This window comes from Pseudoalteromonas sp. AWM4_233, from assembly GCF_056158285.1.
Map to the genome: position 1 here is coordinate 1,036,339 of NZ_JBSWSZ010000001.1, position 115,343 is coordinate 1,151,681.

The window sequence follows — 115,343 nt, forward strand, 5'->3', positions numbered from 1 at the left end:
AGCTATTTTGTTGCCAAAATAGCAAATAACGCTCTTCTAATTCAGGCTCTGAATCATCTTTCTCTAGTAGCTCCATAGCAAACAAGCCTGAGTGGCGTGGCGTTAGATACCTGAATTCAGTGTTAATTTGAACGCCCTTTTTAGACATATATCTCGGAGTGATAGTTGCGTCATAGTTAGGCGCGATATTCCAATAAAAAGGCGTTGAGAGCTCTAAACCATAGCGTTCAGAGCTTGATATGGTGGGTGCCAGAAGTCCGGTTTTTCGTCTATCGTCAATCGGAAAAGTAAAGTAAGGGATATAAATAACGGGCGTGTCTAAAATTCTGAGCACCGCATTATATGTTTCACCCCAGCCTTCGGTTTTCGACAAGCTAATTGTGCTTGCTTCGATGGACCAAAAAGGTTTATCTGACGGGCAAGTGGTAAAGCTTGCATTCAGCAGTTCGATGCTATTGTCGCGCGCAGATAATTGAGCTGCACCACCATGACCGAGTTGTTGAGTTAGTTGGTAGTCAGCACCCATTAAGTCGATATGGTAATTATTTAGATCTGCAAACAATCCGTTGCTTTTCACAAGGGTGTAAGGGTCTTGGTAGACTAGAGGCCCTTCGGCATTAAGTTGTAAGCTTTGTTTGTTAAACAGAGCTGAACTCGCAGAGAGTTGCATTTGCTCTGTGTTTATTACAACATTACCAGCGAATTGCGCACTCGACGTATTGTTAATATTTACTCGATCTGCACGAATGTCGATAGCGTTTTTTGGTAAACCTGTGAGTGGTTGCCACTGCTGAGGTAAATTATTATTTTGGCAAAGCAAAGGCCTTTCAATTTCTGTAGCTGCATATACAGCAGGACAGAGAGGAAATAGTGCCACGGTTAGCCAAACTTTGTTCATTAATTAACCTGTTTACCAGTTGTTACTTCAAGGACAGCACATCATAAAGTAAAACAGAGTTAAATTCAGTAATTAAGAATGTAAAATTGTGATAAAGAACGATAACAGAAAAACACAATTAGAAGCCTTTCTAATAAAATACTTAGGCCGCCAACCTTTTTCTTTTCATGCAATTACTTCAGACGCGAGTTTTAGGCAGTATTACCGAGTTGTAACCGATTCTGAGAATTTGATTTTAATGGATTCCCCTACAGATTTAATTGATAACCGACCATTCGTCGGGTTACAACATGATTTTGCTAAGGTGGGACTCATTGTGCCGCAAGTACTCGCTTCAGATTTCGAGTCTGGTTTTATTTTATTAAACGATTTGGGATCAGAGCACCTAGCAGATCGTTTAAGTTCGGATAGTCGAATGACAGACTACAAGGCCGTTTTATCTTTGTTACCACAAATTGCCTCTATATCACCCAGCCAGTGGATGAAACCGTACGACGACGATTTTATATGTTTAGAAATCAATATTTTCAAAGAGTGGTTGCTCGAGAAATGGCTAGGTTTAAGTGTATCGGCGGAGCATCAAAGACTTTGGCATGAACTGGTAACGAGTTTAATTGAGGTTATGCTACAGCAACCCCAAGTGACGATGCATCGGGATTTTCATTCTAGAAATATCATGAAAACGTCAGGTGGGTGGGCGTTAATTGACTTTCAAGACGCTGTTCAAGGTCCAATCAGTTATGATGCGGTCTCTTTGCTCAAAGACTGTTATTTCACTTTACCTGAGCATGAGTTTGAACAATTGCTTAAATACAACTACGAGCTGTTTTATAAACAAGATTTGATGGCTGATTTATCATTTGGACAATATTGCGACTACTTCCACCTGACTGGTTTACAACGGCATCTAAAAGCCGCAGGGATATTTTGCCGCTTGCTTCTGAGGGATGGTAAATCAGGGTATCTACAAAATATTTTACCAACATTAGATTATATTCTTGAAACAAGTAAACAGTATGAACAATTTCAATGGCTTGCAACTTGGCTCGACAATGAGATAATTCCTGCAGTTAAGCGTAAGTTAGAGCCGCAGACATGAAAGCAATGATCCTTGCAGCAGGTAGAGGCAAACGTATGATGCCTTTGACTGCTGAATTACCTAAACCCATGCTCGAAGTAAATGGGAAACCGTTAATTGAATACCATATCGAACGCTTAAAAGCGGCGGGGATCACAGAGATAGTCATTAATCTTGCCTGGCAAGGGGACAAAATAGAGCAATATTTTGGTGATGGCTTGCAATTAGGCGTCAAGATTGAGTACAGCTATGAGCCTGAAGGGGGTTTAGAAACGGCCGGTGGTATCATCAATGCGTTATCAATTTTATGTAAAGCATGTGATAAGTTTATCGTCATCAACGGGGATATTTTTACTGACTACGGTGTACACGCTCTAACGCAGCTGGTGTTGCAAGAAGGCGAAGCACACATTGTTTTAGTCGAAAACCCAGTGCATCATCCAGATGGTGACTTTACTTTGGGATTAGCGAACCAAACACAGAAGTATACCTTTTCAGGTATAGGCCTTTACCATCAATCTTTTTTCGATACTTACGACAATCAATTTCTAGCTTTAGGACCTCTGCTGAGACAAGGTATCGAAGAAGGGCGAGTATCACGTGAGTTATATTTGCATGTATGGTCGGATATTGGCACACCAGAGAGACTAGAGGAAATCAACAAGCAATTAGGAACTGCATATGTGGGGTAAGCTACTAGGTACGTGTTTTGGCTTTATGTTTGGTCGTTGGCTTGGCGCGGCGCTTGGTTTTTGGCTTGGCCACTTATTTGATAAAAGCTTAAAGCAGGACTTTGACAAAGCCGGTGGCTTTCAGGGCTTTTTTGATAAAGACGAGTTAGATCAGCGTCAAGCATTATTCTTCTCTAGCTGCTTTGCGGTCATGGGTCACATTGCAAAGTCTAACGGACGTGTCAGTGAAATTCATATTAAAGCTGCCACTGCATTTATGGATGAAATGGGTTTACACGGTGAAGAGAGGAAAGAGGCACAGAATGCATTTCGTTCAGGAAAATCGAGCGAGTTTTCATTAAAAGAGTCAATTCGAGATGTAAAAGAAGTATTTGGCCGTCGTTATGACTTACTTCAGCTGTTTTTAGAAATTCAAATTCAAATGGCTTTTTCGGACGGTCACTTAGCAGAGCAAGAAAAGCAACTTTTACAGCAAGTAAGCCGCTTGCTTGGTTTATCAAGCCGACACTTTCAATTCTTACTAAACCGATATCAAGCAGAATTTCAATTTAGAAAACAAAGAAGTCAGCAACATAGCCATCAATCAAGCTATCAGTCTGAACAGCAATCTGATTATAGACACAAAGCGGCACCACCATCTTTAAATCGGGACAACGCGCTTGCTGTGCTGGGTCTAACTAAAAATGCCAGTGAAAAAGATATCAAACGTGCTTATCGAAAACTCATGTCACAACATCATCCAGATAAGCTGGTTTCACAAGGCTTACCGCCTCATATGATGGAAATTGCAAAACAAAAAAGCCAGGATATTCAGTCTGCGTATGAATTTCTTAAGGCTAAGTAACATTTATAGATGACTGAGAAAACCGTTCACTTCTTTTCTCAGTCTTTGGTGTTGCCTCAGCTCGTGACTTAGCCCAAACAGCTCCCTTTGTCTGTAATCGTACTTACTGTTTCTCTTTGCCCAGCGCTTTCTATTCGAAATACTCTGCGTGACCGCAGGCCCATCATTGCTATAAAAAATATCTAGCAAAGGAGGGCTAACAAGGGAAAATGTTGCGGCTAAATCTTTATTGCGTTTTGGATGGGGGAGATGCGCGCTGATAGTGACTAATGCATCAACGGGAAGCTGCGGTTGCTCTGATATCAGCTCTGCAAATACGCCCGCACTGGTACCGAGCGCTATAACCACAATATGTTCATCAGGCATTTTGCTCAGCTCCTGTGTCAATGCTTGAAAACGTGCAGCCAGCTCATTCTTGTATTCGTTAAGCATGCTTTCAGATTGAAAAAACACCGCTTTAGCAAATGGATTAGGTTGTTGCTCTTGTGTAAAGTCAGGTATTTCTAAAGATTCAAATAGCACTGCTGGTGAAGGCAAAACATACGTATCGTAGCCATCATCAGCGAGGGCCTGTTGTAAAAATTGGCTTCCATTTGAAGACAGCAGTGAGTGGCCAATATCAGGTAAGATAATCGCTATGCCACGTTTGGTTGCATTCATATAGGTTTGAAATAACACATCTAAGGGTTGCTCGTTAACCGTGATATTGATGATATTACTGGCATCTATATAATTTTTCAGATCTTGTTGGTGCCACACTTTGGGTTCCGTAGGTATTACATGCTCACTCGGTGCTGCGTTGAGCGCAGGCGTGGCAAATAGCAACATCATAAATGCAATAAAATAGGGCATAGTGATTTTAATTGGTTTACATAATTACATTATCGGGCAATGTAAGCATTACTTTAGAAACATAATTTGCATTATCGAAGCTGAGAGTGGTTCTTGTCTAAACCAATTTAGGATAATATGACTCGCTGTTTTGATTAGGAGAAAAGGACACTATGTCGCAGTTGCAAAGTAAGCGTGACTTTTTATTTTTATTTTTGAAAGGTGCTGGCATGGGGGCCGCTGATGTTGTGCCAGGCGTATCGGGTGGTACGATAGCATTTATTACTGGCATCTATACCAGATTATTAAATGCCATAAAAAGTGTTAATTTAGATGCACTTTTATTACTTAAAAAAGAAGGCATTAAAGCCACTTGGCGCTATATAGACGGGACCTTCTTAGTGACGCTTTTCGCTGGACTATTAACAAGCGCCGCTTCTTTAGCAAAACTGATCACCTACTTACTGGAACATCATAAACTACTTGTGTGGGCATTTTTCTTCGGCTTGATCATTGCCTCTTTTATCTATGTTGCAAAGCAAGTTAAAGCTTGGAATCTAAAGACAGTGACAAGTTGTCTTTTAGGCGCGTTAATCGCATACGCTATTACGTCAATGTCACCTGCTGAAGCGAATCCGAGTTGGTGGTTTTATTTTGTTGCCGGCTCGATTGCCATTTGTGCGATGATCTTACCTGGTATATCGGGCAGTTTTATATTATTGCTATTGGGAATGTACGGCCATGTTCTGACAGCCGTGACAGAAAAACAATTTGCGTTAATTGCCTTATTCTTGATGGGCTGTGTTGTTGGCCTGATGGTCTTTTCTCGTTTTCTGGCTTGGTTATTGAGTCGCTTTGAGCAGTTAACTTTTGCATTATTGGCAGGCTTTTTAGTTGGCTCTTTGAATCTACTTTGGCCGTGGAAACAAGTGCTGACGACTTACACTAATTCAAAGGGCATTGAAAAGCCGCTCATGCAGCAAAATATTTCGCCTTCAGAATTTGCAACATTAAATGGGCAAGACCCAATGACATTGTTATGTATTGCGCTTGCCATTACTGGGTTGGTATTAATTTTAGCTATTGAAAAATTAACCGCGGAAAAATAGTAAATATAGACTTCTGTACAATTGGTAATCACTGCCGTTGTGCTATTTTATTGCCTACTTAAATACTCTCTTTTGACTATCATAGTAGGCAATAACATGTCCTTTCGGCGCTATACACTTCTACTTCTATTAGCTTTGATAGCTAGCTTTACTCCTTCAGTTTGGGCAGCAGGTGCTCACTTAGACTTAACAAATTCTGCGGTAGGTTTTGCTGCAATCGCAATTTTTATTCTGGCTTATACCCTAGTTATGTTGGAAGAAAAGTTACATTTGAGAAAGTCTAAGCCTGTGCTGGTGGGTGCAGGTTTAATCTGGATCCTCATTGGCAGCTTTTACGTCAGTGAAAATATCCCTCATGTTACCGAAGAGGCATTTAGACATAATTTACTCGAATTCGCAGAGCTGATGCTGTTCTTGTTGGTAGCAATGACCTATATCAATGCTCTTGAAGAACGCCGAGTTTTTGATGCTTTAAGAGCTTGGATGATCCGCAAAGGCTTTAACTATAAAAATCTATTTTGGATCACGGGCTTTTTATCATTCTTTATTTCACCCATTGCGGATAACTTAACTACCGCGCTATTGATGTGTGCCGTGGTGATGAAAGTGGCTGAAGGTGATAAACCCTTTATCAATATATCTTGTATCAATATTGTCATTGCAGCTAATGCTGGTGGGGCATTCAGCCCGTTTGGAGATATTACGACCTTGATGGTTTGGCAAGCAGGTATGGTGACATTTGGTGAGTTCTTAGTCTTATTTATACCTTCTTTAGCAAACTTCTTAGTTCCTGCGGCTATTATGAGTTTTTATGTAGAGAACAAACAACCAACAGCGGCTTATGAAGAAGTTGAATTAAAACGCGGTGCCTTACGTATTTTGTCATTATTTTTATTTACCGTGGCAACAGCAGTTGCGTGCCATAGTTTCTTACACCTTCCACCGGTATTAGGCATGATGATGGGGCTAGGTTATCTTCAGTTTTTTGGTTATTTCCTAAGAGTAACATTACCGGGGTCTTTGGCTCGCAAAAAAGCACTGGCAGAACAACAGGGTGATAAGGAACGTTTAGCGAGATTAGGCAGTGTCGTGCCGTTTGATGTATTTAGCAAAGTGTCGCGTGCGGAGTGGGATACATTATTGTTTTTCTACGGTATTGTGATGTGTGTTGGTGGGCTAGGGTTCTTGGGCTATTTGAGCTTGATGTCTGAAGTACTGTACGGAGGTTGGTCAACAACCGCTGCGAATGTGTTTCTTGGTGTCATCTCGGCTGTGATTGATAATATTCCGGTGATGTTTGCAGTACTCACAATGCAGCCAGAAATGTCACATGGTCAATGGTTGTTAATTACTTTGACTGCAGGCGTTGGTGGTAGCTTGTTATCAATTGGTTCAGCGGCGGGTGTGGCACTGATGGGGCAAGCTCGAGGTTATTATACTTTCTTTGGTCATCTTAAATGGACCCCAGTTATTGCACTGGGGTATGCAGTAAGCATTGTTTTACACTTATGGCTAAATGCTGACCTATTTTAAATAGTGGGTGAGTGGACCTGTGTGGGCGTTGACTAGTTCATCGCTCACTGGTTTATTTATTGAAACAGCTTTATTTAGGTCAGTTTTGGTCAGTTGCGCTGCACTTAAGCCAAGCATAACCTTATCTTCACCCTTGATTAAGGCATCAACAGCTTGTAGTCCAAGTTGAGTGGCAAGCACTCTATCTTCAGGGACGGGGTCTCCCCCTCTTTGCGTATGACCCAAAATACAAATTGCACTTTCAATGTTCCCCTGAGACTTTAATTGCTCTTGAAGGGCATTAGCACCACCAGGCCATAAGTTCTCTGCTAGTACAATTAAATAACTTGCATGGCGATTTAGCTGTTGTTTCTGTATTTTCTCAATTAGGTCTTCGAGTATGATGTCGTGTTTTTCATTGCTGTAATTCTCGAATGAAAAAATGCTCTCAGCACCACAAGATAAGCCAACTTGAAAGGCGATATGGCCACTGTGTCTACCCATAACCTCTACAATAAACACTCTATCAAATGCGTTAGCGGTATCTCTGATTTTATCTATTGCTTGCGTTGCGGTATTAACCGCAGTCGCAAAACCTATGGTTTTATCACAGCCATAAAGGTCATTATCTATGGTGCCAGGTAAGCCAATAACTTGACCATGCCAATGGGCCTTAATTGCTAATAAGCCATGAAATGAGCCATCTCCCCCAATTACGATTAGGGCGTCAATTTCGTGCTTTAATAGCGTGTTACATGCTTGCTTTACACCTGAGTTAGTCATCATGGCAGGACAACGCGCACTTTTTAATAGGGTGCCACCATTCTTTATTTCGGCATTGACTAATTGGCTAGATAAAGGAAGCAGGTGGTCTTCTATTAGGCCGTTATAACCATGATAAAAACCAAAACAAGATAAATTGTTATATTCACAATTAAGCACAATTGCACGAATAGCAGCGTTCATGCCTGGGGCATCACCACCGCTGGTGAGTAAAGCGACTTTTTTCATATTGATAGTCTTCATACGAAGGGGAGGTGGAATGGCCCTCGTCAGATAACGAGGGAGGCCATTACACGTATACTCAGGTTATTAAAGATTCGCTAGTGCTTCTTTCTGAGCTGTAGGTAGGTTATCAACAACAATCTGATAAGAGTCATCGATAAACTTTTTGATTTCGTCTTCAGGTACCGTGCCATCAAGGACAATCGTATTCCAAAGGCGTTTATTCATGTGATAACCCGGCAAAATTGATTCGTACTTATCTCTAAGTATTAATGCCTCGTCAGGATCACACTTCACATTTAACCAAAAAACAGGCTCATTGTTTTCGTCTAGCTGACCTTCTTTACCTTCGTAAAGGGTGGCAAACATCTTATGTTGCACTTTGTAAACATCGCTATCCTGCGAAAAAGGCTGCGTTATAAACGCGCCTGGTTTACTTTGCAAATAATCATGTACGCTTTGTTTATTCATAGCTCTTATCCTTGAAGTAACTATTAATTAAAACCACATGGTTTGAGTTTAGCACTTAATTCGTAAAGACAATAATCTTAAGAAAAAACATTTTAGTCTGTTTACTGAGCTTGCTTACACAATTGGGTAAACTGGGAACTCAGTTTGCTCGAAAGTGATGAGCAATAGTCAATAAACGCCTTTCTTTACACTCACAAAACCTGTGCGTAAAAACTGTGCTAAAACCTCGCCATGACGACCAGTTTAAATTTCACTTAACCTCACTATAAATCAGTTAGTTATGAAAAAATGAATAAAATACCATTTTAAGAGTGAAATTATGGCTTGGTATTAAATGAAATAATGCAATATTTTGCAACAATTAAACGTTTTTTTGTGCTTCTTTTATGCTGGTTGCTGTATAATTCGCCAGTTTGAAGGGGAGTGCTAATGTTAGTGATGTTTTGTTTGCTTTTAAGTGCAATGGCCATTTATTGCGAAACTATTCGCCTAGGCATGCCGACAAAGCGTTGGGTTGCATTTAGTTTGGCTGTTGGTCCTATTTGTTGGGTGTTTTTGAGAGTGCATTACAGAATGGCTATTTTAAGAAATATGCAAATGGGAAAACTAAAGTGCTTTAAGGTAACCTGAACAGCTAGCTAACTACTTTTAAATCTGGTTTAACTTGTTTATTTTTGACAACTCTTTGTTGTTTCAAAAACTCAGTAAACTCCTCAGCTGAAAGGGGCTTAGAGTAATAGTACCCTTGTACAGTTTGGCAATTTAACTCTTCTAATATTGCCAGTTGCTCTGCCTTTTCAACACCTTCTGCGACAACGTGTAACTCTAGGTTTTGAGCTATTGTTACAATCGAGTCTACCATATTCCGACCACGCTCATTGTGCATGTCGTCGACAAAAGCTTTATCGACTTTTAACGTATTCAGAGGAAACTGCTTTAGATAAGCCAGTGATGAATAACCTGTACCAAAGTCATCAATCGCCAGGTGAATACCTCTGGCACTGAGCGAGCGCATAATATTAATGGCTTCTTGTGGGTCGTCCATGACTGTACCTTCAGTGATTTCAAGCTCAAGAAAGTAAGAGGGCAAATGGTTTTTCTGTAAGATGATATCGATGCGCGTGGTAAGGTCGGGCAAGCTAAATTGCTTTGCAGATAAATTAACGGCAACGCGGCCGTCAAATAAATCTTGATCTATCCATCGTTTTACATCTTTACAAGCTTTGTCGAGCACGACCTCACCAATATCAATGATTTGTCCTGTTTCTTCTGCGATAGGAATAAACACACCTGGGCTTATAATGCCTTTTTTAGGGGTAATAAAACGGACTAGCGCTTCCATGCCGACAAGCAGACCTGATTTGATGTCCATTTTAGGCTGGTAATAAACGACAAAATGATCTTCTTTTAAACCAAAACGCATCAGGTTTTCGATTTGTAACCGTTTAACGGCTTGTTCGTTCATAGAGTCGTTAAAGAATAAGTAGTGGTTACCTTTTTGTTTTGCATGATACATGGCTGTATCTGCATTCTTAAGTAAGATTTCTGGCGTTGCTCCATCTTCAGGAAATAGCACAATGCCAACGGAAGAGGTGATCACGAGTTCATGGTTGGCCATTTTAAATGGCGTTGCAATGGCTGCCAAAAACTGCTTTGCAGTTTTGGTAATGGTGTGAATATCATTCGTGCCGGTCATCACCAAGGCGAATTCATCGCCGCCTAGACGGTAAAAGGTGTCTTGTTGTCGAGCTAGTTTGTTGAGGCGCATTGCCAGCTTTGCAAGCAAGCTATCTCCGAGTTGATGACCCAGTGAGTCATTAATCTTTTTAAAGTTGTCTAAATCAAAGACCAGTAGAGCATGATGAACATCTTGTTGCGCTAATTTTTTTAAGTTAGTGAAAAATAAGTTCCTATTCGGCAGACCTGTTGTTCTATCTCTGTTGGAGAGATTATGTAGCTGCGACTCTGCTTTTTTACGCTCGGTTAAATCTGAGAAAATAACAACATAGTTTGTTACCTGGCCATGACTATTCTTTATTTCGTCGATGCTGACTTCGATTGGCAATAGGGTATTCTTAAAGTTCCTGAGCTTTAATTCTTCCTGCCAGTGCTCAGACTCTTTTAGGTTTGCTTTTACCTCACGGATATATCTTTCATCATATCCAGGAAGGTTAAATTGCTTTCCGAGGTAGTGAGTTCTTAACCCCCCAAAGAGTTTTAAATAGCTAGGGTTGACGTCTACAAGCTGGTAATTTTTGTCATAAATGGCAATGGCGTCAGTCAGGGATTCGACACATTTAGCAAATAAGTTGAGTCGCTCTTCGGTACTTTTTAGGTGGCTAATATCACGTACCGTGCCTGTCATTCTTACAGGGTTTAAATTGGCGTCTTTTTCAATGATTTTTCCGCGATCTAACACCCAGTGGTATTGATCTAAGGTATCTTTTAGGCGATAACTGGCTTCAAAAAAAGCCGTTTGTTCAGCAAAGTGTTGCTTAAGTAATTTGTCTACTAAGGGAAGATCTTGAGGGTGTATACGGTGCGTGTTGGGTAAAAAATGTGCATTTTTTTCTGGCTGGTCTTGGCATACCATGTATTTATCGTTTATACGTATGATTTCCCCTGAGCTGATGTTCCAGTCCCATAGCGTATCACCACTGCCTTCAACAGTCCGTTTTAAGCGTAATTCAGACATAGCTAAGTCTTGCTGTGAACGCTTTAGCCTACGGTTTATAAATAGCAAATAGGTGGTGAATAATGTCATTAAGCCCACAGGAGCAAGCCAATAAATATTAGCTCCCAGGCTCTGTTGATTAAACTCCAATGCCATCAATGGCATGCTAAATAATGAGCTTAATAACGCTATGAACATCATTATTGTTATATTTTTAATCATAGATGTTTATTTCTCAGAACAACGCCTAATCTAATCTATGCTGAACTGAGAGTAAAGTAGATAACAGAGCCTTATCAGTTGAAAGTTAGCGTTGCGTGAGAGTCTTTATTACTTATCAAAGAGATAGCATTATTGATAAATACATCTTTTGTCAGTGTTTGAAGGGCTTTGAGTAATCTAGGTTGCATTGAAAAGTGGTGATCTTCATTGGTGATCGCGACCCAAAGCCGCTGAGCTCTCAGTCTCAGGTTTTTGTCGTTTTCTGCAATTTGTAGCTCTAAAGCTTTCTTAGCCTCTAAAAATGCCTCAGAACTTAATTTCGACAAGTTATTCAAGAATATATTGATAAACTCTTCATGACTTTGCAGTAGTAGCTGGCTAGAATTATTTGGAGATTGCACATAAAACGCAAGCCCTGCACGGGTGTTAAAAGGCGCGTAACCTGCACCGACTAAATAACCTAATTGCTGCTTGGTTCTGAGTTCATCAAAATACAGATGCTGAACAAGTTGATTAATAAGCATGAGTTGTACTTTTTCATCAACATCTGAAGTTTTTGCTTGAATATAATATAGTAATCCATGTTCAGCCTGTTCTTTGAAAGATGAATGCGTCATGTGTTGTTTGAGTTTAATAAGGGGGCGTTTTAAATCTTCTAAGATTTCGCTCTTTTTGAAGGTTTCTTTGATGCTACTAAGCATATTTTCAGCATCACTTTCACGCCAATTACCATACATAAACGCTTTAATATGTATGGCTTTAAAAAATGCACCTCTAAATTCATTGAACTCATTAAATGTAACACCTTTTAGGCTTTGCGCTAAGTCTTCAGGAGCTGGGTTCCAAGGCATCAGATGTGCACCTAATATGCTAAATAGCGCAGAGACAGGTTTATTATGGTTATGTTGAAGCCAATGTCTCGATAGTTGTTTTTTATATTCAGCAAATCGAATAGGGCTAATATCTTGAGATAAAATATAGTTAAGTAACTCTACTGCAAATTCAGGCTGGTTTGCCGAGAGACCAGCTGTATTGAGCGTCAAACCACCTTGATGAGAGGTGATATGGTAGTTAAGGCCCGCAAGTTCAGCTGAGTAGAAAGGCTCAGCGAGACTATCCATTAATAAATCGGCTAATAACCGTGTAAGTGCCATGTTCTTAACACAATTAACCGCGACTTTTGAATCTATCTCGATATAAAGGTGTCCCTTTGTGACTTTGAATTCTGTGTCTTGTTTAAACCAGAAATTTAAACCGTCCTTAAAAGCAAGTTTTTTTGGCACAGAGAAAGACGGCGCGCTTGTGTGTAAAATTTGTTTTGCTTTTAAATAAGGATTGACGCTAGGCAGCTTCATTTCTGGAAGAGGATGTTTTATTTTATCAAGTGTTTCAAGCCAGTGCGTAGGTAAATCTTCTACCAGATAAGCTGTGTTATACCACTGGGCTCTTTTATTAGTTTCAACACCTTGATGAATTAAAACGACTCGCATATTCTTCGCCGACAAGTATTGGCAAAGTTTTTTGTGTAAATGAGGCTCGAACCCAGTCATGACATAGTCACCGCACAAATAATCCGCTTCATCGAAGTGGTGCATATTCACGCTTAACGCATTAACCCACTCTACTAATTTGCTTGGTTCTTGGTTGTCAAAGGCGATTTCTAATAAAGCTTGTTTGTCAGCATAGAGTGCAGGTAAGTCGGCAAACTTATGCTCGATAAGTGCAATATATTCGAATAACATTTCAATAATGTCTTCGTAAAACTCAATCCCGTGTTCCGTGAGGGCAAAGCTGACATTAAAGTCTTTATAATTACTGCCACTCACGCCGCCACCGGCTGAAAGCGCGTTGATCCAACCTTGGGCTTTTAATATTGAATACAGCGAGCCTTCGCCTTCAAAGCCAATCAAGTGAGCTAAAAAGCTTAAACTCTTAGATTTATACAGGTTATGAACATTAGGCATAGCAAAGCTAACGATCAGTTTCTGCATTTGCTTTTTAGGCGTAATGTGAATGAGTTTACCCAGATCATTGCTACGGTAGAGAGGTACATTGATAGCGGGTTTATTATTTTGGCTTGAAGCCACCCTAGAAAAGTATTGTCTAGCCATATCGGCTAACTCATTCAACGATTGAGGGCCTGCAATGGCTAATGTCATCCATTGGGCAAGGTAATGGGTGTTGAAAAATTGACGTAACTCGTCTGAGATACAGGCGTCTCTGTCTTCTAAAGTTTGATGGTTGCCAACGGCAAACTTTGCAAATGGATGAGCAGGGTTTGCCGTTTCTTTATGCACTTGATAAATGCGTCGACCATCATCTTTAGTTTTCATTTTGTATTCGGCATCTATCGCATTTCGCTCACTCTTTGCTTGAAGTTTGTCGAATAAGGGAGCAATAAAAAACTGGCTGAAAATGTCTAATGCGGCATGTAATTGTTGATGATCACAATCGAAAAAATAGCTACTGTGTTCTGTGCCAGTCCATGCATTACAATGTCCGCCAGCTTGACTAATGAATTGAGAGAAATAGCCAGGGTCAGGGTAGGCTTCAGTGCCGAGGAATAGCATGTGCTCAATAAAATGCGCCATTCCCTGGCGATCCTTAGGATCATCAAAGTGTCCAGCATTGACGGTCAGTGATGCTGCAGATTTTTTTGAATCTAGGTCTTGTACAAGGAGTACCTTCAGACCATTGTCGAGTGTAAGAGTTTGATAGCTGCGTTTATCATTATTGCTAATTTTCAAGAGTCTGCCGCCGATATAAATTAAGAGATGAGGCCAATTTGAACTAACTTACCGCTGCTAAGGTTCTTTGGATTGTCATGTGTTTTGTTTTAATATAGCGAACAAAGTAGTTAAGTTGCTACCGCTTTACTGAAAATTATTACTCTAAGTGTTTGAGGTTTTATGAAAACAATCTTAATTATGCGCCATGGTGAAGCCGAGCCTATGCAAGCTGATGATGCCGCAAGAGCGCTGACCCCGCGTGGAGTAAGCCAAGCGAGTGAAATGGCGCTATGGATTAAAGCGCATTATCAGCCCAAAGCGATACTCGTAAGTCCTTTTATTAGAGCGCAGCAAACAGCCGAGCAAGTTATTAAACACAACCCCGTAGATTATTTTGAAGTATGTAAAGATATTGTCCCCAGTGGCGATGCGCGATTTGCGATTGATTACCTCGAAACTTTAATGAGCTTGAATCCAGAGATTGATACCTGGCTTTTAGTAGCGCACATGCCAATAGTGAGTTATTTGGTAGACCAACTAAGCCCTGGTGATATGCCAATTTTCACTACAGCTGGCATTGCTGTTATTCGCTATGATGAAAAAAACAGAAAAGCGGATTTTTTTAAAGTAGTTTCTCCTTCACTTTAGTCAGTTCATTTACTGTACAAATCTTAAATCTCTCCCTTACCCAAATAAAGCGTTAATTTTAACGTTTTTCACTATTGGCACAGGACAAATGTCCTTGCTTTTGGTTTTTGGTGGTAAAATAAAAGTTGTTTAAATCGGTAATCTTGTAGATAAAATTTATTATTTTTGGCTTTTTTGGGGTTATTTGAAGCAAAGTTGAAATTTGCTGTTATAATTATGCCGTTAGATTCAGCCTTAGAATTCGTTTTGCACTCTCGTCTCTAAGGTCCGCATTGTACATTCAGTATAGGCGAAAAATTGAACTAATCACGCCAATGTGATACGGCGCCCATATTTTACCGTTGAACAATAGAGTGCTTATAAAAGGTTTACCCCAAACATGAAAGCAATCAAAAGATCTACGTTAGCAGTTTTAGTCAATGCAGCGTTGTTCTCTACTGTAGCAAGTACTTCGTTCATCTCGCATGCTGAAGAGCAAGAAGCTAAAAGCAATCAGCTAGAAGTTATTCAAGTAACAGCACGTAAACGTGTTGAAAATGCGCAAGAAGTACCTGTGTCTGTGTCAGCCCTACAAGGCGATGGATTAGACGCATATAGCTCAGCGGGTATGGATATTCGCTTCATGAACGCAAAAATCCCAAGTTTATCAGTTGAATCATCATTCGGCCGTACTTTCCCGCGCTTTTATGTTCGTGGCTTGGGTAATACCGATTTTGACTTGAACGCGTCACAACCTGTTTCATTAGTTGTAGACGAAATTGTTCAAGAAAACCCTATTCTTAAAGGTTTCCCTGTATTTGATATCGAGCGTATCGAAGTACTAAGAGGCCCACAAGGCACACTGTTTGGCCGTAATACACCAGCAGGTCTTGTAAAGTTTGATTCAGTTAAGCCAAGCCAAGAGTTCGATGCGTACAGTGCGGTGTCATACGGTAGCAAAGGCTCAGTAGACTTTGAAGGTGCAGTAGGTACTGGTCTTACTGACAAGCTTTCAACGCGTGTTTCTCTACTTATTCAAGATCGTCCAGATTACATCGACGTAAAAGCACCGGGCTTCGAAAAAGAAGATTCGCTTGGTGGTTACAATGAAAAAGCAGCACGTGTTCAGTTTTTATATGAAGGTGATGACTTCACCGGTCTTTTAAACTACCACAAGCGCGACCTTGACGGTCGTCCAATTGCATTCCGTGCAAACCTGATTGAAAAGGGCACAAATAACATCAATCCAATCTATGACAATGATGTTGTTTATCACGATGCAGCTTCTCGTTCGACTCAGCAGGTTAATACACAAGGCCTAAGCCTTAAACTTGAGTGGGATCTAAAAGAGCACACAGTAACGTCGATCACTGGTTGGGAAAGTGCTGAAATCTATTCTCGCGCAGACGTCGATGGTGGTTATGGTGCATCATTCTTACCAGCAATGGGCCCAGGGGTTATCCCGTTTGCATCTGAAACTGCTGATGCAATCCCTGAGCATGACCAATATACTCAAGAGCTTCGTCTTTCAAGTAACTTCTCTGGCGATATGAACTATCAAGTAGGTGTGTTCTTATACGAAGAAGATTTAGTAATCGAAAGCTTCAGTTTTGATACGTTTGCTTGGGATGCAGCTGCAAACAATTATGGCCTTCAAAACGGTTATGCAATCCAAGACCAAAGCACGTCGGCGTGGGCACTTTTCGGCTCATTTGATTACACAGTATCTGATGAATTAAAAGTAACCGCTGGTATTCGTTACTCTAACGATGAAAAAGAGTTTTACGCGAAGCGCACGAAAACACCGGTGCCATTCACAGGCGCAACAGACTTTAAAGAAGGCTCTGCAAACCCAGATGACAGCCATGTATCTTGGGATTTAAGCGCAACCTATAAGTACACTGATGACATTAACCTATTCGCGCGTATCGCAAACGGCTTCCGTGCACCGAGTGTTCAAGGTCGTATTTTATTCGGTGATGAAGTAACGGTTGCTAAGTCTGAAACGACTAACTCAATTGAAGCAGGTATCAAGTCTGACGTATTAGACGGCCAAGGTCGTGTGAATGCGACAGTTTTCTATTATCAGATGAATGACCAACAGTTAACAGCTGTAGGTGGTGACGCTAACTTTAACCGTCTGATCAATGCTGATAAGACAACAGGTTACGGTATCGAGCTTGACTCAGAGTGGGTTTTAACTGATGAGTTAAACGCAACATTTAACCTGAGCTACAACAAAACTGAATTGAACGATAAAGACCTAGCTGTTCAAGTTTGTGCTCAGTGTACGGTAACAAACAAAGTAGAGAATGGTTTAGCAGTTTTAGATGGTAACAGCTTACCACATGCACCAGAGTGGATTGCAAACGCGACTCTTCGTTATACCAAAGAACTTGAGGGTGGCGACTTCTTCATCTACTCAGATGTGTCTTACCGTAGCGAAATTGACTTCTTCTTATATGAAGCGGTTGAGTTCAAAGGTGAAGCGTTATTTGAAGCAGGTGTACGTGCAGGTTACCAATGGTTAGCTGGCGACAACGAATATGAAGCATCTGTATTTGTACGTAACTTATTTGACGAGCAAGTGGTTATTGGTGGCGTAGACTTCAATAACAACACAGGTATGTTAAATGAAGAGCGTTACATTGGTGCTGAATTTAAAGTACGCTTCTTCTAATCTTATTTCGAAATAGAAATTAGTTTTAGTAAAAACCCGCATTTTCGCGGGTTTTTTTATATTTCGAAAACATAGTATTTAGCCTTTTGCCGATTACTCTCAAATAAGTCACATTGAGGATTGGTATTAATAAAATGAGCTGGTAAAGTTGCCCTAAATTGAAAGTAAGAGAAAAATTATGTCTGGATTTTGGAATTACCGTGTTATTTTTTGTGAAGCAACTAAAGATGAGGCGGCGCTTTATCAAATTCACGAAGTTGAATATAACTTAAATGGTAAAGTAACAAATTGGTCTGAAACAGGTGCTGCACCTTTTGGCCGCACAGTTGACGAGCTTCAAGCAGATACGGACCGTTTAAAGTCTGCGTTTGAAAAGCCAATCTTAAAAGTAGTACGCCAACCTCGAGGCTATACGCTTGTAGAGGTTGAATCAGGTGAAGAAGCAACAGCAGAAGTACCTGAGAGCTTAAAGCAATAAGCTAAAAACGATTAATTCAAGGAGAGAAACATGGAAAAGCGAGCATTACTGATAGATTTTGACGGTACTTTGGTTGATTCTGAGGTCGTTCATTATGACAGCTGGCAACATGTTTTATCTCCTTTTGACATTCATTATACAGAGCAAGCTTTTTGCTTAGAGTTTGCGGGTGTCCCTACCTTACAAGCCGCAACAGTAATAAAGAAACGGCATAATTTAGATATTTCAGCTCAGTGGCTATGTGAGCAAAAAAATCAGCAGTTTGTTCTAACGTCTGAACAGGTAAAACCAAAGTTATTAGCAGGCGTGAAAGCTTTCCTTAATGCAGCTAAACAGCAGTTTACCTTGGTCTTAGTAACAGGCAGCACACGCAATGAAGCTATTCCTGTATTAACGCACTACGAATTATTTGATTTGTTCAGTGCGACGATATGCAAAGACGATGTAATCAACCCAAAACCCGCTCCTGAGCCATATTTAAAGGCACTTGAATTCTTATCTATAAAGCCCCTGGAAGCATTTGCTTTAGAAGACAGTGCTACGGGTCTTCAAAGTGCGACAGCAGCGGGCGTACAGACAATTGTTATCCCTCATGAATACTCGAAATCTCAAGATCACAGCAAGGCTAGTTTTATTGCCAATGATCTTAGTGAAGCTTGGGAGTATATTCAAAAAAATACCTATATTTAGACTATATAAAGGTCACAATACTTCAGATAATGAGGGCAGCTAGGAAGTATAAACTCATTATTAATTTTACTTCAGCGCATAAGGAGCCATGCGTATGTATTATTTCTATTTATTAGCTTTTTTATTGTTAAGCTCAGCTTCTTGGGCGAATACCTCACCCGCACAATTAGCTTCTGTATTCAACGATACCCACCAAGTCGAACATTATTTAGTGAGTGAAAAATATGATGGTGTACGTGCCATTTGGGATGGCACACAACTTAAAACTCGACGCGGTAACCTAATTTATGCACCAGCTTGGTTCACAGAGAAATTACCAAACACTTACCTAGACGGAGAACTTTGGGTCGACTACGGGCAATTTGAGTTTGTCAGTGGTCTTGCCAGACAGCTTAACGGCAATGATAAAGACTGGCGCAAAGTGAAGTATATGGTCTTTGATATGCCAAAAGCGTCTGGCAGTTTTGCTGAACGCTATAAAAAGTATCTGCAATTGGTCACTGCACTCAAGCAGTCTCATATTCAAGCTGTTACGCAACAAAGCTTTGCCAGTAGAGAGCAATTAGATGATTACTTTGATGAAGTGGTAGCAAGAGGTGGAGAAGGGGTAATGTTACATTTAGCCACCGCTTCACATTTTGCAGGCCGTTCACCACAACTATTAAAATATAAGCCCTACTCAGACGCCGAAGCGGTTGTAATTGGCTACAGTGAAGGTAAAGGTAAATACCAAGGCAAAACAGGTGCATTGCGCGTGCGCAATTTAGACGACGGCGTTGAGTTTAAAATAGGCTCTGGGCTTACCGACGCACTCAGAGCAAACCCGCCTCAAATAGGTACTGTGATCACCTATCGTTATCAAGATAAAACAAAATATAACAAGCCGCGTTTTGCAAGGTTTCTAAGGGTGAGAGAAATATTTTAAACTCAGTTTTATCTGTGGTACTCTGCGCGACCTTTTTTGTGTCGGAGGTTAGAGATGATAGTTGGATTTGATTACGGTAGTTCTAATTGTGCGATGGGTGTGATGCGTGACTCACAAGTGGCACTCGTTAAATTAGAAAACAACAAACATTATTTACCTTCGACGCTATATGCACAGCATAATGCATTAATCTCAGATTATGTTGCACATAATTTAAAGCAGGGTGATGTAGAGAGTTTTAGACAATCTAGGGCGCACCTTTTGAATACTGTACCGGCTATTAAACGTGACCTAGACTTGGAGTCTTCTGATACTGGTATTTCTATTGGTCAGGCTGCCATAGAAGAGTATATCGACTTTCCAGAAGATGGTTATTTCGTTAAATCGCCAAAATCGTTCTTTGGTGCAGTAGGCTTAAAACCACAACAAATCGCCTTTTTTGAAGACATTGCCAGCACCATGATCATGCAAATCAAACAGCGTGCAGAGCAACAGCTGGGATATGAACTGACACACACTGTCATTGGCCGTCCGGTAAACTTTCAGGCCATTGGTGGTGAAGAAAGCAACCAACAAGCTGTGAATATCTTAACCACAGCGGCAAAACGCGCAGGTTTTAAAGAGGTTGAGTTTTTATTTGAACCTTTGGCTGCGGGGGTCGATTTTGAATCCGGCTTAACGGCTGACAAAAAAGTGCTTGTGGTCGATATTGGTGGGGGTACTTCTGACTGCTCGTTTGTGCAAATGGGACCAAGTTTTAGAGACAATGCCTGCCGAAATGCCGACTTTTTATCGCATACTGGTAAGCGTATTGGCGGTAACGATTTAGACATAGCATTGGCGTTTCATGAACTAACTGATTTACTAGGTCGTGACGATAAGTTTAAGTCAGGTCTTCCTATGCCTAACCAATTGTTTTGGCAAGCATGTAAAATTAATGACCTGCAAATGCAAAGTGACTTCTACTCAGATAAAAACCATCGCGACTTAATTGCGATGCTTCGTGAGATAGAGCAGCCAGAACGGCTACAGCGTTTGATTAAAGTACAAGAAAACAAGCTATCGCACCGTTTAGTTAGGCAAGCTGAATTAATGAAAATTGCATTAAGTGCTAACTCGCAGAGTCACTGTGATATGAGTTTCATCAGTAAAGACTTGGCTAAGTTGATCACTGATGCACAGCTTGCTGAAGCCCTTGAAAACAGTTTAGAGCAGATTTGCACTTTGGCTGAGCAAGCTATTCAAGATGCAGGAACACAACCTGATGTGATTTATTTAACGGGCGGCAGTGCGCAATCGCCACTATTAAAGGCGGCGCTAAAACAACGACTGGGTGATATCGAGATGTTAAGCGGCGATAACTTTGGTAGTGTCACCGCCGGTTTAACTAAATGGGCAGAAAAGCTATTTAGATAAAAGCTTCTAAATATTAAGTGTTTAGTCGCGTTGCCAAATACTTGTCGTAATCAGGTAAAGCGCGGCTAAATTCAGTACTCATCAAAGATGAATGGAGCAACATATCGGCGGTTGCTTCATTACAGGCCACAGGAATATTCCAAACAGCAGCTAAGCGCAAAAGTGCTTTAACATCTGGGTCGTGTGGCTGTGAAGCCAAAGGGTCCCAGAAAAATACCAGCATATGGATTTGATGCTCGGCTATTTTCGCACCAAGCTGTTGATCTCCACCCATAGGGCCACTGAGTAATTTATTAACGCTAAGGCCTGTAGCCTGCTCAATGACATTACCTGTTGTGCCTGTAGCAGAAAGCGTGTGACGCTCAAGGGTATTCTTGTGGGCTAAACACCAGGCTTTTAACGCGTCTTTTTTACCATCGTGAGCAACCAGTGCTATGTGCTTATTTGATGGGATTTTCTCAACCTTGGTTTCCATACTCATTTCTCATTTCTAATTGTTAGAGTAACAAGTTAATCGCAAGGGCGATAAAAATAAAGCCCGAAAAGCGGTCTATCCAGATTGGTGCGCTTGGGTGCTGCCTAAAGTAGCCTGCAATTTTGTCACCGCTGTAAATGTAGGCACAATCTATCGGGAAAGCCAAAATAGGGTAAAGCAAACCAAAAATAGCCAATTGTAAAGTGGTTGAAGAGAGTGTTGGGTCGACAAATTGCGGAATAAAAGCAATAAAGAATAGCGCCACTTTAGGGTTAAGTACTTCAGTCATCATGGCTTGAACAAATACATTCCCCTGTTTTTTAGTGCTTACATGGGGTTTATCTTCAGAATCAACTTGCTTTTTAAATGTGTCTTTAAGAGTTACAAAACCCAAATAACATAAATAGGCTGCGCCTAGATATTGCACCGTCGCATAGGCTGTTTCAGAGGCTTTTAAAATTGCCGACAGTCCTACTACAGCAAAAATAGTATGAATAACACCACCGGCGGCAAATCCTAACGCACTTTGCATACCTGCTTTTCGGCCATGGGTAAATGTTTGTGCCATTAAGAATGCATTTGAAGGGCCTGGTGCCACGGCAATAACTGCACTAGCAATTAAAAAAGAAATGACAGATTCGGGATTGAGCATCGCACTTAAATTATTGTTGTTATTGAGTGGGGCAGAGTATAAGCGGGTTTGAATAAAATATACAGGGGTAAACAAAAGCGGGCATGAAGCCCGCTTAAAAATGGTTGGTTAGAATACTACAGTCTGAGTGCTTGAACAGGCTGAAGTACTACCTTGTTCACAAACTTGGTAGCTGTAGCTACCGCCGCCTTTACCACCGATGCTGTCAGTGTAGCTATTATCGTTGCTGGTTGTGACAATTTTGCTACCGTTACGGTAAATATCAACATTTGATGTCGTTGCGCCTTGCCAGTTTAGGTCAGCATATTTTGAACCTTTAGATTTATAGCCAGAAGCAGTTAGGCTGAATGAACCACCAGTATCGCCGCCACCGTTGTCACCACCGCCATTATTACCGCCAGCACAACCATTTTGCGTTAGGTAATCGTCAGCGGCTTTCGCTTTAACAATACCATAGCCGAAGTAGACGTCATTACCTGCCGCACCTTGGTCTTCAGCCGTTGCTTTAAGCGCTGAACGAATTTCTTCACCAGTACATTCTGGGTGATTTGACCAAATAAGTGCAGCAAGGCCAGCAACTGCAGGTGTTGCCATAGAAGTACCGCTCATTAGACCATAATCACTTGTGCCAATGCTAATAGATGCAGAAGTTGCCGCCATTAATGCTGAACGATCTTCAAAAGCAGCACCGACCGCTGGAATTGACGTTGTATTCGCGTCACCTAATGTAGCGTAAAGCATACCTGCTTCATTGTTTATAATGATAGCGCCTACACCACCAGATGCTTCACAGTTTGCTACTTTGTCATGGAATGAAATATTACCACGGTCGATTAAGCATACTTTACCAGCTGCTTGTGCATCAGTTGCTTCAGCTGTGCCCATGAAGTAAACATTTGCGGTTACTGAGCCTGAGTTTTCCATTGAAGAAGTTTCAAATGGTGTGCCATCCATAGATAGGCTTGCTGATGTTGCCATACCAGCAGGGTAAGTAGATAGCGTATCAACACCGCCTGCAGTGACTTCTACACAAATTGTTTCGTCAGTTGTAACTCGACGGCCCTTGCCTGATGTACAGCTTGGGTATTGAGAGAAATCTGCGATTTGGTTGTTTGCATCATTTGCACCAATCATCATGACTGATGGGTAACCTGCTGGGTAAGAACGAACTGAGTTGCCATCATTACCCGCTGCTGCAACCACTAGGCCACCAGCTTGAGAGAAGCTTGCAAATGCATTTGATTCAGTGCTGTTTGAACCACCGCCACCTAGGCTCATGTTGATGATGTTTGCACCAGCTTGCGAACAAAGGTTTGCAGCATGGGCTAGATCAGAAGAGTAACCCCAACCTTCAGCGTTAAATACTTTGATAATGTGCATGTCTACACCTGGTGCCATACCAACAACACCGACATTGTTGTCAGCCGCACCAATAGTGCCAGCTACGTGTGTACCGTGTGGGCCACCATGCTCATACCAGTTACCTGTGCCTGAGTCGTTATTACCTGTGATATTACCCCAAATAAAGTCTGGGTTTGACATATCAAGCCCTGAGTCGATAACACAGACTTTCATGCCAGCATTAGGATCAAAAGTTAACTGATCTGCTTGAGATTGATACACAGCGTAAGGTGTGATCTGCTGCTGCATTGCATTACCTAGATCATCGTTATAGATGCCCAGAGCTTTACGCTTTTGGTCTTCTTCAATGAGTTTAATATGTGGGTTGTTTAGTAAGCCTTTTACGGTTGATAGATCTTTACCTGAGAAACTTGCTGCAAAGAAACCATTACCATCAACATGTAATTCAGCGCCTAATTTTTTAGCTAATGCTTTAACTACGCCTTTTTTATCGTTATCAACCTGGATGATGTAGCGGTCATCCGCTGCGTTAACAGAAGCGGCTGAACAAACGCCTGCAAGAAGTAGTGCTGAGGTGAATTTATTAAACTTCATACTTGTTATCTCTTTTGTAATTATTATCTGATGTTTTTTAAACATTTTTTTAACAATCTCGAGATTACGTGAAATTTTTTGGTTGTAAAGGGTACGAAATTACATTTTATCGAGATTTTTAGAATAAAAAAATCTAGTCGTAGAAGTAAAAAATATTAACGGAAGTCCAGATATTTACATGGTTTACCATAGTGGGAACGTAGGTGAGAGTAAGACCTATTAGTAAAAACAGGTCTTACCTTTTAGTCATGAGTTTGAATAAATTATGTTGCTCTTTGTTGATTTAAGTGCAACTAAAAATAGCAGGCAGGTTGTTAAATGAATACCAACTTGAACCGGTGCACTCAAACCAAATTGCTGTGTTAATACAGCAAATACTGCAGCGCCTGACATTTGCATTACACCAATGAGCGCAGATGCAGTGCCCGCTTGTTGTGCAAAGCCGCCAAGCGCTTTTCCAGCTGCAGAGCCTAATGTAAATGCAAAGCCGATAGAGGCAATATACATAGGTAGCATAAATACAGCTGGTTCAGCGACGCTACTAAGCGCCATCATGAGTAGGCCACCCAATGTGAGCAGCGCTAAGCCAAAAATTAGGCTCTGTTTAGGTGCGCTTTGAATATATTTAGGGGCGATAAAGCTGGCTGCAATGCTGATTATGGCATTCACAGTAAACCAAATCGTAAACTCAGCGATATCTTTATTTAGCTGAGTCATTACCCACTCAGGTGCTGTAGTGACAAATACCAGCATAGCTGACATTGCGACCATGGTAATAGAGGCATTAAACATAAATTCACTGCTTGCAAGCATAGGTTTAAAACGCCTTAAATCTAATATATGGCCAGAATAAATGGTATCTTTTGGACGCGTTTCAGGGCACAACAAAAACAGCAAAATAAAACCAAGCACGGCAAAGATAACCAAAAAGATAAAGTTACTTTGCCAGCCAAATTGCACGGTTAACCAAGCACCGAAAATGGGCGCCAATGCCGGTATAAAGCACACGATACCATTGAGGTAGGTGATCATTTTGCCGCTGCCTTTATGACCGAACTGATCTCTGACAATGGCAAAAGCAGTAACAAAAGTCGCACATGCGCCAAATCCTTGCAATGCACGGGCAGCCATGATCACGTACCAGTCATTGGTGTTTGCTGCGAGCAAGCCACCGAGTGCAAATAATAAAATGCCAACCAACGCGATGGGTCTTCTACCATATTTATCGGCAAGAGGCCCTGCAATTAGTTGTCCTAAGCCGACGGTGAGCATATAAATGCCAACGGTTTGCTGAATGTGCGCATTGCTTACTGCTAAGCCAGACTGCATGGCAGGAAATGCAGGTAGGTATAAATCAATACCAAGCGGACAGAAAATAACGAGTAAAATGAGAATAAAAACGCTGAGTTTTGAGTTAATTTGGGGATCAGACATGCGCACTCCTTATTAAGGGCGCGTATTGTAACGCTCTAAAATAAAAACGACAGGACTTAATACCGAGAAACGATAATATATTTTCATTTATGGCTTTTTACTTAAGGTTATATTCAATTTAAACTTGCTGAAAACTGGTCTGATGAGTTATGTTTGCTAATTAAATAAGAACAATTACTGGAGCAAAACATGGCTGCATCATTAATGGGGATTTATAAAAGTGTTCGTTGGTTACCATTCGGTAACTGGTTATTTAGTAAGGCTGTATGTATTAAGGCACCTTACTTTGGTTCTATTAAACCGACTATTACACATTTAGAAGCGGGAAAATGCGTTGCAGTGATAAAGAAACGCCGCTCGATTCAAAATCACATAGGTACTATTCATGCCATTGCACAGTGTAATCTTGCCGAGCTGGTGGCAGGTGTCATGACAGATGCAACCGTCCCTGTTAAAACTCACCGTTGGATCCCAAAGGGGATGACAGTGCAATATCTAAAAAAGGCGGATGGCGTTTTAACCGCAGAAGCAAAAATTGATTTACCAAGAGTGTGGCAAGATAAAGAAGACTTGATTGTGCCTGTAGAAGTATATGATCAGCACAAAACTAAAGTGTTTCATGCTGATATTACTATGTATATTACTGAGCGTTAGCTTGCTCTTTGATGGGGGTGATATTGTCGGGGGCTTGCTTATGTGTAAGCTTGCCCTCTAAATGCGCCCCGGCATCTATGGTTAGCGTGTCATGAGCAACATCACCATGCACTTTCGCTGTAACTTCTAGGTGCACTGATTGCGCGTCAATGTTGCCGTTGATAGTGCCTTTCACTTGTACTTTTTCAGCGATAATATTACCGTTAACTTCACCATTTTGACCTACGATGAGAGTCGATACTTTTAAATCGCCAGTTACTTTTCCATCTACTTGTAATTCCCCATCACAGTCAATTTGCCCAGTCACATGGGTGTTGGGTGAGATTAATGCGGGTAAACTTGCGCTGCTATTATTTTTAAATTTATTGAACACGAGAAAGTACCTTAGCCAGTTTTATCGGATTGATATGCTTACCATTTTGTAAGACTTCATAGTGTAAATGAGTGCTGGTGCTTCTACCAGTACTTCCCATCAAGGCAATCACATCTGACTTTTCGACTTTTTGGCCTTTCTTAACTTTAATGGTATGAAGATGACCAAAACGGGTTACTAAGCCATTGGCATGCTCAATTTCAACAAATTTTCCATAACCGCCATTTTTCCCGGCTTTTGTCACAACCCCAGCGGCAGGGGCATGAATGTCTGTTTTATGCCAACCAGCTAAATCGACACCTTTGTGCATGGCTCTGCGGCCTGTAATAGGATCTTTTCGATAACCAAATTGACTGGATACATAAAACTTTTCTTGTTTTACCGGCATGCTGTCTGGCAGCAAAGTGATCATCTGCTCGAGTTCATTAAGTTCAACCAGCTTATCAATCACGCTTAAGTAATCGGCAGAAATCTGTTTCGTGTCTAACTGGTGGTAAGGACCACCCTGAGCGATTGGTGAAGGGGCCAATTGCTTATCTAAACCAATTTCATCTAAGTGGGTATGCAATTCGCTTGCTCTTGCGGTGATGTTATTTTCGATGTGGTTGAGTAATGATGTTTGCTTATCGGCTAAGCTTTTTGACTGCGCTTCAAATTCATCGTTTTGAGTAGCTTGCTGTTCTGATGTTGTTGGCGTAGCGACACTTTCAGGTAAAGCCTCGACTAAGCCCTCTAATAAGTTCTGTTGTTGAGAAAGATCTTGAAGTGTTTTTGTTTGCTCAGCTAATTTTTGTTCTAGTTGTTGTTTTTCTAGCTGCCAGTTTGATTCAGCCGTCAAGCGTTGTTTTTCTAACGTTTGTATTTGCTCTTGTTGTTGTACATAACCATAAGAGCTGACACTAACCCAACAAACCGCACCTACAGCGGCACATAACAAGCTTACTTGCAGGCTGCTAGGTAGGGTAAACATACTCACGTCACCATTTTGGCGAAGTAACAATTGTTTTGGCTTAAATGCGCTTTTTACTAGGTGACTGATCTTGTTCAACATATTTCTTAATAACCTGTTAACAACGTTCTACCTTAACAATATTTATGCAAAAATCCAGCTTAAATACACAAAAAAAGGCGTGCTTTATGCACGCCTTTGATTTGAATAGTGTTTTTTATTAAGTTTTGACAGTTTATTTTGCAGGTAAAACCGTGCCTTCAACTGAACCAAAACCAATACGATTAAAGCCGTCTGCTTCACACCAGCCACGCATGATAACCTTGTCACCATCTTCTAAGAACTTACGCTCTTCGCCGTTGTTTAGTGTGATGGTTTCTTTGCCGCCACGAGAAAGCTCTAGCATAGAGCCTGCTTCTTCGTGCTCAGGACCAGACTGTGTACCAGAACCCAGCATATCACCAGGAATAAAGTTACAACCGTTTACTGTATGGTGCGTTACCATTTGCGCCACTGTCCAATAGCTGTGCTTGAAGCTAGACTCAGAAAGCTTGCTTGGTGCAGCACCTTCAGCACGCATCTTTTCAGACTCTAGTAGTACATCCATTTGAATGTCGAATGCACCCGCTTCACGGTTATGTGAAGATTCAAGATACTCTAGTGGCTGAGGATCGTTTTCATCACGGTGCCACTGTGTACGGTATGGTGCTAGCGCTTCAGTTGTTACAACCCAAGGTGATACTGTTGACGCAAAGTTCTTTGCTAGGAATGGACCAAGTGGTTGGTATTCCCACGCTTGTAAGTCACGTGCAGACCAGTCGTTAAATAGACAGAAACCAAATACGTGATCTTCAGCATCTTCAATGCTAATTGCATCACCAAGTTCATTACCTTTACCAAGGTAAATACCTAGCTCTAATTCGTAGTCCATACGTTTTGCAGGGCCAAATGATGGTACGTCTGCATCAGGTGCTTTTGTTTGACCTTTAGGACGAGGGAAGCTTTGACCAGATACATCAATAGAAGATGCACGACCGTGATAACCAATTGGTACCCATTTGTAGTTAGGTAGAAGCGGGTTATCAGGGCGGAATAAGCTACCTACCGCAGTTGCGTGATAGATTGACGTGTAGAAGTCAGTGTAGTCACCAATGTGGCATGGTAGTGCATATTCAACGTCATCTTGTGCAACTAAAGCAGACTCAAGTGCACCTTGGTGCTCAGAGCCTTCACGTAATGCTTTAGACAATGCTAAACGAAGTGCTGACCAATGTGCTTTGCCCATGCCCATAAACTCATTAAGCGCAGGTGCGTTAGCCGCTTCTACCGCTTCTTGTGCTTCGCCAGAGAAAATACCTGCAGCTGCAACTACCGCTAAATCTAAAACTTGGTCGCCGATAGCAACACCACCGCGAAACTCTTCAGATGCGTCTTTACGACGGAAAGAGGCGAATGGTAGGTTTTGGATTGGGAAGTCATTACCCGCAACGTTTGCGCTGCTTACCCAGCTTTTTAAATTAATATCGTGCGTTTCATTAATAAAAGACATGGTCTTTCCTTTTGCATTAATTGGCTAAGTCTAAATATGGAGATTCAATAAAGTAAATCAAGCTTGAAAAACGACTTAGCTTTAAAAACTACAAAAGCAGCTACGTTTATAACGTCAGCTGCTTTTAATTTATTCAGCTTATCTAAAATTAGATAACACCACGGCGCTCTTGGTCACGCTCGATTGATTCGAATAGTGCTTGGAAGTTACCTTCACCGAAACCACCATCATCAACACGTTGGATCATCTCAATGAAGATAGGGCCAAATAGGTTCTTAGTGAAGATTTGAAGTAAGTAACAGTCTTCGCTTTGGCTATCTACTAAGATTTGGTGCTCTTTGATTTTTTCTTTGTCTTCCTTAACCCAAGGAACACGGTCAAAGATAGTGTCGTAGTAGTGGTCAACGATATCTAGCGTTGCGATGTTAGTTTTGTCTAGCTTATCTAGTGAACCAACAAGGTCATTTGTTAAGAACGCAAGATGCTGTACACCAGGACCGTTGTACTCGTCTAAGTACTCGTCGATCTGGTTGTTGTTGTCATCTTTACCTTCGTTGATTGGAATAGAGAAAGTACCACAAGGCGACTTAAGCGCGTAAGAAAGTAGTGCCGTCTTTTGACCTTTGATGTCGAAGTAACGTACTTCTTCAAAGCCGAATACGCCTTTATAGAAGTTAGCCCAAGTTTCCATCGTACCTTTGTAAACATTGTTTGTTAGGTGGTCGATGCGGATGAAACCTTTATCTTCAACAATGTTTTGCTCAGCTAGGTCTTCAAAATCATTTTCAAAGATTGAACCTTTGTCACCGAATACGTCGATGAAGTAGATTAAGCTGTCGCCAATACCGTAAATCGCAGGGTATGGTAGGTCTTTGTTTGCTGAATCTGTCGCAGGCTTAGCACCACGCTCTACAGCTACTTCGAATGCTTTTTGAGCGTCTTCTACACGCCAGCCCATTGAACAAATCGCAGGACCATGAGATTTTGCGAACTCAGCAGAGAAACCGCCACGCTCGTTATTTAGTAAGAAGTGGATCTCGTTCTGGTTGTAATGAACGATATCTTTACCTTTAAACTTTTTAAGTTTAGAGAAACCAAAATCAGCAAAGATTTTGTCCATGTAATCTGCATCAGGGGTTGCGTATTCAGTAAATTCGATACCAACCAAACCTAGTGGGTTTTTTACTTCACTCATTGTCATACTCCGCAATTAAGCACAATTGGGTTGCTTGTTAGATTTGTTGTTGGAACGAATCATTAATCAAAAATCGCAATAGGGGAAGATAGGGCAGTGATATTGTCAGGAGGGCATTTGTAAATTTAAAAACACACATTAAAAACGACTTTGCTGCATTTCGACTAGGGCAGGCGATGGAATCTCCTCAAGTGGGCCAGAACAAAAATCGATGAATATTTGCTGTTTTAAATCGTGGAGTTTGAAGCTTGTAAGTCATTGATGTTAAATGGTTATTTTCGGTTGGTGGTTTTTCCAGGAAATGGGTTTATAAGTTCAAAGAATACCTCTGAACTTGCATCTAAAAGGAGTGGGTGTAAAGAAATGAATACAGTTGAAAAACAGATACAAAAAAAGCCGCATAAGCGGCTTTTTTGCTACAAGGAAAATTATTGCTTAGAACCTGATACTTCTAGTTCTTCGCTTAAATAATGCTCTTGAGTGTGTGGTTCATGGTTGCCCTCTGCGCCATGCATCCAGTCAACTAAACGGTCACTTAGGAAGTACATTAATGCTGCCGAGATTAAGCCTGTTGCACCTAGACCAATAAAGATACCCATGGCATTTTCCATAGCAGCTTCACCTTCACCGATGAACGCACCTACGAATGCAGCAATTTTGTTTGCAACTGCAGTACATAAGAACCAGATACCCATAAGCAATGAAGCAAGGCGTAGTGGCGCAAGCTTACTTACCATAGAAAGACCGATTGGTGACAAGCACAGCTCACCTAGAGTATGGAATAAGTAGAAAAGCACTAACCAAATCATGCTGATTTGCAGTGCATCTTGACCATTACCACCTTCAGTCGCAAGTGCTAGCATCATAGTGAAGAAGCCAAGTGCTAAGAAAACTAAACCAATGGCAAATTTAACTGGCGAGTTTGGCTCTTTGTTATCAAGCTTAAGCCAGATCATAGCTACAATCGGCGCGAAGATAATGATGAAAATAGAGTTAAGAGATTGGAACCAAGAAGCTGGAATTTCAAAGCCCATCAACATACGGTCAGTGTAATCGTTGGCGAAAATATTCATTAGACCGCCAGCTTGCTCGAAGCCCATCCAGAAAATGATGCTGAAAACACTCATTGTGAAAATTACCTTGATACGGTCTTTTTCAACTTTAGTTAGAGGCTCTTTTTGACCTGATTCAGACTGCTGCTGAGACAGTTTTGCTGAAGGTACTACACCGATGTCACCTAAATACTTTTTACTTAAGATCATCTGCATCACAACAGAGATAACCATACCGATACCGGCCGCGATAAAACCAGCCTGCCAGTTAATTACAGCTGCAACGTAACCTGCGATAAGTGGACCTAGAGCGCCACCTAAGTTAATACCCATGTAGAAAATAGTGAATGCACTGTCACGACGTTTGTCGCCTTCTTGGTACAAGTCACCAACCATAGTAGAGATATTTGGCTTGAATAAACCATTACCAATACAAAGTAATGTTAAACCAACATAGAAAACACTTTCTTCGATACCACTTACCATGGCATGAGGAATACCCATAGTAAAGTGGCCAGCAGCCATTAAAATACCACCAATAATGATGGCTTTACGTTGACCTAATACGTTGTCGGCTAACCAGCCACCGAATAGTGGTGTTAGGTATACCGCCATAGTAAATGTACCGTATAGACTTAATGCATCGGCGTTGCTCCAGCCGAAGCCGCCGTCTTGTGCCATAGCAACAAGATATAATACCAAGATGGCACGCATGCCGTAGTAACCGAATCGTTCCCACATTTCTGTGCCGAATAGCAGGAAAAGCCCCTTAGGGTGCCCTAAAAACTCACCTGCTTTAGGTAATGTGCTCATATTTCTTCCTAAATTATCAAAATGTGTTGTGTGGCCTAATTATAATTATGCACTGTGTGCTTGAGTGACGTTTGGCCAAACGTCTAATAACAATTTCATTAAAGCGATGTATTGTTAAGATGTGCATTGCTTTAATGAAATTGGTAAAACCTTGAAACAGGTACATTCGCATTATTTTTGCGTAAATATGCACTGCAACGATGCAGTATACCCAGCGCTCGGCGTTAGGGGAAGTCTGACAAGACAAACCGAGTATTGCATAAGATAAAATCTGCTGGTGCAGATTAAGATGATTACAAATCTTGTTGCTCATTCTTTGACGTTAACCAGCCCGGTTTTTGACTTCGATTCAGAGTCGCGAGCACTGAAATAGCCTTTTCTATCGTGATGCGTTGATCAGCAATATCTTGATAAACCTGTTGTGCTGTTTTTTTACGTTTAACGGCAGCGCCAGCATCTAAAAATGACTCGATAACCTGATTAAAGAATCCTCTAAACTTGCTTTTCGGCTGTTGCTCGTCATCTTGATTACTCTCAGTTTTAGCTGTAGTGACTTTTTCTTGAATATACTTAATTTCGGCTTGGCTAAATTCATTTTGCGCGTGTTCTGAGTGTGCAATGTCTTCAATTACTAGATTTAAATAGCCAATCTCAATAGCACTGAATTTAGGTTGTTGAGCGAGTTTTAAAAGTAGCTTTCTAAACTCAGACTGTTTGGTGGCCGAAGACTTAAGGGTTTCACAGATCTGATATATCTTTTGCCATTGCTGCCACATGTAAACATAGTTGAGGCCCGCACCTTTAATATTTTGCATACCCACGATGAGTTGATGTTGGTTTTTCATCGCTAGGCTGGCGATATGGCTTGTTAGTTGATCTGGTTTTACATAAGCGTTTTCTACCAAGACTATTTTGCTTGCAACGATGCTTTGCACTGTTTCCTTTAATAACTCTGAATGATTTGATAAATCATCTATATCAAGCAGTGAAATAGCCATTTGCCAGTTTTCATATTGAGTGACAATTTTTTGTATATGGCCGGCATCGTTTAACAACCTAGCATTTAACACGGTTGTTAAAGTTTCTAAAGAGGTTATATCCGTGGTCTGTAATGGTATGTCTAATGTGTGATTAATTTTCTCAAGCCAAGTCTGAGCGCTATAAAGTACATTCAACTGGTTAAGAAAGGCCTTTAGGTCGTTTACATCGTTATTTTTCAGCAAGGTATCTAGACGTTCGTCAATGGCATGCTGTAAATATGAATTGAAGCCGTCCACGTTGGTGCCTATCACCACTAGGTAGTCGAAGCGTAAATCTTCAGCTAAGATCTGCGCGAATACCTTTGAACGAGCTATACGGTCATTTCGATTATTGATTAATGCAATGGTTTGAATATGGGGTTGGTCGTTTAAATCAAATAGCTCCAAACGCTTCCAGTTTTCAACAGTTGCAAGCCGCTCATTGGCCGACATACTATTCACAAAAGATTGAGAGATAGTGCCGATAGGGGCCGACTGAAAATGTTGTAACACACCAATGTCTGGCACGATGCGCTCAGCCGTTTCTTTATATACATAGTCTTTTTCTATGCCAATATACTGAGCCATTTTGCACACAAGTGCGATGTTATCAGGGTGTTCTTCATAGGGGTATAATGCACGAATATCAGGGGTTATTTGATAGCCATCTCCCCAATGAGTTTGAATTAGGGTCGTGTGTTTGGCATCTGCGGCATCACTTAAAATCGGCATCATCGATTGTTCAGCAGTGAATACTTGTGTGTTACTCCCTATAAAGGCTGACATCTCTTTGGCAACATCAATGCCTGTTGGGCCCAGAATATCTTCATGATCTGGATAAGCATTAGTAATGGTGGCAAAGTTATCTTGCATCCAGCGGCGTAGAATTCTTACATATCTTGGGGTTAGGCCCATACATTCCCATAGAAAGACATCGGCTTTGGTTTTTCTTGCAAAATCGAGTACATCGCTTTGCTCCCATATGCTGGCCTTATCGAAAGGTCTGAATAGTGGCACTTCGTACTGCTCTCCGCTGCTCTTACCATAAATCATCATGGCTTCGCACCCTGTGGTTTTGGCGATAACACGTAAATCTAAACTGCTGAACAGTGCGGCTTTTAATCGTTCAGTACCTGATTTTCCTCGCGTTCCCCAACCTCCGATGCTGACAGGGATTGCATTGCGGTTACGTTTTATTTTTTTGCTGACATGGATGTGGCGACCCCAAAAATAAGCCATAAAGCCGGTAACGAAAAAGATCAATTGCGAAATTGAATTTTGATAAATTGAATACAGGTATTCTTTAAAGCTAAACCAGATATTAAGGAGTACTGGGGTCAATGCGGTTTTACTATAGAGTTTTGAAATACTTTGCTCGACAGGAAATGATGCACCAAGAACATCCCCGTACGCATTAAATTTTATTTCGAAACCGAGTTCTCTCAAGGTTGAAATGAACTTCTTTTGCTCAAGTTCACTGCCTTTTCTTAAGCTATCGAGTTGCTCAAAATGAACTGAGATGTACCAATATGCTTTAATTCGTTTGATGAGTCTGGCAGGGCGATGTATTTCTAAAATACCGTCTGGGGTGTAGCTAAAGGCTGGCTCTTTGCTTCTATCTTGGCTGAGTACTGACAATAGGTAATCTAATAGCGGTAAATGCGGTCTTGCTGAATGCTCAGTTAGGTTAAACAGCGCCTCACCAGGGACGTTGGTTTCACTAATTTCAGCGACACTACAGCTGGCAACATGTAAATCAGCTGAGGGCTTTTTTGTCTGTGTATGGTTAAAGCTCTGACGTTTATCTGTACTTGGGTTAAAGAACTCATGCCAAATTCGCCAAAAGCGCCGACCTCGTCGATAGCCAGGTATAATATGCCAGTGCTTTTTTGTGGCTCTACCACTAAATGCTTCTGCATGTTGTGCTTTAAAGCTCAAGGCTCGGCCTAGGGTGTGACGATCAATTCCCCCTGAGAGCGTTATACTTTGTGTTTGTGAAAGCTGTTCTTCGATATTTGCCAATAAAGTTTGCTGACTAAAGCTGACTAATTGCTCTCTTGCTCTTGTAATATGTCTTTTTAATGCGATATGGGACTCTTTGTCGAGCGCTATATTAAGTGTTTGAATAAATTGCTGAAAAATCTGTTCAGGCTTATCAGATTGTAGCTGTAGATTGAGCATTAAACGGGCGCTGTTTTCGATATTGAGCCGTTTTACTTCAAAAGGCAGCGGCTTTTTAAGTACTTGTTGCCAAAGTTTAAAGATGAAGGCATCTTCGGCATATTGTGGTTGAGTAAATTGTTTTACCAAGGTAAATAACACTGCACTACAGCTCTCTTCTTCGAGCCTTCTCACTAGTAGCTTTTTTGCTTGTCCTAAGTCAATGACATTTAATTGCTCAATTAACGCTTGCCTTACACGTGGATAAGGGTGTTCACTTAGGCTATTAAGCAAGTCCATTTCTTTGTTTGAAAAGTGAGGTTGCTTGGCAATGATCCGTGGCAGCGCAGCAAGCACAAATAAGCTGTCATTATTTTTAGGTTTGTCAGCAAAGTCGATGACGGTTTCTTGTATTAGCGCCCAAATATGCGCTCTGATAAAAGTGGGGCGCTGAACATATAAAATCTCAAGAATATCAATCACAGCTTGGTAAGGGGTGCTCGGTTCTTCGAGTAATTCAATTAGCTCAGCAGCCAGTCCCTCATTGAGTTCTGGATCGGCGTGACACTGGTGTATGACAGCCACCTGATTCACTAAAGCACGAATAAGACTATGCTTGATATGAACACTGTGATTATTTTGCAGCATCTGCATAAAAAAGGGTTCAAGATCGAGCTTTTTCCAGTTGTCTAAGATTTCAGCTTCATTAGCACGTAAATGAGATGTGGTTAGAGCGCCAAGTTTACTGATCAGAAACTTAAGAGTTTGTTCGGTGTCTGCAACTTGCCGTTGATAACGGTCTATCACGGCACCATCATCAAACCAGCGTGACAAGGCCTGTTTATCCTCTTTTAACTGGGCTTCAGTGGCGCCGAGCTCTCTTGCATAACTCAGAATGTGAAGCTCTTTTTCTGCGCTTATCTCTGCTTTTGCTAAGCGCTGTACAAATAACTGATAAGATGCGTCTAGCTTTTGAGTATGCGCATTAAGCTTTTCAATTTTGTGCCTTAAAAAGGCGATGGATTGCAGTTGCAACCAAGCTTGCAGCGATTCATTTTCAGGAATATTTCTAATTAACGGCCATTGTAATAGCTCATTGATCAGATTTTGATATTTATGACGGTAGAGCTTGAGCCAAAACTCTTCAATATTGGCGAATAAAATTAACTCAAGTTGCTGCTTCAATTCATTATTGGTCATAAGTATCTTGTTCTAAAAAATGCGTCAATTGGAGAGATTCAAAGAGAATTTCATCGTGAGCAAACGGCCCAAACCCGGTATTTTGCAAGTTCCCTAGGTTTATTTCTAAACGTAGTGAGTGGTCTTTTCTAAACCAATCCTGTGTCCAGCTCAGTTTTATCCATCCTGCTGTATTGTCTGAAAAGTCAAACAAAGTTTGCCAACTTACTTGGGTTAAATATTGCCACGTATTGTTAGGCCTATGCTGATCAGCAAATTTATATTGTGATGCGCCTGCGAGCGTAAAAATATGCCCTCGGTAAAATTGCTGTAGCTCAATATCAAAGCCTAGGCTGTCAAAAGACGACCAGTCTTCATTTGAAGTTGTAGAAAAGCTAGCGGATAGCTGATTATCTACCCAAGGTTGATAGCGATATTGATAAGCCGTCCGCCAACCATGCATATGATCTTCGCGATAAAAACTAAACATCGACGGACTCATCAGTCTGTCAGCAATATATTCATCTGCGGTGATGCTAGTGTAGTAATAAAATGGCTGCCACCACCATTGATGACGATGAATGTTGTCGTCACGCCAAGTTTCACCGATTTTAAAACTGACATTAGAACTGAGATGGCTCTCGCTAATAGGTGTATCGTTTTGCCAACGGTTATTTATTCTAGCTTCACTAAACCAATGACTTTCTTTCGATAACCAATTGTGTTGTGCGTTGATAGAAAACGTTTCGTAATTTTGATTATCGAGTGTGAATAATGATTCTAGTAAATACCAATGTTGCTTATCTTTATTTCTTAGCCTTAGTCCAAAATCGGTATAGTGGCGAGCTGACGGGCTTTGTTCACTTTCGAAGATACCTGCCCGGTTATATCTAACGAGCCCTTCAACATGAGTGAGGTTTTCATCAGTAGATAAAATATCCTCATAAAATGGCTTTTTCGATGGTTCATGAAAATAAATGGGCTTTTCAACGATTAAAGGCTCGATTGTTGGCGCAAAACTGGTTTTAGCTCGATTGGGATCAAGTTGCCATTTAAAAACGCGTGCTAACTGTGAAGTCTTTGCTTGAATATTGATTTTTCCTGCAGGATAAAAACCGATTTGCTCATCTCTGACTTGGCCTGAGAGGCGCTCAATTTTTATTAAACTATCTGAATTCAGTTTTGCGCTTATTTGTTGTTCAGCTTCTGCAAAATAAAATAGCTGGCGTGTATCTAACTTCGCATCTTGCCAGCGGCCTTGTTGATAGGTTTGAATTTTTACACTGACCAGTTGAGAAATAAACGGGTTCATCCAGCGTAGGGCGATTTGCCCATTTGCAAGCTCGGCATCTGTTAGTGCTAACTCACTATTGTGATTACTCTCTATGGTCCAAAGTACACTGTTTTTGCTGGTAGACACAAGAATATTGGCGTAGTTGGTCTTCACTAACTCTGCAGCTGCGAAATCAAAAATGAGTTTTACTTTATGCCCCGCCAATTCTCTCAGGTCTAAGTTTAGAGTGTGATTTGGACGAATTAATAGCCCGTCTAAGTTTGAATTTTGGCTTGTATGGCGGCTTATTTGCTCGGCAAAACTGCGTCGCGTTATGGCATTCATGTCAATGAGTTGAGTGCCAGAATAATTTAAGTACTGTTCAATAGGTTGCCATGACCCATAATGCTCAATACGGTTCTTAAGTGAGTTTAAACTGCCAGATAGCTTTATGTATTCTAGTTTCTCAAACAACAAGTTGAACTCGTAGTTGTTTAGAGTCTCATGGCTTAATCGATATAACGCATTTGTGAGTAAGGTTTTAATATCGATATCAGGCTGGTGGAGTAGGTTAATAAATGGCTGCTTAAGAGAAAATGCCACCGCGCCGGAGCTTAAGTGCGATTTATATACAAGTGTTTCAGGTAATACCCTTAAACTCAAGTATTGCTGTTGCTCACTACTTAAAGTCAGTTGATCACCTTTATTTAGCGTGATAACTGCTTCACTGGCCACAGAAAGTTTAAGCTCATTGCGCTGAACTTGCGTGGTAGAAGCGACATCCGCAAAGACAGGTAAAATGGATTGTGTTGAGTTTGTATCTATATGTAGCCAGTGTTGTTGCTGTGTACCATCATGGATGTAAGGCGTTCTGACTCTTAACTGTAATGTTAAATCTTGCTTAGCATAAAGCTGTATTGGTGAACCTGTTTGCAAAGTATAAGCATTGTAATCAGATGTATCACCTTGCAAGTTCACGGCACCAAAATGTTTGATATCAAATGAAAAGGTTGTTGGCTCTTTCAAAGGGGTTAATTGTGCAATACGGCTTTGCACCCAGCTATGTAAAGCTGTGTCTGTGAAATTATGATTATCATGCTGTGACCACAGAGCTTGTAGGCTTTTTTGTTGTGCTAACAATAATTCTCTCATCAAGCTGTCACAGCCAGTTAAAACATCAAACTTGTATGCACATAAACCTTGTAATTTATATACCTGTTTAGCTTCTAAGTAGCGGCTAAAAAGTGCCTGTGCAGCATAATTACTGAGTAGTGGACGCTCGGATTGCAGCAAACTTTCTAAGTAGGCGTTGGCTGTCGAGGCTCTGTCGAGCTCAGTCAATAAATCAATGCGCATTCGCCAAGCATCGAGTGCAATGCTGGCAATCTTGCTATTGACTAAATCTTTCAACAAGGGCAAAGCTTTACTTGGCTCTGACAACGCTAAGTTCATCGCTTTTGAGATTAACTGGTAGTCATTTTCATGCGGTCTTTTGTTAACAGATGTCTCGAGTGGCAGAGGCAGACTATTGAGGAAAGCCTGTGCCTGCAGATTGTTTTGTTGCTCAAGTAATGTTGCTAGCGTAGGGCTTTTGGCCGCTACTTTTCCTTGCATTAAATAAAGTAATGGGTTGTTTGGCAAGGTCAATAAGTCATCTACTTCAACGGCAATACTTACCATTTGTTCATCGGCACTGAATAGTTTTAAAGAGTGTGATTGCAAGCTTACAGGCAGCACAATTCGGCTGAATGCTTGGCTTGGTGAAAATTGAATAATATGCCTTTGATTGTCGTATTCAGCGACTAGGTGGCCGCTATGCTCCGCTTTAACATAGAGAAATAATGAGTCTCTGATCCGCTGAAACTGGCTGATATCAAAACTTAGCGTGTTTTTTAGTTGGTGGCTGGTGAGTACCTTGTGTTGTGACACTGAATAGAGTTGCTCGCTTGCAGCACGTAAACCAGAAACGACCCTTTGTTTGCTATTGTTACTTTCTATAGGTAACCCACGATTACTAACTTGCACATTTCTTCGTGTTGAAATGGTGCTCACCAGATCTTGGTAACGTCGCTGTTCAAGCACTGACGCGTCAGCAATTGAGAAGTGACTAATTGAAGATACGTCTTGTTGGGAGTAAATTTTTACAAAGGCGTCATCTAGGTTTGCTGTCCAATAAGGGTTAAGCAGTGCTTCAGGTTGTTTGTCTAGTGCATCAAGGTCGTAAATGCCGCGATGCATTTGTTCGAGTTTTATAAGTGCTTGATCTTGGGCTGTGATTTTTAAGTAACTGCCTTTGGGCACAGCGATGTAATCAGTATTTACAGTGCTGACTTTATTATCTTGATATTCAGGTGCATGGGCGTTCGATACATTCACTAAACTGACAGGTTGCTCGTTTACTTCAACAAAGACTTTATTATCTTGCTTGAGGTTTGACATCCACTTTCGAACTGAAAGCTTGAGCTTTTTAGCCTCAGCGAAATATAAACGCATGCTTTTCTTCGGCTCTAACGTATAGTAAAACTCGTGATCTTGAGCAAGACTTAATTTTGTGGCTTTGAGAGGCAGTTTTATTGCGCGACGAAAAGGGTCTCGGTGAAAATGAAACTGACCTTGTTTGATATCTAAACTTACCCAATCTTGAGTGATATTTTCGAATTGAACAAGTCGATTGTATTGCGATGCTGGTAATTGGCAACGATGCGCTTTACACATCAATTCACTTGGGTGGAGCTTGCGCATTGCATACTGTGTTTGCCCTACCCAAACCATGGTTTTGTTGAATATATCGTCTGGTAAAGTTAGCCAGCGAGCGGCTGGTAAGTACAGGCGTTTCGATTGATTTTCATCAATACTAATAAGACTTTTAGGCTGACCAAGTGCTAAATCTGAATTTACCCACGCAGGTGCAGTTTGCAGTGGTGCGGGCGCTGCAAACAACTGACAGGTAAATAAAAGACCGATTAAAATTAAATAACTTGGCTTATACATTCAGAAAATTGACTCATTGTATGTTGTTCTTTTACTAGGCGCTCTCGCATAGGCTTGCTTATCTCTATGTGAATAAAAGAAAAAGGTGCTAAATTAAGTTTATGTAATATGTTCTTCGTTCCGCCAAGCTCTTGTATTAATTCTGGATAGAAATAGCTATTTCTTGATATTTTACTTAAGCATAGAGTTAATTGCTGCTTAATGACATTGCCTTTTCTGCCTTGACTGATAATAAAATCGGCTTGCCTTCCATTATCGCTTTTTCTTTTGCTTTGATTAAAGCCATGTAACTGTATGATTTTGGCACTCGGATGAATCGACTGAAAGGCTAAAATGGCACTGTTATGTAAATTATTGCGACGTTTAGAGTAATCCATTGACTGCTTATCCAAACTGTCACTGTGTCTGTGATGCGTGTTCGCTAACATGAGTTGGCAGTGTGTATTATATATTTGCTCACCTATTGTATAGGTGTGTGTATCAAAGAAACGATGTGGAATAGAAATAATACATGCTTTGGCATTTAATCGATAAATGAGCGCTCCGCCGCCATTTACTGTTGAGGTAGCTTGCAAATGATGCCTGTTATTTTTAAACGCATATTGCCAAGAATCTAAGTTGGCCTTATTCGCAGACTGAAACCAATTCGATACATCTTTCGTCAGTTTTTCTAGTGTTGATTTTGGCTCTGCACAAGCGACGGTCACACTACAACTTACTATGATGGCAACAATCAGCTTAATCATTTTCATATTGCCTCCATTGCGCTTCAGAGGGGGCTTGCATAAGTTCATCAAGCACACTGATCCAAATATCTTGTTCGGCGGTGAGGGTGATACTTTTAAGTGTCTGTAAATCATCGTTTATCGCAAGTGAGACACTGTTGTATGGGATCACTTGTGCAATTGCAGGATGCAGCGCATAGACTTTGGTTAATTGTGCCGGCATCAATGCAAAACGTTTATTTTTAATTGTGTATTCAGGACTTAAACCGTCTTTGAATCGACCTCTAATGCGAGTGTTTAGTACCACGAAATCTTTGAACTCTTTGGTTTTAAGCACTTTAATAACAACCGATTCGGGTTTGTTTGAATAGTTTAAAGTTAAAGTCTGGCCAGCTTTAAGAAAGTAGCCTCGCTGTTTTTGCCAAGGACGCTCACTGCCTTCGTTAACAAATAAAGTATGTTCAGGGCCTTTGAAAGAGAGCAGTTGAGTCTCAGTTAAATCTGTGAGGGCGCGCTCTTTGAAAAACGGGGCTTTTTTATTTATCTCAATAAGACGCTTATCTCTAAGTTGGTTGTTTCTTTTAGCCTGTAATAATTGTCCAAAATTAAAAACTTGATTGAATTGATGCTCTGTTGGATCTGCTTCAGAATACAAATTAGCAAAATACTTATCTGGGCTATTGACCAAAAATGTATTTGATAGAGGTAAGGTTTGAATTAAATCCCGACTCATGTAGGTGGTTGCCATGTCTTCATTACTAGGTAATGGAGGCGGTATTTCAAACAAACGCACATTGGTAATGCGCTTTTGTTCGGTAAAAGTAAAATCATTCTGCGCTTTTTGCGAAAACCAAGCACCTATAGCGGCAAAGTTATCTAACTCAGGTTTGCAGAGCTGTTCGCATAGCTCGGTTTGATAATGAAAAGATGACTGTCTGGCTTGCAATTTCGCGAGCACAGACTGTGGCGATGAAATTTTGATACGATCCACTGTGTTAGGTAAGCGAACATAGTATTGCTCAGATCCGAAAACAGGCTGTCGGATGGTTGTTTCGTCTATGATCCTGTCAAAGTTGCTTGTCTCGCCCTGCAGAAATATACGGAATTGCTCTATCTCAATATCGTTATTATGAAGTGTGATATCAACAGGCGTGCCTTTTGGGCCTCTAAACTCAAAGTTGATATCACTACCTTTAGCAACTTGGTATTCAGCATTAAAGTGCTCGTCAATGTTATAAAAGTAGCTATGCAAAGCATTAAACTGGGCATCGTTTTCAGCAAACCATCTAGTTAGTATAGGCTTGGCAGATTGAACCACAATCAGGCCGGGCTCAACACTTGAAATACGATAAGTATTGGGGGTGTCAGTGGCAGTGAAATTTAGCTGAATAGGCGCCTTGAGTTGTTTAATGTCATACCAAGTTGCGAATAATGTCGCGTCGCTCTGCTCTTTAAAGACATATAAGTCTTGAGTTTGATAGTTTCTGAATGAGGCACTCAGTTGGCTATCAGTATAGAAGCTATCTAGGTTTAATTGCGCCGCACTAAAGTCATAACTTAACACGTAATAGGGCAGTGTTTCGTATAGGGTGTCGCCGGTAAAGTCGATGCCGGGGATCCCTTGTGGCGCTAATTTTTGCCACTCAAATGTGACTGCATTTAGTATTTCTTGGCTCGATAAAGCGTTGTTGCCAATGGTGTGGTAATTAGTCATTCGTTCACGCCAATCGGTAGATTGCCTTAGCCAAGCTCTATTGATGTCATTGAGGCTTACAGGGGTTTTTGCGTGCAAACGAATAACAACTCCTCTCAACTGATTATTTTCAGGTATCAGTTTTAATGCGATTGCAGATGCATTAGTGAGTTGCTCATTGCTGATAAAAAACGACTGTCCAGAAGAGACGGCCAAGGTATCGCGATTTTCAATAATTTGTTTTACTTGCTTTTGCTCATTATCTAAGGCCAATTTAGAAGCATGATGATAAACATGCGTACTGAGAGGGGTCGCTTTACTGTCTAAAAGCGTGTACTCAATGGCATAGTGAACGGGTTCTTCAAATTGTTGTTGCTCCGAAAAAATTGCATTTGACAGCACACGAATTGAATAAGTTCTATCGGCTGAAAAGTTAAATGTAAGCGCCTTATCTTGTTGTAACCAATGTACTGTTGAGCGCGTTTCATCTTCAGAGCGAAGCGCAACCGGCTCTGCAGACACTACCCAAAAATAACCACGGATCACGAGCCAAAGCAGCAATAAGATTAAACTGATTCTAAAAAATAAAGTCAGCAGGTACTTAATTAAATACATTAAGTCCTCCTGTCATCATTTGAGTAAATCTTTGCAAATCGACGACTTTATTTCTTTTCGGTAAGTAAATAAGTGCAATCTTATTATTTTGCTTGATCAATAAGGCGAGTTCGTTTGGCATAGAAAGTTGTGTGGCCTGCAAGGTACACGCATTTTGTTGTTCACATAAAGATTTAATAAAAGGCAAATGCTGAGAGAGCGCATAATGCTCGGTAATATCCTTAAAGGCTTTTAATTGAGTCGTGTTAATTGCTTGCCAGTCACTTGGAGACAGAGCTGCAATATTAGTGTGCTTCAAAATAGGGTGCTGCGATACCGCTAATAGTCGTTGCAATAGTGCCTCGCTCGATATTGAAAAGTGTTGCTTAAAATCGGAAGCAAGCCATAGTGTGGCGAGCTCACTTGCAGGCGAAAATATCTGGTATCCGGTTTGAGGAGAGGTACCTAATTCGAGCCCTCTTGTTGCAGCTTGGCCTAAAACAATTTGATGCTCTACTCCTAGCTCTTTGAGTGACTCCCGTACCTTACCCAGGCTTAATTTATGGCTCGGATGAGGTTCTGTGTACTGAAAAGCTAAAGCACTTGGGCGAATGTGTGACGGCGCACTGTGGCTACGTATTTGTAAGTTTAAAACGCCGGATTGAGGGTAGTGACGTAATGCACTCTGATGCACAATATTAAATAAGGTTTTTACATTGGCAGCGGCCATAACATTGGCCTCTTCACTGGCAAATGGGTGCGCCCCAGCGATTAATAACAGCTTTGCATTACTCTTTTGATATAGCTGACTGGCAAACTGTATGGTATTACTTTCATACAAAGGACGAGGTACTTGGATATTGAGTGTATTAGTCGGGTCTAAATGAATGAAATAGAGGCCTTGACCTAATTGGAAATACTGTAAGTCATCTAAAGGAGAAACCTTGATATATCGACCGCTTGCAGTATTGAGTAAACTTAATTGGTAGCCGACCATACGGGCAATATTGTTTATCTTATTTAGTTGGTTAAGTACATCCGTCGTGATTTCTTGCCCTGCAAGCTGATCAGATAAACTGTATAGCGGACGAAGGATCTCATACTCCCATAGTGCCGCCTCATTATCAGATAAGCTTTGAAATAGTTGGCTACCTTTGGCTGTTATCTTTGGTATAAAAGCGTTTATTTCCTCTTCTAAGCTGGTTTCAATTTGCTCAACTGGAGACTGATATAGTTGGTCACTTAAAGCGACTTTAGACAGCAGGGAGGTATAAGCAGAAGTATCAATAAAGGTTTCGATCAATCTACCTTCAAAGTTTGGGTTTGGCAGGCTTTGATTGTTTAATAAGCCAAAACTACTTTGCGTAAACCCTAATAGCTCAGTGAGAAGAGATTGGTTTACCGCAGCTGGAATGCGATTGAAGATCCAAAATTGTCCTGTTGCACCATACGGGCCAGTTTCAAGCAAGGCTGTAGTACGTGCGTTAACTGAGCGTAATTGCACTATGTCTTCGCTTTCAAGCGCATTTATAAAGGCCCAATAATAGTTACTTTGCTGACTGGTATTATCGGCGCTAAAAGCCGGCGTGGCTTGAGTGCCTAAAGCCAATGCATCTGCTTTTAGGAGTGTCATAAGCAGTGCTGAAGAGTCTGTTGCTACACGTTCTGTGGAAGGGTGAGGGACCGATAGCAATAAACCTGTATTAGTTTGTTTAGATAAGACAAACAGTCCTCTAATTGCATATTTTCTGGCATCTTGAATATAAATATATTCTCCATCTAGACGCAGTGAAAAGTCTAACTTTAGTAACAGCTCTGTGGCTTTGTTAATGTTGTCTAAATTACGCCTGTCACGGTTTAAAATGCTGATAGCAGCTCTAAAGGTTTGCAAGTTTTGGGTCTGCTGATACTGGCTGATCTCTACTTTATTTTTTTGGTCGGTATACAAGTAACTTTTGTACTCACTGAGCTGTTGGCTGAGATCTTGTATTTCAGTATAACTCTGTAAAGACTTTATTTGGTTGCCAATAAATAGAGAGGGGACAAACATGATCACAAAGCCAATGAAAATAGCGACAAACCCACCGACAACAGAGGTTTGAAACGTTGCTCTAATGATTAATCCAAGGGCATTTTTTTGATAGATTTTTAACGCCAATAAAGTGGATAGCATGTATCCGAAAGCAAATGTATCTGTCACTTTTAATGCAGGGTAATAATTGACAATAAAATAGTTAAGCGCGAGCTTGTAGGCAAAGCCAATATTGAAGAAAAAGAGTAGTAAGCGCGCGCCTTCAAAGTTGGCGTTTTTAAGGCGTGTGTATTGAAGAAGTAAAGTCCCGATGATCAAGATCACGGCTGTTTCAATAAAAGAGGTCAGCAGTTTACTCGGCTGCATGAGTTGCAATGCCAGTAATGCAGGTAGCATGATACCGTTAAACTCCCAGCCGTATTTTAAGTTGGCACGAGAGGCGATAAATGCGGTGATCACTAAAATAATATAGGCCTTTGGTGCTGCAATTATCGAAGCTGCCACGTCTTCATACATAATGGCTAGATTGGCAATGCTGAAGTTGGTCATCGGCATTAATACATATCGTACTAAAACATAAGTAAAGATAAGCTGTATCAGTGTGACTTTAGTGCCATATCGAAAACCGCCGTTCCACATAACGTTCGCTGTGAGGGCAATGATGACTAACCCTAAGCTATACAGTTGTGTCGAGTAGTCAAATGTGATGTCCCAACTGCCTAGTACATTGGCGACACTAGGCCAAAATAGCGTGTCCATGACCACACGCACTAAGATACTGATCAAGATGATGGCAAAGAATCGGTCTCGACCAAACATCTCAGCATAACCGAAGCGCTCCATTATAGTCTTGGCAGTAACTCGCATGACGAAGTACACTACGAACGCTTCAATTATGATAACAGCTGCAGAAGTCGGGCTAACAATGAGTAATGGCACAAGGTAACCAGGTACAACCAGACCTGTTAAAGGGAAACCAAAGCGAAGGTTTAAGAAGCACACAACTGCTATGCCTACCCAGACAGTGGTGATAACTGATTGGCCTAAGCCGCTACCTGTCGGAAAAATACTCAGCACCCAATCCATTAATTAGATGCCTCAGACTCGGTGTTATTTTTTTGCTTTTCACTGTTTTCTGACAGCAAACCAGCTTGATCTTCGTTTTGGTGTATTTGGCTCATCAGTTCAGAGAGGTTAATGAACTCAAATAAAATCCCCCCCACTTCAAAGGGCTCTCCTGCACTACTTTTTTCATCCGATGATTCAATGGTACGTACGTTTAATACAAACTGCTGTTCAGCCAATTTTACTGGGAGATAAATTTCGCCTTTGTGCAAAGTTAAATAGCGCAGTTTTCCTTTGGCATTTTCATGATCTAACTCACTGACCTGACATAGCAAATCGAGTGCTGTCATCTCGAAAATAGGCAAGTGATGCTGTTTCGCTAGCTGTTCAAGCGCATGATTAGTTTGTACCACCTGACCGAATAAATTGAATAGCACCGACGCTGAACGGATCTGATTAAATACATGCTCTAAGGTTGTCAGCTTTTGTTCCATTTCGTTAATCGAGAGCTTTATTTGCTGACTCAATGGTTTGGCTAAATTCAAGGTGAGTAAACGAGCAATTGCATTGCTTTCGGCTTTGCCTTGCGTTTCGAAAACACGATAATGAAATAAAAGCTCCCCAACCTGATTGGCAAATCGATTTACATTTTTAATAAACGCAGCTTCGTTAAATCGTTCATCTGGAGTAATGGTCATCGCCCAGAACCCACGAATATCACCAGCATACATAAGCGGGACTATGTACTGGGATTCGTTTTCTTCCAATGCATTAAAGAAGGGACGTGTAATTTTGACTGTACCAAATGCCTTGATTGCATCTGAATAGGGCGCACGTTCGTAGTCTCTGCGCATCTCATGAATATCAGAAAGATGGCAATTAATGGCTCTTATTTCGTATAAACGATGATCTCCCTCAAGGCGAGCAAGCAGAATACTTTTATCTAAATCCAACTGTTGGTTAATTAATTGAATAATAGAGTCCCAAGGTGTGCTTTGATCTGTGAACGATTTAGGTAGATAACGGCCTGACATTTTTTGCCTGATATTATTCATCAGTCGTTTTAGATCGTCCTCCTCAACCCATTTTGCCGATAAAAACACCCAAAATAAGGTAAAAAAGTTAAGTATCACGCCTTCGGCAGCAGGTAAAAATATATGCATACCTGTCATAACAAAATAACAAAGGGTTAGCCAGGTTATGGAAAGGATAGATGCAACCACAATACCTATATTAAAGGCAATTTTTTGATAAAGAACGAGCAGTAAAATGATGCTGACTAACTGAATAGTCAGGGATAGCTTGCCACTGATAAGTGAAATTAACGACCCTTCAATGAGGTTATGGGCAACAAAAGCATGAAGGTAAATTGGGTTTACTTCAGCGGAGAGTTTTGGTGCCCGAATTGGTAAACCAAAACTGTGATTCGTTTGTGATATTAAGACTAATTTATCGGTGATTTGCCCAGCTAGTAAGTCTTCACTTTGCACTCGTTTGCTATTAAATTTTGGCAGAGCATGTAAATCTAATGCAAAGCTGAGTAATGGTGAGTGATCTAGGCGACGCTCTGGAAATAGCTCAGCCCATAGGCTGGTACATTGGTTATGTGTTTGGTGATTGATTTGAATCGTATAACCAAGCCATGCTTTTAGGTCTGCAAGGCACAAGTTATTATCTGGACGAGGGTAAAAGACCCTTTCATCTTGTATATGTGTTAATTTCGAGTCTGAAACAACAATAATTGCTTTTGGATTGTGCGCAAGTAAGGAATAGACGAGTTGGTCATGTTCAAAAATAAGCGCATCAGCTTCAATGACAACAACATCACTGTGTTTTTCTGATTGAATTTGGCTAAAGTATTTAAAAATAGGTGCATTAAAGCGCTGCAGTGCACCAGTTAGTTCTGCCAACAGGGTAAAGCCAATTAAACTAATGATCAGCCAAAATGTTTTATGCCTTTTTACAAAGAAAAATTGTTGTTTTATCGACACCAAGCGTTCCTAAAAGGTCAATCAGAATTGACTAAAGGTTAAATTTAATCGAACAGCCTTGTCAGTTGATACTTTTAAAAATGATTTTCCATGTAAATGAGTAGTACGCCACGTCCGATCCGTTAATTCAATAGAATCCTGCCAAGAAATTAAAGCAATATCATCTAATTGTAGTTCAGCATTGCCATTTTGGGGAGGTGAATGAATAAACGCGAAACGGATCCCTCTAGGCGGTAAATTCTCCGGGCCCAATACATTCCTGTCGTCTGGTAACTCGAAGTCTATGTTAAATGGCTGCCAATCAAACTCCCCACCTTCTAATACCGGTAAAGTTTGCTCTGAGAAAATAAGTGAGTCCTCAGAAGTTAAGATACTTAAATCTAATTCTAATTTGCCTGCATTGATGCCTTTAGCATACCCATAAAGTGTATGTTTATGAAAGACTTTACTAACGTCATCCGCAGGAGTGAGTGGAAAAGCCCTCACCGTTTGCTTAAACGGTACCCTTAGGGAAAAGTTATCAAATTGGTCTCTAGTTAAGCATAATCCTTGATTGCCTCTGTATGCACCTGTCAGACATGGCACTGTATCTTCATCAGAATGATCCCAGTGATTTATTTCAAACTGAGTATCGTCATTATCCCAATCTTCGAAATCACCAAATACTAATAAATCTCTGCCCAAGATCAGTGAAGTGACCTCAACATCAGTTGCTATTTGGCTCAAAAAGCTATGGCTAGGTGCCAGCTGGCGCAAATCTATAATATGTTCACCAGGTTCAAGTTCGATAACTTCTTGCTTTAATAGTGTCGGGGCAATTTGTTGAGAGAATAAAACGTCAGCATATCCTTGCCTAGGGATCACTGAGACATTATTTGAGAATTCAGCAACCCGTTTTATTAAGTAGTTACTTAAATCACCAGAAATGAGGCGTGGTTTATATTCCTCGATATAAATAGGGTAGGCTCTTGCTGAACTCACTTTAGGGGTGGTGTTTTTGTTAACTCGAACTTCAACAGCAAGGCCTAAAACTGTTTCTAATCGATTTTGATCAAACACAAAATTACCAAGTCCTAATACAGTTGGTACGTCATCATAGACGTCAAAGCCTTGCGCAACGTGAGGGTGGTGGGTCACCATTAAGTCCGGTTTTTCTTCGAGCTTAGAAATCAGGTTATAGCGATTCTCAATATAGTCTGTTTGGGCATAAGAATACTCATCGCCACCGTGTAATTGTATAACGGTGAAATCACTATTTTCTTTGCTTAACTGCAATGCTTCAGCTAAGGACTTTGAATCAGATAAATCAGCTGCACCACCTTTTTCTTCGTCTGCGACATAGGTCACCTCGTGATCGCCACCTCGAATTGAAGTGGCAGACACTAGACCTAGGGTCGTTCCCTTAACGTTTTCAAATACCGGGGCATAAGCGGCAACTTTATTTAGACCCGCACCACTGTGAAGAAGCCCAGCCTCTGATACAAACTTTAGAGAGTCATTTAGCCCATCTAATTGGTAATCGTAAACGTGGTTGTTACCCAGCGCGACATAGTCGATGCCAATTGACTTTAAACCCTCTAACGTTTCAGGTAGAGAGAAAAAAGAAAACTCTTTTGTTGGATGAACACTTACTGGCTGATTGAGCACTGGGGATTCTAAATTTACAGAAGCAAAATCTTGATTTAGAAAGAGTGGCTTTACATGTTGAGTGATTTCAATTGCAGCGGTTGCTGCATTTGATTTATTAATTAAGGCATCTGGTAAATCGGGTACCGAGTTATTCATGGTTGTGATATTTGGATCCATAAAGCGGCGGCCAAACATAGTGTCACCGGCGAACACTAAACTGACTTCATTCTCTGTTTTTTTTGATAGAACAATGACTTCGCTGTCATTTCCCGTAGAAATATTGATGGTTGACAAGAGAATATGATAATCGGGATGGATGATCTCAACAGGGTAATTACCTAAAGTCAGTGTATCTAGATGTACTATGCCTTGAGCATTCGTTTGGTATAAGTTTCCTGCAACTTTCACATCTAAGTTAGTGATAGGTGTGTCTGATGAATCTGTTAACTTTAAAGAGAAAGGTATAACAGTTTCAACGACTTTGTCACGTTCATCTAGTTCTTCTTGCTGTTGCTCAGAAGGCCCTGTTTCATATGGATCTTCAACTGAACACGCCGATATGAATATGAGTAGCGAATAAGCTATAAAGAGGTTTACAAATTTTTTTGGGTAGCTAGTTAATGACATTTAAAACTCACATATATCAGTCGTTAGTATTATAAAATATTTGTTTAGCTTTATGCAATTGTTAAATTTGTATCTAATATGTGTACTTAGCAATTTATTAAAATAGCTTACATTAAGAATAAGTATAGTGAAACGTTCAATAATGTTTACATTTTTCTAGTCTGACGACTATTCTTAGAGTATCATTTCGCCGTGTCATGTATAGCCCTGTTTGAGGAACGAATGCGTCTTGAAATCCTGTGTGCCGATCGGATAGGAATTGCACAAGAAGTTTTGAATATATTGGTAAATTATCAGGTTGACCTTAAGGGCATTGAGGTCGATTCGGTCAATTGCAAAATGTATGTCAGCTTCCCACCTATCGAGTTTGAACAATTTCAGAAAATAATGCCTGAGATTCGCCTAATTGATGGTGTTGAAGATGTGCGTACTACTGCTTTCTTACCTTCAGAGCGAGAGCATAATGAACTCAATACTTTGCTTAGTGCGCTCCCAGATGGTGTGATATCCATCGATGCAAAAGGGTGGGTTCGTCATTGTAATGATGCAGCTTGTAAAGATCTCAGTTTGAGCCTAGACGATGTGCTGGGTGAGAATATTAATAACCTTCTAAAAGGCTTTAATTTCACTCGTTGGCTAGAAGGTAAAGAAGTATTAGGGCAAACCACGCGTGTTGAAGTGGGTGGTGAAGATTATATTGCTGATATCTTACCGATCACTGTGCCGCAAAAGCCAGATGGCGATATTCTTGCTGGCGCGGTAATTAATATTAAATCGCAAAGCCGTTTAGGCCAGCAAGTCAGTGCCTTCAGACGTTACGGACAAGAAAGCTTTGCAACCATTCACAGCAACAGCACTGCGATGCGCCGTGTTGTGCGAGAAGCGCGCAAGATGTCCCAATTAGATGCTCCGATCTTGATTACCGGTGAGACCGGCACAGGTAAAGAGTTGTTGGCTAGAGCATGTCACTACGCATCAAATCGATCAATTAAGCCCTTCATCGCTTTGTCATGCGCTTCTTTACCAGATGATGTTGCAGAGTCAGAGTTATTTGGGTACGCAGGCTTTGAAGAGAATGCTGCGCCAAAGCGCGGCGTGTTAGAGCAAGCCGATGGCGGCACAGTCTTTTTAGATGAAGTGGGCGAAATGTCAACCCAGTTACAGACAAAACTGCTTCGCTTCTTGCAAGATGGCACGTTTAGAAAAGTCGGCGATGAAAATGAAGTCAAAGTCAATGTCAGAATTATTGCGGCGACACAGAAAGATCTCCCAGCGATGGTTCAAGAAGGCTCTTTCCGAGAGGACTTGTACTACCGTATTAATGTACTGACTTTGGATATCGCACCGCTTCGAGACAGAAAAGCTGATATCGGGCCACTCACAGAGCACTTTATTCAAAAGTATGCACAGCAAAATGGTCAGCCTGCACCAACACTCGCAACAGATTGTCTAGTCTTTTTAGAGCAATACCCTTGGCCTGGTAATGTGAGACAGCTTGAAAATGCAGTGTATCGCGCAGTTTCTTTGCTGGATGACAAAGAACTTCGTGTTGAGCATATGCAATTGCCAACATTCACCCATGAACTAGGGTATTTGGAATCTGATTTTGAAGGCACCTTAGAGCACGCAGTTAAACGCTTCGAAGCTACTTTATTGAGAAAGCTTTATCCGGCATACCCTAGCTCTAGACAGCTTGCTAAAAGATTAGGGCTGAGCCATACCGCAGTGGCAAATAAATTAAGAGAATACGGTATAAATAGAAAGACCGTAAAAGTTTAGTTTTATCTGGCAAATCGCTTACTAAGATATGGGACTACTTTTTAGCGCCCATATCTTTTGTCACGCCATCTATCTTGATGTTATCAATTCCTTTTTCATTAAACTTAATCTGAATACTGACGTTATTTTTCACCAAAAAGTAATCAATCTTATTAAGAGAAAGCACATAATTTCCTTTTACTGGCACCTTAAACTCTTTCTTCTTTAAAGTAATTATTTGCTCACCGAGTTGCCACTCAAAACTGTCAATAAACCCGGCATTGAATTCTTGAACCCATACTTTTTTATCGTCTTTACTGAGTGTAAGGGCAATAGAATATGACTCAGGCAAACTGGACATGTTATAGGTCTTTTTACCTATTCTAAATGCTTGTTTCTGTTCATCCCAAGCAAAGCCAAATGCAAAAGTTTTGTCTACGCCTGTTGGGTAAGTGACTTTTCCTTTTCCCTCAAAATCAAAGTTGGCAAAAACACAGGAAGAAAAGAGCAAGGTGGTAAGCACAAAAGTATACAATTTCATATTAAGTTTCGTGTGAGAATAGTTATCTTTTAAGACTAGTGGAGCAATTACGGCTTAGCAACAATTTATTGTGAGTAACTAAGCTTATGTTAAACTTTATTTTTTACTTACTGGTTGGACCATAAATGAACCTGTATTTTAGGCTGATACTGCTACTTTTAAAGATTAAAAGAAACAATGAATACAAAGGCTTACTGGATGTTAGCAAAATAGATTTTAAAGTAATGCCTAGTGATTGCGATATTAATATGCACTTGACCAATTCGCGATATCTTGCGTTTATGGACTTAGCTCGAACTTGGATGACAGAAGAGATTGGCTTATTTAAGGTAGTTATGAAGCGCCGCTGGTTTCCAATTGTTAATGCAACGGCCATTACTTATATCCGAGATATTAAACCGCTTGAATCATTTAAAGTCAGTACTCAGTTAGTTGGGTGGGACCATAAATATTTTTACATTGAGCAAAAGTTTACAACGGCGAGAGGCCTTCATGCGATAGCTTATGTAAGAGGGGTGTTTAAAAGCAAACAAGGTATTGTCTCTGTTGAAGATATGCTTGCAGCAGCAAATTACTCGGGTCCAGCCCCTGTATTATCGGAAGAAATAGAACATTGGAAAGCAATGTTAGAGGCGAAGAAAAGCAATAATAAAAAAGGCCACTGATTGTGGCCTTAGGGATCGAGAAAGTAACTGTATTTTTTACTTAGAACTTGTACTTAACACCTAGCATCGCAACAACAGGGTCAAGTTCAACATCTGATGTTAGTGCTTTTGCACCGTTTGCATATACTGTTGCATCAGTGTTGATATCAATTTTTGATACCATACCATGGATACCCCACTTTTCATCAATGTCATAATTGAATCCAGCTTGAAGTGCGATGCCGAAAGAGCTATCAAGCTCAACCTTTACATCATCAGTTTTCAGTGTCGCTTTAAGCGCTGCACTTGGGTCTTCACTGAAGAAAACCGTATAGTTTAGGCCTGCACCAACAAATGGGCGAAATTTTGCTGTTGAATCAAAAAAGTGATACTGAGCTAAAAATGTAGGCGGTAGGTGTTTAACCTTAGCGATTTCAGCACCAGCAAGACCACCTGCACCATTTACGGTATGAGAAAATGGGGTCGCTGCAACTAATTCAAATACAATGTTATCAGTGTATTTATAATCAAAAGTAATACCCAGCTGTGTATTTGAATCTGCTACTAATCCAAGTGCTTTATTTTGATCAATAGCTGAAGCTGTGTCGCTAGGGTTAACATTAATTAGACCAACATTAACGCTTAATTTAGCTTGTGCTAAAGGAGCGGCTACTAGAAGTGTAGTAAGTAGAGCTGCGCCAAGTTTTTTCATTTTCATCTCCTGATGCCTTTGCAAGGTATGTAATTTTTTTCTTGAAGCCACTATAGGCCAGTCCAGGAAACGAAAACTGTTCTAGATCAATTTTTATTTCAGGTTATTTCAGAAATTTTTGAAACTTTGATTTAGATTAATTTTTGGGTATCAAAATCAATTTTTACATGCGGCATAGACTTAAAATTGCAAGTAAAGTGACACACGAATGCAATACTGCAACGTTTAAATAACATTCAATCTTTTATGTATAAACGAACGTTATGATTAGTGCAGCTATAGAAAACAAAGCAGACCTTGAAGTCATAGATTTTGTACAAACCTTGGTCAGGGCCAAGTCAATCACCCCCGATGATGCGGGTACTTTAAGTTGGCTGTCTGAGCAACTGAGTCTACTTGGGTTTGACATAGACATTTTTGATGTCAATGGCGTTAAAAATTTAGTTGCCGCAAAACAGTTCGGTCCTGGACCGAGCTTAGGCTTCATTGGTCATGTCGATGTAGTGCCTGCAAATTCTGATGGGTGGAAAGTATGTCCATTTTCAGGTGAAATATTTGAAGGTTGTATTTATGGAAGAGGCGTTGCAGATATGAAAGGTGGTATCGCAGCTATGCTGTCTGCGACCAAAAAAATGCTCAATCAAACATCACCTCAAATAGGTAGCTTATATTGGTTAATTACCTCTGACGAGGAAGGAGAAGCTGAATATGGCAGTAAGGAAATCGCTGCATACCTGGCCAAGAACGACATAGTACTTGATGCATGTCTTGTCGGTGAACCGACCGCAGATAAAATTGCTGGAGATACCATAAAAAATGGGCGTAGAGGCGCGCTATCAGGTCGTATTCATATAAAAGGAAAAGCTGGGCATGTTGCTTACCCTGAAAACAGTGTTAATGCAGCGCATATTAGTGGCAATATAATCAATAGTCTGACCAACATTGTTTGGGAGTTGGATGAATATGGCTCTAAGACGGGGCTGCAGATAACAGGGTTACAGGTGAATAATAGTGTAGACAATATTATTCCGGACAACTGTGAGATTACTTTTAATATCCGTTATAGTCATAACTATGATAGCAAAGCAATTATAAAGTTGGTTGAGCAGGCATTAGTTGAAAACCAAGCATACATACAGTGTGAGTGGGAAAGGCCCTGTGAGTCTTATTACACTGGGCATAAACAAAATAATTGCTTCTTAGGCTTAGTCGAGCGGGCTATTTATGACACCTGTGGTCAATACCCCAAACTGACTACTGCAGGAGGTACATCGGATGGTCGTTTTTTTTCAAATAGTCATACTCAAGTCATCGAGTGTGGGGTAGCCAACGCAACTATACATCAAGTCAATGAGCGTATCGCAATACCTGATTTAATTCGGGTGAAGCAAATATATTATGCTATTTTAAAAAATTATTTTAACAGCAAATAGTCGTTGTTCTTTGTTGCATTTGTTTACAACTCTTTTTGTCTGAGTGCTGTTCATAATTTGGGAAAGTGAGTAAAATTGTAAGTACATCATTTTCATATTGTTGGACACCACAAGCTTACGTTATCATGCAAGGAAGAATGACAATAAACACAGCTTTAATAAAAACAATGAAAAAAATAACAACTCTGTTGCTATGTTGTTTTTGCTTCTTTTCTACTGTAAGCCACGCAGATGAACATCTTGAAAAAGACGAATTGCTATGGCAATTCAGCTTAGGCACGTTTTGGGTCGATTCAACCATGACTCAGCTCGTGGGGGCCAATTCTCATTTTAGTGCACCTGGCTTATTGATTGATGCAAAAATCGAATATAAAAACTTTTACTTGAATACCCACTCAGGCGATTTCTACGGTGGTTCAGACTTAGGGTACCAATTAGTCATTGAAGATGGCTGGGGTATCGATGCCATTTTAGGCAGCTACCAGCAACCGTTTAATGAAAGTGGCTATTATGAAAATGAAGACCAAGTGCCTGAACTCGCTGGTATCAAAGATAGAGAGCATGACCTTTCTCTAGGATTTGCTTACTACTTCAATCACGGAGAATTTCAAACCGTCACAGAGCTTGTATTTGATGTGTTTGGAGACAGTGATGGCTGGTTATTTCATTTTGATACAACTCGCAACTTCGAACTACGTAACTGGGATGTTTGGTTAAATATAGGTGCAAACTATTACTCATCTGCCTTTATTGATTATTATTACGGTATTGATGCAGATGAAGCGACTGCTTTCAGGCCTGAATATGAAGTAAGTAATACTTCATCACTTTATTTACAGCTACAAGCAGATTACCCAATAGCTGAAAATTGGGTCTTTAGTGCTGGTGCGTCTGGTTTTATTTATTCATCGCATATTGTAGAAAGCCCAATTGTTCACTCCAGACACGCTCGTGTCTTTTTTGCAGGAGTGAAGTATGTATTTTAAGATGATCTCATTTTGTTCGTTGCTTGTGACTTCTATGAGTTATGCACAAACAAAAGATGAAGGACCAACCGAGATCTTAAACGTCATGCCGAGCAAGTGCGTGGCGTTGAATGAAGGGCGAACCTGCTATACTGATGTGAAGTTTGCTGTCACAGCGCCAGATGTTGGTGACTACTGTTTAAGAGAGAGTGGAACGAAGAAGATCCTTCAGTGTTGGGCAAATACTAGGACATTTATGTATACGCTGAATTTTGGCTCAACAGAAAGTATTAGCTATGAGTTAATTTCTAAGCAAAAGAGAGATACCTTGGCTGTCACCACAATCGAAGTAAACTGGGTACATAAGATTAAGTCTAAAAAGCGTCGTTGGAGAATATTTTAAGGAAGATAAACAGTCTTCCTTAAAATTTGGGTGCCCAATATAGGAGAGCTAAAGCATTGAAAAAGCTTTAAGATGGAACTATTGGCACTGTTCAATCAGTTCACGTAAATGCTGACCGACATCCTGAGTTTTATTTTGGCCCTGTTCAAGTAAATTTGTTAATTGAGTTTGTAACTCTGCTAATTCATATTCACCAAGTAGAGTTTTCAGGTAATCAACGGTTTCAGCTCCATGCTGAAGAAGTTGACCGATTGTTTCTAAGCTAAGTTCTTGTTCGGTTAAGTTATTGATTGTATCGACTAACCCAGCCAAGTCAGCACTATCTTGTAATGCGCCCTCAACTTCTACCAAAGCACCCATAGGATCAGCATCTAAGCTAGTAGCAACACAGGCTGCGACACTGCCTTTTTCAGCTGATGCTGCAACAGTTTGTAAGCCTTGCTCACGAATAGCTTCAATTGCAGCCTTTAATTCTTGATTCTCAGATAAGTATTGCTGTTCAATCTGTGCCTTCGAACTTTCGAAAACATCACAGCCAGTTAAAGACACGGTAAAAATGCCTGCAAAAAATAGTGCTTTTTTCATTTATGTTCCTAATAAGCGAATTTCTTACAGTTTACGGATCTGAATGCAATTTTCCATTCAATTGAGTCGTCATACTACGCTTATTTCGATATTGCAGCATAGATATAACATTACTATAACCATGGATTTGCGTTTGTACCATATTAGTGAAGACAAACAATATACTTTGCCAAGCTTTGCGCACAGCGAGTGTAAACTTAGATTTTAATGTGGTGCTTAATGCCATTAGAAAAACCTCTCGAAAGACATTTACTTGGTGCTTATCTTGAAAAAGCCGGTTTAAATAAGTTCGATTTTTCTCTATATACAGCCAAATGCTCTGTTGAGAAGTTAAGTGTTCAGTAAGAGAGCAAATGTATTGTTTATGATCGAAAAGATTAGAGCAAGAAATAAAAGAGGGCAGCTTCTTTTTAACTAATAAATTAAAGTAAGTGAAGAAATGCTCAAAATTATCACAAATATCTTTACTTGAAGAGGTTAACAGCTGAAATTGGTAAGGGGATAAACTCATAGTGAGTGCCTCATAAATATTAGGCACGTCCATTTGCATTAATCTTTATATCATCTAACTTGATGATATCGCCTCGTCTAAGCGCTTAATTAAAAGTATAGAGGGCTTTAAAAATTTTGAGTTAAAAATTCAGGAGTTTCTGTTTTTTACTTATAAATAAAGAAATCAGAGTGTATTTATATGCTTTATGGTTGCTTATTTATGGAACACTCCCTATAATACAGCCTGTTTTGCAGTAGTAGTGCTGCACGTTGGCGCGGGATGGAGCAGCCTGGTAGCTCGTCGGGCTCATAACCCGAAGGTCGTCGGTTCAAATCCGGCTCCCGCAACCAATTTTAGATAACATTTTTATGTTTTCTTACTCTGGTAGCGCGCATTCATTGTAATGCGCGTTTTGCGTTTATAGCGTTCGTATTTAGCGCTGACGTGACCAAGCTAGGCCTCAGGCCGCACAGTTTTGTATTTAGTGTGACGCCCCGCTTGGTCCGGGGCGTTGTTGTATCTAAAGCTTGCTAAAGATACATGATTACTCTGGGCATTTTGCCCTTTTTTTGTTTGTATGGAGGATATTTGTGTCAAAAATCGAGCTAGAATTAACAGCTATGCTAGAGCCTGCTGTTGAAGCATTGGGATTCGAACTTTTGGGTCTAGAGTTTGTGCAAGCCGGTAGACACTCAACTCTACGTGTTTACATCGAACATGAGAATGGCATCACGGTTGATAACTGTGCTGATGTGAGTCGCCAAGTGAGCGCGATTTTAGATGTTGAAGATCCGATTACAAATGAATACGACCTTGAAGTGTCTTCACCAGGTGTTGATAGACCATTATTTAAGCCTGCTCATTATGAGCAAGCAGAAGGTGAAGAATTAAGAGTTCGTACCAAGCTTCCTCAAGATGGAAGAAGAAACTTTAAAGGTGATTTAGTTGCAGTATCTGGTGACATGATCACTCTCCAAATCGATGGGCAAGATCATATGATCATGCTTAGCAATATTGAACGTGCCAACATCATCGCAAAATTTTAATAATTAGAGCGAAGGACAAGGGCAAGCGAGGCATTATTATGGCAAAAGAAATACTTTTAGTAGCAGAAGCCGTTTCGAATGAAAAAGCGGTTCCTAGAGAAAAAATCTTTGAGGCGTTAGAATTTGCATTAGCAACGGCAACAAAGAAAAAACATGAAGGTGAAATTGAAGTACGCGTTTCAATTGACCGTAAAACGGGTGAATACGATACTTTCCGACGTTGGATGGTAGTAAACCCACAAGAAGATGGGTCATTAGAAAATCCATTTTCTGAAATCACTTTAGAAGCTGCAAGTTATGATGACGACAGCATTGAGCTAGGTGATTTTGTTGAAGAACAAATTGAATCAATTAAATTTGACCGTATCACTACGCAAATGGCGAAGCAAGTAATTGTACAGAAAGTACGTGAAGCAGAGCGTGCACTGGTTGTTGAAGCTTATAAAGACCAGCAAGGTGAGCTTGTTACTGGTGTGGTTAAGAAAGCAACGCGCGATGCAATTGTGATTGATTTAGGTAACAACGCAGAAGCTGTGATTTACCGTGAGGATATGTTACCTCGCGAAAGCTTCCGCCCGGGTGACCGTGTTCGTGGCTTATTATACGAAGTTAAACCAGAAGCTCGTGGCGCGCAATTATTTGTAACGCGTTCTAAGCCTGAGATGCTAATGGAATTATTCCGTATCGAAGTGCCTGAAATTGGCGAGGAAATGATTGAACTTCGCGGTGCAGCTCGAGATCCTGGTTCACGTGCTAAAATTGCGGTTAAGTCAAATGATAAGCGCATTGACCCTGTGGGTGCATGTGTGGGTATGCGTGGTGCACGTGTACAAGCTGTTTCGACAGAACTTGGTGGCGAGCGTGTTGATATCGTGCTTTACGATGATAACCCAGCGCAGTTTGTTATCAATGCAATGGCGCCAGCAGAAGTTGCATCAATTGTAATGGATGAAGATTCACGCTCAATGGATATCGCAGTAGAAGCTGATAACCTTGCGCAAGCAATTGGTCGTAACGGTCAAAACATCCGTCTAGCTAGTCAGTTAACAGGCTGGGAACTAAACGTGATGACAGTAGAAGATATGGAAGCGAAGAACGCTGCTGAATCTGATAAACTGATCAACTTATTTACTGAAAACCTAGACATCGATGATGACTTTGCAACTTTGCTTATCAATGAAGGTTTCTCTTCACTTGAAGAAGTTGCTTACGTGCCTGCGGCTGAGTTCTTAGAAATCGATGGTCTTGATGAAGACACAGTTGAAGAGCTGCGTAATCGTGCAAAAGATGCACTAACAACAAGTGCTCTGAAAACTGAGGAAAGTCTTGAAGGCGCAGAGCCTGCAGAAGATTTACTTGCGCTTGAAGGGTTAGAGCGTCACCTTGCATTTGTAATGGCAAGTAAAGGCGTTGTGACACTTGAAGATTTAGCAGAGCAAGGTATTGACGAATTAGTAGAGATTACTGAACTTTCAGAAGAGCAAGCGGGTGAGCTTATCATGGCTGCTCGTAATATCTGTTGGTTTGGTGAAGACGCATAAAATTTATTAACGGAGGTAACACACACTATGGCAGAAGTAAGTATTGAAAAACTGGCCGAAACTATTGATACATCTGTTGATAAACTGTTGCAGCAATTAAGTGATGCTGGGATCAGCAAAAGCAATGGTGATATGGTCACTGAAGCTGAAAAAGCACAATTACTTGATCATTTGAGCAAGCAGCACGGTGGTAAAGGTGCTGAAGGCCCAGAGCGTATGACATTACAGCGTAAAAGCAAAAGCACTTTAAGCGTGAAAGGTTCAACTGGTAAAGAGAAATCTGTACAAGTTGAAGTTCGTAAAAAGCGCACTTATGTCAAGAAGAGCGCCGTTGAACAGCAAAAAGAGCAAGAGCGTTTAGCGCAAGAGGAAGCTGCTCGTAAAGAAGCTGAGTTGAAAGCTCAGCAAGAAGCTGAACAAAAGGCGAAAGAAGAAGCAGAGCGTAAAGCAAAAGAGGAAGCAGAGCGCAAAGCTAAAGAAGAGGCAAAGCGTAAAGCTGATGCTGAACGTAAAGCCAAAGAACAGCAGAGCAAGCAAGTGGATACAGAACAGCAAGAGAAAGAATCGTCTAGAGGCTGAAAGATTGCAGAAAGAAGCAGAAGAAGCAGCATTGAAAAAAGCTGAAGAAGAAGCAAAACGTCAAGCAGAAGAAGCACGTCGTTTAGCTGAAGAAAACGAAGCGCGCTGGAAAAAGGAAGAAGAAGAGCGCAAGAAGCGCGAAGAAACAGCAGATCACCACATGACTACATCAACATATGCTCGTGAAGCAGAAGATGAGTCAGATGCGCGTGAAGAAAAGAGTGCACGTCGTAAGAAGAAGAAGAAAGGTCCAGCAAAAGCTGAAGCTCCAGCAAGAGGCCGTAAAGGCAAGCTGAAGGCTCCTACTTCTTTACAACATGGTTTCCAAAAGCCAGTTGCAGACGTAAAACAAGAAGTGCGCATCAGTGAAACAATCACAGTTGCAGAGCTTGCATCTCGCATGGCGGTTAAGGGCGTTGAAGTCGTTAAGACCATGATGAAGATGGGTGAAATGGTTACAATTAACCAAGTACTTGACCAAGAAACAGCACAAGTTGTTGCTGAAGAAATGGGTCATAAAGTTGTTCTTGTTAAAGAGAACGAGCTCGAAGAAAAAGTACTAAATGACCGTTGTGAAGGTTCTGCTGAATTACAATCACGTGCGCCAGTTGTCACAGTTATGGGTCACGTTGACCACGGTAAAACGTCAACACTTGATTATATTCGTTCTAAGAACGTGGTATCAGGTGAAGCGGGTGGTATTACACAGCATATCGGTGCTTACCACGTTGAAACTGAAAACGGCATGGTTACTTTCCTAGATACTCCAGGTCACGCAGCGTTTACTTCAATGCGTGCTCGTGGTGCGAAGGCAACTGATATTGTAATCTTAGTTGTTGCAGCTGATGATGGTGTAATGCCACAAACAATCGAAGCGGTTCAACACGCGAAAGCGGCTGAAGTACCACTTATTGTTGCTGTAAACAAAATTGATAAAGAAACAGCAGATCCAGATCGTGTTAAGAACGAACTTTCTCAGCACGATGTAATTCCTGAAGACTGGGGCGGTGACGTACAGTTTGTACACATCTCAGCGAAAACAGGTCAAGGTGTTGATGAACTACTTGAGTCAGTTCTAATGCAAGCTGAAATTCTTGAGCTAACAGCAGTGCATGATGGTATGGCGTCAGGTGTTGTCATTGAATCTCGCCTAGATAAAGGCCGTGGTCCCGTTGCTTCTGTACTAGTTCAGTCAGGTACGCTTAAGCAAGGTGATATTGTACTTTGTGGTCTCGAGTACGGCCGTGTTCGTGCAATGAAAGATGAAGATGGTAAAGACATCAAGCAAGCGGGCCCTTCAATTCCTGTAGAGATTCTGGGTCTTTCTGGTGTGCCGGCTGCAGGTGATGAAGCGACTGTTGTTAAAGATGAGCGTAAAGCACGTGAAGTAGCACTTTATCGTCAAGGTAAGTTCCGTGATGTTAAACTTGCTCGTCAGCAGAAAGCGAAGCTTGAGAATATGTTCTCTAACATGACTGAAGGCGATGTGTCTGAAGTTAATGTGGTACTTAAAGCGGACGTTCAAGGTTCAGTTGAAGCGATTTCTGATGCACTAGTGAAGCTATCAACAGATGAAGTTAAAGTGAAGATTGTTGGTACTGGTGTTGGTGGTATCACTGAAACTGATGCAACACTTGCTGCGGCATCTAACGCGATTGTTGTAGGCTTTAACGTACGTGCTGATGCTTCTGCTCGTAAAGTGATTGAAGCTGAGAGCCTAGACTTACGTTATTACAGTGTAATCTACCACTTAATCGACGAAGTTAAACAAGCAATGTCTGGTATGCTTGCACCTGAATTCAAGCAAGAAATCATTGGTCTTGCTGAAGTTCGTGATGTGTTTAAGTCACCTAAGATTGGCGCAATTGCCGGTTGTATGGTTACTGAAGGTGTTGTTAAACGTAACAATCCAATCCGTGTACTTCGTGATAACGTTGTTATTTACGAAGGTGAGCTTGAATCACTACGTCGCTTCAAAGATGACGTAAATGAAGTTCGTAACGGTATGGAATGTGGTATCGGTGTTAAGAATTACAACGATGTACGCGTAGGCGACCAAATCGAAGTATTTGAAGTTGTAGAGATCCAGCGTAGCCTATAATCAACTGCTATACTGATTTACAAAAATGGGGGCATTTATATGCCCCCATTCGTCTATTAGATATATGAATAAAACTATTACTAAAATCAATGGTTTAAATTACAAGTAGGTGATAATGAGAGAATTTTCTCGTACTGACAGAGTTGCACAGCAAATTCAAAAAGAAATCGCTGTGATCTTACAAAGAGAAATTAAAGATCCGCGTTTAGGTTTTGTGACGGTTTCTGCCGTTGAAGTTTCAAGAGACCTTTCATACGCGAAAATCTTCGTGACTGTGTTAAATACCAGTGATGAAGATAAAACTAAACAGAGCGTACAAATACTGAATGATGCAACGGGTTATATTCGTTCTATTTTAGGTAAACGTATTCGCGCTCGCATTATGCCTGAGTTGAGATTTGTGGTTGATACATCTCTTCTTGAAGGTATGCGTATTTCTAACTTAGTTGACTCTGTGATCCGTGAAGACAATGCAAAGCGCGGCCCAGAGGAAGAAAGCGAAGAGTAATTAGCATGGCGAGACGATCTAAAGGTCGCCCGGTTGATGGCATTTTACTTCTTCATAAGCCAGAAGGCATTTCTTCAAATAAAGCATTACAGCGCGCTAAAGGAATTTACTTCGCGCAAAAAGCAGGTCACACAGGGGCACTAGACCCACTTGCAACAGGTATGCTACCAATTTGTTTTGGTGAAGCGACTAAGTTCAGCCAGTTTTTACTTGATACTGATAAAACGTATGTTGTTAGAGCTAAGCTCGGCGAGCGTACCACCACCTCAGACTCTGACGGTGAAGTAGTCGAAACACGTCCAGTTGCAGTGACGCAAGAAATGCTTGAAGAGCAAGTAGCTAGCTTTTTAGGTGAATCAGATCAGTACCCTTCGATGTACTCAGCGCTGAAATACGAAGGCAAGCCTTTGTATTTTTATGCAAGACAAGGTATCGAAGTGCCACGAAAATGTCGCAAGATCAATGTGTTCAGTTTAACACTTGACGAATATGACGCGGAAAATGAAGAAATTCAAATGACAGTGCATGTGTCGAAAGGCACTTATATTCGCACGATTGTTGACGACTTAGGTGAAAAGCTTGGCTGTGGTGCACATGTGATTATGCTTCATCGTTCGAAAGTGGGGCATTATCCAAGTGATAAAATGCTGACACTAGAGCAACTTGAAGAAAAGCTTAATCAGGCGAAGGCAGAAGATTTACCTGCATGTACTTATCTTGACGAATTGCTGTTACCCATGGATACTGCACTCGTTGATTTACCTTGTATTGAAATTGATGAAGCGCAAGGCATTGCATTTGGCCACGGTCAAACGGTAAGTTGTGGTGAGTTGCCAGGCGGTCCAATTAAAGTTGTTGCCAATGGACAATTTGCCGGTGTGGGTGAGCGTAATGATCAAGGCTTACTTAAAGCAAAACGTGCACTTTCAAGTCAACAAGATTAAATACTAGAGTTTAGGTGTGAATGCTGATAAACTACGCGCCGCTTCCCGCTTTGGCTGAATTAGTGATCGGCTAAAGCACAATTTAAATTTATTTTGGAGTTATTATGTCACTAAGCAACCAAGAAAAAGCAGAAATCGTAGCAAAATTCGCACGTGCAGAAGGCGACACTGGTTCACCAGAAGTACAAGTTGCACTTCTAACTGCTGACATCAACAAGCTACAAGGTCACTTCGCTAACCACAAGCATGATTTCCACTCACGTCGTGGTCTTCTACGTAAAGTTAGCCAACGTCGTAACCTTCTAGACTACCTAAAAGGTAAGAACGTTGAGCGTTATTCTGCACTAATCAAAGAGCTTGGCCTACGTCGCTAATCTTTTTGTTTATGTTGGCTTTTTAGCCAATGATAAAAAAGGGGCCTAATCGCCCCTTTTTTTGTGGGTATTCTACAAGTATACTTACTCGCACTTGGCAATTATGTCGAGTGAACGCCGACGCGTTAGCCAATTGTAGTACTTAAGCGGATTTATTTAGTCTGCTTAAGACTGTAATTGGTGATTGTTGGCGTTTTATTTTGTTTTAAATAAGGAAAATATTGTGCAAGCAATTATTAAAGAATTTCAACTAGGTCAACACACAGTGACTCTAGAAACAGGTGCTATTGCACGTCAAGCTGACGGTGCGGTACTAGCTAGCATCGGTGACACTTCAGTATTAGTGTCTGTAGTTGGTAAGCGTGAAGCAGCACCAGGTCAAGATTTCTTCCCACTAACAGTGAACTACCAAGAGCGTATGTACGCTGCGGGTCGTATTCCAGGTGGTTTCTTAAAGCGTGAAGGTCGTCCAAACGACGGTGAAACATTGATCGCGCGTCTAATTGACCGTCCAATTCGTCCACTTTTCCCAGACGGTTTCGTAAATGAAGTACAAGTTATCGCAACAGTTGTTTCTGTAAACCCTGACATCCAGCCTGATATGGTTGCGATGATTGGTACATCAGCGGCACTTGCTATTTCTGGTATTCCATTCAACGGTCCACTAGGTGCGGTTCGTGTAGGTTACACCGATGGTCAATACGTACTTAACCCAACACTGACTGAGCTTGAATCAAGCAAGCTAGACCTAGTTGTTGCTGGTACTGAAAACGCAGTATTAATGGTTGAATCAGAAGCCGAAGTTCTGACTGAAGAAGAAATGCTAGGTGCAGTTGTTTATGGTCATGAACAAGCACAGGCTATTATCAAAGCTGTTGAAGAATTCAAAGCAGAAGCGGGTAAACCAGCTTGGGATTGGACAGCACCAGAGAAAAACGTCACACTGGCTGATAAAATCGCTGCAATCGCAGAAGAGAAAGTAGGCGCTGCTTACTTAATCACTGATAAAGTAGCTCGTAAAGAAGCGATTTCTGCAGCTAAAGCAGAAGTAATTGAAAAACTAACTGCTGAGCTTGCTGAAGATGAGTCTTTGGATGAGCAAGAAGTTGGTAAACTGTTCGGTTCTCTAGAGAAGAAAACAGTTCGTGGTCGAATCATTGCAGGTGAAAAGCGTATCGATGGTCGTGAACCGGATATGGTTCGTGCACTAGACGTAATGACGGGTGTACTTCCTCGTACACACGGTTCTGCTATCTTCACTCGTGGTGAAACTCAAGCGTTAGTAACCGCCACTTTAGGTACCGAGCGTGATTCACAGCTAATTGATGATCTAACTGGTACTCAAAAGCACCATTTCATGTTGCACTACAACTTCCCTCCATTCTGTGTAGGCGAAACTGGTTTTGTAGGTTCGCCAAAGCGTCGTGAAATTGGTCACGGTAACTTAGCTAAGCGTGGTGTTGCTGCGGTTCTTCCTACACTTGAAGAATTCCCATACTCAATCCGTGTGGTATCAGAAATCACTGAATCAAATGGTTCATCTTCAATGGCTTCTGTATGTGGTACGTCACTTGCGCTTATGAACGCGGGTGTACCAGTTAAAGCATCTGTTGCTGGTATCGCAATGGGTCTAGTTAAAGAAGGCGACGACTTTGTTGTTCTTTCTGACATCTTAGGTGATGAAGATCACTTAGGTGACATGGACTTTAAAGTAGCTGGTACTAACGCGGGTGTTACTGCACTTCAAATGGATATCAAGATTGAAGGTATCACAAAAGAAATCATGCAGATCGCACTTAAGCAAGCAAAAGCGGCACGTTTACACATTCTAGGCGTGATGGACCAAGCAATTGCTGCACCTTCAGAAGAGCTTTCTGAATTTGCACCGCGTATCTACACAATGAACATTCCACCGAAGAAAATCGCAGATGTGATCGGTAAAGGTGGTGCAACAATTCGTCAGCTTACTGAAGAAACTGGCACAACGATCGAAATCGAAGATGACGGTACAGTTAAGATTGCTGCAACAGATGGTCAAAGTGCGAAAGATGCAATTGCGCGTGTAGAAGCGTTAACGGCTGAGCTTGAAGTTGGCACGCTTTACACAGGTAAAGTTGTACGTATCGTTGACTTTGGTGCATTCGTAAACGTACTGCCAGGTAAAGATGGTCTAGTACACATTTCTCAGATCAGTGAAGAGCGTGTAAATAACGTGTCTGATCACCTAACTGTAGGTCAAGAAGTAAAAGTTAAAGTACTTGAAGTTGACCGTCAGGGCCGTGTTCGTCTGAGCATCAAAGAAGCTGTTGAGAAAAAAGCAGACGCTGAGCAAGAAAAGCCAGCTGAATAATCTGTTTTCTCTCATGTAACAATGAAAAGGGGCTGTTAGGCCCCTTTTTTTATGTTTTAATGGCACTTATCGCTATTACGAGTGTCAGCATATAAAGATGGTTCAAGTTTGCTGATATCACATAAAGGAAGCCAATGAAGTTTAAATCATTTCTACTCGCATCAGTGGTTGCGATGACCTTAGCGGGTTGTCAAACAACCTCAGAGAAACAAACGGCTAAGTCGGTGGCTAATGTGCCTTTAGGTGTCCCGTTAGCGGCAAATTATAGAAATGAAATAGAAATTGCTCGTTATTCGGAGCTGTTGCTCTCTCCTGAAATTAATAATGACCAAAAAGCAGAGTTGTTTCTGAGAAGAGGTCGACTCTATGACAGCGTTGGTTTATCAACCTTGGCGCGTATTGATTTTAATCGTGCAGTGCAGCTAAAGCCTGATCTTGCTTCTGTGTATAATTTTCTAGGTATTCACCATACACTTGCGCAAGATTTCGGTAAGGCGTATGAAATGTTTGATGCGGTTTTAGAATTGGATGAAGACCATCAATATGCTTATCTTAATCGTGGCATAGCGCTTTATTATGGTGGTAGACCAGAGCTTTCTAGCCAAGATTTAGAAGCATTTTTAGCACGCTCTCCAGCTGATGCTTATCGTGTTATGTGGGTATATTTAGCGCAAGCAAAAGTAGATGCCAATGCCGCTTACGAGCAACTAAAAGCCAATAGCCAAGCACTTAACCCTGATGAATGGTCTACACAACTTGTACAGCTTTACTTAGGTCAGCTTACCGAAACCCAGTTTTTAGCCCAGATCACAGAGGGTGTAGCAGGGCAGCAGCAATATGCAGAGCGACTCTGTGAAGCATATTTTTATTTAGCAAAGCTATATCAAGCGAGAGGCAAAGAGGCTGTTGCGGTCGACTTCTTTAAACTTGCGCTGGCTACAAATGTATTCGAATTTGTCGAGCATAAATATGCTCGATTAGAACTTGAGCTTTTTGCCGGTGTTAAAGCTGGCTAAGTATTTTTGGTCTTGCTTCTTTCTTGTGGTGATTAACAGCAGCGTTGATCACCCAATGCTTGCGGATAAAATTTCACAATCGGATTTTTTAGAGCGCTTTCCTCAAGCGTATTATTTTGTCGATATAAACCCATTCTACTTACCCGCCACTACCCTAGAAAAACTTCGCCTCTTAGATGAGCCTGAAGTGAATTTAGCTTGGCTATTCCATTTGGTTCGAGAGGGCGAGTTTCATAAAACAAGATTTCTCTGGCAGGCTTTGCCAACCAACATTCCCGAAACAAGATTGAATGAATTGGTTGATCTACTCGTTTTAAAGCAGCGCTGGGAAGAATTAACGACGTTGTCAAAGCGCCTTAAGCCAACAGAGCGGCTAGAGACAGTATTAGATGTTCAGCAAGGCATCGCACCTGACAAATTGAATGAGGCCCAATTAGACGGGCTATCTATCATATTGTTACCTGAACAAGTCGCTTTTAATACAGAGTGTAAAAATAATGTATTGTTATTAGCCGATCGCTTTTCTGCATATCAACATTTAAATATTCTACGAAACAAGTACTTGCTAAAGCCAGAGCCAGAGCAAAATAGCTTTTGTTTGAGCGAGGTTTATTATGTTGGCAATGCACTTAAGTGCGAAGAGGGTTTTAAGGGGTTTGCAACTTGTAACATGATGCGAGATTTGCCTCAATCGGACTACTTAATTGTCATGACAACAAGTGGGCTTGCGAATGTAAGAGGGACACAGATGACGCTCACTCTGACAAGTGATTACGATGTTTTGGTTCATGAATTAATGCACTTTAGTGGCTTCGAGGATGAATATGCCATCTATGGCCAAAAAGCGCACTGGTTGTGTAATTCACAAGGGTTTAAAGCACCAAACTTATTTGTTGGTTCACCTGAAAATGCGCCTCAGGGCTGGGTAAAATCAAAGACCTGTCAAAATGGCAAACTTGACGCTTTTAAACCTGCGCTCAAATGGAGCAAGATGCAATTTCAAGAGCTGCCACTTTCGGAACAATATAGACAGCTTTGGCAAAAAAAAGTACAACAAGATTGGTTGATCGAGCAGCAAAAGCTGGCAAACAATGCACAAACTATTATTAACTAAGCTGTCTGCTTATATCTAATTTTATAATTTAATCTGAATTGTTTGTTAATTTCGTCTAGAATTTAACCGGCTAGAACCTAAAACTATAGACAACTCAAACACTAATAAAGTATAAATTGTAACAGTTTTGCATGGAGAAAATGCACAATTAGATGCATAACTATCCATGGCTATCAGTGTTTAGTTGCACTGTTTATCTCTGTGACAGCACAATAAAAAAGGTTAATTATATGACTTTGCTTTGGATACCTTTGCTATCCTTCTTTGGCAGTATTATTTCATCTTTAACAGGCAAGTTAACGCGTAACCAAACTACCGCTTTAACACTCGTAATGCCTGCTATTGCCTTAATACTGGTCATTAACTCTGCGGCAGATGTTTTTGCGGGTGAAGTACTGCGTGAAAGCATCAATTGGGTGCCTGCACTTGGTCTAGAGTTATCATTCCGACTTGACGGGCTCTCACTGCTATTTATTTTTATGATCTTAGGTATTGGCATGTTGGTTATCTTCTATGCCCGTTATTACCTGAGTGAAAAAGATTCTATGCCGAAATTATTCGCTTACCTGATGCTATTTATGACGGCGATGTTAGGTATTGTAACGGCGAATAACGTGCTTCAACTGTGGCTATTCTGGGAGCTTACCAGTATTAGCTCATTCTTATTGATTAGCTATTGGTGGGATAAGTCAGAAGCACGTAAAGGTGCGCGTATGGCTTTAACTATCACTGGCGGTGGTGGTCTTGCCTTACTTGCCGGTTTGTTAATGTTGGGTCATATTGTTGGTAGCTATGATATCGATGTCATATTAGCAAGCCGTGAACTTATTCAAGCACATGACTTATATGAAGCTACGCTAGTATTGGTATTATTAGGTGCATTTACCAAGTCTGCACAATTCCCATTCCACTTCTGGTTGCCACATGCGATGGCAGCACCAACACCTGTAAGTGCTTACTTACATAGTGCAACTATGGTAAAAGCGGGTATTTTCTTACTTGCACGTTTTTATCCAGCGCTGGCGGGTACTGAGCTTTGGTTTATTTTAGTTGGTCTTACAGGCCTAGCGACTTTGCTATTTGCTGCTTATGTTGCGCTGTTCAAACATGACCTAAAAGGCCTATTAGCTTACTCTACAATTAGTCACCTAGGTTTGATTACTTTATTGTTTGGTTTAGATACTGAGCTTGCAACCGTGGCGGCAATTTTCCACATCATTAACCATGCGACTTTTAAAGCGTCTTTATTTATGGCCGCAGGTATTATTGATCATGAATCGGGTACGCGCGATATGCGTAAACTCAATGGCATGTGGCGATTTATGCCTTATACCGCAACACTTGCTATGGTTGCTGCCGCTTCTATGGCGGGTGTACCGTTACTGAATGGTTTCTTATCAAAAGAAATGTTCTTTGCAGAAACCCTGCATCAACAGCTATTAGGTTCAATGTCTTGGTTAGTTCCAGTGCTTGCAACCATCGCTGCAGCTTTCTCAGTGGCTTATTCAGCGCGATTTATTCATGATGTTTTCTTTAACGGCGACCCGGTTGATTTACCAAAAGAGCCTCATGAAGCACCACGATACATGCGCATTCCAATCGAGATACTTGTAGCCCTATGTTTGATTGTGGGAATGTTCCCGAATTTCATTGTTCATGACATTATTTATACGGCTGCAGATGCCGTGCTTGCAGGGCAAGTGCCTGAGTATAAAATCTCCCTTTGGCACGGTTTTAACTTACCATTGCTTATGAGTGCGCTTGCCGTTGCCGGTGGTATTTTAATTTATACTCAGCGCAAGTATTTATTCCAATTCCAAGCGTCACTGCCTCCGATGACTGGTAAGAAGATGTTTGATGGCTCAGTGTCTAAGTTAGTTAAATGGAGCCAAAATAAAATTGCCGCCGTTGAAAATGGCTCTTTGCAACGTTATTTAATGCTGATGTTCGTGATTGTTTTGCTGGCAGCGGGTTGGCCGTTATTTGAAATGGCGCAATTGGCGGGTGACAACCCTCTGACACCAGTAGATATGCACAATGGTATTGGCGCCGGTTTGTTAATGATTGCTGCAATCGCGACAGTGATTTGGCATCGCCAGCGCATGATATCTCTACTTATGCTATCAGTTGTGGGTTTAATGGTATCAATTGCCTTTACACGCTTTTCAGCCCCTGATTTAGCATTAACCCAACTAACCGTAGAAGTAGTAACCATTATATTACTAATGCTTGCGCTATTTTTCTTACCGCAAAAGTCACCTAAAGCTTCAAGCTCTGTGCGTGTTTTACGTGATTTAGGTATTGCCTCTACAATTGGTATCGTCGTGGGTAGTATTTGTTATGCGTTAATTACTCGTCCACTGACCAGTATTTCTGATTTTTTCTTAGCGAACGCGAAAACAGGCGGTGGTGGTACTAACGTGGTTAACGTGATATTGGTTGATTTCCGTGGTTTTGACACGCTCGGTGAGATTTGTGTACTCGGTATTGCAGCTTTGGGTATCTATAAGCTATTGGTAAACTTACCGCTGTTTATGCCAGGCTCTGATAGTGAAGGGCGTCCTTGGGCGAAAGAGCGCTATCCGTTGTTGCTTGCAAGTATCTCACAGAGTCTATTGCCTCTCGCACTGTTAGTGTCCTTTTATATTTTCCTTCGAGGCCATAACTTACCGGGTGGTGGCTTCATTGCAGGTCTTATCACAGCGATTGCCTTTATTCTGCAGTACATTGCGCATGGTTCGAACTGGATAGCAGAACGATTAACCATCAACTACCGTAAAATTATTGCATCGGGTATCGCAATTGCCCTAGCAACAGGTGTAGGCAGTTGGTTATTTGGCCGTCCGTTCTTGAAAACATGGTTTGATTACTTCGACCTTCCTATGATTGGTCAGATTGAGCTTGCCAGTGCCCTCGTATTTGATCTAGGGGTATATATCACTGTTGTTGGTGCAACTCTGATGATTTTAGCAAGTCTAGGTAAATTAACTGCCAATGCACCGAAAGAAGAGGTAAACATCTAATGGAAATATTATATGCATCTTGCGTGGGCCTTTTGGTCGCGTGTGGCGTGTTCTTGATTTTGCGCTCAAGAACTTTTCCTGTGGTATTAGGCCTAACTATGCTGTCTTACGCGGTGAATTTATTTTTATTCGCATCAGGTCGTTTAACGTTAAATAAAGCTGCTGTGCTTGGATATAGCTCAGATTACGCAGATCCTTTACCACAAGCTTTAGTATTAACTGCGATTGTAATTGGCTTTGCGATGACCGCATTTGTGGTGATTTTAGCAATCCGAGGCCGTGCAGATTTAGGCAATGACCATGTTAATGGTCAAGTTCCGACTAATAATAACAAGGGCAAAGCATGATCCAACATTTAACTTCTCTGCCTGTATTACTTCCTATGTTGGCAGGGGTTATTTTATTAATGCCACCTTGTGGTAAGAATAAGCAAATCCGTCGCTTTTCTTCAGTGGCACTCAGTTTTATCACCTTGCTTGCATCGGTGCTGCTGCTGTTTCAAGTAAAAGAAATGGGTAGCACAACCTATGCGATAGGTGATTGGCAGGCACCGTTCGGTATTGTGTTGTTTGCTGATCCTCTTTCGACTTTATTGGTTTCTCTTACTTCTTTGCTTGGCCTGACTTGTGCATTGTATGCGTGTGCAGGCGATGACGAGAAAGGCAGCTTTTATCATCCTTTATTACACTTCTTAGTGTTGGGTGTAAATGGCGCATTCTTAACGGGCGATGCGTTTAATCTATTTGTTTTCTTTGAAGTGTTATTGATTGCATCTTATTCATTGTTAATGCATGGCGGCGATAAGCACAATACTCGAGCAGCGTTACAATACGTGATAATGAACTTGGTGGGCTCTGCCATTTTCTTAATTGCACTAGGCATTTTATATGGTGTACTTGGCACATTAAACATGGCTGATATGGCAAACAAAATCACAAACTTACAGGGTGATGATGTTTACCTTGCTAAAATTGGTGGCTTGTTACTACTTGTTGTATTTGCTCTAAAAGGCGCGCTTTTACCGCTTCATTTATGGTTGCCTAACACATATGCGACGGCAATGCCGGTTGTTGCAGCTCTGTTTGCAATTATGACTAAGGTGGGTGTTTACTCAATGATGCGAGTATACACACTGATTTTTGGTGACGAAGCTGGTGAGTTAAGCCATATGGCCCAGAGTTGGCTGTGGTGGTTAGCCTTGGCAACAATCGTGATGGGCGCGATTGGGGTTTTGGCGAGTAAAGATATGCGCAAGCTTGTGGCTAACTTAGTGATAGTATCTGTGGGTACGCTGGTTGCGCTCGTTGCTGTGCAAACAGAAGAAGCCAGTGCTGCTGCTATTTTCTATCTAGTTCATTCGACACTTGTCACGGCGGCATTATTCTTACTTGCCGATATGATAGGCATTCAACGTGGTAAAGTTGCTGATCGCATCACTATTGGTCGACCTGTCACCCAACCTATATTACTTGGCGGGGCGTTTGCTATCGCTGCTATTACGGTTATTGGTATGCCACCGCTTTCAGGTTTTATTGGCAAAGTTTGGCTACTAAGAGCGACATTCGAGAGTGAATATGGTGCTATATTCTGGGGGCTATATTTATTGGCTAGCTTGGCTTTATTAGTCGGTATTTCAAAAGCAGGTAGTACAGTGTTTTGGCATCACCAAAACAAAGGACAAGACAATGCAGAGCCAGTTAAGGCACATAAATATCAGATATCTGCGCTGTTAATTGTATTACTTGGCTCACCATTAATGGTTATTTTTGCTGGTAATATGTCTGAGTATGCCATTGAAGCCGCAAAACAACTGCATGACTTCTCAGCGAATATCTCTGTGGTACTTGGGGAGGAGAAATAATGCGTACAGAAGCAAGATTTAAGTGGCTACCAACGCCATTTAGAAGTTTATTACTATTTAGTGTTTGGCTGTTACTCAATAACAGTGTTTCGCCTGGGCATCTTATCTTAGGTGCAATTCTAGCGATAGTGATCCCATTGGCAACTAATCCATTTAGGACTAAACAGCCGTTGATCTTACATCCCGGGCTGGCATTAAAACACCTATTGTTAGTGTTGTACGATATCATTACCGCAAATATTCAAGTTGCGCTTTTGATATTAGGGCCGACGAAGAAGCTTAACCCTGGCTTTGTTAAGGTGCCTCTTGATCTTGACCAGGCCATGCCGATTACGATTCTAGCTAGCACAGTATCACTGACCCCAGGAACGGTTAGTGCTGAGGTTTACCCTTGGAAAGAGACATTAAAAGAAGGTGAAGAGCCTGAGCAACGTTATTTACTCATTCATGTGCTTAACCTAAAAGATGAGCAAGAGTTGATTAACACCATAAAACAACGTTACGAAGCACCGTTAAAGGAGATCTTTGAATGTTAGAGACAGTTATCCTGATTGTATTTGCGATGATTGGCGTTTCGTTACTATTGAATCTGTGGCGATTAGTGAAAGGCCCGTCAGTGCCAGATAGAATATTGGCTTTAGATACCATGTACATTAATAGTATTGCTCTGATTATTTTATATGGGCTGAGCATGGGCACTGAGCTTTACTTTGAGGCAGCGCTGTTAATTGCAATGCTAGGTTTTGTAAGCACAGTCGCTGTATGTAAGTATTTACTACGTGGCGATATAATTGAGTAGGTGTACGATGGCTGAGTGGATTATTTCTATATTACTTTTGATTGGCGGCTCATTCGTTTTAGTGGGGTCAATTGGCCTTGTGAAAATGCCAGACTTCTTCATGCGTCTACATGGTCCGACAAAAGCAACAACACTGGGTATGGCTTGTTTGTTAACAGCAGCAATGGTGTTTTTTAGTCAATCTGAAGCGGGGATCAGTGTTAAAGAGATCTTGATTTCGATTTTTTTACTATTAACAGCACCTATTAGTGGTTATATGCTCATTAAATCGGCAATACACCACAAGCTTGATAGTATCGAGCGCACAAAAGGTAAAGATAACATTGAGGATGATGTTTGATTTAGTTGACTGTCTAAGCTTTTGAACGAGTCATTTTAAATGGCTCTTTTAGGTGGATAAAGCTTAAAAAATGAGACAAGCGCGCTAAGAAAAGACTTAGCGGCTTGCTCATTGGGCTAGTAAACGTTTCTATAATGCAGGTTGGATTTCTACTTCTTGACCTTGAGTAAGAGTTTCAGCGCCCCTTACCGCAATTTTGTCACCTACTTTTAAGGCGCCTCTGTCTTTTGATTTAATTGCAACTTGATCACCTTGGCCTTTACCAACAATGACTGCTACATGTTCTGCGGTATTATCATCTCTAATTTTCACGATATGCACACCTTGTTGCCTAAGTATTAGAGCGTCTCTATTAACGATTAGTTCCTCAGTATTTGAGCTTAAAGGTACAACGACATCGACTAATTGCCCGGAAGCCCAACTTTCTAAGTGATTTGCTAAAAGGTCTGCACGAACTTCAAAGGATTGCGCTCTTGGATCAGTTGCTGGGATCACAGCGGTTACAGTTGCAAGTGCCTGTTGTGGCTCATCTAGTTGACCTGCGCTTAACTGTAATTCATTGCCTAGACTTAAGTATTTTAAATATTTAACAGGTACATACAAACGCACTTCAAGGTTGTTTATGTCAATTAAACTGACAAGCGGCTGAGCACGGTTTATTTCGCTACCAGCACGTTCATATCTTTCGCTCACTACACCGCTAAATGGCGCTTTCAGTACCGCTCGGTTTAATTGGTCTTCAATGACTTTCAGTTCAATCTCGGCCAATTTAATATCAGTGAGGGTTAAGTCATGTTGATTCTGCGCTTGATCGACTTGTGTCGCTGCGGCGCTGTTACTTTTGGCCAATCGTTTTAAGCGAGCAAGTTCCTGCTTTTGAAAGGTAAGATTAATTCTGGCTCTCTCTAACATGACCTCTTGTTTTGCCTTAGCGAGTTGTAGTGGCAACAAGTCAATCTTAGCGAGCATGTCATTTTTGTTGACCAACTGTCCTGGTGTGGCTACAAAGGTTAATCTGCCAGCTACACCAGACGTTAATGTGACATCTTGTTTTCCATAAAGAGTACCGTGTACTGACAAATTACTATGTAGTCTTGCCTGCTCTATGGTTTCAACTGCAACAGGCGAAACCGCAAAACTCGATGCAGAAAATAAGCCGATACAAGATATTACCCCTAGGGCAAAACTGTTTGAAAGCATACTCGTGCGAATCTTAGAGAGGTTAAAAATCATCAGCAGTTTCCTTTATTGATTCGCAACTAAATTGAGTTGCGGCTTTTCTTTGTTAATGGGCTTCGGTGTTTTATATTTGCTTTTACCTAATAGTAATAAGCTAGGCATTAATACCAGTGTAAAAATAGCGCTGATAGCCATCCCCCCAACAATTACGGTTGCTAAACCGCGGTATATCTCTGAGCCGACACCTGGTACTAGCATCAGTGGCAACATGCCGAATAAACTGGTTAGCGTACTTAAGTAAACTGGGCGAGCACGTAATAATACGGCTTGCCTCACAGCATCTTCTCTTTGCATCCCGTCTCGTTCAGAGCTACGAGTTTGGTCAACTAATAAGATGGCATTATTGACGACTAACCCGAGCAGAATAATAAAACCAATCATGGTTAAGAGGTCGAGTGATTGAAAGGTAAATAGGTTTAGTACATACAGAGCAATAACTCCGCCTGCTAACGCCAATGGCATGATCAATAGAACAAGGAAGCTATCTTTGGCTGATTTAAATAATGCAGTCATCAATAAAAATAAGATGAATAAGGCTAAGGCAAAATTGATGGTCATTTCCTCAATTGCTGAATTCATCTTCTGCGCATTACCAGCCAAGATTACACTCGTTGAAGCAGAAACCGCAGCTTGTACTTGTGGTAGCACTTGTGAATTAAGGCGTGTTTGCGCCTCCTGTAAACTCATCTGAGGCGGTGGGGTAACCATGACGGTGACTGTGCGCTTGCCATTTACACGTCTTAACTGTGTTGGCCCTACGGTTCGTTCAACACGGGCAAGTTCACCGAGTGTTTGTGTTCCAGCCAGAGGTGTAATAATAGGCATCTCTTTAAGCTCTTCTGGTGATTGCCAGGGTTTTGCACGCAAGATGACGTTCATACGTTCGTTACCATCGAAGTACTCATTAATAAATAATCCCCCAGTGAATGCTTGCACAGCTTGTGCAACGTCACTGCGTGTTAGGCCCGCTTGAGTGATCCGTCTGTCATCAGGGTGAAGCCTTAACTCCGGTTCGGCCATATCTAAACGCGGCATAGGCTGCGCTGAAGCGTTAGGTATAGCTTCTCGTGTTGCTTGCAAAGCGACTCTTGCACCTGCGATCAAATCATCAATGTTTGGGCCAGATAAATCGATATTTATTGCTCGACCATCTCCACCATTGTTGACTCGGATCATCGAGCCTCTTGTTAAAAAAACACGTGTATCAGGCAAATCATGGAATATCTCTTCACGTGCTACTTTCATAAGTTCTTCTACTCGGGTTGGATCGTCCGAGTAAATGAACCCACCAGCATTTGAACCAAAGACATAGAAGTTAAAGTCTTTTATTTTCGGCAACTTTTCGCCTTCGTAATACGGCATCACACGCTTTTTAACTCGTGATGCAATTTCGGCTTCCATAAATTGGATATTGCCACCCGGAGGTGTCAGCAAGGTGTAAAAGAAACCATCGGTAGGAGCACGAGGCATAAAATCTGTTTGAGGCAATAAAGCATAGGTAATAAATACAGAGCCACCTAACAAAGAGACAATCCAACTAAGCTGTTTAACTCTGCTATTGGTTAACTTAACCACAAAATGGGTGACTTTATGCCAATAGGCTTGATATGGGTCAGATTTAATCTTTGTATCCGGCCAAAGCTTATTTGCGACAGGAATAAGCGTCATGGCACAGATAAGTGACGAGATAACAGCGATAGATAAGGTCAAAGCGAGATCTGAAAATAGCTGACCCTCAATACCCGCCATAAACATGATAGGTAAAAAAATAGCGACACTGGTTGCAGTGGAAGCAAATAAAGCCCCCCCAACTTGTGTGGCTCCTTTCAAAGTTGCTTTGCTTGCAGCCATGCCCGAGGCAGTGAGTCTAGCTATGTTTTCTTGCACGATAATTGCAGCATCAAGTACCAAGCCTACGGCAAATGCCAGACCTGCTAATGACACAACATTTAAACTTCGCTCAAATAGGTTAAGCGCTAAAAATGCAACCATCAGTGAAACAGGGATGGTTGCTGCGATGATCAGAGTGGGTTTTAGTCCTCTAAAAAACAGCCAGAGAATACCGCAAGCCAGTAATACCCCTAAGCCTAAATTACCTTTTACCAGCTGTAATGCATTTCTGATATGCACTGATGAATCGAAGCTTAGTTCAATGGCAAGGCCTGCTTCTTTTAAAGCGCCTTCATTTAGCTCTTTAATGGCATGGTTTATTTCGTCTAATACAGCAACAGTATTGGCGTCATTTGCTCTTGAAATTGTGATGTAATAAGCTGGTTTACCATTTCTTAATGTCATAGAGCGGCGATCAGTCACTGTATCTTCGACACTGGCGATATCGCCTAAATAAATGGGCCGTTCACCCACATAGCCCACTCGTAGTTCAGCTAAGTTGTCGACATTGTATTTTCCGGTGAATCGCACTGTGTATTGTCGACGTCCGACATCAGCCAAGCCGCCAGAGCTATCATTGGCTGTCGATAATGTACGACGAATTTGCGCAAGGCTGATACCAAATGCCGCTGCTTTTTGCGGATCGAATGTTACACGCAATTCACGAGGTCGTTCACTGTTCATATTGACACGAGAAATTCCTGGGATCCGCGCAAGCCTAGGTTCAATAATGTCTTCAATTTGCTTTTGATATTGCGCCATATCAAGTTGCTCAGAGTCAAAGCTTAAAGGCACAACTAATAAACTTGCTGCTGTTGGACCTCCTGAGCCAGGACCACCATTTCCTCCTGCAGTAACCACAGGGTCCATCGCATCTAAAGGAAGAGGGGGGGCTTGGTTTAAACTAGTTAGCACATCCAACATGGCTTGTTGCATATCAGCGCCAACAGCAAAAGTCAGATTTATTGCACCGCCACCTTGGTTGATATTGGTATTTACCTCGAGTGCGCCAGGTGTATGTTTTACGGCATTTTCTAAAGGTTCGATGATCATGGATTCAATTTCTTCAGGGGCTGCTTGTCGCCAACCAGAAAAAATAGTGATCTGAGGTTGTTCAATTTCAGGAGTGAGCTGAATGGGTAGCTTAAAAATGCTGATGATGCCAAATAAAATGATTAAAGTAAGAATGACAAGGATCGCAGCCGGGTTCTTTAAAGAGGAACGGGTTAAGTTCATGGTAATGTCCAAAGGCACCAAAAGTAATCAGCTATAACATTGTGGCGCAGATGTGGATAATTTAGCAAAGATAAAAAATCCGGATTTCGTTGAATCTCCCTAGAAGTCAGTTAAACCGTAGGTTTCGTAATATCTTGTAACGTTTTGAAAAAACTTATTCATGAAATTTGCTTAAGAATTTTTGATTTGAAGCAAGCATTCGGCTTTTCAGACTTTTAAATTTCTATGATAGAAATACAATCACGGCAAAATTTGTATAAGGAATGATTATGTTTGTTGCATTGAAATGGGACCATCAAATAGGTGCGCATTTTGTTTCTTGGATTGTCGTCGAGTGTTCGGGTGTGAATGAAAAGTTTGGTTTGCCACAAGCATTACCTCCTCGCAGAGACATTGCCTATTTTGTTGACGAAAAGACAGCGGAATATGATGCAAAGGTATTTGCGGCTTATAAAAATGGTTTGCTTGATATCACTTTAGTAGACAAGTATGACCCTTATTTGTCTTCGCACCATGGCTTTTGTCATTATGAGTGGGATCACACTTATATGGGTGACTTGGTGAAACATGCAGTATTATATTGGGAAGATGGCAAACACCAGCAACCTAAGCCTTTTAGAGATGACATTGGTTATTTTATGTGCCCAAAACAATCAGAAGCCGATAGTCAGTTTTATGCACAATATAAGCTCGGCCTGCTAGATTTCAACTCAGAAAATTTAAAAACAGCCTAACACGTAGCAAGCAAAGTGACATGAAGCTAGTTTGTGCTAGCTTCATTGATTAATTTATTTTGAAAGTCTGATTTCACAATCTCTAGTGCAGCAAGTACATCTTCGGCTGGTAACTCATGTTGTTCTAATAACATTATTAAGTCGACTGCTAATTTCACATGGATTGGTGCATTTTCTAAATTATTGCTCATTTCTAAAAGTTACTCATTGACCGTTGAACCTCTTTTAGCCACTTGTGTCATGGCAACATCAATTGCAATATCGACTCTTTGCTCCATTTGGATACGCTCATGTTGGGGTAAATAAAAAGCCATGTCTACATCATAGCGAATATACCTTGCAGGTAGTTGATTAAGTACTGTACAGCAAAAGTCAGCCATTACATCATCATCGTATTTGTCTTGCAGGTTTCGTTCAACGATGCGATCTAGCATGACTTTTTCATAATAATTATGTACATCATCATGTAGTTTCATGTCATCTTCCTAATGTTTTTATTTTTTGAGTTTATACCAAAAATCAATAGTTTTCGAACACAGCGTATAAAAGTTGTTTATGTACTTCAATCAGTTGTTCTTCATTACGTTGGTAGCCACCGCCAAGTCCAATCGATAAAGGGATATCGCTGTTTTTACAAAATGAAATTACTTTTCTATCACGCTCTAATACACCAGCTAGACTGATATCAAGTAAACCAAGTTCATCTTTATGATAAATATCAGCACCGGCATTATAGATAATAATATCAGGTCGATAGAGACGTTTAATTAAATCTAAAGCTTGCTCTAGTGTTTGCAAATAGTGTGCATCGGTACAACCTTTTTCGAGCTCGAAATCAAGATCTGAGCGCGCTTTTGCTCGGGGGAAATTCTGAGCGCAGTGTAAAGAGCAAGTAATGATGTTGTCGTTACCATGTAAAATGTCAGCAGTGCCATCACCTTGGTGCACATCGCAATCGAGGATCACAACGCGCTCAACAAGGCCTTGCTGGATCAGATTTTGCGCGGTTATGGCATGATCGTTAAAAATACAAAAGCCAGCACCATGGTCGAATTTTGCATGATGGTAGCCTCCTGCTAAGTTTAAGCCAAGCCCTTGTTTTAATGCGTATTCAGCAGCTTCAATACTTGCACCAACAGAAAGCAAAGTTCTTTCAACCAGCTCCGTTGACCATGGAAAGCCCATTTTTTTGATTGCTTTCTCAGATAAAAAACCATTCACAAATGCGTCGACATAATTTACATCATGGCAAAGCTTGATCTGCGCTAAGCTAGCTGGTTTCGGCTCAAAGACTTGTTCGGAGAACCCCATATCATGAATTGCATTTTCAAGTTTCTGGTATTTCTTTATCGGAAAGCGGTGCCTCTCAGGCAGTTGTAGGGCACTGTATAGAGGGTGATAGAAAATCATTAGCGGTTTTGTTGTTTTTCGACTTGTTGAATTTTGTCTTCAGTGGCGGAAATGGCTTTTCTACATCGCCCAAGTCGGGCATGCAGTGCCAATATTTCTTGATTGATTTTACTTGCTTCAGAAGTACTTGCCGATGATAGCTGCTGTTTACGAATATCGATCATCTCTTGTAAACGACGCTCAAACTCATGGTTTTGTGATAGCTCTTGATACAGCTCATGAGAGCTTTGCATGATTTTCTTGACCGCTTGCTTATAGACCTTTGCTTTTTTGGGCTTTGTAAACTTATTCTCTTTGGCCCAAACAGGCGTAGATTTTAATACCTTTATAACGGCTTCTATTTGTGTACTTAATTTTTCGAGGGCAAACGCATAAGCATGACGTTTATCTGGGCTTGGTAACCTTGCAAAAGCATCTTTGATTTCGTCTACGTAGTCGCAAAGTTTCAAGCTTTTTGTAGCAAACACGCTGTGTGCGAATAAACTTGGCTGTGCTTGAATGTAGCGGTTTTTATCAAACCACTTCGCTTTATCAAATTGGTGAGCATGCTGAGCAAGTTGCTCAATTTGCTGCTGTAATTTGACAATGGCCTGACTCATATAAAATAAGCCTCATAAATAAGTTTACCGGCAAGGACGATAACGACACTATTAAACAGTGGTTTTATCAGCTTATTACCGAACTTAATTGCAGAGTGTGCACCTATCCACGCGCCTACCATTAAAAATAGCCCCATGGTAATACCGAGTAGAAAGTTAACATGACCTAATGCTACAAAGGTGATCAGCGAAATAAAATTTGACACAAAGTTCATTGAACGCGCGAGTCCGCAATTCAACAATAAACTCATTTTGTAGAGTAGGCTATTTGATGCAGTCCAAAAAGTGCCCGTACCAGGGCCTGCTAAACCATCAAAAAAGCCTAAACTTAACCCTTGTGACCACTGTTTTATTTTTAGCTGCAATGTTTTGGTAGGTAAATGATGACTGGTCTCAGTACTAAACTTACCAAATAGGCTGTAGCAGGCTACAGCAATGATGATCACTGGCAGTAATTTATTTAAAAACTCAATACTGAGATGATCAACCAATAGAGTACCGAGCAGTGCACCGATTGCGGTTGCCAGTATAGACCCTGCCCAAAACTTGGGGTTGAATAAGTTCTTTTTATAATAGGTGATGCTAGCTGTAATTGAGCCAAAGCTTGCAGCAAGTTTATTGGTACCTAACGTCATGTGTGGAGGTAAGCCTGCAGTAAGAAGAGCTGGTACAGTTAACATGCCGCCTCCGCCAGCTACCGCATCAATAAAGCCTGCTATAAGAGCGACCAAACACAATAAGCCCCAAGTCATGGGGTCGAGCGCAAATTCAAACATTAATAATCTATTTGTCTTTTAAATGGCGGGAGGGTATCTAGCATGGCTTTACCATACCGTTTACTGACCAAACGCCTATCAAGGAGCGTGATTTTTCCTTGATCGGTTTCTTTTCTCAGCAGTCTACCACAGCTTTGTACTAATTTCTTTGCGGCATCGGGAACAGTGATTGATAAAAATGGATTACCACCTTTACTTGTAACAAACTCAGCTTGTGCCTCTTCTATTGGGGAGGTAGGTACAGCAAAAGGGATCTTAGTTATGACTAAATTTTCTAAATAAGCACCGGGTAAATCGAGTCCTTCAGACAAACTTTGCGTACCAAATAAAATACTGCCATGGCCAGAGTCAATGCGAGATTTGTGTTTTTTCAGTAGGGCATCACGAGAAAATTCACCTTGCACTAGGATCTGCCAGTTTTTCAGGCGCATTTTTTTCGCGACATGTTCCATCTGCCAATATGAGGCAAATAACACCAAATTACCCTTAGTTCTGTCTAAATACTTAGGCAAAGCATCGGCTAAAAAGTCACTGAATGCTTTATCAGTAGGCTCTTTATCTGTGGTCGGTATATGTAGAGTTGCTTGTTTGGGATAATCAAACGGTGAATTAGCTTTAATATATTGCACGCCTTCTTCACCTTTTAACCCACTTTCTTTTGCGAAATGGTCAAATGTACCGAGTGCACTGAGCGTGGCTGAACATAATACGGCGCCTGCACATTCTCGCCATAGTTTGTCTTTTAAGTAGTAACCCACTTCAATAGGGCAGTCGCAAAGTAAATGGTCGTGATGGTTTTTATATTCGAGTCGCTTTATCCAGCGAGCATGCGGAATACTGTCACCTTTACTAGCGTAGCTGAACCACAGTTTTTGTAATTGCTCAAGACGGTTGATGTACTGCCCACTTTCGGCTAAAAGTGGATCGGCTAAGAATGCAGTTACGTCACCATCACTGACATCTAAAGTAAGTGCATCATGCATTTTATTGAGTGCTCTTAAGGCATCGAGTGTTGCATCGCTGATGTCTTTGGCTTTAATGGTCAATTGCTCTGGCACAATACCGTGTTCAAATCGATAAGTATCGTCATCGTTGTAATTAAAATCAGCTTGATCAAGTAGGTCTCTGACCGACCTTAAATCTTTAGCCGCATCATTTGCAGCGTCATTGAGTTTAAAATTTTGGCCAATGGCTTTTTGCGACACAATGGCATTGGCCATCTTTTGGCTGAACTTTAAAAGTTTTTCAATCCAATCTAATGTGCCTTTAATGGTTGCCGCTGCGGATGAAAAGTCTCGGGTGATATGAGGCAAATGGTGCGCTTCATCTATGACATAAAAAGTCTCATCGGGCTCAGGTAATATTTTGCCGCCACCGAGCTCTAAGTCAGCAAGTAACAGAGCATGGTTAATAACAAGTACATCCATTTGCGCCATTTTTTGTCGTGCTAAATGGAAAGGACATAGATGATGAGACTTCATCTGTCTTTGACATGCATGTTTATCGCAGGCAATTAAATTCCATACTCGATCAGGAATGGTGTCGGCCCAACTGTCTCTATCACCTTGCCATTGTTTGTTCTGATAGGCATTTTGTAGCGCAACTAAGCAGTTTTTCTCTTGTTCAGATAGCGGAGAGCTTAATGTAGGCACGAGTGACATTTGCATCATGTCTTCGTCTAGTGCTGAATTTAATTTGTGCACACAGATATATCTATGCCTGCCTTTTACCAAATCAAACTTAAAATCTAGCCCTGAGTGCTCTTTAAAAAAAGGTAATTCTTTTTCGATGAGTTGCTCTTGTAAGGCAACAGTAGCAGTAGAAATGACGAGTTTCTTCTTTTTAGCCAATGCTAAGGGCAGGGCACCTAAACAGTAGGCGAGAGACTTACCTGTACCAGTTCCAGCTTCAATCACACAAATTTTTTGTGATCTATGGTATTCGCCCGCTAATACTTTGGCGATTTCTGCGACTAGATAGTTTTGGCTTTTTCTCGGTCTATAACCGTCTAAGCTTTCAGCAATGCTGGTGTGTGTTGTTCGAATTGTTTTTTTTAATGCATCTGAAAGCATGAAGGTCGCCTAAAAAGTACGGTATGTATATAATTACAGTGTTTGATATTTTAGATGGGGTTTTATCTTGGCACAAGCTGTATACGAAGGCTTTATACTATCACGCCAGCAATTTAATCAGCAGGGGAAGTTGTGTCTTTGTTATTGGCTTATGACACCACAAGGTCCAGCCAAGGTAATTATACCCGATCAGCAATCTGTTTTTTTTATTCGTCATTCAGATTTAGCGCAAGCTAGAAGCCTTATCAAAGAGCAAGGGTTGCAATGTGACATAAAATCACTTTCACTAAAGCACTTCGATGGTGAGCCCGTTGCAGCCTGTTATTTTTCTTCCAATCAGCATCTATTTCAAGTCAAGCAACGCTTTTCTCAGCATATGCGTTTGTATGAGGATGATATTCGTCATTGCGACCGTTATTTAATGGAACGATTCATAAAAGGCGGTGTTTGGGTAAGTGGAAAAGTGAAGCAACGTAATGGTTATATCGAGATCACGGATGCAAAGTTAAAAGAAAACCCAGACTACAAGCCAAATCTTTCTATGCTGTCACTTGATATTGAGTGTGATGGACAAGGGGTACTTTTTTCGGTTGGTCTTGTCAGCGAGCACTATAAAAATGTCATCATGATTGGGGCACCTCAGCAAACAGAGCAAAGTATTATTTGGGTAGAGGACGAAATTGAACTGCTGCATGTTTTAATGCAGCAAGTGAAGGCCATAGATCCTGATGTGATTATTGGTTGGAATGTCATTGAGTTTGATTTTGTGGTTTTAGCTGAGCGGGCTGAAGCACTCGGTATTGAACTTTGTTTAGGGCGTGATAACGCCTCTATAGATATTTATAAAGGCAACTATGTTCGAGTTTTGATTTCAGGCCGAGTAGTTATTGATGGTATTGATACCATGAAAAATGCCACGTATCACTTTCCGAGTTTTAGCCTTGCTAATGTGGCGAGTGAAATCTTAGATGAGCAAAAGCTTATCCAACAAGATAATCGCTTGTCTGAAATTATCAGGCAGTTTAATGAAGATAAACTCGCTTTAGCAGCCTACAACTTGCAAGATTGCATGCTTGTTATGTCGATATTCAAAAAACTAAACTTGCTAGAATTTGCCATTGTCCGAACGCAAATGACAGGTTTGGAGCTCGAAAAAATGGGCGGCTCAGTTGCTGCTTTCATTAATCTATACTTACCTTTATTACATCGAAGTGGCTATATCGCGCCAAATTTAGCCGAGCATGGTTTGTCTTTTGAGAGCCCTGGCGGTTATGTCATGGAGTCAAAACCCGGCCTTTATAAAAATGTACTCGTACTCGATTTTAAAAGCCTATATCCATCCATCATTCGGACTTTTTTTATAGATCCTCTTGGACTTATTAAAGGATTAGAAAACCAAGAGAATGCATTAGAAGGCTTCAACGGCGGGTATTTTTCTACATCTGCACATCATTTGCCTCAATTGGTCGAGCAATTGTCAGAGAAACGACAAAACGCCAAAGAGCAGGGCGATGCCATGTTATCGCAAGCTATCAAAATTATAATGAATAGTTTATACGGTGTATTAGGCTCAAAAGGGTGTCGTTTTTATGACCCTAGGCTTTCTAGCTCCATTACCCTTCGCGGTCATCAAATTATGCTAACAACGCGTAAATGGCTCGAAAATTGGGGATATGAAGTTATCTACGGGGATACAGATTCAACTTTTGTTGCTTTACCAGAAGAGTTAACTGGTGAGCAAAGTCACGAAATAGGCAAAGTGCTACAAAGAAAAATCAACCAAACTTGGTCTTTAGAATGCGAAGAACGTTTTGGCATTCAAAGTCATTTAGAAATTGAATTCGAGACGCATTACAGCCCATTTTTTATGCCGACTATCCGTGGGCAAGAAACCGGTTCAAAAAAACGTTATGTGGGCAGAGTAGCAAAGGATGGTCAATCTGAGCTGGTATTCAAAGGTATGGAGACAGTCAGAAGTGATTGGACCGACATAGCAAAATTATTTCAAAAAGAGTTAGTTGAAACATTATTCTCAGAAGGGGATCTTGAATCTGTCGCGCAAAAATATATCGAACAGATCCTTAATGGCGAAAATGACCACTTACTCATCTACAAAAAACGCTTAGGTAAGCCACTTGAGCAGTATGTTAAGAATATCCCACCCCATGTCAGAGCCGCGAAAACGCTACCAAAATCTGCTGGCATTACCTTTTGTAAAGGTACGATTATTAACTACTATATTTCTAAATCAGGCCCTACAGCAGTATTGAGTAATCAAGATCTTCAGCAAGTTGATTACGAGCATTACATTCAAAAGCAAATCATGCCCATTCTTAACATGTTTCAAGTTCACTTTAACGCGTTTAATTTCACGAGCAAGCAACATACCCTTTTTGACAATTAACGAATTATTAAAAATATCTTTTTAATGCATTTTAATGTAAATTAATTGTACCTATTATTTACCTTTTTGCACTTAAATTTCTGTTGTTTGTTCTGATTTTGGCAACTAAAAGCGTTTTTATGGCCGAATTATTTAAAAAAGGTACGGGTATGTGTATTTGGTGTTGCAAATTGGTCATATTTTTAATTGACATGAATAATCTCTGTTGTTTAGTATGCAACTAGTTTATTGCATATGTTGCAATTACCTATAAGAGGGATAACCCTCAAAAAATTATAAAAGCTACTAACAAGTGGTCCCAGGGAGATAACATGTTAAATAATAAAGTTTCAAAAGCAGTTCGCTTAGCGATCGCTTTTGGCGCAGCTTCTACAGCTGCATTTTCAGCGAATACTTTTGCTGCAGACGAAGACGGTGCAGAAAAAGTTGAGCGTATCGAAGTAACTGGTTCTCGTATCAAGCGTACTGACCTAGAAGGTGCTTCTCCAGTTGTTTCTATTACGGCTGCAGACATTAAAATGGAAGGTGATTTCACTGTTGCTGATGCCTTACGTTCAAGTTCATTAAACTCTTTCGGTTCGTTCTCAGAGCGTTCAGGTAGTTCTGCACAGTCTCAAGCAACAATTAACCTTCGTGGTGCTGGTTCTCGCCGTACTCTAGTTCTTCTTAACGGTCGCCGCTTCCCAGGCTCACCAACTCTAGGTGGCGCTTCTGCTAACCTTAATGCGATCCCAATGGCTGCCGTTGAACGTATCGATATCATGACTGAAGGTGCTTCTTCAATCTATGGTTCTGATGCAATGGCTGGTGTTGTTAACGTAATTCTTAAAGACAACTTTGAAGGATTAAATATCAACGCTGGTGTTGGTAAACGTGATCAAGATGAAGGCACAACTTCATCTGAATTCTCTATTGTAGGCGGTGTATCTAACGATAAAGGTAACATCACTTTCGGTTTCGACTTCCAAAAACGTGAAGGTATCAGCGATGGTGCTCGTGAGTACACGAAAGCGAAAATCGGTGACTTAGACGGTGACGGTGACATCGAAGCGTATACTGCTGATACTGTTGGTTGGTCAATCTATGGCGCAACTGTTGCGGCTCCTGACTTCTCTATTGCAAAAGCTTCACCACTTTGTGACCAGTTAATTGCAGAGTATGGTGAAGATACATTCCGTCGTGTTGATGCGAATGAGGATTGGGCGCCAGGCTCTGATTACTGTATGTATGCTTACGCGAATGTTTCTTACAACACAGCATCAATTGACAGAAATACTATCTACGTTAGCTCTAACTATGAACTAACTGATAGTACTCAGTGGTTCGGTCAGGCAATGTTTGTTCAGAACTCTTCATTTGGTCGTTATGCTCCTCCAGCTGCTCCATGGAGAAACATGGCTGCTGATAATCCACATAACCCATTCGGCGAAGAGACAACTGGTTACTTCAGATGGGTAGGTATCGGTACTCGTGATGGTAATGTAGATGATTACAACATCGACCTAACAACTGGTCTTCGTGGTGACTTGGATTGGAACAACGCTACTTGGGAAGTTTACTACCACCGCAACAAGGCTGATAACAAGTCTGTTGGTCAATATTACCTATCTTATTCTGGTTTAGCGTATAACCAACAAAATGGTATCGACCTTGGTTCAGAAGAAGGTATTGCTAATATGAAAGCAACGACTCTTCAAGAATCTTCATCTACATTTGACCAATACTTTGCTGGTATCGGTTTCGATATGTTTGAATTACCAGGTGGTACAGTAGCGCACTATTTTGGTATGGAATATTTCGAGCAAACGTACGCAGATATTTATGATGGTCAGTCTGAAGCAGGTCGTATTGGTGGTTCTGCTGGTAACTCTTCTATGGGTGAGCGTGATGTAACTGCATTCTTCTTTGAATCAGTTCTTCCTATTACTGACACAGTAGAAGTAAACTTAAAAGCTCGTTACGATGACTACTCTGATTTCGGTGACAACGTAGCTCCTGCAGTTTCTGCTCGTTGGCAAGTTACTGACAGCGTAGTTGTTCGTGGTTCTTACTCTGAGTCTTTCCGTGCACCTGGTCTTGACCTGTTAAATGCAGCACGTACTTTCTCTGCTGAATCAGCGATTGACTACAGCAACGGCGCTACAACATCTAGACAATATGACACTTACTACACGCAAAACTCTGAGCTAGATGCTGAAACATCTGATTACACTAATTTAGGTGTGGCTTGGGATGTTAACGATAACTTAAGTTTCAAAGTTGATTACTTCCAACTATCAATCGACAATGTAATTCAGTCTAAATCACTTCAAGCACTACTATCTGATGAAGCTGCAGGCTTAATCACAGCAGTGTCTCCAGATACTGATACATCAAATGAAACTTTCTACCTTAAGCGTGCAGCAGCAGGTACTCTACTTGAAGCTGGTACCTCTTACTTTAACGGCACAGGTTTTGAAATTGAAGGTATCGACTTCACTATTAACGCAAATATTGATACTGAATTTGGTGACTTCCGTTTCAACAATGTAAATAGTTTTGTTCTTTCTTATGAGAGTGAAGTAGGTGGTTTAGTACAAGACAGCGCTGGTTGGTCTGGTCAGCCTGACTTCAAGTCAGTAGCTACAATTGCTTGGTCTTATGGCGATCACTCTTTAGCTTGGAACGCTACTTATACGGCAAGTACAACAGAGACTGAAGTAGCACCTCAAGATGCAGATGGTAACAACATTGCTAATGCTCCATATGTTACTGATGGTAAGTTAGATAGCTGGTTAATCCACAACTTAACTTACACTTATTTTGCAGGTGAAATGGGTTCTGTTACGTTTACAGTTAACAACTTAACAGATGAAGATCCTGTATTATCATCTAACGGTACATGGGATAACCAAGACCTGTATAACAACTTTGGTCGTGATTATCGCCTAACGTACTCAATTAGCTTCTAATTGTTAATTAAATAGAAAAAGGCTGAATTCATTTCAGCCTTTTTTTTTGAGGGAGAAAAGTTAATGAATAATCATTGGTCAGAATATTGGGGGCAAGGTTATATAACTTCATTTGGAGGGGCTTTTAAAAATAATTATCAAGGTGAGATAAAAGCTCTGTGGCAGAATTTTTCTAAAGCTTTAGATAAGCATTCAAATGTACTCGATATTGGCACCGGTAATGGTGCTGTTATAGAGTTAATCCAAGCTGTTTCTCAGCATGAATGCGTGGGGATCGATCTAGCAAAAATAAATGATGATGTTACAAGGCATATAAAAGGACATTTTATTTCTAATATCTCAGCTGAGAAAATGCCATTTAAAAATACTGAATTCGATACGGTTATATCTCAGTTTGCACTTGAATATTCAGATGTCGATTTGAGTTTAAGTGAAATACATAGAGTATTAAAATCAAAAGGTAAATTACACCTAGTTTGTCATCATAAAAATTCAATAATAGTTGAGCCCAACAGGCAGATCCTTGAAGCGGGTTTAGCGGTTAAAGAGAATGTGCTTACAGATTTAAAAGCCCTAGTGAACGAACTAATTAATAATAAATCTAGCAATTTATATAAAGAAAAAATAGAGCAGTTTATATCTTCATTTCAGTCATTAGAAAAAGTCAGTCTTGAAGCAACAAATTTTCCGGCGTTTTACCAATTTATAACTGAAAATAAAAGCATTGACTTTGAACAAGCATATAAACTATTCGAATCAGAGCTTGAGTTATTATTGTTAAGGTTGAATGAACTTAAACAGGCAGCAGAAAATACCGAAAAATTGTTGCATAAAATTAGAAATACTCAATTTTACTCTGAGGTAGTGGTTAGAGAGCTAAGAGACACATCTAATGGCTTAATCGCGGTTGTTATTTCTGCAGAGAAGTGTTCAGGGACCCGAAATTGAATTTATTAAGCTTAGACCAACAAAGTATTTGGTAATTACTGATTAGGAAATGCGTATTATTTAAATGCTCTAATTTTTTACTTCGTTAATCAGAATTTATTTACGATCGCTGTTCGTACACTTTTTTCTTGACCCATCAAGTATTTATTTTTCGTTAACCTAGGTTGTTCACAAACACTATTGTTGAAGAAAGTGTAAATTTTTATCTCCAATTGGTTGACCTTTTGTTGTTCCTGCTATTAGTATGTTGCCGGAGTATTGCATTAGGTACATTTGTTAAGTTTGCAGTAGTTCAATAAAAACATTAAAAAACAAAATCTTACGAAGTGAGATCAGGGAGAAATGAATGTTAAACAATAAAGTTTCAAAAGCAGTTCGCTTAGCGATTGCTTTTGGTGCAGCTTCAACAGCTGCGTTTTCAGCAAATACTTTTGCTGCTGAAGAGACAGAAGCAAAAGAAGAAAAAGTAGAGCGCATCCAGGTTACTGGTTCTCGTATCAAACGTTATTCTGAAGTAGCGCCTACTCCAGTGACAGTTTTCTCAGGTGCAGACCTAAGCGATGCGGGTATTACAAACGTTGGTGATCTTTTAGATTCAACACCATCTGCTGATATCGGTACTTCTTTAACTACTGGCCAAGGTATTTTCGGTGCTGGTATTCGTACAACTAACCTACGTGGCTTAGGTACTGGTCGTACACTAGTTCTAGTAAATGGTAAGCGTTTTGTATCATCAAGTGTTACAAGCTCTGCAGTTGACCTTAACATGATCCCAACTGCTGTAATCAAGCGTGTAGAAATTACTCACGGTGGTGCTTCAGCTGTATACGGTTCTGACGCGATGGCTGGTGTTGTTAACATCATCCTTGAAGACTCTTATGATGGTTTCAGCATTGATGCTCTAACTTCAAGACCGCAACAAGACAATGGTGAAGAAGACGTATTCTCACTAACGTTTGGTAGCGAAAATGAAGATAACAGCTTCATTTTCAATGCAACATATTCAAACATTGGTCAATTAGACGGTCGTGACAGAGATTTTATCCGTGACACGATTGTTACAATGCGTAACCCTGAGAATACAGGTGAAGAAGATGGTATTCCTCAGTTCGTTTTAGCACCGCAAAAATTCCAAGGTTTACCTCAAGTATTAGGCGCTTACGACCGTAAGGGCATGGTAACTCTTGGTGGTCAAAGCTACACATTTGGTCCTAATGGTGAACTAAACCCTGCGAATACAGGTATTGGTCCTCGCCCAGCTCCAAATGCACAAAACCGTTTTTACGGTGAAGATGCTGACGGTTATAAATTCCTAGATCATACATACATTGCAGTACCTCTTGAGCGTCTAAATACGTTTACTGCAATCAACAAAGATATTAATGACGATCATAGTGTTAGCTTTGAAATGGCTTATGGTAAGACGTCATCTGTATCTGATTCAAGCCCAGTATTCCTTGCAAAACCTATTCGTGTTGATAACCCTTTCTGGGGTCAAGATGCAAGAGATATCTTCAATGAGCAAGGTGCAAATCCAGACGACGTAGCTTGGATCACTAAGTTAGGTGTAGGTGGCGGTAAGCGTCAATTCTACAATGATCAAGCATACTTCAGCGGTACTCTATCTGTGAAAGGCGTTATCATGGATGAGTATGACTACGAAGTTTATTACAACTACGGTAGAAATACAGAAGACGCGCATTGGGGCGGTGAGCTTTTAGAAGCACACTTAGATAACGCGCTTGATGCAACACTTCTTGACGGCTCTATTGTTTGTGCTGACAGAAATGATGCTGGCGAAGTTGTTGGTGCTATTGCAGGTTGTGCTCCGTTAAACTTACTTGGCCAAAATGCAGCATCAGAAGAAGCATTAAACTATGTAAATACTGATGGTACACAGCACAGTGTTAAAAGCCAGAAAGTTCTAGGTGCGTCTATCTCAGGTGCTGCTTTTGAACTACCAGCAGGTGCAATTTCGTTTGCTTTAAGCGGTGAATACCGTGAAGAGCGTGGTGAAAGAACGCCAGGTGCAGCAATGCAGAACAACTTACTTTTCAACAACTTTGTTCGTGCATGGGACGGTGAGTTTGACGTAACTGAGCTTGGTTTAGAAGTATCTATCCCACTATTAGCTGATACTTTCTTAGCTGAAGAACTATCACTAGATATTGCATACCGTGCGATGGATTACTCTACAGTAGGTCGTAACAGTGCGTACAAAGTTGGTTTTGCATGGCAGCCAATTGACGATATCCGTGTTAGAGCTACACGTTCGAAATCAGTTCGTGCGCCAGAGCTAGACGATTTGTACAACACAGGTACACAGTCATTCGCATCTTACCGTGATCCATGTGATGCAGTACAAATTGAAGCCGCTGAAGATCAATTTAAAGCAGCAATTCGTGCTAACTGTGCGGCAGATGGTATTCCAGTTGCAGATGAGTGGAGACCAAGTCAGGCATGGCGTGAAGTTACTCCACAAAGTGTAAATGGTGGTAACCCTAACCTTCAGGAAGAGACTTCAGAAGATACATTATTCGGTATCGTATATACTCCGACTGATAACCTTGGTGTAATTGTTGATTACTGGAACTATAAGATTGAAGATGCACTAACATTTGTTGGTCCTCAAACAATCGTTAACAACTGTTACCGCTCTTCTAACTTTGCAACAAACGAGTATTGTCAGTTATTTGACCGTCGTGCAAACTTAGACATCATCGAAGTTAAAGCTGCTTCTGCTAACCTAGCATACATCGAGATGAAGGGTGTTGACATTGAAGCTAACTACAAGCTTGATACATCTTTCGGTGAGTTCAAGTTCCGTGCTATCGCAAACTATCTAGCTGAGAATGAGCGTATTGACGATGTGAACGATGAACAATACACGTTCAACCCTACAGTGGGTGAAGAGCGTTACCCTCGTTGGAAGGCGACTCTAAGCATCGGTTATACACTTGATGATTTATATGTTGGTCTATTCACTAAGTACCGTCACTCAACTGTTCGTGACCGTGTTTGGACAATTGAAAACAACAACTACAACGATATCCGCTCTCATACTGAGTTTGATCTAAATGCTCGCTACAATATTTCTGAGCAATTAACAGTAAGAGCAGGCATCAATAACCTATTTGACGTAACACCACCTCGTGTACCAGGTGTATATGATTCAGATAACGGTTACTACGATATGTACGGTCGTACATTCACTGCAGGTGTTAACTTTAAGTTCTAATTTAAGTTAGCCTGATAAAATTAAAAACCCTCGAAACATTCGAGGGTTTTTTTATTTCACATCAACCACTTTACTTGCCTTTTTATACTGAATTTTAAATCCCTGCCAAGCTGGCAATTCCCATCTTTTAGGTGCATCTTTGCGCGCGCCGCTCTCATAGTGCAGGGTTAAACGCTTTGCTTTAAAGAAATACTCAACCGATAGTTTTAACTCTGGTAAATCGACTTTAAGCGGGTATTTTTCTTTAAACGGTTCTATTAACCAAGACTCGATGCCTTGATAAAATAAGTCTTCGGGTTCGATTAAAGTCAAGTCATCTTGTTCACGAATACCCAAATCAGTCAAAGTTTCTTTCAAGTATTGCTCGGCTGTTGGTAGTGCCTCTGTGATATTTTCTGATTGGTTATATAGATTATGAAAATCAATCATCTCAGTAACTTGCTCGGCAACATCTGGCATTAATTGATTATTGAGAATGAGCTCGACACAGGCGGGAATAAGTGTCTCTGAGGTAACAGGCTCAAGTTCTGACGAAAGCTCTACCCCGGCAAAAATAAGGCTGATATTCACCATGATGTCATCGTCAATGATTGCAGCGTTGTTGAGTGTGGTTTCGCAGTGCGCAAATTCACTAATAAGGCTAAGTGGTATTGGCGCGGCGCAGGTTGCCAGCGTCATGGCTTGTTTTGTGCCTTTACCAGCCATGGCATACGTGTCTAACACTATCATTGCTTGCGCTTTGTCGTTAATGCGAGATTCTTTGGCTGGGATCACTTCGTTATGACCGTTACCAAAAGCACCGCGTCGATTATTTCTTTTTATGTAAAGTAAATCAGGTCGGGCTTGAGCAATATGTTGTAAGAGTAAATTCCTATCAAAATTCGCGGCTTTACTCAGCTCTGGTAATGAAAAGGCCTCTCGTAGTTGTTCGCTAAATTGCTTGGCCTCTTCAAATGCGTTTTGTTCGACATTTACATGAGGGGCTTTACCTCTAAGTAGATTAATAGCTAATTCTAGATCGCAATGATTGGGTAGGGTCTTGTTTAATTCTTCGAGTTGCTTTGAATTATTCGGTAGCTGATAAACCCTTGCTGGCACACTTAAAACGGCAATGGCGTCGATCATGGCTTGTTTTAGTACTCCGCTTGGCATCTGCGTAATTAAGTATGCATATTCTGCGTCTATGGGCAGCGGATATAATACTTTACCCAGTTCAGTGGCGTTTAAGTCGCCATCAAGGGCGGCGACTTTTTGTAATTGTGTAATGGCGGTATTTAACGAGCTACTTGGCAATGGCTCTAAAAATTGTAATGTATGTATGTTGTATCCTGCACAAGCACTCGCCAATACCAGTTCAGACAAGGCTTCCCTGTGAATTTCTGGCGGTGTGGTTTTTATTAGTGGCGCATATTGACCGTATAAGCGTATGCAGCTACCAGCTTGAGTTCGACCTGCGCGGCCAAGTCGCTGTTTTGCAGAGTCCGCAGCTATGGCTTCTAGTGCCAGTACTGTTTTACCGCCGCGAAGATGGGTGCGACGCTCAAGGCCTGAATCAATCACACAGGTAATATTGGGGATGGTCAATGACGTTTCTGCGACATTGGTTGCTAAGATAATACGTTGTTTTGATTGTTGTTTAAGCGCCAAATCTTGCTGTGGTTTATGACAACCACTATACAAACCAATGACAATGGCATCTAACTCCTTGAGCGCACTCGCGGCACTTTGAATTTCGCCTTTGCCCGGTAAAAACACCAAAATATCACCTTGGGTTTCATGCAATGCTTGAGCGCAAGCTTGATATACCTTTGGGGCTAAGTCATGTTTGCTTGGCATCGCCCGCATATCATCTGCAATAAAAGTCTCTTCGACAGGGAACATTTTTCCCTCGCTGTGCAGGTGCGTTGCGTGTAAATAATTACATAAAGGCTGTGTATCTAGTGTGGCAGAGGTGACAATCAGTTTATGGGCTTGGTGACTTTTAAGTAGAGCAAGCAGCAAATCCATGTCCCAGCGACGCTCGTGAAATTCATCAAGCATGACCACATCAAACGCTTTTAATTTAGATTCGAAAAACCACCGGAGTGCAACACCGGGTGTGGCAAATACAACTTGGGTGTTTTCATCAAAGTGACTTTCAAAACGAATGGCGTAGCCAATTTCTTTTCCGAGCGGTTGTAGGCTTTGTTCAGCCAAATATTCTGCAAGTGACGTACAGGCGATACGTCTAGGTTGTACTACCAACACTCGGCCAATTTTTTTTGCCCAAATGGGTAAACACGTTGATTTACCTGAACCAGTACTTGCGCTGATCACAAGCGGAGAAGAATCAATATGAGCGTGAAAATCAGCTTCTATCTGGGCTATGGGTAAAGTCATGGCAGAGTGTTCTATCTTATAATCTTTAAGTTTCTTTGATTTTATCAAAGCTATATTGAAATCGCTGCAATTCGTACCTACTAACTCATTAGTAGAGTAAAGAGAATTCACATGATAAATATTTTCTTGATGTTGGCACTTGTCGCCTTTGTGGTTATTTATTGGCGTTGGCATGATGTAATGAGGCAATATTGGCAGCATAAATATGCTGAGCAAAACCTGTCAGAGCAAGATAAGCAGATCTTACTTAAATATATGCCTATCTATCGTAATATGACCGATAAAGATCGTGAAAAGCTCGAAAATCACATTGTTTGGTTTTTAGGTGAAAAGCGCGTGTTAGGCCGCGATGGTTTAAAAGTGAATCGTGCTATGGCCTTACTGATTGCTGCCGATGCTTGTTTATTGGTACTGAACAGCCTTTGGCCTTTATATCCAAATGTGAAAGAAGTGCTGTTATATCCCAGTAGCTACTATGCGCCACAGCAAAGTCGCGATTCGGCAGGGCTGGTTAATTACCATACTTCGGTTAGACAAGGGGAATCTTGGCCCGGTGGTACTTTGGTTTTAAGTTGGGATAACGTCATTGAAGGGCATAGATTACCTGAAGATGGTCATAATCTGGTATTTCACGAATTTGCCCATCAGCTCGATCAGCAAACAGGGCAAACGAATGGTACACCTCAGTTACATTCAGAGGCCATGTACCAACAATGGGGTAAAGTGTTTACTCGTGCATTTTCAAACTTGAAAAGTCATGTGGCTTACGGCATGCATCATGTTATGCATAGTTATGGGGCAACCAATGAGGCGGAATTTTTTGCGGTGCTGACCGAGACATTCATAGAAAAACCGTTTGAGCTGAAGCAATACGACCCGGAGTTATTCACGTTACTGACGGATTATTACCAGTTTGATCCCCGTAATTGGTACCGTCGATAAAATCTGCAATTGGTGGCTTTTTCTGGCATATCATTCGAAATTTTGTTGCAATCAGTTGTAATGATAACTGAGAGACAACAAGATGAAAAAACAGCTCTATAGTGCGCTCGCACTGTCTGTGTCATTGGCATTAGGCAGTGCACAGGCCGCAGAAAAATCAGAAAAATGGCAAGTTGATGCGCCGCAAGGTGAGTTCTTTGATGCGAAAGTATCAGTAGAGCAAGGTACTTGGATGAATGTTGATGTCAGCCCAGATGGTAAAACCATTGTATTTGATTTGCTTGGCGACATTTACACTATGCCGATGAAAGGCGGTAAAGCCACACAGTTAACTTCAGACATTGGTTGGCAAATGCAACCACGTTTTAGCCCTGATGGTCAGTATATTGCTTTTACTTCAGACCAAGGCGGTGGTGACAATATTTGGGTGATGAAGACCGACGGATCAGAGCAAACCGCCGTTACCAAAGAAACTTTTCGCTTATTAAACAGCCCTGCCTGGAGTCCAGATGGTAACTTTATTGTGGCACGTAAGCACTTTACCGGTACTCGCTCTTTAGGTGCAGGTGAAGTTTGGATGTACCACAAAAGCGGTGGCAATGGTGTTCAACTCACTAAGCGTCCAAATGAGCAAAAAGATTTAGGCGAACCTGCGTTCTCGCCAGATGGACGTTATGTATATTTCTCACAAGATGCCACACCGGGAAAAACTTTCCACTACTCAAAAGATTCAGTGGCAGGCATTTATAAAATTAAGCGTTTAGACAGAGAAACAGGTGAGATCGAGGTGATCTTATCGGGTATGGGCGGTGCCATTCGTCCAACCCCGTCACCAGATGGTAAAACACTGGCATATATTAAACGTGACGATTTTCAATCAAGCCTTTATTTATATGACTTAGAGTCAGGTGAGCATACTAAGCTTTATGGTGAGCTTGAGCGTGATATGCAAGAGACTTGGGCCATTCACGGTGTATATCCAACCATTGCATGGACACCAGATCAAAAACATTTGGTATTCTGGGCAGGTGGTAAAATTCATAAGCTGGCAGTGAAAGACAAGTCAGTTGAAGAAATTACTTTTAAAGTAGAAACCACCAAAAAGCTTCAAAAGGCATTACGTTTTGCACAGGACATTGATGAGCCTGAATTTGATGTGAAAATGCTTCGTAACGTACAAGTCTCTCCTGACGGTGAAACGGCCATTTTTGAAGCCATGGGTCATATTTACAAAAGAGATCTTGAGTCTGGCAAAATTAAGCGTTTGACTAAGCAAAAAGATCATTTTGAATTCTTCCCACAATTTTCTCGAGATGGCAAAAAGATTGTTTATGTCACTTGGGATGACAAAGAGCAGGGCTCGGTACGTGTTGTATCAGCGCGCTCAGGTCGTGGTAAAGCCGTTACTAAACAGCCGGGTAAATATGTAGAGCCCACATTTAGCCCTGATGGCGATACTGTGGTGTACCGTAAAACTTCAGGCAGTTCGATTTTAACGCCTGAGTGGTCTTTAAAGTCGGGTATTTACAAAGTTTCAAGTAAAGGTGGTGAGTCCGAGCTCATCACTGAGTCTGGGTTCCAACCTCAGTTTGCTGACAGAAACGACCGTATTTTTGTAATGGCTGGGTGGCCTAAACCGCAATTGCGCGCAGTAAACCTAGAGACGAAGAAAACACAGGTTTTATACGAATCAAAACATGCGACTGAATACCGCGTATCTCCGGATGGTAAATATCTCGCATTTGCTGAACGTTTTAAGGTATTTGTGACGCCATTTGTAGAAAGTGGCAAAACCATTAATATCTCTCCAAGCGATAAACAATTCCCTGTTGAGCAGTTATCTGTCAGAGCGGGGGAGGGCATTTCATGGAGTGCTAAAGGCGATAAACTATATTGGAGTCTAGGACCTGAGCTTTATCATGCGTCACTTGCAGGCATGTTTGATATCAATAAAGCTGAAGATGCTGACTTTAAAGTGGCCAGTGGCACAAACATTGGTTTCAAGCAGAAAATGGCCGAGCCAAAAGGCATGATAGCGTTAACTGGCGCAACGATTGTCACCATGAAAGGTGAGCAAGTTATCGAAAATGGTGTGGTGCTGACAGATGGCAAGCACATCAAAGCCGTGGGTTCACAAGCTGATGTGCGTATTCCAAAGGGCGCAAAAGTGATTGATGTAACAGGCAAAACTATTTTACCTGGGCTGGTGGATGTACACGCGCACGGTGCGCAAGGCAGTAACGAGATCATTCCAGAGCAAAACTGGAAGAACTTTGCGGGCTTATCTTTAGGTGTAACAACCATTCACGATCCATCTAACGATACCACAGAGATCTTTGCAGCCAGCGAAATGCAAAAAGCAGGTAAAATTGTTGGACCACGTATTTTCTCAACCGGCACAATTTTGTACGGTGCGAATATGCCGGGTTATACATCTCACGTAGATTCATTAGACGATGCTAAGTTCCACTTAGAGCGTTTACAAAAAGTCGGTGCCTTTAGTGTGAAGTCTTATAACCAACCGCGTCGTGAACAGCGTCAGCAAGTAGTTGAAGCGGGTCGTCAGTTAGGCATGATGGTTGTGCCTGAGGGTGGTTCATTGTTACAACACAACCTCACTATGGTCGTTGATGGTCATACTGGTATTGAGCACTCGTTACCTGTCTCGCATATCTATGATGACATTAAGCAGTTATGGTCGCAGACTGATGTAGGTTATACACCAACGTTAGGTGTGGCTTATGGCGGTATTTGGGGTGAAAACTACTGGTACGATAAAACCGATGTGTGGGCTCACCCAAGATTAAGTAAGTTTGTGCCTAAGAACCAATTACTACCACGTTCAATGCGTCGTATTAAGTCACCAGATCACCACTATAATCACTTCAACAACGCGCGTGTGTCTGCTGAATTACAAGATTTAGGTGCACTTGTGAATCTAGGAGCACATGGTCAGCGTGAAGGCCTAGCGGCACACTGGGAAATCTGGATGTTTGCACAAGGTGGCATGACGCCACATGAAGCATTGCGTGCAGCTACGATTGATCCGGCTAAGCATATTGGTCTTGATGAACACATTGGTTCAATTGAGGCGGGCAAATTAGCTGACTTAATCGTACTAGATAAAAACCCACTAGATAACATCAGAGATACGGACAAGATCAGTCATACCATGATCAATGGTCGTTTATTTGATGCGTCTACAATGCAAGAAGTCGGTGCTAAAAAACGCGAGAAGTTATTCTTCGAAGAGTAATTTTTTGACTGGTGAGTGAGGTTTAGGTCTCACTCCTGCTTGATTTTAATCTGACAATATTAAAATCCAGACATAAAAAAACCGCGGTAAAGCGGTTTTTTTATGTCTAACTGTGAGTGGGGATTAAACCACACCACGTGGAAGGCGACAGTCATGCTCTTTTTCAGCAAGACGGATAATCCAGAACTCTTCTGGTGTGTAGCCTTCTTCGTTAGCTTTAACAACAGTAAATGCTGCTTTTTTAGTTTTCGCAGGCGCTGCTGGTTTTTTTGCTTCTTTTTTAGCAGGAGCCGCTTCTTGGCTAGGAGCCGCAGAACCAGAAGTAAGCTCTTCTGTTAGTGCTGCAACATCTGCAAGGCGCATGTTTTTGCCACCATCAATGCTGTACCAGCCAGGTTTAGTTGTGATTTCTGGCTTTTTACCATGGGCAGCTTCATATGCAGCTTCAAAAGCGCTTAATACTTCAGTTTTATCAAGTTTACTCATCGTAGATCCTAGTCGTTAATACGCGGATACGCGGGTTTAATTTAAAGGCGCATTTATACCGAAAATTGGGCTAATTTTCAATTTTTTGCGCCATTTCTCTACTTTTAGCCATCTAAATTGCGATAAAGCGCTGTAAAAGTAAGCATTTTAACGTATTTTTAAGCACTGATTCATAAAGCTTCAGGGTTAATGAATCGTCTTAACGCAATCCATGATTTACCTATGACTTCATGCCAGTGGCTGGTAACCGCTTTTAATACCCCTGAATTTGGAATAAAAAGCTTATAAGTAGAGGTATTTGTATAAGTATAAAATTGCACTGGAGCTTTAAACACATCCACCCCTTGCACATAAAATAAATCACTGGCTCTGGCCATGTGACTTGCTGAGGTGACGAGTGCAACTTTTCTATCGACTAATTTTGGTGCAAGTAGTTTTGCTTCATCGGCTGTGTCTTTAGCTGTTGGGTTGGTCGACACTCGGTGCTTGGCAATACCTAAACTTGTAGCAGTCTCTGCCATTAAATCAGCGCCTGTGGTTTTACCAAAGCCATACCCTGAGACAATCAGTTTGGCTTGTGGGTATGCATTTGCCAGACGAAGCCCTTCAACTAAACGTGATAACGCGCAGCCACCAAGTTGGCCATTTGCTGGCAGACGGCTGTTGGCATAGACATCACAGCCAAGTACAACAATATAGTCGAGCTTTTTGTGTTTTTTAATATCAAAAGGCGCTTGTGTCTTTTCAACAGGTTCAATCAACAGATTTGCGCCGTAAGGTGTACTTATAAACCAAGTAGCAAAAACACAAAGCCAAGCAATTAAGTATGACTTTTTATTCTGCTTTGCGATAAATAATAAACACAGTGACAAGATAATTAAGGTGAGTGGCAAGGGCATCAAGAGGCCGCCGATGATCTTTTTGATTTCAAACATAAAAAAGCCCAAAGAGAGTTTGGGCTAGTTTAAAATAGAATCAGTAAGACAACCAGATGATTTCTGTGGTTATCGTCCGTTACTTTGCTTACACGTATTTAAGAAGTGACGATAGACAGGGTTGTCTTTCATATTTTTCTTCATTGCTAAATACATCGGACGATTTAAACCCAGTGCGCCCAGCGGAATAGACTTAATTAACCCTTGGCTTTCATAAGGTGTTACTAACCAATCAGGAAGAGCGGCAACACCCATACCGGCACTGACTAACTGGAAAATAAGTAATCCTTGATCCACCGTTTTTAATGTACCGTCAAAGCGTGCATTTTGAATAAAATGCTTAAAAATATCTTGGCGCTCTTTTGGAATAGGGTACGAAATAATGGTTTCGTCTTTTAAGTCTAGCGCTGTGACGTAGGCTTTTTTAGCCAGTTCATGATCAGGCGATACAATCAGCTTCAACTTAAAATCAAAAAGATGTGCGTATTCCAGCTTATCGGCTTCACGAATGTCAGAAGTTAACACTAGGTCTAAATCATCGTTGAGTAGCTCAGGAATAGCGTCGTAGCTAAACCCGCGCTCATAATCTACATGGATGTCAGGCCAGAAATTGTTAAATTCTTTGATTGTCGGCAGTAACCAATGGAAACATGCGTGACATTCAACACTTAAGCGCAGTTGAGAAATTGGCTGATTGAGGCTTTCTTTTAATCGACACTTGGTTGCTTCTACTCTTGGTAACACTTCGTTGGCCAATTCTAGTAGTAGCATACCTTGTGGGGTAAAACGCACCGGTTGTGTTTTTCTTTCGAACAGCTGACAGTCCAATTTATTCTCTAAGTCTTTAATTTGATGAGATAAAGCTGATTGAGTTAAAAACAGTTCACGGGCTGTATTAACGAGCGAGCCGGTTTCTTTAAGCGTTGAAATGGTTTTTAAATGTTTAATATCTATCATCTTCAATAAATCTCATTCTTAGAGTGAGCAAAATTCAGAGTTCACCTATTCCTGAACTGCATAACTTTAATTTCCGTGTTTGCTAGTTTATAAAAACAGCATAAAACTGTGTTTAATTAGCAAAATCACTATAACACTATTTTTGACAGCGTTGTCATGTTTTGATCATATTTTTTACAATTTTATTTGATTAATTTTGTTCATGTTAAAACTGAAAAACCATCAATTGTCTTCATCCTATCTCATGTTAATACTTTTAGCCATCTAAACATCCGTATAATTTTAAGGAAAGAGCATGGCGCATATTCATAATTTAGGTTTTCCTAGAGTTGGCAAAAAACGTGAACTCAAATTTGCAGTCGAAGCGTATTGGCGAGGCGAGCTCACTCAGGCCGAGTTACTAGAGAAAGGCAAAGTTATCAGAGCCGAGAATTGGGCGATACAGGCTGAAGCGGGCATTGAATTACTCCCGGTTGGCGATTTTGCATGGTATGACCATGTACTCAATACCAGTTTATTAGTAGGGGCTACACCAAAGCGTCATTTAAATACTGATGGTAGTGTTGACCTAGATACATTATTCAGAGTAGGTCGAGGTAAAGCGCCAAGTGGTTGTGCTTGTGCTGCGAGTGAAATGACTAAGTGGTTTAATACCAACTACCACTATATAGTACCCGAGCTTTCTGAAGAGCAAACTTTTGAACTTAGCTGGCAAGCATTGTTTGAAGAAGTCGTTGAAGCACACAGTCTTGGTTATAAAGTTAAACCTGTTTTGGTAGGACCTATAACTTATTTGTATTTAGCCAAATGTGCAGATGAGCCGTTTAATAAGCTTTTGCTTCTGGAGAGGTTACTACCGGTTTATCAGCAAGTATTACAAAAGCTGTCTGAACTTGGCGTTGAATGGGTACAGATTGATGAGCCAATACTTGCCCTTGAGCTGTCAGATGAGTATCGCAGTGCATTAGATACTTCCTTAGCAGCACTTAACAAACAAGGTGTAAAGATCTTACTCGCCAGTTATTTTGATTCAGTAAAAGATTACTATGAAGATATTCAGCAATATCCTGTTGCAGGCGTGCATTTTGATTGTGTGGCAGGTGAGCAAGATCTTGCAAAGTTAAACCAGCTTTTAAATGACGACCAAGTTTTATCTTTGGGGGTTATCAATGGCCGTAATATTTGGCGAGCAGACCTGTCTTCTATTTATGATCAAATCGAGCCCATAGCACAAAGTCGTGGTGATAATTTATGGTTAGCACCGTCATGTTCATTACTCCATAGCCCAGTAGATTTAGATCAAGAAGAAAAGCTTGATGTTGAATTACGTTCTTGGTTGGCGTTCGCAAAACAAAAGGCACAAGAACTTAAGCTACTTAAGACGACCATTGGGAATAAAGCACTAACAACTTTAGATTTATATTCTGCGTCCGTAAAAGCCAGAGCGAGTTCTAAGCGCGTAAATAACATTGTGGTTCAAGAAAAAGTGGCATCACTTACTGCCGAGCACGCAAAGCGACAAAGTGAATTTGCCAAACGTGTTAAAAAGCAACAAGCCGTATTAGGACTGCCTTTATTACCAACTACAACCATAGGCTCTTTTCCACAGACGCAAGCCATTCGCCAAGCACGAAAAGAGTGTAAAGCCGGTGTTATTTCAGCCGCAGAGTACGAAAACCAAATGCAAGCGGAGATCCGTTATGCGGTTGAAGAGCAAGAAGCGCTTGATATCGATGTGCTAGTGCATGGTGAGGCTGAGCGTAATGATATGGTTGAGTATTTTGGTGAGCAGCTCGAAGGATTTGCATTGACGCAATTTGGTTGGGTGCAAAGCTATGGTTCTCGCTGTGTTAAACCGCCTATTATCTGGGGCGATGTATCTCGAGAAAAGCCAATGACTGTGAACTGGACGCAATATGCGCAAGCGCAAACCACTAAGAAAATGAAAGGTATGCTTACAGGGCCTGTCACCATTTTATTTTGGTCATTTGTTAGAGATGATCTCGACAAGCCAAGCATTGCAAATCAAATCGCATTAGCACTTCGAGATGAAGTCGTCGATTTACAAAACGCGGGAATTGATATCATACAAATTGACGAACCAGCATTTCGAGAAGGCATGCCATTAAAGGCAAGTGAATGGCAAAGTTACCTTGATTGGGCTGCATATGCATTTAGAGTGTCGGCATCGGGGGTTAAAGATGAAACGCAAATTCATACGCACATGTGTTATGCAGAGTTCAACGACATTATTGGTGCAATCGCCGATATGGATGCTGATGTGATCACCATAGAAACATCTCGGTCGAACATGGAACTACTTAATGCTTTTGAAGATTTTGCTTACCCAAATGAGATTGGTCCCGGAGTGTATGATATTCATAGCCCAAACGTGCCAGACATTGCTTGGATCAAATCCTTGATCCATAAAGCCGCCAAGAAGATCCCAGTTGAACGTTTGTGGGTGAATCCTGATTGCGGTCTAAAAACTCGTGGGTGGGAAGAAACCAGAACTGCACTTGATAATATGGTGAAAGCGACCAAAGAGCTAAGAAAGGAACTAGGATAAAATTAGCTAGAAGATAAAAAACCTGCTTAATGCAGGTTTTTTTATTGATTTTAGTGGAAGATCACTTTTAAATCGGTAGCACCATCTCTGTATGTTTGAGTAACAATTCCATGGCTTTATCTGCTGGCAGTGGCTTTGACACAATATAGCCTTGACCAAATTGGCAACCTTTACGTTTTAGTAGCGCCCATTGTTTTGGGTTCTCAATACCTTCAGCAACCACAGTTAACCTTAAAGAGTGGGCTAGAGATAAAATAGCATCTACCAAGGGGTTCTCTTTTTGTGTTAATTGATCCACAAAGCTCTTATCTATTTTCAGTACATGGATCGGTAACTGATGAAGATAACCTAGCGCCGAATAGCCCGTACCAAAATCATCTAGATAAAGTTTTACACCGAGTGGTTCTAATCCTTCAATAATTCGCGTTGCTAGGCTGAGGTTTTCAATTAAACCAGATTCTGTTATTTCTAAACACAATGTCCCATTGGGTAACTGGTATTTGGTGTAGATCTCTTTCATAAATTCTACAAACTCAAGACTGGCAAAGTGACGAGAAGAGACATTGACGGTTACTCGAATTGTCGGCATACCCGCGCGACGCCATTTTTGTAACTGTGCGCCTGCAAGTTCCAATAGGTGCAAGTCTAGGTCAATGATCTGACCTGTTTGCTCTGCAATAGGAATAAAATCATTAGGTGGTACAAAGCCAGTTTTTGGGTGATGCCATCTTACCAACGCTTCAAAGCTGACAATATGGGGGTCTTGCAAAGCAAAAATAGGCTGAAAGAACAGCTCGAACTCATTGTTTTTGATGCCATGTTGTAAGTCATTTTCAATATCGGCTTGACGCTTTAGCTTACGGCGCATGGCGTTATTGAAATAACAGACTTGGCCTCGACCACGAGACTTGGCTTCATACATGGCAGCATCGGCCTGTTGTAGTAATGAAATCGCATTATCTTGGGCACTTTCTGTAAATGCCACCCCAATGCTACTAGATGCTTGCAAAACATGACCATCAATATGCAAAGGTTTTGCAATTGCATTGGTGATGCGCTCAAGTGCCAATTCTACTTGGTGTTTGTCCTGAACATTTTCCATGAAAATCGCAAATTCATCACCGCCCAATCGCGCAAAGGTATCTGTTTTTCGAATACAGCTTTTGATCATTTCCACAATGGCAATAAGAAAATGGTCGCCGACATCGTGACCGAGAGAATCATTAATACTTTTAAATCGGTCAAGATCTAAGTAAAGCAAGCAATGAAGGTTTTTTTGTTTGGCGCGGCCTAAAGCCAATATGGCATGTTTGACACGTTCAAATAATAAATAACGATTTGCCAAACCAGTTAGCTCATCGTGTAATGCTCTATGTTCAAGAGCTTGGCGAGAAATTTGACGATCAATGGCCATACTTACTTGGCGGCTTATATAGGTCAGAATCTCTAAGTCGTGTTCTTCAAAGCTTTTATGTTTTTGGTAGCTTTGTAACACAATAACACCTTGATACTGTTCATTAACGGTAAAAGGCACACCCAACCAAGAAAGTGGCGAACGACCGAGCATTTTAAAGTGTCCGTCTTCAATATGCTGTTTAAATTGAGCTTGATCACACAGCAGCGCTTTATTACTTTTCAGCAAATAATACGACGCGGAATCTTTTAATTGATCTTTTGAAATTTTTGGCGTTGCTAAACACTTTAATTCACTTTCAATAAGGTATTTAATTTCTAAGACATCTGACTTGCGGTTATAAAGTGCAATAAAAAAATTTTCCGCGGGTAACTGAGTATTAATGATTTGATATAAATCATCATAAAATGCATTTAGATCGGCTGACTTATATGCGATGTTGGCAATTTTTAATAAACATTGTTCAAGTTGTTGCGCTTGGTTTAATTGTCTTACTGTCGTTGTTAAATTATCAAGTGTACGAACCTGATATATTTTTGCGCTTAATAAATGAGCAACGGTAGACAGTATTTGTAGATGTGCATCGGTAAAATAATTTAATTCAGGGTGTTCACAATCAATTACCCCGAGTAGGGTATTTTCATAAACTAAAGGCACACAAATTTCTGAAAGGGCAGGGCGAGAATCGGCAATATACATTGCTTCTTTTCTAACATCCCCAGACACAAAAGGGACTTGCGTTCGGGCCACATGCCCGGTGATACCTTGACCAATTGGAATACGAGTCTGGGCAACTTGGTAATCGATGCTTTGATGCGCGACACCCATAGATGCAACTTCTTCTAAGAATTCAGCCTGCTCATCTGCAAGATAAATAACACAGTCGACAAAGCCTAAACGACTTACTACTTGAGAAGTTACATAATCAAAAAGTTCATCTAGCTGGGTGATTTGCAAAAGCGAAGATGAAAATTGATTTATAATGCTGAGCTGTTCGGTTTTTGATTCTAATTTGTTGTTATTCGAAAGCATGCACAATATTCATTCTGGTCCATGGCTATACGTTAACCTACTTGTCGTTAAAACGACATAATAAAATAGGGTTATTAACGAATTTGATTGTAAATGAGTGTATAGAAGTTGGGAGTATTTCGTCCTAAAAACTTTACTAGATAAGGCTAAGTGCCTATGATCGAGCAAACTGAGGAGCGGAAATAAGCAATGACAAGTAAAGCAACTACCTTAACAATTACCAGACCTGATGATTGGCATATTCACCTTCGTGATGGTGTGCAGTTAAAAGATACCGTCCGTGATGTGAGCCGTTACATGGGGCGTGCCATTATCATGCCAAATCTTGTACCACCTGCAACTTGTACAGATACAGCATTATCATATCGTGATCGTATTATGGCTGCAGAGCCACAAGGCAATTTTGAGCCTCTTATGGTTTTATATCTAACAGATAAAACTACTCCTGAAGAAATCAGAAAAGCAAAAGCGACAGGTAAAATCTTCGCTGCAAAACTTTACCCTGCTGGTGCAACGACCAATTCAGACTCAGGTGTTACTGACATTGAAAATGTATTTCCTGCATTAGAAGCAATGCAAGAAGTGGGCATGTTGTTATTAGTGCATGGTGAAGTAACAGACTCTTCAATCGATATCTTCGACAGAGAGAGAGTGTTTTTAGAAACAAAACTATCTAAAGTTGTTGATGCTTTCCCTGGACTTAAAATTGTACTAGAGCACATCACAACAAAAGATGCGGTTGAGTTTGTTGAAGCAGCTTCTGACAATGTAGCTGCTACTATTACTGCCCACCACTTACTTTATAACCGTAATCATATGTTAGCTGGTGGTATTCGCCCTCATTATTATTGTTTACCTATTCTTAAGCGTAATACACATCAACAGGCACTAATAAAAGCTGCTACAAGTGGTAATCCTAAGTTTTTCTTAGGTACTGATTCTGCGCCTCATGCCAAAGATAAGAAAGAAGCAGCATGCGGTTGTGCGGGTGCTTATACTGCTCACGCAGCAATTGAGTTATATGCTGAAGCATTTGAAGAAGTAGATGCATTAGATAAGCTAGAAGGCTTTGCTAGTCACTTTGGTGCTGATTTTTATGGTTTGCCTAGAAACAGCGATACCATCACGCTAGAGAAGTCACCTTGGCAGGTGCCTGACAGTTACCCACTAGGTGATGCAGATGTTGTGCCTATTAAAGCGGGTGCAGAAATCGACTGGAAAGTAGTTTAAATATAACTTAACTATTTTTTGTAATCTCTAAAACGCGCATTAAGCGCGTTTTTTTGTGCAATTATATTTCGTAACAAATATAATATTTGCAAGTTTTTAATATATTTATACTATTAATATGAGTGTGTAATTGATTTAAAATACACAACTAAGCTAAATAGAAATTAAATATTTGAGAGAAGGCAATGAAAGAAATAAAATCATTTATTAAGTCTGCAAGTGTTAGTGAGTTAGAAAAAGCACTTGGATTAATAAACGACGCAATTGCCTCACAAAAAGCGCAGGAAGCTGCAAAAGCAGAAGTATTAGCTTTAATTAAAGATAAAGGACTGACTGTTGAGGATTTGCTTGAAAGTGCTCCGACTGACAAACGCAGTAAAGTAGCCATTAAATATCGCATGGAGAAAGACGGTGAGATATTTGAATGGAGTGGTCGTGGAAAACGTCCTAAAGTATTTGTTGATGTTGACCTGCAACAATACGCAGTAATTTAAGTTTAGTCTTTAGGTGAGCAGGCTTATAGCCTGCTCATTTGTTTTAGAGGTTAGTTATTTACACGCTCAGACCTTATCAGCAAGAAGCTGTTCAAAATACCATTTCTCATTTTAAGAAAACCAACGACCCAGCAGTAATCGTTTTACCAACAGGTGCAGGTAAAAGTCTTGTGATTGCAGAGTTGGCTAGACTTGCCCGAAAAAAAATTCTTGTTTTAGCTCATGTAAAAGAGTTGGTAGAGCAAAATAGTGAAAAATATAAAAGTTTTGGGCTACAAGCGAGTATTTTCTCAGCAGGTTTAAAACAAAAGTCACTTATTCATCAAGTCACCTTTGCCAGTGTCCAATCGCTTTCCAAAAATATCGACCAATTAAATGAAGAATACTCCTTAGTCATTATTGATGAATGCCACCGCGTAAATGGGGATGATAAAAGTCAGTACGGCAAAGTCATTTCAGCTTTGAAAGAACATAACGCGAGTTTAAAGGTGTTAGGTTTAACCGCGACACCATATCGTTTAGGCATGGGTTGGATCTATCAACATCATTATCATGGCTTTGCCAGAGGTAATAGCGACTCTCCATTTAAGAAGTGTATTTTCGAGCTACCTTTAAGGTATATGATAAGCAATAAATACCTTACGCCGCCTAAACAAGTTGATCCGGCAATAAAACATTATGATTTCTCGAGTCTGACAACAGATAATTTTGGCAGGTTTAGTGAAACAGAAATGAATAGTTTGTTAGATAGCCAAACCCGAGCGACAAAAAGCATCATCGACCATGTGATAGAGCAAAGCACTTCAAGAAAAGGTGTAATGATCTTCGCTGCCACGGTTATGCATGCGAAAGAAATTTTTTCGTACTTGCCGCAAAGTGATGCTGCACTGGTGATTGGTGATACCCATCAGGCAGAGCGTGATGCCATTATTAAGAACTTCAAAAACAAACAAATAAAGTACCTTATAAATGTATCCGTTCTGACGACTGGTTTCGATGCCCCCCATGTTGATTTTATCGCTATATTAAGACCAACCGAATCCGTCAGTTTGTATCAACAAATAGTTGGACGAGGTTTACGGCTTGCTGATGACAAAAAAGATTGTCTCGTTATGGACTTTGCAGGTAATCAGTTTGATTTGTTCCAACCTGAAGTGGGGGCTAAAAAACCAAGTTCAGATAATGAACCGGTTCAAGTACTTTGTCCTGGTTGTGGCTTTGCAAATATATTCTGGGGCAAAACAGATGAGCAAGGCAAAGTCATAGAACATTTTGGCCGCCGTTGTCAGGGATTACTAGATAATGGCGAAGAAGAGCAACAATGTGACTACCGCTTTAAATTTAAAGAATGTGATGAATGTGGGGCTGAAAATGACATAGCAGCGAGGCAATGTCATCAATGTCATTCTATTATGGCTGATCCGGATGATAAATTGAGAGCGGCACTGAATCTCAAAAACGCTATGGTTTTACGTTGTAGTGGTTTGTCTATTACAACTCTGGCCAATGAAAAGATAAAAGTAACTTACTTTGATGAAGACGGCGCATCTTGTAGTGAGGTGTATGACTTTAATAACAGTAAAAGTGTGTACGTTTTTAATAAGCAATACGCAAAACGTGTGTCTGGTGTCTCTTCTCCAATTAACTTTAAGCAGGCTTCGGTAGTTCAACAATATGCGTACCAATTAAAAGCACCAGACTTTGTGATTGCAAACCAACATAAGAAGTACGGTTGGCAAGTAAATGAAAAGCTATTTGATTATGAAGGTAGCTATAGAGTCGCGGATAAGTCTTAAACCCTCAAACAGAACGCCATATTTGTATGTTTTATAGCCTAAATATATATGAAAATAGGTGTTTCGTTCAAAATATACGCGAACAGTTGGTTTTTTGCATTTTTCTTTAAAAAAAGGGTTGCGCACTTTTAATTTCTCCCTATAATGCGCACCCACTGACACGGGGCGAGACGCTGAAAAGCAAATCAAAACGATGTTGAGTCAAATAAAACTTAACTTTAAAAACTTTTTAAAATTAAGTGTTGACATAAAAAGTGAAGTCGTTATTATGGCGCTCCACTTCGCAGCAAGGCTGCGGTAACTAACTAAGCGTTAGTTGCACTGTTCTTTAAAAATATGAAGCAATCATCTGTGTGGGCACTCGTACAGATTGGGTTCTAACAGCTCTTGATTCAGGAGCAAAAAAATTTAGAGTCTCAATTTCTTATGAGTGACTATATAGTCAATTTATACAGAATTCATTGAGCACGAATCTTCGGATTCAAAAACTTTTAATTGAAGAGTTTGATCATGGCTCAGATTGAACGCTGGCGGCAGGCCTAACACATGCAAGTCGAGCGGTAACATTTCTAGCTTGCTAGAAGATGACGAGCGGCGGACGGGTGAGTAATGCTTGGGAATATGCCTTAGGGTGGGGGACAACAGTTGGAAACGACTGCTAATACCGCATAACGTCTACGGACCAAAGGGGGCTTCGGCTCTCGCCCTTAGATTAGCCCAAGTGGGATTAGCTAGTTGGTGAGGTAATGGCTCACCAAGGCGACGATCCCTAGCTGGTTTGAGAGGATGATCAGCCACACTGGAACTGAGACACGGTCCAGACTCCTACGGGAGGCAGCAGTGGGGAATATTGCACAATGGGCGCAAGCCTGATGCAGCCATGCCGCGTGTGTGAAGAAGGCCTTAGGGTTGTAAAGCACTTTCAGTAAGGAGGAAAGGTTAGTAGTTAATACCTGCTAGCTGTGACGTTACTTACAGAAGAAGCACCGGCTAACTCCGTGCCAGCAGCCGCGGTAATACGGAGGGTGCGAGCGTTAATCGGAATTACTGGGCGTAAAGCGTACGCAGGCGGTTTGTTAAGCGAGATGTGAAAGCCCCGGGCTCAACCTGGGAACTGCATTTCGAACTGGCAAACTAGAGTATGATAGAGGGTGGTAGAATTTCAGGTGTAGCGGTGAAATGCGTAGAGATCTGAAGGAATACCGATGGCGAAGGCAGCCACCTGGGTCAATACTGACGCTCATGTACGAAAGCGTGGGGAGCAAACGGGATTAGATACCCCGGTAGTCCACGCCGTAAACGATGTCTACTAGGAGCTGGGGTCTTCGGACAACTTTTCCAAAGCTAACGCATTAAGTAGACCGCCTGGGGAGTACGGCCGCAAGGTTAAAACTCAAATGAATTGACGGGGGCCCGCACAAGCGGTGGAGCATGTGGTTTAATTCGATGCAACGCGAAGAACCTTACCTACACTTGACATACAGAGAACTTACCAGAGATGGTTTGGTGCCTTCGGGAACTCTGATACAGGTGCTGCATGGCTGTCGTCAGCTCGTGTTGTGAGATGTTGGGTTAAGTCCCGCAACGAGCGCAACCCCTATCCTTAGTTGCCAGCGATTCGGTCGGGAACTCTAAGGAGACTGCCGGTGATAAACCGGAGGAAGGTGGGGACGACGTCAAGTCATCATGGCCCTTACGTGTAGGGCTACACACGTGCTACAATGGCGCATACAGAGTGCTGCAAGCTCGCGAGAGTTAGCGAATCACTTAAAGTGCGTCGTAGTCCGGATTGGAGTCTGCAACTCGACTCCATGAAGTCGGAATCGCTAGTAATCGCGGATCAGAATGCCGCGGTGAATACGTTCCCGGGCCTTGTACACACCGCCCGTCACACCATGGGAGTGGGTTGCTCCAGAAGTAGGTAGCTTAACCTTAGGGAGGGCGCTTACCACGGAGTGATTCATGACTGGGGTGAAGTCGTAACAAGGTAGCCCTAGGGGAACCTGGGGCTGGATCACCTCCTTAACGATTTAGAACAGATTTGTTCGTAGTGTCCACACAGATGATTGTTAGTTAGCTTTATAGCTAATTAATATTGCTCTTTAAAAATTTGGAAAAGCTGATAATTAATTCTTTTAGAAGAAATTCTAGAAAGAGTTTTCAAAAGTAAAACAATGCCGATAAACATTAAATTGTTTATTAGCGTCTACTTTAGTATTCAATATTAACTTCTGGCGAAGTTAAAACTGTCTTTGACGATACAAA

At 41.0% G+C, this 115,343-nt stretch carries 82 protein-coding genes, 1 tRNA gene, 1 rRNA gene and 1 pseudogene (1 of these 85 running past the window's edge); 46 read left to right on the plus strand and 39 right to left on the minus strand.

Annotated elements, in window-relative coordinates:
* Window positions 1–898 carry the beginning of an LPS assembly protein LptD gene (gene lptD, locus ACXAC4_RS04600; protein WP_475159356.1) on the minus strand. The gene continues 1,352 nt to the left of window position 1, outside the view, so 898 of the gene's 2,250 nt are visible here — the first part of the coding sequence; it begins with the start codon at window positions 896–898; its stop codon lies beyond the left edge, outside the window.
* 88 nt (window positions 899–986) lie between these two features.
* Here lptD and ACXAC4_RS04605 point away from each other — a divergent pair, with 88 nt between their 5' ends.
* Genes ACXAC4_RS04605 through djlA form a run of 3 tightly spaced genes read left to right on the plus strand, consistent with a single transcriptional unit; the run spans window position 987 to window position 3,512 of the window.
* Complete coding sequence (locus ACXAC4_RS04605; RefSeq protein ID WP_475159359.1) at window positions 987–1,997, plus strand: aminoglycoside phosphotransferase family protein; 1,011 nt, start codon at window positions 987–989, stop codon at window positions 1,995–1,997.
* Window positions 1,994–2,668 carry an N-acetylmuramate alpha-1-phosphate uridylyltransferase MurU gene (gene murU, locus ACXAC4_RS04610; RefSeq protein ID WP_475159363.1) on the plus strand — a complete coding sequence of 225 codons (675 nt, stop codon included), beginning with the start codon at window positions 1,994–1,996 and terminating at the stop codon, window positions 2,666–2,668. Before ACXAC4_RS04605 ends, murU begins: the two co-directional genes overlap by 4 nt.
* Complete coding sequence (gene djlA, locus ACXAC4_RS04615) at window positions 2,658–3,512, plus strand: co-chaperone DjlA (protein ID WP_475159365.1); 855 nt, start codon at window positions 2,658–2,660, stop codon at window positions 3,510–3,512. The genes murU and djlA overlap by 11 nt, the downstream gene beginning before the upstream one ends.
* Before the next feature lie 3 nt (window positions 3,513–3,515).
* Here djlA and ACXAC4_RS04620 read toward each other — a convergent pair whose 3' ends face one another.
* Window positions 3,516–4,364 carry a DUF3530 family protein gene (locus tag ACXAC4_RS04620; RefSeq protein WP_349287196.1) on the minus strand — a complete coding sequence of 283 codons (849 nt, stop codon included), beginning with the start codon at window positions 4,362–4,364 and terminating at the stop codon, window positions 3,516–3,518.
* 152 nt (window positions 4,365–4,516) lie between these two features.
* Between ACXAC4_RS04620 and ACXAC4_RS04625 the strand changes: the two genes are divergently transcribed.
* Together ACXAC4_RS04625 and nhaD are read left to right on the plus strand one after the other, a co-directional pair.
* Window positions 4,517–5,452, plus strand: a complete 936-nt coding sequence (locus ACXAC4_RS04625) for a polyprenyl-phosphate transporter (RefSeq protein ID WP_349287197.1) — start codon at window positions 4,517–4,519, stop codon at window positions 5,450–5,452.
* A 96-nt stretch (window positions 5,453–5,548) separates the two neighbouring features.
* Entirely contained in the window at window positions 5,549–6,985 is a 1,437-nt protein-coding gene (gene nhaD, locus ACXAC4_RS04630) for a sodium:proton antiporter NhaD (protein ID WP_421965100.1), read from the plus strand.
* Here the strand turns inward: nhaD and ACXAC4_RS04635 are convergent.
* The 4 genes from ACXAC4_RS04635 to ACXAC4_RS04650 form a co-directional block, all read right to left on the minus strand.
* Window positions 6,977–7,975: an ATP-dependent 6-phosphofructokinase gene (locus ACXAC4_RS04635; protein ID WP_475159369.1), complete on the minus strand. Its 999-nt coding sequence runs from the start codon at window positions 7,973–7,975 to the stop codon at window positions 6,977–6,979. The genes nhaD and ACXAC4_RS04635 overlap by 9 nt on opposite strands.
* 81 nt (window positions 7,976–8,056) lie before the next feature.
* Window positions 8,057–8,440 carry an MmcQ/YjbR family DNA-binding protein gene (locus tag ACXAC4_RS04640; protein ID WP_349287201.1) on the minus strand — a complete coding sequence of 128 codons (384 nt, stop codon included), beginning with the start codon at window positions 8,438–8,440 and terminating at the stop codon, window positions 8,057–8,059.
* A 634-nt stretch (window positions 8,441–9,074) separates the two neighbouring features.
* Window positions 9,075–11,336, minus strand: coding sequence for a putative bifunctional diguanylate cyclase/phosphodiesterase (locus ACXAC4_RS04645; RefSeq protein WP_475159373.1), 2,262 nt, complete (start codon window positions 11,334–11,336; stop codon window positions 9,075–9,077).
* 74 nt (window positions 11,337–11,410) lie between these two features.
* On the minus strand, window positions 11,411–14,083 hold the full coding sequence (locus ACXAC4_RS04650) for an insulinase family protein (protein WP_475159375.1): 2,673 nt from the start codon (window positions 14,081–14,083) through the stop codon (window positions 11,411–11,413).
* A 162-nt stretch (window positions 14,084–14,245) separates the two neighbouring features.
* On the opposite strand from ACXAC4_RS04650, the gene sixA reads away from it, so the two are divergent.
* The 6 genes from sixA (at window position 14,246) to yegD (ending at window position 20,881) form a co-directional block, all read left to right on the plus strand.
* Window positions 14,246–14,713: a phosphohistidine phosphatase SixA gene (gene sixA / locus ACXAC4_RS04655; protein ID WP_475159377.1), complete on the plus strand. Its 468-nt coding sequence runs from the start codon at window positions 14,246–14,248 to the stop codon at window positions 14,711–14,713.
* A 379-nt stretch (window positions 14,714–15,092) separates the two neighbouring features.
* Window positions 15,093–17,372 carry a TonB-dependent receptor gene (locus tag ACXAC4_RS04660; RefSeq protein WP_475159380.1) on the plus strand — a complete coding sequence of 760 codons (2,280 nt, stop codon included), beginning with the start codon at window positions 15,093–15,095 and terminating at the stop codon, window positions 17,370–17,372.
* A gap of 178 nt (window positions 17,373–17,550) precedes the next feature.
* Window positions 17,551–17,850, plus strand: coding sequence for a hypothetical protein (locus ACXAC4_RS04665; protein ID WP_475159381.1), 300 nt, complete (start codon window positions 17,551–17,553; stop codon window positions 17,848–17,850).
* A 30-nt stretch (window positions 17,851–17,880) separates the two neighbouring features.
* Window positions 17,881–18,540, plus strand: a complete 660-nt coding sequence (locus ACXAC4_RS04670) for an HAD family hydrolase (protein WP_475159383.1) — start codon at window positions 17,881–17,883, stop codon at window positions 18,538–18,540.
* 88 nt (window positions 18,541–18,628) lie between these two features.
* The gene (locus ACXAC4_RS04675; protein WP_475159387.1) at window positions 18,629–19,465 is read left to right on the plus strand and encodes a DNA ligase; all 837 of its coding nucleotides are present in this window, start codon (window positions 18,629–18,631) and stop codon (window positions 19,463–19,465) included.
* 54 nt (window positions 19,466–19,519) lie between these two features.
* Window positions 19,520–20,881 carry a molecular chaperone gene (yegD, locus tag ACXAC4_RS04680; protein ID WP_475159389.1) on the plus strand — a complete coding sequence of 454 codons (1,362 nt, stop codon included), beginning with the start codon at window positions 19,520–19,522 and terminating at the stop codon, window positions 20,879–20,881.
* 13 nt (window positions 20,882–20,894) lie between these two features.
* Here yegD and ACXAC4_RS04685 read toward each other — a convergent pair whose 3' ends face one another.
* From ACXAC4_RS04685 to ACXAC4_RS04700, 4 genes are all read right to left on the minus strand, one after another.
* Window positions 20,895–21,356, minus strand: coding sequence for a methylglyoxal synthase (locus tag ACXAC4_RS04685; RefSeq protein ID WP_475164053.1), 462 nt, complete (start codon window positions 21,354–21,356; stop codon window positions 20,895–20,897).
* A 22-nt stretch (window positions 21,357–21,378) separates the two neighbouring features.
* Window positions 21,379–22,008, minus strand: a complete 630-nt coding sequence (locus tag ACXAC4_RS04690) for a LysE family translocator (RefSeq protein ID WP_475159390.1) — start codon at window positions 22,006–22,008, stop codon at window positions 21,379–21,381.
* Window positions 22,009–22,116: 108 nt separating this feature from the next.
* Window positions 22,117–23,964 carry a S8 family serine peptidase gene (locus ACXAC4_RS04695; RefSeq protein ID WP_475159393.1) on the minus strand — a complete coding sequence of 616 codons (1,848 nt, stop codon included), beginning with the start codon at window positions 23,962–23,964 and terminating at the stop codon, window positions 22,117–22,119.
* A gap of 246 nt (window positions 23,965–24,210) precedes the next feature.
* Window positions 24,211–25,398, minus strand: a complete 1,188-nt coding sequence (locus ACXAC4_RS04700; RefSeq protein WP_475159396.1) for a multidrug effflux MFS transporter — start codon at window positions 25,396–25,398, stop codon at window positions 24,211–24,213.
* A gap of 189 nt (window positions 25,399–25,587) precedes the next feature.
* On the opposite strand from ACXAC4_RS04700, the gene ACXAC4_RS04705 reads away from it, so the two are divergent.
* Window positions 25,588–26,052, plus strand: a complete 465-nt coding sequence (locus ACXAC4_RS04705) for a hotdog fold domain-containing protein (protein WP_404390646.1) — start codon at window positions 25,588–25,590, stop codon at window positions 26,050–26,052.
* On the opposite strand, the gene ACXAC4_RS04710 is transcribed toward ACXAC4_RS04705, so the two are convergent.
* The 12 genes from ACXAC4_RS04710 to ACXAC4_RS04765 form a co-directional block, all read right to left on the minus strand.
* Window positions 26,039–26,425, minus strand: coding sequence for a bactofilin family protein (locus ACXAC4_RS04710; protein ID WP_138483262.1), 387 nt, complete (start codon window positions 26,423–26,425; stop codon window positions 26,039–26,041). The two genes, ACXAC4_RS04705 and ACXAC4_RS04710, sit on opposite strands and share 14 nt — an antisense overlap.
* Window positions 26,415–27,476, minus strand: a complete 1,062-nt coding sequence (locus ACXAC4_RS04715) for a peptidoglycan DD-metalloendopeptidase family protein (protein WP_475159401.1) — start codon at window positions 27,474–27,476, stop codon at window positions 26,415–26,417. The genes ACXAC4_RS04710 and ACXAC4_RS04715 overlap by 11 nt, the downstream gene beginning before the upstream one ends.
* A 133-nt stretch (window positions 27,477–27,609) precedes the next feature.
* Window positions 27,610–28,923: a fumarylacetoacetase gene (gene fahA, locus ACXAC4_RS04720; protein ID WP_475159403.1), complete on the minus strand. Its 1,314-nt coding sequence runs from the start codon at window positions 28,921–28,923 to the stop codon at window positions 27,610–27,612.
* Window positions 28,924–29,071: 148 nt separating this feature from the next.
* On the minus strand, window positions 29,072–30,118 hold the full coding sequence (hppD, locus tag ACXAC4_RS04725; RefSeq protein ID WP_475159406.1) for a 4-hydroxyphenylpyruvate dioxygenase: 1,047 nt from the start codon (window positions 30,116–30,118) through the stop codon (window positions 29,072–29,074).
* 428 nt (window positions 30,119–30,546) lie between these two features.
* The gene (locus ACXAC4_RS04730) at window positions 30,547–31,983 is read right to left on the minus strand and encodes a peptide MFS transporter (RefSeq protein WP_058029263.1); all 1,437 of its coding nucleotides are present in this window, start codon (window positions 31,981–31,983) and stop codon (window positions 30,547–30,549) included.
* A 293-nt stretch (window positions 31,984–32,276) separates the two neighbouring features.
* Complete coding sequence (locus tag ACXAC4_RS04735; RefSeq protein WP_475159409.1) at window positions 32,277–36,362, minus strand: poly-gamma-glutamate synthase PgsB; 4,086 nt, start codon at window positions 36,360–36,362, stop codon at window positions 32,277–32,279.
* Complete coding sequence (locus ACXAC4_RS04740; RefSeq protein ID WP_475159413.1) at window positions 36,352–40,605, minus strand: hypothetical protein; 4,254 nt, start codon at window positions 40,603–40,605, stop codon at window positions 36,352–36,354. Before ACXAC4_RS04740 ends, ACXAC4_RS04735 begins: the two co-directional genes overlap by 11 nt.
* Window positions 40,584–41,357, minus strand: a complete 774-nt coding sequence (locus ACXAC4_RS04745; RefSeq protein WP_475159415.1) for a hypothetical protein — start codon at window positions 41,355–41,357, stop codon at window positions 40,584–40,586. The genes ACXAC4_RS04740 and ACXAC4_RS04745 overlap by 22 nt, the downstream gene beginning before the upstream one ends.
* A complete protein-coding gene (locus ACXAC4_RS04750) occupies window positions 41,344–43,638 on the minus strand; it encodes a hypothetical protein (protein ID WP_475159420.1) in 2,295 nt (764 codons plus the stop codon). The genes ACXAC4_RS04745 and ACXAC4_RS04750 overlap by 14 nt, the downstream gene beginning before the upstream one ends.
* Window positions 43,625–46,735, minus strand: coding sequence for a poly-gamma-glutamate biosynthesis protein PgsC/CapC (locus tag ACXAC4_RS04755; protein WP_475159423.1), 3,111 nt, complete (start codon window positions 46,733–46,735; stop codon window positions 43,625–43,627). Before ACXAC4_RS04755 ends, ACXAC4_RS04750 begins: the two co-directional genes overlap by 14 nt.
* Window positions 46,735–48,705: a hypothetical protein gene (locus ACXAC4_RS04760; protein ID WP_475159425.1), complete on the minus strand. Its 1,971-nt coding sequence runs from the start codon at window positions 48,703–48,705 to the stop codon at window positions 46,735–46,737. The genes ACXAC4_RS04755 and ACXAC4_RS04760 overlap by 1 nt, the downstream gene beginning before the upstream one ends.
* Before the next feature lie 21 nt (window positions 48,706–48,726).
* Window positions 48,727–50,961, minus strand: coding sequence for a CapA family protein (locus ACXAC4_RS04765; RefSeq protein WP_475159428.1), 2,235 nt, complete (start codon window positions 50,959–50,961; stop codon window positions 48,727–48,729).
* A gap of 222 nt (window positions 50,962–51,183) precedes the next feature.
* On the opposite strand from ACXAC4_RS04765, the gene tyrR reads away from it, so the two are divergent.
* Window positions 51,184–52,740 carry a transcriptional regulator TyrR gene (gene tyrR / locus ACXAC4_RS04770; RefSeq protein ID WP_475159430.1) on the plus strand — a complete coding sequence of 519 codons (1,557 nt, stop codon included), beginning with the start codon at window positions 51,184–51,186 and terminating at the stop codon, window positions 52,738–52,740.
* A 34-nt stretch (window positions 52,741–52,774) separates the two neighbouring features.
* On the opposite strand, the gene ACXAC4_RS04775 is transcribed toward tyrR, so the two are convergent.
* Window positions 52,775–53,260, minus strand: coding sequence for a hypothetical protein (locus ACXAC4_RS04775; RefSeq protein WP_475159433.1), 486 nt, complete (start codon window positions 53,258–53,260; stop codon window positions 52,775–52,777).
* A gap of 125 nt (window positions 53,261–53,385) precedes the next feature.
* Between ACXAC4_RS04775 and ACXAC4_RS04780 the strand changes: the two genes are divergently transcribed.
* Window positions 53,386–53,925, plus strand: coding sequence for a thioesterase family protein (locus tag ACXAC4_RS04780; RefSeq protein WP_138483235.1), 540 nt, complete (start codon window positions 53,386–53,388; stop codon window positions 53,923–53,925).
* Between the two features lie 40 nt (window positions 53,926–53,965).
* On the opposite strand, the gene ACXAC4_RS04785 is transcribed toward ACXAC4_RS04780, so the two are convergent.
* Window positions 53,966–54,616 carry an OmpW/AlkL family protein gene (locus ACXAC4_RS04785; protein WP_421965128.1) on the minus strand — a complete coding sequence of 217 codons (651 nt, stop codon included), beginning with the start codon at window positions 54,614–54,616 and terminating at the stop codon, window positions 53,966–53,968.
* A 263-nt stretch (window positions 54,617–54,879) separates the two neighbouring features.
* Here ACXAC4_RS04785 and dapE point away from each other — a divergent pair, with 263 nt between their 5' ends.
* The 3 genes from dapE to ACXAC4_RS04800 all read left to right on the plus strand — a co-directional run bounded on the left by dapE (window position 54,880) and on the right by ACXAC4_RS04800 (window position 57,417).
* Window positions 54,880–56,049, plus strand: a complete 1,170-nt coding sequence (gene dapE, locus ACXAC4_RS04790; protein ID WP_475159435.1) for a succinyl-diaminopimelate desuccinylase — start codon at window positions 54,880–54,882, stop codon at window positions 56,047–56,049.
* Window positions 56,050–56,216: 167 nt separating this feature from the next.
* Complete coding sequence (locus ACXAC4_RS04795) at window positions 56,217–57,035, plus strand: MipA/OmpV family protein (RefSeq protein WP_475159438.1); 819 nt, start codon at window positions 56,217–56,219, stop codon at window positions 57,033–57,035.
* Entirely contained in the window at window positions 57,025–57,417 is a 393-nt protein-coding gene (locus tag ACXAC4_RS04800; RefSeq protein WP_138483227.1) for a DUF3019 domain-containing protein, read from the plus strand. The genes ACXAC4_RS04795 and ACXAC4_RS04800 overlap by 11 nt, the downstream gene beginning before the upstream one ends.
* A gap of 78 nt (window positions 57,418–57,495) precedes the next feature.
* Here the strand turns inward: ACXAC4_RS04800 and ACXAC4_RS04805 are convergent, their stop codons facing one another.
* On the minus strand, window positions 57,496–58,002 hold the full coding sequence (locus tag ACXAC4_RS04805) for a hypothetical protein (protein ID WP_475159442.1): 507 nt from the start codon (window positions 58,000–58,002) through the stop codon (window positions 57,496–57,498).
* Window positions 58,003–58,033: 31 nt separating this feature from the next.
* A complete protein-coding gene (locus ACXAC4_RS04810) occupies window positions 58,034–58,228 on the minus strand; it encodes a hypothetical protein (protein ID WP_138483223.1) in 195 nt (64 codons plus the stop codon).
* On the opposite strand from ACXAC4_RS04810, the gene ACXAC4_RS04815 reads away from it, so the two are divergent.
* The 17 genes and pseudogenes from ACXAC4_RS04815 (at window position 58,222) to ACXAC4_RS04895 (ending at window position 76,091) form a co-directional block, all read left to right on the plus strand.
* Complete coding sequence (locus tag ACXAC4_RS04815; RefSeq protein WP_475159444.1) at window positions 58,222–58,347, plus strand: hypothetical protein; 126 nt, start codon at window positions 58,222–58,224, stop codon at window positions 58,345–58,347. The genes ACXAC4_RS04810 and ACXAC4_RS04815 overlap by 7 nt on opposite strands.
* A gap of 421 nt (window positions 58,348–58,768) precedes the next feature.
* Window positions 58,769–58,845 (plus strand) — tRNA-Met (locus ACXAC4_RS04820).
* Window positions 58,846–59,085: 240 nt separating this feature from the next.
* Window positions 59,086–59,541 (plus strand): ribosome maturation factor RimP, encoded by a 456-nt coding sequence (rimP, locus tag ACXAC4_RS04825; protein ID WP_475159446.1) that lies wholly within the window; start codon window positions 59,086–59,088, stop codon window positions 59,539–59,541.
* A 38-nt stretch (window positions 59,542–59,579) separates the two neighbouring features.
* On the plus strand, window positions 59,580–61,082 hold the full coding sequence (gene nusA, locus ACXAC4_RS04830) for a transcription termination factor NusA (protein ID WP_349287230.1): 1,503 nt from the start codon (window positions 59,580–59,582) through the stop codon (window positions 61,080–61,082).
* A gap of 27 nt (window positions 61,083–61,109) precedes the next feature.
* A pseudogene (infB, locus tag ACXAC4_RS04835) lies at window positions 61,110–63,762 on the plus strand (translation initiation factor IF-2).
* Window positions 63,763–63,877: 115 nt separating this feature from the next.
* Complete coding sequence (rbfA, locus tag ACXAC4_RS04840; RefSeq protein ID WP_058029279.1) at window positions 63,878–64,270, plus strand: 30S ribosome-binding factor RbfA; 393 nt, start codon at window positions 63,878–63,880, stop codon at window positions 64,268–64,270.
* A 5-nt stretch (window positions 64,271–64,275) separates the two neighbouring features.
* Window positions 64,276–65,214, plus strand: a complete 939-nt coding sequence (gene truB / locus ACXAC4_RS04845; protein ID WP_475159448.1) for a tRNA pseudouridine(55) synthase TruB — start codon at window positions 64,276–64,278, stop codon at window positions 65,212–65,214.
* A gap of 104 nt (window positions 65,215–65,318) precedes the next feature.
* A complete protein-coding gene (rpsO, locus tag ACXAC4_RS04850; protein ID WP_349287233.1) occupies window positions 65,319–65,588 on the plus strand; it encodes a 30S ribosomal protein S15 in 270 nt (89 codons plus the stop codon).
* A gap of 223 nt (window positions 65,589–65,811) precedes the next feature.
* Window positions 65,812–67,938 carry a polyribonucleotide nucleotidyltransferase gene (pnp, locus tag ACXAC4_RS04855; RefSeq protein ID WP_475159449.1) on the plus strand — a complete coding sequence of 709 codons (2,127 nt, stop codon included), beginning with the start codon at window positions 65,812–65,814 and terminating at the stop codon, window positions 67,936–67,938.
* Window positions 67,939–68,072: 134 nt separating this feature from the next.
* Window positions 68,073–68,954, plus strand: a complete 882-nt coding sequence (nlpI, locus tag ACXAC4_RS04860; RefSeq protein ID WP_475159451.1) for a lipoprotein NlpI — start codon at window positions 68,073–68,075, stop codon at window positions 68,952–68,954.
* Between the two features lie 55 nt (window positions 68,955–69,009).
* Window positions 69,010–70,068, plus strand: a complete 1,059-nt coding sequence (locus ACXAC4_RS04865) for a hypothetical protein (protein WP_475159453.1) — start codon at window positions 69,010–69,012, stop codon at window positions 70,066–70,068.
* Window positions 70,069–70,298: 230 nt separating this feature from the next.
* Complete coding sequence (locus ACXAC4_RS04870; protein ID WP_475159454.1) at window positions 70,299–73,091, plus strand: monovalent cation/H+ antiporter subunit A; 2,793 nt, start codon at window positions 70,299–70,301, stop codon at window positions 73,089–73,091.
* Window positions 73,091–73,438, plus strand: coding sequence for a Na+/H+ antiporter subunit C (locus ACXAC4_RS04875; protein WP_058029285.1), 348 nt, complete (start codon window positions 73,091–73,093; stop codon window positions 73,436–73,438). The genes ACXAC4_RS04870 and ACXAC4_RS04875 overlap by 1 nt, the downstream gene beginning before the upstream one ends.
* Window positions 73,435–74,952, plus strand: a complete 1,518-nt coding sequence (locus ACXAC4_RS04880; RefSeq protein WP_475159456.1) for a monovalent cation/H+ antiporter subunit D — start codon at window positions 73,435–73,437, stop codon at window positions 74,950–74,952. Before ACXAC4_RS04875 ends, ACXAC4_RS04880 begins: the two co-directional genes overlap by 4 nt.
* Window positions 74,952–75,488 (plus strand): Na+/H+ antiporter subunit E, encoded by a 537-nt coding sequence (locus ACXAC4_RS04885; protein ID WP_475159457.1) that lies wholly within the window; start codon window positions 74,952–74,954, stop codon window positions 75,486–75,488. The genes ACXAC4_RS04880 and ACXAC4_RS04885 overlap by 1 nt, the downstream gene beginning before the upstream one ends.
* Window positions 75,482–75,751 carry a K+/H+ antiporter subunit F gene (locus ACXAC4_RS04890; RefSeq protein WP_058029288.1) on the plus strand — a complete coding sequence of 90 codons (270 nt, stop codon included), beginning with the start codon at window positions 75,482–75,484 and terminating at the stop codon, window positions 75,749–75,751. Before ACXAC4_RS04885 ends, ACXAC4_RS04890 begins: the two co-directional genes overlap by 7 nt.
* Window positions 75,752–75,758: 7 nt before the next feature.
* The gene (locus ACXAC4_RS04895) at window positions 75,759–76,091 is read left to right on the plus strand and encodes a Na+/H+ antiporter subunit G (protein ID WP_058029289.1); all 333 of its coding nucleotides are present in this window, start codon (window positions 75,759–75,761) and stop codon (window positions 76,089–76,091) included.
* A gap of 129 nt (window positions 76,092–76,220) precedes the next feature.
* On the opposite strand, the gene ACXAC4_RS04900 is transcribed toward ACXAC4_RS04895, so the two are convergent.
* Both ACXAC4_RS04900 and ACXAC4_RS04905 read right to left on the minus strand, forming a co-directional pair.
* A complete protein-coding gene (locus tag ACXAC4_RS04900) occupies window positions 76,221–77,324 on the minus strand; it encodes an efflux RND transporter periplasmic adaptor subunit (protein ID WP_475159459.1) in 1,104 nt (367 codons plus the stop codon).
* Window positions 77,325–77,336: 12 nt separating this feature from the next.
* Entirely contained in the window at window positions 77,337–80,456 is a 3,120-nt protein-coding gene (locus ACXAC4_RS04905; RefSeq protein WP_475159461.1) for an efflux RND transporter permease subunit, read from the minus strand.
* Between the two features lie 269 nt (window positions 80,457–80,725).
* Between ACXAC4_RS04905 and ACXAC4_RS04910 the strand changes: the two genes are divergently transcribed.
* Window positions 80,726–81,190 (plus strand): hypothetical protein, encoded by a 465-nt coding sequence (locus tag ACXAC4_RS04910; RefSeq protein WP_475159462.1) that lies wholly within the window; start codon window positions 80,726–80,728, stop codon window positions 81,188–81,190.
* Between the two features lie 26 nt (window positions 81,191–81,216).
* Here ACXAC4_RS04910 and ACXAC4_RS04915 read toward each other — a convergent pair whose 3' ends face one another.
* From ACXAC4_RS04915 to dinG, 6 genes are read right to left on the minus strand one after another with little or no spacing between them, the layout of a single operon-like run.
* A complete protein-coding gene (locus ACXAC4_RS04915) occupies window positions 81,217–81,381 on the minus strand; it encodes a DUF2496 domain-containing protein (protein ID WP_475159465.1) in 165 nt (54 codons plus the stop codon).
* 9 nt (window positions 81,382–81,390) lie between these two features.
* On the minus strand, window positions 81,391–81,666 hold the full coding sequence (locus ACXAC4_RS04920; protein ID WP_475159466.1) for a late competence development ComFB family protein: 276 nt from the start codon (window positions 81,664–81,666) through the stop codon (window positions 81,391–81,393).
* A 43-nt stretch (window positions 81,667–81,709) separates the two neighbouring features.
* A complete protein-coding gene (locus tag ACXAC4_RS04925; RefSeq protein ID WP_475159467.1) occupies window positions 81,710–82,600 on the minus strand; it encodes a histone deacetylase family protein in 891 nt (296 codons plus the stop codon).
* Entirely contained in the window at window positions 82,600–83,199 is a 600-nt protein-coding gene (locus tag ACXAC4_RS04930) for a primosomal replication protein (RefSeq protein WP_475159469.1), read from the minus strand. The genes ACXAC4_RS04925 and ACXAC4_RS04930 overlap by 1 nt, the downstream gene beginning before the upstream one ends.
* Window positions 83,196–83,975: a TSUP family transporter gene (locus tag ACXAC4_RS04935; protein WP_349287248.1), complete on the minus strand. Its 780-nt coding sequence runs from the start codon at window positions 83,973–83,975 to the stop codon at window positions 83,196–83,198. Before ACXAC4_RS04935 ends, ACXAC4_RS04930 begins: the two co-directional genes overlap by 4 nt.
* Window positions 83,975–86,047, minus strand: a complete 2,073-nt coding sequence (gene dinG / locus ACXAC4_RS04940) for an ATP-dependent DNA helicase DinG (RefSeq protein ID WP_138566424.1) — start codon at window positions 86,045–86,047, stop codon at window positions 83,975–83,977. The genes ACXAC4_RS04935 and dinG overlap by 1 nt, the downstream gene beginning before the upstream one ends.
* Before the next feature lie 67 nt (window positions 86,048–86,114).
* On the opposite strand from dinG, the gene ACXAC4_RS04945 reads away from it, so the two are divergent.
* The 4 genes from ACXAC4_RS04945 to ACXAC4_RS04960 all read left to right on the plus strand — a co-directional run bounded on the left by ACXAC4_RS04945 (window position 86,115) and on the right by ACXAC4_RS04960 (window position 95,588).
* Window positions 86,115–88,451, plus strand: a complete 2,337-nt coding sequence (locus tag ACXAC4_RS04945; protein WP_475159473.1) for a DNA polymerase II — start codon at window positions 86,115–86,117, stop codon at window positions 88,449–88,451.
* 311 nt (window positions 88,452–88,762) lie between these two features.
* On the plus strand, window positions 88,763–91,402 hold the full coding sequence (locus tag ACXAC4_RS04950) for a TonB-dependent receptor domain-containing protein (RefSeq protein WP_475159475.1): 2,640 nt from the start codon (window positions 88,763–88,765) through the stop codon (window positions 91,400–91,402).
* Between the two features lie 63 nt (window positions 91,403–91,465).
* Window positions 91,466–92,350: a class I SAM-dependent methyltransferase gene (locus ACXAC4_RS04955; protein ID WP_475159478.1), complete on the plus strand. Its 885-nt coding sequence runs from the start codon at window positions 91,466–91,468 to the stop codon at window positions 92,348–92,350.
* A gap of 346 nt (window positions 92,351–92,696) precedes the next feature.
* Window positions 92,697–95,588: a TonB-dependent receptor domain-containing protein gene (locus ACXAC4_RS04960; protein WP_475159479.1), complete on the plus strand. Its 2,892-nt coding sequence runs from the start codon at window positions 92,697–92,699 to the stop codon at window positions 95,586–95,588.
* A 51-nt stretch (window positions 95,589–95,639) separates the two neighbouring features.
* On the opposite strand, the gene ACXAC4_RS04965 is transcribed toward ACXAC4_RS04960, so the two are convergent.
* Complete coding sequence (locus tag ACXAC4_RS04965; protein ID WP_475159481.1) at window positions 95,640–97,967, minus strand: helicase-related protein; 2,328 nt, start codon at window positions 97,965–97,967, stop codon at window positions 95,640–95,642.
* A 111-nt stretch (window positions 97,968–98,078) separates the two neighbouring features.
* On the opposite strand from ACXAC4_RS04965, the gene ACXAC4_RS04970 reads away from it, so the two are divergent.
* Together ACXAC4_RS04970 and ACXAC4_RS04975 are read left to right on the plus strand one after the other, a co-directional pair.
* Window positions 98,079–98,909: a M90 family metallopeptidase gene (locus ACXAC4_RS04970; protein ID WP_475159482.1), complete on the plus strand. Its 831-nt coding sequence runs from the start codon at window positions 98,079–98,081 to the stop codon at window positions 98,907–98,909.
* Window positions 98,910–98,991: 82 nt separating this feature from the next.
* Entirely contained in the window at window positions 98,992–102,165 is a 3,174-nt protein-coding gene (locus tag ACXAC4_RS04975) for an amidohydrolase family protein (RefSeq protein WP_475159484.1), read from the plus strand.
* A 123-nt stretch (window positions 102,166–102,288) separates the two neighbouring features.
* On the opposite strand, the gene ACXAC4_RS04980 is transcribed toward ACXAC4_RS04975, so the two are convergent.
* The 3 genes from ACXAC4_RS04980 to ACXAC4_RS04990 form a co-directional block, all read right to left on the minus strand.
* Complete coding sequence (locus ACXAC4_RS04980) at window positions 102,289–102,651, minus strand: hypothetical protein (protein ID WP_058029303.1); 363 nt, start codon at window positions 102,649–102,651, stop codon at window positions 102,289–102,291.
* Window positions 102,652–102,821: 170 nt separating this feature from the next.
* Window positions 102,822–103,586 (minus strand): YdcF family protein, encoded by a 765-nt coding sequence (locus tag ACXAC4_RS04985; protein WP_475159487.1) that lies wholly within the window; start codon window positions 103,584–103,586, stop codon window positions 102,822–102,824.
* A 69-nt stretch (window positions 103,587–103,655) separates the two neighbouring features.
* Window positions 103,656–104,543, minus strand: a complete 888-nt coding sequence (locus ACXAC4_RS04990; RefSeq protein WP_058029305.1) for a LysR substrate-binding domain-containing protein — start codon at window positions 104,541–104,543, stop codon at window positions 103,656–103,658.
* A gap of 295 nt (window positions 104,544–104,838) precedes the next feature.
* Here ACXAC4_RS04990 and metE point away from each other — a divergent pair, with 295 nt between their 5' ends.
* The gene (metE, locus tag ACXAC4_RS04995; RefSeq protein ID WP_475159490.1) at window positions 104,839–107,112 is read left to right on the plus strand and encodes a 5-methyltetrahydropteroyltriglutamate--homocysteine S-methyltransferase; all 2,274 of its coding nucleotides are present in this window, start codon (window positions 104,839–104,841) and stop codon (window positions 107,110–107,112) included.
* 67 nt (window positions 107,113–107,179) lie between these two features.
* On the opposite strand, the gene ACXAC4_RS05000 is transcribed toward metE, so the two are convergent.
* Window positions 107,180–109,558: a bifunctional diguanylate cyclase/phosphodiesterase gene (locus ACXAC4_RS05000; protein ID WP_475159492.1), complete on the minus strand. Its 2,379-nt coding sequence runs from the start codon at window positions 109,556–109,558 to the stop codon at window positions 107,180–107,182.
* Between the two features lie 189 nt (window positions 109,559–109,747).
* On the opposite strand from ACXAC4_RS05000, the gene pyrC reads away from it, so the two are divergent.
* The 4 genes from pyrC to ACXAC4_RS05020 all read left to right on the plus strand — a co-directional run bounded on the left by pyrC (window position 109,748) and on the right by ACXAC4_RS05020 (window position 115,103).
* Window positions 109,748–110,788 (plus strand): dihydroorotase, encoded by a 1,041-nt coding sequence (pyrC, locus tag ACXAC4_RS05005; protein WP_138483834.1) that lies wholly within the window; start codon window positions 109,748–109,750, stop codon window positions 110,786–110,788.
* A 185-nt stretch (window positions 110,789–110,973) separates the two neighbouring features.
* Entirely contained in the window at window positions 110,974–111,282 is a 309-nt protein-coding gene (locus tag ACXAC4_RS05010) for an H-NS histone family protein (protein ID WP_130255726.1), read from the plus strand.
* Window positions 111,283–111,338: 56 nt separating this feature from the next.
* The gene (gene radD, locus ACXAC4_RS05015) at window positions 111,339–113,078 is read left to right on the plus strand and encodes a DNA repair helicase RadD (RefSeq protein WP_475164055.1); all 1,740 of its coding nucleotides are present in this window, start codon (window positions 111,339–111,341) and stop codon (window positions 113,076–113,078) included.
* A 492-nt stretch (window positions 113,079–113,570) separates the two neighbouring features.
* Window positions 113,571–115,103: ribosomal RNA gene (locus tag ACXAC4_RS05020) — 16S ribosomal RNA — on the plus strand.
* Window positions 115,104–115,343: the final 240 nt, after the last annotated feature.

What these genes read in the sequence shown, in the direction of transcription:
- murU (WP_475159363.1), top strand. Translation starts at nt 1,994, where the DNA reads ATGAAAGCAATGATCCTTGCAGCAGGTAGAGGCAAACGTATGATGCCT.
- djlA (WP_475159365.1), top strand. Translation starts at nt 2,658, where the DNA reads ATGTGGGGTAAGCTACTAGGTACGTGTTTTGGCTTTATGTTTGGTCGT.
- ACXAC4_RS04620 (WP_349287196.1), bottom strand. Translation starts at nt 4,364, where the DNA reads ATGCCCTATTTTATTGCATTTATGATGTTGCTATTTGCCACGCCTGCG.
- ACXAC4_RS04625 (WP_349287197.1), top strand. Translation starts at nt 4,517, where the DNA reads ATGTCGCAGTTGCAAAGTAAGCGTGACTTTTTATTTTTATTTTTGAAA.
- nhaD (WP_421965100.1), top strand. Translation starts at nt 5,549, where the DNA reads ATGTCCTTTCGGCGCTATACACTTCTACTTCTATTAGCTTTGATAGCT.
- ACXAC4_RS04635 (WP_475159369.1), bottom strand. Translation starts at nt 7,975, where the DNA reads ATGAAAAAAGTCGCTTTACTCACCAGCGGTGGTGATGCCCCAGGCATG.
- ACXAC4_RS04640 (WP_349287201.1), bottom strand. Translation starts at nt 8,440, where the DNA reads ATGAATAAACAAAGCGTACATGATTATTTGCAAAGTAAACCAGGCGCG.
- ACXAC4_RS04645 (WP_475159373.1), bottom strand. Translation starts at nt 11,336, where the DNA reads ATGATTAAAAATATAACAATAATGATGTTCATAGCGTTATTAAGCTCA.
- sixA (WP_475159377.1), top strand. Translation starts at nt 14,246, where the DNA reads ATGAAAACAATCTTAATTATGCGCCATGGTGAAGCCGAGCCTATGCAA.
- ACXAC4_RS04660 (WP_475159380.1), top strand. Translation starts at nt 15,093, where the DNA reads ATGAAAGCAATCAAAAGATCTACGTTAGCAGTTTTAGTCAATGCAGCG.
- ACXAC4_RS04665 (WP_475159381.1), top strand. Translation starts at nt 17,551, where the DNA reads ATGTCTGGATTTTGGAATTACCGTGTTATTTTTTGTGAAGCAACTAAA.
- ACXAC4_RS04670 (WP_475159383.1), top strand. Translation starts at nt 17,881, where the DNA reads ATGGAAAAGCGAGCATTACTGATAGATTTTGACGGTACTTTGGTTGAT.
- ACXAC4_RS04675 (WP_475159387.1), top strand. Translation starts at nt 18,629, where the DNA reads ATGCGTATGTATTATTTCTATTTATTAGCTTTTTTATTGTTAAGCTCA.
- yegD (WP_475159389.1), top strand. Translation starts at nt 19,520, where the DNA reads ATGATAGTTGGATTTGATTACGGTAGTTCTAATTGTGCGATGGGTGTG.
- ACXAC4_RS04685 (WP_475164053.1), bottom strand. Translation starts at nt 21,356, where the DNA reads ATGGAAACCAAGGTTGAGAAAATCCCATCAAATAAGCACATAGCACTG.
- ACXAC4_RS04690 (WP_475159390.1), bottom strand. Translation starts at nt 22,008, where the DNA reads ATGCTCAATCCCGAATCTGTCATTTCTTTTTTAATTGCTAGTGCAGTT.
- ACXAC4_RS04695 (WP_475159393.1), bottom strand. Translation starts at nt 23,964, where the DNA reads ATGAAGTTTAATAAATTCACCTCAGCACTACTTCTTGCAGGCGTTTGT.
- ACXAC4_RS04700 (WP_475159396.1), bottom strand. Translation starts at nt 25,398, where the DNA reads ATGTCTGATCCCCAAATTAACTCAAAACTCAGCGTTTTTATTCTCATT.
- ACXAC4_RS04705 (WP_404390646.1), top strand. Translation starts at nt 25,588, where the DNA reads ATGGCTGCATCATTAATGGGGATTTATAAAAGTGTTCGTTGGTTACCA.
- ACXAC4_RS04715 (WP_475159401.1), bottom strand. Translation starts at nt 27,476, where the DNA reads ATGTTGAACAAGATCAGTCACCTAGTAAAAAGCGCATTTAAGCCAAAA.
- fahA (WP_475159403.1), bottom strand. Translation starts at nt 28,923, where the DNA reads ATGTCTTTTATTAATGAAACGCACGATATTAATTTAAAAAGCTGGGTA.
- hppD (WP_475159406.1), bottom strand. Translation starts at nt 30,118, where the DNA reads ATGAGTGAAGTAAAAAACCCACTAGGTTTGGTTGGTATCGAATTTACT.
- ACXAC4_RS04730 (WP_058029263.1), bottom strand. Translation starts at nt 31,983, where the DNA reads ATGAGCACATTACCTAAAGCAGGTGAGTTTTTAGGGCACCCTAAGGGG.
- ACXAC4_RS04735 (WP_475159409.1), bottom strand. Translation starts at nt 36,362, where the DNA reads ATGACCAATAATGAATTGAAGCAGCAACTTGAGTTAATTTTATTCGCC.
- ACXAC4_RS04740 (WP_475159413.1), bottom strand. Translation starts at nt 40,605, where the DNA reads ATGTATAAGCCAAGTTATTTAATTTTAATCGGTCTTTTATTTACCTGT.
- ACXAC4_RS04745 (WP_475159415.1), bottom strand. Translation starts at nt 41,357, where the DNA reads ATGAAAATGATTAAGCTGATTGTTGCCATCATAGTAAGTTGTAGTGTG.
- ACXAC4_RS04750 (WP_475159420.1), bottom strand. Translation starts at nt 43,638, where the DNA reads ATGTATTTAATTAAGTACCTGCTGACTTTATTTTTTAGAATCAGTTTA.
- ACXAC4_RS04755 (WP_475159423.1), bottom strand. Translation starts at nt 46,735, where the DNA reads ATGGATTGGGTGCTGAGTATTTTTCCGACAGGTAGCGGCTTAGGCCAA.
- ACXAC4_RS04765 (WP_475159428.1), bottom strand. Translation starts at nt 50,961, where the DNA reads ATGTCATTAACTAGCTACCCAAAAAAATTTGTAAACCTCTTTATAGCT.
- tyrR (WP_475159430.1), top strand. Translation starts at nt 51,184, where the DNA reads ATGCGTCTTGAAATCCTGTGTGCCGATCGGATAGGAATTGCACAAGAA.
- ACXAC4_RS04775 (WP_475159433.1), bottom strand. Translation starts at nt 53,260, where the DNA reads ATGAAATTGTATACTTTTGTGCTTACCACCTTGCTCTTTTCTTCCTGT.
- ACXAC4_RS04780 (WP_138483235.1), top strand. Translation starts at nt 53,386, where the DNA reads ATGAACCTGTATTTTAGGCTGATACTGCTACTTTTAAAGATTAAAAGA.
- ACXAC4_RS04785 (WP_421965128.1), bottom strand. Translation starts at nt 54,616, where the DNA reads ATGAAAAAACTTGGCGCAGCTCTACTTACTACACTTCTAGTAGCCGCT.
- dapE (WP_475159435.1), top strand. Translation starts at nt 54,880, where the DNA reads ATGATTAGTGCAGCTATAGAAAACAAAGCAGACCTTGAAGTCATAGAT.
- ACXAC4_RS04795 (WP_475159438.1), top strand. Translation starts at nt 56,217, where the DNA reads ATGAAAAAAATAACAACTCTGTTGCTATGTTGTTTTTGCTTCTTTTCT.
- ACXAC4_RS04800 (WP_138483227.1), top strand. Translation starts at nt 57,025, where the DNA reads ATGTATTTTAAGATGATCTCATTTTGTTCGTTGCTTGTGACTTCTATG.
- ACXAC4_RS04805 (WP_475159442.1), bottom strand. Translation starts at nt 58,002, where the DNA reads ATGAAAAAAGCACTATTTTTTGCAGGCATTTTTACCGTGTCTTTAACT.
- ACXAC4_RS04815 (WP_475159444.1), top strand. Translation starts at nt 58,222, where the DNA reads ATGCCATTAGAAAAACCTCTCGAAAGACATTTACTTGGTGCTTATCTT.
- ACXAC4_RS04810 (WP_138483223.1), bottom strand. Translation starts at nt 58,228, where the DNA reads ATGGCATTAAGCACCACATTAAAATCTAAGTTTACACTCGCTGTGCGC.
- nusA (WP_349287230.1), top strand. Translation starts at nt 59,580, where the DNA reads ATGGCAAAAGAAATACTTTTAGTAGCAGAAGCCGTTTCGAATGAAAAA.
- rbfA (WP_058029279.1), top strand. Translation starts at nt 63,878, where the DNA reads ATGAGAGAATTTTCTCGTACTGACAGAGTTGCACAGCAAATTCAAAAA.
- truB (WP_475159448.1), top strand. Translation starts at nt 64,276, where the DNA reads ATGGCGAGACGATCTAAAGGTCGCCCGGTTGATGGCATTTTACTTCTT.
- rpsO (WP_349287233.1), top strand. Translation starts at nt 65,319, where the DNA reads ATGTCACTAAGCAACCAAGAAAAAGCAGAAATCGTAGCAAAATTCGCA.
- nlpI (WP_475159451.1), top strand. Translation starts at nt 68,073, where the DNA reads ATGAAGTTTAAATCATTTCTACTCGCATCAGTGGTTGCGATGACCTTA.
- ACXAC4_RS04865 (WP_475159453.1), top strand. Translation starts at nt 69,010, where the DNA reads ATGCTTGCGGATAAAATTTCACAATCGGATTTTTTAGAGCGCTTTCCT.
- ACXAC4_RS04870 (WP_475159454.1), top strand. Translation starts at nt 70,299, where the DNA reads ATGACTTTGCTTTGGATACCTTTGCTATCCTTCTTTGGCAGTATTATT.
- ACXAC4_RS04875 (WP_058029285.1), top strand. Translation starts at nt 73,091, where the DNA reads ATGGAAATATTATATGCATCTTGCGTGGGCCTTTTGGTCGCGTGTGGC.
- ACXAC4_RS04880 (WP_475159456.1), top strand. Translation starts at nt 73,435, where the DNA reads ATGATCCAACATTTAACTTCTCTGCCTGTATTACTTCCTATGTTGGCA.
- ACXAC4_RS04885 (WP_475159457.1), top strand. Translation starts at nt 74,952, where the DNA reads ATGCGTACAGAAGCAAGATTTAAGTGGCTACCAACGCCATTTAGAAGT.
- ACXAC4_RS04890 (WP_058029288.1), top strand. Translation starts at nt 75,482, where the DNA reads ATGTTAGAGACAGTTATCCTGATTGTATTTGCGATGATTGGCGTTTCG.
- ACXAC4_RS04895 (WP_058029289.1), top strand. Translation starts at nt 75,759, where the DNA reads ATGGCTGAGTGGATTATTTCTATATTACTTTTGATTGGCGGCTCATTC.
- ACXAC4_RS04900 (WP_475159459.1), bottom strand. Translation starts at nt 77,324, where the DNA reads ATGATTTTTAACCTCTCTAAGATTCGCACGAGTATGCTTTCAAACAGT.
- ACXAC4_RS04905 (WP_475159461.1), bottom strand. Translation starts at nt 80,456, where the DNA reads ATGAACTTAACCCGTTCCTCTTTAAAGAACCCGGCTGCGATCCTTGTC.
- ACXAC4_RS04910 (WP_475159462.1), top strand. Translation starts at nt 80,726, where the DNA reads ATGTTTGTTGCATTGAAATGGGACCATCAAATAGGTGCGCATTTTGTT.
- ACXAC4_RS04915 (WP_475159465.1), bottom strand. Translation starts at nt 81,381, where the DNA reads ATGAGCAATAATTTAGAAAATGCACCAATCCATGTGAAATTAGCAGTC.
- ACXAC4_RS04920 (WP_475159466.1), bottom strand. Translation starts at nt 81,666, where the DNA reads ATGAAACTACATGATGATGTACATAATTATTATGAAAAAGTCATGCTA.
- ACXAC4_RS04925 (WP_475159467.1), bottom strand. Translation starts at nt 82,600, where the DNA reads ATGATTTTCTATCACCCTCTATACAGTGCCCTACAACTGCCTGAGAGG.
- ACXAC4_RS04930 (WP_475159469.1), bottom strand. Translation starts at nt 83,199, where the DNA reads ATGAGTCAGGCCATTGTCAAATTACAGCAGCAAATTGAGCAACTTGCT.
- ACXAC4_RS04935 (WP_349287248.1), bottom strand. Translation starts at nt 83,975, where the DNA reads ATGTTTGAATTTGCGCTCGACCCCATGACTTGGGGCTTATTGTGTTTG.
- dinG (WP_138566424.1), bottom strand. Translation starts at nt 86,047, where the DNA reads ATGCTTTCAGATGCATTAAAAAAAACAATTCGAACAACACACACCAGC.
- ACXAC4_RS04950 (WP_475159475.1), top strand. Translation starts at nt 88,763, where the DNA reads ATGTTAAATAATAAAGTTTCAAAAGCAGTTCGCTTAGCGATCGCTTTT.
- ACXAC4_RS04955 (WP_475159478.1), top strand. Translation starts at nt 91,466, where the DNA reads ATGAATAATCATTGGTCAGAATATTGGGGGCAAGGTTATATAACTTCA.
- ACXAC4_RS04960 (WP_475159479.1), top strand. Translation starts at nt 92,697, where the DNA reads ATGTTAAACAATAAAGTTTCAAAAGCAGTTCGCTTAGCGATTGCTTTT.
- ACXAC4_RS04965 (WP_475159481.1), bottom strand. Translation starts at nt 97,967, where the DNA reads ATGACTTTACCCATAGCCCAGATAGAAGCTGATTTTCACGCTCATATT.
- ACXAC4_RS04970 (WP_475159482.1), top strand. Translation starts at nt 98,079, where the DNA reads ATGATAAATATTTTCTTGATGTTGGCACTTGTCGCCTTTGTGGTTATT.
- ACXAC4_RS04975 (WP_475159484.1), top strand. Translation starts at nt 98,992, where the DNA reads ATGAAAAAACAGCTCTATAGTGCGCTCGCACTGTCTGTGTCATTGGCA.
- ACXAC4_RS04980 (WP_058029303.1), bottom strand. Translation starts at nt 102,651, where the DNA reads ATGAGTAAACTTGATAAAACTGAAGTATTAAGCGCTTTTGAAGCTGCA.
- ACXAC4_RS04985 (WP_475159487.1), bottom strand. Translation starts at nt 103,586, where the DNA reads ATGTTTGAAATCAAAAAGATCATCGGCGGCCTCTTGATGCCCTTGCCA.
- ACXAC4_RS04990 (WP_058029305.1), bottom strand. Translation starts at nt 104,543, where the DNA reads ATGATAGATATTAAACATTTAAAAACCATTTCAACGCTTAAAGAAACC.
- metE (WP_475159490.1), top strand. Translation starts at nt 104,839, where the DNA reads ATGGCGCATATTCATAATTTAGGTTTTCCTAGAGTTGGCAAAAAACGT.
- ACXAC4_RS05000 (WP_475159492.1), bottom strand. Translation starts at nt 109,558, where the DNA reads ATGCTTTCGAATAACAACAAATTAGAATCAAAAACCGAACAGCTCAGC.
- pyrC (WP_138483834.1), top strand. Translation starts at nt 109,748, where the DNA reads ATGACAAGTAAAGCAACTACCTTAACAATTACCAGACCTGATGATTGG.
- ACXAC4_RS05010 (WP_130255726.1), top strand. Translation starts at nt 110,974, where the DNA reads ATGAAAGAAATAAAATCATTTATTAAGTCTGCAAGTGTTAGTGAGTTA.